Below are 112,546 nucleotides of genomic sequence, written 5' to 3'. Positions count from 1 at the left end.
ATGCCGACCCACGTGGCGGTCATCATGGACGGCAACGGCCGCTGGGCCGAGCAGCGTGGCCTGCCCCGGCACGAAGGCCACCGCGCCGGTGTCCATGCCCTCCACGAGACGGTCTACGGCGCCCTGGAGATCGGCCTGCGCCACCTGACCGTGTACGCCTTTTCCACTGAGAACTGGCAACGCGACGCACAGGAAGTCACAGTGATCTTCGACGCCCTGCGCACCGAACTGGACGCGGAGCCCTTCCGTGAACTCGACATACGCCTGCGCTGGTCCGGCCGCCCCGACAAACTCCCCACTGACCTGGCCGATGCCCTGTGGCGCAAGGAGAAAGCCACCGGCCGCCGGAGCGGTCTCACACTGACCATGTGCATCAACTACGGGGGCCGCGACGAAATCACCCGCACCGCCGCCGCCCTCGCCCGCGCAGTCCGGGCAGGCGAGCTGGACCCCGATCTGATCAGCGAGGGTGATTTCGCCCGCCATCTTCCCCACCCTGACACGCCAGACGTCGACCTGCTGTGGCGCACCGGCAACGAGCAGCGCACTTCCAACTTCCTGCCCTGGCACGCCTCCTACGCCGAGCTGTACTTCACCCCCGGCTACTGGCCGGACATCGACCGACGTGACCTTTGGCAGGCCATCGCCGAATACGGCATGCGCCGGCGCCGCCACGGAGCTGCCTCCACCACGTCGCCATGACCGAACCGCATTCGCCGGCGTGCCATCTGGCGCAGGGCTCCGGCCCGTCTTCCGGCGTGGCGCCGCCGATGCTGACTTTGTGCTGACTTGCTGACCCTGAAATGCCCTCTGCGGTGGAGCTGTCCCGCCGGAGGTGGCTCCACCGCCGCAGCCGGGCGGGTCTTTACTCGTGGGCGCTGATCACACCGCCGTTGCTGAGCACGATGTACACGCCGTTGGCGTCGACCCCGACGTCGTGCTGGTTCGTCTCCAGCGTGGCGTCCACCGCGCCGTCGCCGCCGAGGATCTGCGCGCGGTACCGCAGCTCGCCGACCTTCGTGACCTTGGCCGTCCAGCCGCCCGCGAGCTTGAAGGTGCCCGGTCCCTGGTGTCCGCCGCCCATCCAGGAATGGACCTGGCCGCCCATCGTGAGCACGACGAACATGTCGTTGGCGTCGAGCCCGGCGTCGGCGTCTTGCCCCGTCGTCTCCAGCGTGGCCAAGACCGAACCGCGGCTGACGATCTTGGCGCGGTAGCGCTGGGCACCGAGCTCATAGATCTCGGCCTTGCTGCCGTCCGCCAGGGTCTGGGTGCGGACCGGGGATGCCGCCTTGCCGCCGTTGGCGGCGTGCGTGCTGCCCGACTGCTTGCCCGCAGCGCCCGCCTTGGTGCCGGCCTTGGCACCGGAGCCCGCCTGGGCATCCGAGACCTGCGCTCCGGCGGAGGAGCCCGCGCCGCTGGACTCGGCGGCGGCTTTGCCCGTGTCCGCGTGGGCCGCGGGCTTGGTGCCGGTGGCGTCCGAGCCGGAGCAGGCGGTCAAGGTAAGGCCGGCGGCTGCGGTCAGGGCCGCGGCGGCAATGCGCAGGGTGCGGCGGCGAGCGGTGCGGACGGTGGTGCTGGAGCTCATTTCGGGTCCCCCGGGGGCAGTCGGTGCCGTTGTTTCCTCGGTACGTCACCCACTCTGATCGGGGCCGCTATCGCAAGGCTGCCGCTCCGCTAACAACCCGCTAACACCGGTGTGAGCAGGGGAAGGACGCCAAGGAGAACCCGAAGAACTGGCCCGCGGCAGCCTGGTTGGGCGGGGTGGCGTGGGGCCGTTCGCTTGGGTGCCGGCCGATTTGAGCTACGCCGACCGTCAAACGTCCGTTGGCGAGCTTGGCCCAGCACTCGCGTGGCGCGACGACCTCCGGGAGATGGCGGCGCGCTCGACGTTCGGGCCTTGCCGACAAGGGAAGGAACTTCTGCTTCCGCGGCTGCATCCGTAGGCCGATGGGACATCCGCCTGGGCCGACGACGCGTAGCCGTACGCGGCGCGCCACCGCTTCGCGAGAAGCTGGTCAGTTCCCTTGGACGGCAAAGGCAAAGGCAAGGAGAACTCTCTCCCTGCCACTCTCAACATATAGCGCACTGGGGGGCTTGCGGCAAGACCCGGGTGGTGGCGCAAAATCGTCGGCCGAGGCCACAACCTGCGGAAATGGGTGCACGACGTGCGTGTGTTGTTGTCGATGTATGGGGGACGCGGTGACGTCGAACCAGTGGTGGGACCGGCAGTGCAGTTGCAGTTGCAGTTGCGGGTGCTCGGCGCGGAGGCGCGGGGGTGCGCGACGCCTGACTGGGCGGAGCGGTCGGCCTGTTCGTCAGAGGGAAGGCAACCAGGGATGAGGACGTGCCCGACAAGAGGTTCGACAGAGTGGGAGGCGCCGGTGACTCGATCGGCCACCGCAGTACAACGGAGCACGGCTGCCTCGGAGGTGACGCGATGAGTGAGCAGTACGTGTTGGATCTTCAAGAGGTTGGCGAGACGCAGGTCGCGGTCGTCGGTGGCAAGGGCGCGCACCTGGGCGGGCTGTCGGGGATCGAAGGCATCCGCGTGCCGGGTGGTTTTTGCGTGACGACGGACGCCTTCCGGCGGATCATGGCGGAAGCGCCGTCGATCGACGATCGGCTCGATGAGCTGTCGCGCTTGACTCGCTGTGACAGAGAGGGGGACGACCGGGAGGCGATCCGCACGCTCAGCGCGCAGATTCGTCGGACCATCGAAGGGATTGCCATCCCGGGCGATCTCGCGGCGGCGATCACCCGCGCGCTCGCCCAGCTCGGCGAACAAGGTGCCTACGCCGTCCGATCCAGCGCGACGGCAGAGGACCTGCCGACGGCCTCCTTTGCCGGCCAGCAGGACACGTACTTGAACGTTGTGGGGCCGACGGCGATCCTCCAGCACGTCAGCCGGTGCTGGGCCTCGCTGTTCACCGAGCGGGCCGTGACCTACCGCCAGCGCAACGGCATCGATCACCGTACGGTCCACATGGCCGTGGTCGTGCAGCAGATGGTCTTCCCGCATGCGGCCGGCATCCTGTTCACGGCCGACCCCGTCACGGGCAACCGGAAGGTCGCCACCGTGGACGCCGGCTTCGGCCTCGGCGAAGCCCTGGTCTCCGGCCTGGTGAACCCGGACGTCTTCAAGGTGCGAAACGGCGAAGTCGTCGCCAAGGCGATCGCCGCCAAACAGCGTGCGGTTCACGCCCTGCCGGCCGGCGGGACGCAGGAAGTGGCGATCGACTCGCAGCGGCAGGTGCAGCCGGCGCTGACGGATGCGCAGGCCGTGCGGCTCGTACAGCTCGGGCGGCGGATCGAAGCGCACTTCGGCCGCCCGCAGGACATCGAATGGTGCCTGGTCGACGATGGCTTCCAGATCGTGCAGAGCCGGCCGATCACGACGCTGTTCCCCATCCCCGAGACCGTCGACCAGGAGAACCACGTCTACGTCTCCGTCGGCCATGGGCAGATGATGACCGACCCCATGAAGCCCCTGGGGTTCTCCATGTGGCAGCTGACGGCCATGGTGCCGATGCACGAGGCCGGCGGGAGGCTGTTCGTCGACGTCACCCGGCGCCTGGCCTCGCCCGCGAGCCGCGCCGGCCTCCTGGACGCCATGGGGAAGGGCGATCCGCTGATCAGGGACGCTCTGGAGACCGTGCTCGACCGCGACGGCTTCGTCCCCTCGCTCCCGGACGCGGGTCCCGGCGGACCGCCCGCCGGCGGTGCGCCCGCCCCGATGGAGACCGATCCGGCCATCGTCACCGGGCTGATCGAGCGCAGCCAGGCGTCCATCGCCACCCTGGAGCGCGACATCCGGACGAAGACCGGACCGGCGTTGTTCGACTTCCTGTTGGAGGCCTTCGAGGAGCACAAGCGGGTCCTCAGTGATCCGCTGAGCATTCAGGCGATCATGGCCGGGATGGAGGCCACCTGGTGGCTCAACGACAAGCTGCAGGAGTGGCTGGGCGAGAAGAACGCGGCTGACACGCTGACGCTGTCCGCCCCCGACAACATCACGTCGGAGATGGGACTGGCGCTGCTCGACGTCGCGGACGTGATCCGCCCGCATCCGGAGGTGGTGGCGTTCCTGCAGGGCGTCGAGGACGACGGCTTCCTGGACGAGCTGGCGAAGCTCGCGGGTGGGACCGAAGCGCGCGACGCCATCGAGTCCTACCTCGACCGGTACGGCATGCGCTGCGTCGGCGAGATCGACATCACCAGGCCGCGTTGGCGCGAGCGCCCCACCACGCTCGTACCCGTGATCCTCGACAACGTCAGGAACTTCGAGCCGGGCGCCGCCGAGCGACGCTTCGAGCAGGGGCGGCAGAAGGCGCAGCAGAAGGAACAGGACGTGCTGTCACGCTTGCGGGCCCTGCCGGACGGGGACCGGAAAGCCGACGAGGCCAAGCGGATGATCGACCGGGTCAGAACCTTCATCGGGTACCGGGAGTACCCGAAGTACGGCATCATCGGCCGCTACTTCGTCTACAAGCAGGCCCTGCTGGCGGAGGCCGATCGCCTCGTGCAGGCGGACGTGCTTCCTGAGACGGACGACATCTTCTACCTCACGTTCCAGGAACTCCACGACGTCGTGCGCTCGAACCAGGTGGACCACCAGCTCGTCCAGCAGCGCAAGGACGCGTTCCAGTCCTACCACGCGCTCACTCCGCCCCGGGTGCTCACCTCGGACGGTGAGGCCCTCACCGGGGCGTACCGGCGCGACGACGTGCCGGCCGGCGCCCTGATCGGCGTACCGGTTTCCGCCGGGACCATCGAGGGGCGGGCCCGCGTCATCCTCGACATGACGGAGGCCGATCTCGAAGCGGGCGACATCCTGGTCACGGCCTTCACGGACCCCAGCTGGTCGCCGCTGTTCGTCGGGATCGCGGGCCTGGTGACGGAAGTGGGCGGCCTGATGACCCATGGTGCGGTGATCGCCCGCGAGTACGGCTTGCCGGCCGTCGTGGGCGTGGAGCAGGCCACCCGGCTGATCCGGGACGGGCAGCGGATCCGCGTGCACGGAACCGACGGGTACGTCGAGATCCTGCCTTGACCGACCACACCGAGAAGCCCCATCCGTAGCTTCCGACTAAACAACGCCAAGCAGTTGTCCCACAGCCCGCCGCCGTAGTGGGCGATCGATTGCTCGACAACAGCGGGCTCCGCCGCCGGCCAGCCCAGACGGCAGAACAACAGCGCCTCGCCGCCACGCCGCGTGCGCGGCCCGCAGCGCGACCGGCGCGGTGGCACGCAACCGTGGCGGGTCCACACGAGAACCCGGTCGGGACGGGGCCGATCACTCCGCACGGGACGGCCGCTCGGCCGAGGCGGCGCTCGCGTGGGCACCGTGGGCAGTGGTCCGGCGGCGCCCGTTGCGCCCGGGTGTGTGCGCCCCGGCAATCCGCCGGATGTGGGGGAGGGGCGTGCGCGGGGAAGCGAGCGCCCTTCCACTGTGCCGGCAGCGTAAATTTCGCGCTTCGTATGGCGGATTGAGACGGGACCACCGTTCGTCTGTTCTTCACTCAGCGGATGAGGCCGAGGCCGCATGGCTGCTTCTAGGGTTGCGCCGTGCCGCCCCCCCCGTACACGCTCGTCACTTCTGTCCGGAGGACAGTCATGACCGCATTCAAGGCACCCGACCTCAAGGCCCCCAAGCCCAGACGCCGTACCCTCTCCGCGCTGGCCGGAGCCGTGGCTCTGACCGCCGCCTCGATCGGGCTGTGGGCCACCACCGGAGCCACCGCCCACGCCGTCGGACTCCCGGCCCCCGATCACGTAGTGGTCGTGGTGATGGAGAACCACGCCTACCCCCAGGTGATCGGCAGCTCCAGCGCGCCGTACATCAACAACACCCTCAAGGCGGGTGGCGCCGACCTCACCCAGTCCTTCGGTCTCACTCACCCCAGCGAGCCGAACTACTACATGCTGTTCTCGGGCTCCAACCAGGGCCGCACCGACGACAGCTGCGTCCCGGTCCAGTCCCTCTCCGCGCCCAACCTCGGCTCCGAGCTGCTCGCCGCCGGCAAGACCTGGGCCAGCTACAACGAGGGGCTGCCCAGCGAGGGTTCGACGGTCTGCAGCAGCGGCCAGTACGCGCAGAAGCACAACCCCTGGTTCGGCTTCTCCAACGTGCCGCTCAACTCCGCGAAGACCATGACGCAGTTCCCGACCGACTACACCACACTCCCCAAGGTCTCCTTCGTCGTGCCGAACCTGTGCAACGACATGCACGACTGCTCGGTCTCCACCGGCGACAGCTGGATCCAGAACAATCTGGGCGCCTACGCGACGTGGGCCAAGACCCACAACAGTCTCCTGGTCGTCACCTTCGACGAGGACAACAAGCAGTCCGGCAACCGCATTCCCACCGTCCTGTACGGACAGCATGTCGCCCCCGGCAGCTCCAGCAGCACCACGTACAACCACTACAACGTGCTCCGCACCCTGGAGGACCTGGCCGGTCTGGCCACGCACGCCGGCAACGCCGCCACCGCCTCCGACATCACCGGCATCTGGAACTGACGCCCGTGTACCTCGCGGACTCCCGCAGTACCAAGCCGACCGTCGCCCCGGACACCCGTCCGGGGCGACGGCCCGCCGTCCCCGGCACCGTCCTGGCTCTCGGTGCGGTCAGCCTGATCACCGACATCTCCTCGGAGATGGTCACCGCCGTCCTGCCCCTCTACGTGGTCGCGACGCTCGGCCTGTCCCCGCTCGGCTTCGGACTCCTGGACGGCATCAACAACGGCGTCGGCGCGCTGGTACGGCTGGCCGGCGGCCACCTCGCGGACGGGGGCGGGCAGCGGCACAAGGTGGTGGCCGGCCTCGGCTACGGCCTGTCCGCCCTGTGCAAACCGCTCCTGCTGCTCGCCCACAGCTTGCCCGTGATCAGCGCCGTACTCGCGGCCGACCGCACCGGCAAGGGTCTGCGCACCGCCCCCCGGGACGCGATGATCTCGCTGTCCACCGTGCCGGAGCGCCGAGGAAGAGCCTTCGGTGTGCACCGTGCCATGGACACCACCGGCGCTCTGCTCGGCCCGCTCGTGGCCTTCGCCGTGCTCCGGGCAGCGGTCGACGGCTACGACGCGGTCTTCGCGGTCAGCGGCTGCTTCGCCGCGCTCGGAGTGCTCGTACTGGTGCTCTTCGTGCCCCGCCGAATCGCCCCCGCTACCACTCCCGCGACCCTCCCCGGGAGCACCGGGACCACCACCCCGGCGACCGCGTCCACAAGCACCGCCCCGGTCTCCGCCGACAAGAGCGCGCCCTCCCCACCCCGCCGCGCACTGCGCGACTCACTCGCCCTGCTGCGCCGTCCGGGGCTGCGCCGCCTCACCTTGTGCGCCGCCCTGCTCGGCCTCACCACCGTCAGCGACTCCTTCCTCTACCTGCTGCTCCAGCACGAACTGCACCTGCCCGCCCATCTGTTCCCGCTGCTGCCACTCGGTACAGCCGCCGTCTTCCTCCTGCTCGCCATCCCGCTGGGCGCGCTCGCCGACCGCATCGGTCGTCGCCGGCTCTTCCTGGCCGGCCACGGCGTCCTGCTCCTCGGCTACGGCCTGGTGCTCTCCCCGCTGCGCGGTGCCCCGGCCGTGGCCGCCGTCCTGCTGCTGCACGGCGTTTTCTACGCGGCCACCGACGGGGTACTCGCGGCCGCCACCGCCGCGGCCGTTCCGCCGGAGCACCAGGGCGCCGGACAGGCACTGGTGGGCACCGGCCAGGCGCTGGCCCGGTTCACCTGCTCACTCGCCTTCGGCGTTGCCTGGAGCCTGTGGGGCGGGCGGAACGCGCTGGCGGTCACCGCTGCCGCGCTGGCCCTCAGCGCCGTCGTGGCCTCGATCGTCCTCCGCACCACCGACGAGCTGTCGGCCGCTGCTGCCGACCACGTACCCGGATGACAACGCCCGCCCGCGGCCGGGTGTCCGCGGGTGCCGATACGAGCCCGCCTGCCCGCGGTGAGTGTCCGCGGGTGTCCACATGACCCGAACCGCCCGCAGTGAGGTACCCGTATGACGCGAACCGCCCGCCTGACGATCCTGCTGCTCGCCGTCCTCCTGCTCGGGACGGCCGGCACCGCCGCGGTGCTGCGCGCCGCCGACCGGTCCGGCCAACGGGACCAGGAACAGGCGAGTGGCCCGCCCGTCCGGACCGGCACGGTCTCGCTCCGGCCGACCGCCGGCGGCCGTCAGCTGCTGTTCCGCAACCTGGCCTGGGGCCCGCACCGCGACGAGATCGCCACCGTGGCCGCCGACCGGCCGCAGGGACCACGCACCGTGTCCGGCGTCAAATGCCTGCGCTTCCACGCGGCCGCCGGCACCGGTATCTGCCTGCAGGCCGAGCACCACACGCTTGAGGACACCTACCGAGCTGTCGTCCTCGACTCCCGTCTGCGCGAACGCCACCACTTCCCGGCCGCCGGCATTCCCACCCGCGCCCGGGTCTCACCCTCCGGCCACCTCGTCGCCTGGACGGTCTTCGTCAGCGGAGACTCCTACGCGGGCACAGATTTCTCCACCCGCACCGCCATCGTCGACACCCGCACCTGGGCGATCGACGACAACCTGGAGTCCTTCGCCGTAACCAAGGACGGCCGGCCGTACCGCGCCTCCGACATCAACATCTGGGGCGTCACCTTCGCCGGCGACAACCGCTTCTACGCCACCCTGGCAACCGGCGGCCAGACCTACCTCGTCCAAGGCGACGTCGCCGCCCGCACCCTCACCACCCTGCACCGAAACGTCGAGTGCCCCTCGCTGTCCCCCGACGGCACCCGCCTCGCCTTCAAGAAGCGCGCCCCTGGAGCCTCACCCGACGCCCCCTGGCGCCTGTACGTGCTCGACCTGCGCAGCATGAAGGAGACCCGCACCGTCGAGCGGCGAAACATCGACGACCAGGCCCTGTGGTCCGACGACTCCACCCTTGTCTACGCCCTCCCCGGCGACTACGGCTCGGATTTTTGGACCGTACCCGCCGACGGGAGCGGAACAGCCAGGCGGATGATGGTCTCGGCCGTCGCTCCCGCCTATCCGCGCTGATACGGCGAGACCAGTCGCCGGCCCTGTAAGGAACTCCTGTAGGGAACTCCTGTAACGGGAACGACGGAATCCGCTGACGGCGGAGCACCGTAACTCACGGGTACCTCAATAGCCGGCCAGGAGAACACCACCGATGGCATGTATGGCGATGTGCCGGTGTGATGTCAGTGGCCGATGGTCAGTGATGGCATGTCAGGTGGCCATAGAGGCCCTGCTTGTTGTGCTGGCTGGGGCGGAGTCACTGCCATGAGGGAGAAGCCGGCGAACGCCACCCACTGTTCGACGCGGTCGATGGCGGCAGCCACCGGGATGTCGCAGTCGGCGATCTCCCGGATCTGGCGGGCCTTCGCCCTGGCCCCGCACCGGCCGGTCCCAGACCTTCAAGCTGTCCACCGACCCGCTGTTCATCGACAAGGTCCGCGACGTCGTCGGCCTCTATCTCGATCCGCCGGAGAAGGCTCTGGTCCTGTGTGTGGACGAGAAGTCGCATATCCAGGCCCTGGACCGGTCCCAGCCGGTGCTCCCGATGATGCCGGGAGTGCCTGAACGCCGCAGATGAAGGAGTTCATCGCCGCGAACGAGGAGTGGCTGACCGTCTTCCACTTTCCCGCCTACGCACCCGACCTCAACCCACAGGAAGGCATCCGGTCACTGGTGAAACGGACCATCGGCAACCTCGCCGCCGCCAACCTCGACCAGCTCGCCACCGCAGTGAAGCGCCGCCTCAAGAAGACCCAGTACCGTCCGCACCTCATCGACGGCTGCCTCGCAGGCACCGGCCTGAGCTGCCGCGCCGTATGTAGCGAAGATGCCTCGCAGGCACCGGCATGACCATGGACAGCTGACCGCAACCAAGCCGACATCACGCATTCAAGTTCAGTAGCGGTTGCCACGAACGCGAGGGCAGCGGCCTCGATGTCATGGACCCGGCCGAGTGTGTCACTGAACCCGTGAACGCATGTGGTCACGGGCTCCGCCCCTGCCAATCTCGCGCGCCCCGAGTTCGCGGGCGGTCTCTATGAACGCCCGTACATGCGGCGCGGGGGCGGACTCGGGCAGGACGAGCGCCCATTCGGTGAGTGGCGCATCATCGATCGGGACCAGTACCACTCCGGGGTAGGTGTAATAGCGGGGGACATGGGCGTTGAGCGGGCAGACCACGCGACCGGTGGCGACCAGGGCGAGGACCTCGTGGAAGGTCCTCGCCTGCGGGCCGCGGTGGACCAGGCGCCCGCCCGGCGTCCGCTCCGGGCACATCGCCCGGTACCACTCCTCGGGAGTACGCGGGCCGGGGTCCGGAACTGTCCGACCGGCCAGATCCTCAAGCGACACGCGAGCCCGTGACGCCAGATCGGAGCCCGTGGCCACAGCCAGGACCCGGCCCTCCGTCAGCACTGCAGGCCCGAGCCGGAGTCCGGGTTCAGGCACCGGGAGCCACATCAGTTGCGCCGCTACCTCGCCGGCCCGTATCCGGGCGAGCGGATCGCTGAAGTGGTACTCCGCGAACTCCACACTGCACTGGGGGTGGCGGGCGCAGAACTCCTCGACCAGCCAGGCCAATTCGGAGGGGAGTGCGCCCATCGCCCCCAACCGCACGGTCCCTGAGCAACCGCGGGCAGTCTCCGCCGCACGGGTCAGGGCTTTGCGGATCAACCCGTAGCCAGGGTGGAGATCGTCGCGCAGCCGCTGACCCAAGGGCGTCAGTGTCACGGTGCGGGTGCTGCGGTCGAACAAGGCGCCGCCCAGGCGGCGTTCCTGTCTGCTGATGGACTGGCTGACGCGTGCCTGGGAGAGATGCAGCCGCTCCGCGGTCCGGCCGAAGTGCAGTTCCTCGGCGAGCGTCAGGAAGATCTCGATGTCCCGCAGTTCCATGGCTCCCCCATTGATCACTCCCGCTTATGGCTGCCTTGCGGAAATCGGCGTTGCTTCGGCCGAGCAGCCTAAACGAGACTCGGCCCTGTCCCACTGGCCCACCGGCACCCGGCCGGGAACAGCGTCAGCCGTGCCTGCCCGCCCCTTCTCCTCTCCGTAGCGTCCGCCGCCGCGGACCGCACCGCACCACGCAAAGGATCCTCACCTTGGCACCTGATCCGACCACCGTTCACCCGCTGCCCGCGCACGACCGGGTGGTGTTCCTCAAACCGCTGGTCGCCTCACCGAAGATCGTCGTTGGCGAGTACACCTACTACGACGACCCCGGCGGTGCGACGGAGTTCGAGCACCGCAACGTGCTCTACGCCTACGGGCCGGAACGCCTGATCATCGGCAGGTACGGCGCGATCGCCACGGGAACCCGCTTCCTGATGGCCGGCGCGGACCATCCGACGGCGGGTGTGTCCACCTTCCCGTTCACCATGTTCGGCGGCCGCTGGGCCGAGGAAACCCTGGACATCGTCACGGCCATGCCCAGCCGCGGGGACACGGTCATCGGCAATGACGTCTGGTTCGGCCACCAGGCGACCGTCATGCCGGGTGTGCGCATCGGCGACGGCGCCATCATCGCGGCCGGCGCCCTGATCACCGCCGACGTCCCTCCCTACACCATCGTCGGTGGCAACCCGGCCAGGCCGATTCGGCAGCGGTTCACCGACGACGACGTCGAGCGACTCCTCCGCGCAGCATGGTGGGACTGGCCCACCGACCTGGTCACCGAACACGCCCGCACCATCATGGCCGGAACTCCCTCGGACATCGCACGCATCGCCGCCGAGCACGATCTGGAGAAACCCCTGTGACCCAAGTGTCCATCGACGAGCACGCTGTGAGTGACAGCGAAGCCGGACCGTACGCCATCACCACCGGGCCGGACGGCGCACTGTGGTTCACCCTGGTCCACAGCGGCCACATAGGTCGGCTGATCCCCGGCGGACAACCGACGAGCCACCAGCTCGACCCCGCGTGCGGGCCGACCGTCATCGTCCACGGCCCCGACGACGCCCTGTGGTTCACCCAATACCAGGCACACCGGATCGGGCGGATCACCACCGGCGGCGTCATCGACAACTTCGCGATACCCACCCCCGGCTGCGGGCCCTTCGGTATCGCAGCAGGGCCGGACGGTGCCCTGTGGTTCACCGAGACCACCGCCGACCGCATCGGGCGCATCACCCTCGACGGCCGGGTCACCGAGTTCCCGCTCCCCGTCACGGGCGCGTTCCCCTCCGCGATCACCGCCGGCGCCGACGGCGCGATGTGGTTCACGCTCAACCAGGCGAACGCCATCGGGCGGATCGGCATGGACGGCGCAGTGGCCCTCCACTCACTGCCGACCAAGGACGCCGCTCCGGTAGGCATCACCGCGGGGCGCGACGGGGCTCTGTGGTTCGTCGAAATCGCCGCCGGTCAGATCGGGCGGATCACCCCCGACGGTCAGGTCATCGAGTTTCCGCTGCCCGACCGCGCAGCCCGGCCCCACGCCATCACCGTCGCCGACGACGGCACTGCGTGGTTCACCGAGTGGGGCGGCAACCGCGTCGGCTCGATCACTCCCGACGGCACCATCACCGTGCACGACCTGCCCACCCCCGGCTCCGAGCCGCACGGCATCACCGTGGGTCCCGACGGCGCCTTGTGGGCAGCTCTGGAGACCGGTGCGCTGGCTCGTATCGCCCCTGTGGACAACGCCACCTGACCAACGACTCCCTCACACCCTCCAACGTCAACAACGGCCGCCCGCACGGCGGCCGGAGAGGAACATCCGTGAAATACGCACTCGTGATCTTTGAGACAGATGAGTCACGCCGCCGGATCCAGGCCGACCGGGACGCCTATCGCGCGCAATACCAGACCTGGATCGGCACGCTTGCGGCGGCCGGAAAGCTGGTCGGCGGCGACGCCCTGGAAACCGAGCACAACAGCCCGGCGACGGTACGCAAGACGACCGACGGGGCGTCATCAGTGACCGACGGGCCCGCGCACACCGGCGAGGAGACCCTCGGCGGCTGGTTCGTGCTTGAGGTGGCCGACCGTGCGGAGGCCGTCGAACTGGCCAAGTCCCTGCCTACTCCGGAGACGATCGAGATCCGCCCGCTCCTCGAATCCGCCTGAGCCCAACCACCGTCGTACCGGAGCGGTTCGAGCAGAGGTCGAGCCGGCCCGGCCGCCGGTGCCCAGGTGCCGGGACCGGCAACAGCGGCTCGATCCTCGACCACAACTCGTCCCCGACCACCCACGGTTGAGGGCTCCGCTTGCCCACACCCAAGCAACCGAAGCAACCGAAGCAACCGAAGCAACCACCCGAAAGACATGGCTACTCATGTTGCGTTAGGAGTTCTGCGAGCTCGGCATTGGCGGTGGGTACGGCCTGCAAAGGACAGCCTGAGGCGACACGTGCGGTGCGCGTGTCGCCTCAGCGATGCCCGTGCAGTTACCGGTTGTCGGCAGGCACTTAGGGAGCTTCGATCAAGGTGCGCAGAGTTAGTGGGCGGGCGAGGATGCGGTCGAGGACTCTCTGGGCGTGACGTAGGTGAGGGGTGGTGAAGTGCTCGTCGAAGGCCTGCCGGTTCTCCCACCGTTCGACGATCACCATGCGGGCGGGGTTGTTGGGGTCGGCATAGGCCCGATACGAGAGGCAACCGGGTTCGTCCAGCGTTGGCTCGATCAGGGCTTCCAGCGTCGTGCGGAGCCGATCATGCCGGCCCGGTGCGGCGAGGAACTCGGCGATGACGAAGAGGGACATGGCCCGGTCGCCTTCAAGAGTGGCGGGCGGGACCGCTGCCCGCGCCGGAGACCGTGATCGCGGTGGCAATCTCCTCGATGTCGGCAGGGGTCAGCTCCAGCGAGCCCGCTCCGATCCAGCCGTCCACTTGGGCGGCCTTGCGCGCGCCCACGATCGCCCCGGTGATGCCGGGCCAGGCGAGCACCCAGGCGATGGCCACCTCGGCCACGGTGCGCCCATGGCGTTCAGCGATCGGCCGCAGCGCCTCGGCGAGCTGGAGGTTGGCGGTCAGGCCGGTTGTGAAGTCGTGGTGGGCGGTCCGCCAATCCTCGGCGGGCAGTCCGGCCACGCGCTCGGCGGAGAAGGCCCCGGTGAGCAGGCCGGACTGCAGCGGCGAGTAGACGATCACGCCGGACTCGTGCGCGCGTGCCCAGGCGATCTCAGCGGCGGACGACCGGTTGATCGCCGAGAACGGCGGCTGGATGACGTCGACATGGGCGATCTGCTCGGCCGCCTCGAGCAGGTCGGGCGTGTGATTGGACAGCCCGATCGCCCGTACCTTGCCTTCGGCCTTCAGGTCGGCCATAACCTGCCAGTACTCCTCCAGCGGCGTGGCGTTGGGCGACACCGCTCCGAAGCCGCCACCGGCGTACTCCAGCGATTCGCCGGTGTCGGGATAGTGCACCTGGTACAGGTCGATGTGGTCGACGCCCAGCCGCCGCAGCGAGTCTTCGAGCTCGCGGCGGACGCTGGCCGGCTTCATGATCCGCCGAGGCGCGGCCGACGGATTGTCCGGGTCCCAGACCAGGCCGACCTTGGTGAAGATGTACGGGCGATCGGCCTGCGGCAGGCCGGCGACGGCCTTGCCGACCAGTTCCTCCGAATGGCCAAGGCCGTACACCGCGGCGGTGTCGATCCAGTTGACGCCCGCGTTCAGCGCGTGGCGGATCGCGGCGACCGACTCGGCGTCGTCCGTGGCGCCCCAGCTGAAGGTCCAGCCCGAGCCCGACACAGCCCACGAACCGAAACCCAACCGGGTAATCTCCATGCCGGTACGGCCAAGCATGACAGTCATAAGTGATGCGCTCCCGTGAATCGGAATGCCGGAACCGTTCCGGCGGATTCAACTCTCGGTGTTCCACGCGAGGTCAGGCAGTGCCCGGCGCTGCCTAGGCACGCCATGACCAGACACACTCAAGATCAGGAAATAATCGGCATATGGCCTTCGATCGACGCGCCGAGCTGGGTGAATTCCTCCGATCGCGCCGCGCCCGGCTTCGCCCCGAGGAGTTCGGCCTGACCTCCTACGGACGGCAGCGCCGGGTCCCCGGGTTGCGCCGCGAGGAGCTGGCGCAGCTGGCCGGGGTCAGCGTCGACCACTACGTCCGCCTGGAGCAGGGCCGGAACCTGCAGTTCTCGGGGGAGGTCCTGGACGCGGTGGCCAAGGCCCTGCGCCTGGACCCGGCCGAACGGGAGCATCTGCACCTGCTGGCGCGCCCCGCCCCGGCGGCCGCCGAGGAACCCGCCGGCAGCCCGCCGCTGCGTCCGGGCATACACAGCCTGCTCTCCGCGATCAGCGGCGCCCCTGCCTACCTGGTCGACCGCAGGACCGACGTGCGGGCATGGAACCGGCCGGCCGCGGCGCTCATCACCGACTTCGGCGCGCTCCCCGCCGCGGAGCGCAACATGGCCAGGCTGGTCTTCCTCGACGACGGCGTGCGCGACCTGTACGTCGACTGGTGGGCGCGGGCTCGCGACGTGGTGGCCTTCCTCCGGCTGGACGTTGCGCGCCCGCCCGGCCCTCCTGCCGCCCAGGCCCTGATCGAGGAGCTGTCGGCCGTCAGTCCCGAGTTCCGCCAGATCTGGGCGGAGCACGACATCAAGGCCCGGGAGCACGGTAGGTACCGGTACAGGCATCCCGTGGTGGGGGCGGTCGAATTGACCTACGAGACCCTCCGGCTGCCCGGACACCCCGACCTCGCCCTGGTCGTCCACACGGCCGAGGAGGGATCGCCCTCCCAGGAAGCACTCCGCATCCTGACCCGCTGATTCCCGTATTTCGGTAGTCATACCGAGGGCGATACGGATGTCTTGACAGGGGGTAAGGCTTGGCGTCAAGCGCGCCGGCTGAGCATTGCTCAACATCACTCCCCACCCCCCACGCCGCGCATGCTCCCAAGAGTGAGCGCCCGTCGGCAGCGACCTCCAGAGGGAGCCGCTGCAGGGCAATACGCCAGGGCCGTGACAAGATCGCCCTATGTCTACCAACGTTTTTTTCGACATCACCATCGACGGCGACGCCGCGGGCCGGATCGTCTTCAAGCTGTACGACGACGTCGTCCCCAAGACGGCGCAGAACTTCCGTGAGCTGGCCACCGGCCAGCACGGCTTCGGATACGAGGGCTCGGGCTTCCACCGCGTCATCCCGGACTTCATGCTCCAGGGCGGCGACTTCACCCGTGGCGATGGCACCGGCGGCAAGAGCATCTACGGCGAGAAGTTCGCCGACGAGAACTTCAAGCTCAAGCACGACAAGCCGTTCCTGCTGTCCATGGCAAACTCCGGCAAGAACACCAACGGCTCGCAGTTCTTCGTCACCACGGTGCTCACGCCGTGGCTGGACGGCAAGCACGTAGTCTTCGGCGAAGTCGTCGAGGGCCAGGACCTGGTGACGAAGATCGAGTCTCTGGGCTCGCACTCCGGTGCCACCCGGGCGAAGATCGTGATCGCTTCCTCGGGCGTCGTGGGCGAGTAACACCTCCGCCCCGGGCAGCGGGGCCGGCTCGACGCAGGCTGTTCCGGCCGCGCACCCGCCCGCTCGGCCCGCTGTGCCCTTACCGGGGCTGGCGCACCACGCGGGGCGCCACGGCGGCCGGGGCGATCCGGAGGCCGAGTCGATCCGGAGGCCGGATCGGCCAGGGCCTGCATTCATCACAGAAGAGATGCCCCGCCCCTTTGCCCCGGCGGAGCTCCGCTGCGCGAGCGGCCCAGGCCCTCGCCTTCAGCGCATGGGTCCTCGCGCAGCGGCACACGCGGACTCGGGGTCCTCCGTGAACCGGCCGGCGTCCCGCCTGGCCCGGCTCGGGAACCGTTCCCCCGGACCCTGCGTGACCTCTTGAGGTGTTGTCGGCTGGTGGTGAGGGGACCGAATGAGAGCGCGGACGATGGCGAGCGTGGCGGTATCGGCCTGTGTGGCGCTGGTGGCGTGCGCGTGCGGTCCGGACAAAGCGAAGGACACGGACGCGAAGCCTTCGCAGCCGTCCGCGTCCACGCGGGCCAAAGAGCCGTCGGCCACGCCGTCCGTGTCCGCTCGGACCGAGAAGCCGTCGGCCGAGCCGACCGGCGACCAGCTCGCGCCCAGGACGAAGGAGGGCGCGATCCAGCGGTACGAGCAGTACCTCCACGCCCTGGGCCGTGAGGACATCGACACGGTCTGCGAAGTGGCCGGGCCCGGCGCGAAGAAGGCACAGGACCAAGGGCTCGGTCCGTGCACGTCGACGTTCGCCGCCGTGTTCCAGATGATCTCGCCCGCGCAGAAGAAGGCCCTCAAAACCGCGACGGTCGACCCACAGCGCATCGCCGTACGCACGCCCGACAAGATCGAGATGCCGGTCGAAGCGGTCAGGGCCTCCGCCACCTTCTCCGAGAGCGACCTCGGCAGCTACACCCTGGAGTACCTCAAGAACGAGTGGTACATCACCGACTGAACCCGACGCGCCGTACACGGAGCCGCCCGCCGGACGGCTCCGCGCGCACGCCACCCGGCGGCCGGTCGACCGGCGTCCGTCGACGACCTTCAGCCCACACCGTGCTCGGCTGTCTCCGCCCCCGTGGCCGGTCGCGCCCGGCGCGCCCCGGGCCGGCCGCCGCCGACCGCGAGGCTGGTGATCGCCGATCGCCGTTCCCCGGACAACCTCCTGCCGAGTGAGTCTTCCGCCGAGCCCATGCACCACACGTGTTGCACCCGTCATGGCCGTCCTGACCCCCGCGCGGTCGCAGACTCGTCGCAGTCGGATCCGGCCGCCGCCGCACCGTGTGTGGACCTGGTGGAGCGGGACGGGATGTGGGGTGGTCGCGACGTGGACGGTTACGGGGATGGTCCCGTTAACGGAACTCAGAGACATAAATTCACAGGTCAGAGGCGGCCTCTGTCAGCTTCCCGGCCATGTTTGAGACAGGCGATCCTGCTCGGGACCTGATGGCAGTTCGTACTGCCCGAGTCCGGCGAGCTGCTGGAGACGGCGAACCCGGCGCGGCCGCACCTGCTGTTCGACGCGGACAGAGCTGTGGTGGCTCCAGCGATGGCGTTCTTCGCAGAACTGCAGGCATGCGGACGGCCGGCGACGACGGGGAAGGCGGTCCGTTCACGGCCGGGGCGCGCCGCGGCAGAAGGCACGCCGTTTCGGCCGTCCGTTCAGCCGCCCACGGTGGTGAGCGGTCCGTCAGCCGAGCAAGGCTCGGGACAGGCGGGCCTGGGAGCGGAGGATGTGGGGGCCGAAGCAGAAGGCGACGATGATCTCGGCGACGCCCAGGCCCGCCGCGATCTGGGCCGAGGTGTAGCTGGTCAGGTGGACGAAGAGAAACCAGTTGCCGTCGCCCCAGGTAGAGACCAGCGGCTCCCAGATGAACGGGAGCACGATGCCGAAGACGCCGTGCGCGATCAGCACGAAGGGGAGCAGGGCGAGCAGGCCGACGGGAAGCGTGACGGCGAGCTGGGCCCAGCCGAGCCGGCGCCAGGTGGAGGACCCGGAGAGGACCGCCGCCACGGGCTTCAGGAATGCCGGCCTGCCGGGTGCGGGTATCGCGGCGGGGTCTTGCGGGATGGTGATGGGCGCGATGCCGAACCAGCGCTGCCCCAGGGTCAGCTGGCGGTGGGCGAGGGAGCGCAGGGCGCGCGCGGTCGGGGGGACGAGGGCGAAGCCCACCCAGACGATCACCAGCAGCATCGCGATGATCAGCAGCCACGCCGTCACCGCCGCGAGCAGTCCGAGGCCGAACAGCGCCAGCCCGCGCCACGGCGCAAGCAGCCGGCCGCCCAGTGCCCGACCTCGCCCCACGGCCGCCCCGGTCCCCGCCTGTACTCCGCCCGTCATGTCCCCATCTCCTGCCCAGTCTTGGTCTCCGCGGATCCGGTCAGTGATCCGCTCGGTCACCATCTTCGCGCACCGGCCAAACAAGATCACTGGGGTTAACCCCCCGCTAAGGGCTGTCCCGTAATGCCTGGCGGGCGCACGACGACAGCTACGGCACCTCGCCGCGTTGTCGGAACGTCCGGATACGCCCAGTTTCCGGACGTCCCTCCGCCTTGCGATGCAGCTCGGCATCCGTATGGCAAAGGGAGAGCCGAGACGCAGTGAGCACAGCGAACGCAGTGCATCTGACGCCGTGCGCTGATCCACCAGACATTACGGGACAGCCCTTAGCCGTGTGGAACCGCCGCTTCAAGACGGGGAAACTATGGGACCTGTAGTAGACGAAGGCAGGCCCGCGCTGATGAGCAATGCGGCCCGGTCTCCGGACTCACCGAATTCGGTCACCGGGAAGTCGGCGCCGGGGCCGAAGTACGCGGCAGCGACGAGGGCGCACTGCGAGACGGTGCTGCGGTCCTTCTACGACTTCCACCTCGACCAGGGCACCGGTCCTGTAATTAATCCGTTTCCGCTCGACCGTTCTCGGCGGGCGGGGCGGGCGAACGCTCATCACAATCCGGTGGAGCCCTTCAAGCGCGAGAGGCATACAACGCGGCCAGCCTGATGGTGCTCTTCGGTGAGACACGGTGACCCAGACTTCCCTCAACGCCACTGTCGACGAGAGGTTCGTCGCCCCCGTGCTTCCCCGTGTGGAGCGGGGCGAGGCGATGATGCGACTGCGTCGTCGATTCCCGCCTCGCCCCGTGCCGGCCGACTGGCCAAGTACGCGGCGAACCCGGGAAGAAATCCGCGGGTGGATCGGGCAACGGCCGTACTGCTCAGGAACTCTCGGGCCGGTTTTGCGCGGGGCCGACCGCCTCCTGGAATGGCTGGAGAGCTTTCCGGGAGATGACTGGCAGAGCCGTTGGACAGCCAGCGGGACCCAGGCTTACTCGGCCGAGGGCTGGCGCGTTGGGCGCGTGCCTCCGGCCTTCGCGCACCGTACGGAACGCGAGAGGAACGTTCTCTCGTGCGGCATTCGTCAGCTGATCTGCGCAGATGTCCTGCGTCCCGACGTCCGCTGGATGGTGACCCGGAAGCGGCCGGGGCTGCTCGACGCAATGGAATGGCGGGACCGCACGCCACCAGTAGTGGGGAGCCGATCGCTTCGGATGGGCTCCCCAGCGGAAGGATGAAAGCGGTTCAGCTACCGCAGCATCACGTCACACGTGGACGCGAAGAATTCACCCGTCTTGCCGCCGTTACCACCGTCAGGGGTGTCCGGTCCTCCGTGGCCGCCCCAGATGTGCACGATCGCCGCCCGCCCGGTCCGTCGTGGGAAGGATGCGAACTCCCACTTGTTGGAGTCCTCTTCCCGGTGCGAGCCCTGGACCTCGACCAAGAAGGGGATTGGCTCCAGGTCCTGCCAGCTCAAGCCGCTGCCTGGATCCCAGTCTGCACGGGTGATGAACCACCGGTGGGACCAGGACTCGTTCGTGTGGTACGCCGTGTAGTCGTAGGTGAAGGACTGGGTGGCAGCTGAAGTGTCCAGCTCCGTCAAGGGCCACTCGCCGAGTGTGGTGTCTGGCGCCAGATCCAGACCGCGGAAAGCCGGATTGCCAGTCGACGGGACGGTGCCATCCTCGAAGAACTTACGGTATGCCAGATACTTTTGAGCGTCGTTCCACGGGTAGTCGGCGAGCATCCGGGAAGCCCCCGGCACCACCTCCTGCCAGACGGTGCTGGTGTTGAGACGGCGCGCCTCGACACAGATCGGCGAAGGATCCACGTCCCGGATGGCAACGGCTGCGCGGCTGCGCGGGTGGTTTACCGTGCCGTGCCGCGGTGACTCATCGAGCCCCTTAGATTCCTTCCGGGACTGCTGAGGAGCCGACCATGGACGGGAGCGCTCCGAACCGACTGTCACCTCGTCGGTGAACGGCGTGAACTGTCCATCCACCTTGGCACGGATCTTCACACTGTATTCCTCGTCCGGTTCCTCGCCCAGATCCACCCAATGAGCGTTGGATGGCGTCCAGTCCCAGGCGGGCCAGTAGAGGAAGACCGTCTGCCGCACCTCTCCGTTGATCCACACCTCGTAGACGTGCGGGTAGGGCGCCTCGCCGTTATTCCAGTCTTCCGGAGGGGGCCATGTCCCCTGGTCAGGGCTGTTCGCCCCGATCTGCCAGCGCAGACTGATGCCGTACAACGTGTGCTTGCCGTCATCGCGGTACCTGACATCGGCGCGAAGGTCGGACGGGGCAGTGTTCTGAGAGCTAGCGCTCATAACGTTCCCTCTCCTCGATTGCTTGCATCCCGCAGATCGTCACCACGCGGGGTGTGCATATGTCCGACATTGGCGCATGATGATGGGCTGACACTTGATATAGAGGCAGACATTCACTCAGACGTGTGACGCCATACGAATCTGGCCGGTGGGCTGTGGGACGACTGAGCGGATGCCGCGGCGGCAGAGATGCCCGCGGATCGCATGGGAGGAATACGCGCGATCCGCGAGAACGGCCGTGGGCCGGGTTCTGGTGAGCAGGTCCTGTACTTCCACGCGATGGCCTCAAGGGCGCGGCGGTGGTCGGCCCACCGTTGTCCACGGACCGGATAGGCCGGCATCAACGGCTCGATTCGGTCCCACATAGCATCAGTGATCGCTAAGCGCACGGACACATCCGATCCACTGACCAATCCATCAACGAGACACGCTCTAGTTCAGAGAAGCACGCGCGCGCCTGGACGTGCTCCGACCCCGGCACGGCACGCTCGTCCTACAGACTCTGCTGTGGCTCGACGAGAGATCCGCGACCTCCACGGCCTCGCCTCCACCGCCTCGCCCCCGCGACCCCGGTCACCGAGCGGGAACTGAGGCTCTCAGTCCAGCTGATCGGCGAACTGGCCGGAGTGGACACCGACGAGCTGCACGACGAGTACCGCGAGGCCCTGGACCAGCTCGTCGACGCCAAAAATCGCCGGCGGGCAGATCGAACCCCCGCCCACACCCCAGCCGGCCGGAGACCTGCTCACCATGCTGGAGGAGTCCGTCCGATCGGCACGCCGTTCCCGGCAGGACAAGCCGTCCGGTTGACCGGGGGATATCCGGCGGTCGCACTTGGGGCGCGGGTTCGCTTGCGCTCGCCGACGCGGTCGGTTCGGGGTGCGGCCGACTGAGGGCCTTGGTCTCTGGGCGCATCAACCGGTGGAATCGGCCCCGTCGGTTTGTCGCCTCCGCACCCAGACGCGGGCGTTGGCATTGTGCAGTGCACGCCGAAGGCCTCAGGACAGGTACTGCATCCAAGCGCGGCCCGGCGAGCGACCGCAGCGGTGCCACAAGCGGCCGGGCGGTGACTTCGCGCGCCTCGGGGAGCGCAGGAAGCCACCGCCCGGTGACTGTGGCAGGGCCTGCTACATGGGGTCGATGCCCTGGCCGCCTCCGCGGTCCTCCTTCTCGCTCTGCTCCTGCAGGCGGCGGGCCTTGTCCGCCAGCTGCTTACGCTGTTCCGGGTCGGTGGCGCGCTCGGCCGCTTCCTTCATTTCCTGTGCCTTGGCGCGCAGCTGCTGGGCACGACCGCCGGATTCGCCGGCAACGCTCATGCTCACTCCTGGAGTGTGTGGGGGGCGGGCCTCATCAGCGAAGCAGGGCCCACGGTTCCGCGCATCTCGAAGCGGACGGTCGTGGGTGCGGAACCGGCCGCCGGCGGTGCGGCCGTAAGCACCGTGCCGGCTCCGTCCGGATGGCCGTCACCGCTCTGGTCACCGGCCTCGAGGCGGAACTGCGGGCGCTCTGCCGGGCGATCGTCCCGCCCTGGCCACAGCTCGCTGACTTTTCGCCTTCCGTGGGCCGCGCGATGACACATGCAAGTAATGACCAATGTATGCCTAATACATGCTTAATTCGCTGCCATATTCTGCATAATTTGAGGTACGGTACAGGCATGAGCGATGACCAATTCGACGGTGTGGAAGCCCTGCTGGAGGAGGCGCGACTGACGGCACGGATGCCGGAGCCGGCCGAGCGTCGCCGCCTGCGCGATGCCGCCGACCTCTCCCGCGCCCAGGTGGCCGCCGCGGTCGGCGTCGGCCGCCAGACCATCGCCAACTGGGAGGACGGCACCACCGACCCGCAACCGCCGGGACGCTCCAAGTACCTGCGGCTCCTGGAGGGGCTCGCCAAGATCCACCCCGCCCCGACCCCCGCGGCCGTCGCCGCACACCCGGCGCCCACCCCGCCCCCCGCCCCGGCACCGGACCCGCTCTCCGCGCACACCGCCCGGGGCCCCGACGGCAAGGCCATCCAGGGCGAACCCGGCCCGTGCATCCGCTGCGGCCACGTCACGCCCTACAAGTCCACCGACGGCCGCCCCCTGCACGCCGGCGCCATGTGCCAGCCCTCTCCACCCGCCACCCCACCCCAGACCGCAAGCGCCCCGGCCACGCCCCCCGCCCCGGCTGTTCCGGTCTCACCTGCTCCGGCGCCGGTGCCCTCGCGGCCGCAGCGTCGGGCGAAGTCCGCGGCCCGCGCCCAGGCGGAGACCACCAGCCTCATCGCTCGAGCGGTGCACGAGGAGCTGGAGCGCGCCGAGGGCGACACCGACGCTGCACTGCAGGCCCTTGTCAAGCGCGCCATCCCCGACGTCATGGCCATGTTCGACGAGACCCGCGCAACGGCCCGCTACGCCTACACCGCCTACCCGGCGCTGCCCGACGTCCTCAAGAAGCCTTCGAAGAAGGAGCCGGACCAGATCTGGGAGGCCCGCCCCAACTTCCACCACCCCCACTACTCCCTCAAGGTCCCCGGCAGCGTCGTGGTCACGGCCCTGGATGCCAACGCCGCCTACCTCTCCGCCCTCAAGTGCTGGCTGCCGATCGGGAAGCTGGAGCACTCCACCGGCAGCGACGGCGTGGATTCCAAGCGTTCCGGCGTCCACCTGATCACCCCTGCCGCTTGGCGCCACCCGCACCTGCCCGACCCCCTCGGCGACCGCGACGAACCCGGCGCCCTGTGGGTCACCGACGCCACCCTCAGGCTGCTACTACGCCTCTCCGGACCCAAGTACGGGCTTATCGACGCGCCCGAAATTCACGAATCGTGGACGTCCGGCGCGACGGAGAATTTCCTGGACGCCCTGCGAAAGACCCTCACCGCGGCGCGGGAGACAGCTATTGCCGAGGACGACACCATCACTCTGGAATACATCAAGGCGATGTATTCGAAGTTCATCTCCACGATGGGCGAGTCCATTCATAACCGGGACATGGTGCGCCCGGACTGGATGCACGTCATCCACAGCCAGGCCTACGCCAACCTCTGGGGCAAGGCATACAAGGCCCATCAGGCCGGCCTGGACGTCGTCGCCATGATGGGCACCGACGAGCTGCACGTCACCGGCGACTGGCGCCAGGTCTTCCCCGAAGGCCGCGGCGTCGCCCAGATGAAGATCAAGCACGGCGACGCCAAGGCGTCCGGTGAGTACACCGTCGGCACGGTAGCCCGCTGATGGCCGGCCGCTGGATGCACCTCGGTCTGTACGGTGCCGACGGCATTCCCGGCTGGCTGGCGCTGGCTGACGGCATCGAGCGGATGGTCACCGGCATCGAGTCGCCCGTCGAGTCCGAGCGCGGCCTAGCCGCCCGCCTGCGCTATCTGACGGCCTCGGACGCCGGATACGAGGCCATGGACCGCGCCGGCATTCACGTCCGCCCCCGCACCCTCATCGCCTGGCTCGCCGAAGAGCAGACCCCCAGCAAGGCCAACCTCGGCCGCCTGGACGCCGCCTACTGGGACCTGCGCCGCCGCAACGTCGCCGCCGACCTCAAGCGCCGGCTCAACAACCACGGCCGCGGCACCCGCATCGAAATCAACCCCGTCGACCAGTCCCGCGTCACCCGCCCGCACTGGCGGGACCTGTCCACCCGCAACATCAGCGTCCGCGGGGTGTGGGACGCAGCCGTCGACGCCTGGGTCACCGGCGACGAACAGGCCCTCGATGCCATCTGGGACGAGATCATCACCGGCCTGGGCTCCGACTACGACGCCTACAGCAACGTCTCCTCCATCGGCTGGGCCGCCTGACACCACCACACACGAAGGGCCCGGAGTCACTGCAATTGGACGCTGTTGGCGAATGCGCAAGGCCGACGCCAACGTCTGACACGACAGCACGAAGCCCCGTCCTCCAGCGTGATCGGAGAGCGGGGCTTCGACGTGTTCGAAGGGCCAGTGGTTGTCCGCACCGTCGCCGGACAGGACGGGGATCTGGTCCCGGATGTGCGCGCCATGCTCGCGCCTGGCCACCTGCCCCGCGAAGAACTGGTGGATTGGATGACACTGGTCGCCCGGCACTCCCGCTCCAGCGGGGCACCTGGAGCTGTCACTCTGCCCGTACAGGCGATGCCCCGCCTGGTCGTCACCGGGGAATACGATGCCTTCCCCTGAGCACCTGTCCACCTTGGTGGAGGGGCCAGGCCAGCCCTCCCGCTGACGCCTCGGTCGAGTGGCCCAACTGTCCGAGCGCCGTCGCTGCCGACCATCCAGGACTCGGGCCCACGTAGTCAGAGCGGGACGCTCGTATCGCTCCCCAAGGCGGAAGGACGCCGAGCCCAACAGCCCGGCGCCACCTCGGCGGAGCAACCGGTCGGCGTCCCAAAACCTGGGTCATGAACAGACAAAGTCGAAGCCCTCGGCCAGCAGAACCCGGACTGGATCTCGCGGCGCTCGCTCGCCGGTCTGTGGCAACGACTGCTGTCCGACCTGGCCACGCCCGGGAAGTTCGCCCGACTCGAGTTGACCGGAACAGAGCCGCTGACCAACGCTGCAGGCGGCGCAATCGGCCCCCGTGACGGGGCCACCAGATCGGTGCCTCGCGCCCGCCAGAGCCAACCGGGCTGACTCGGCGCGCCGGCAAGGTCCTCGCCCTTCCCTTGCCCGCACGAGGCCGGCCCGCCACGGACTGTGGCACTCCATGGAGTTGATGTGGCATCAAGCCGCCTGCCTCCGCGTTGCCCCGGGGCCCACGGCCGGGGCACCCGTGCGACTCGACGAGCGTTTGCGGTACGGCCTGCCGCCGGAGAGCGTTGTAACGGGGTGGTGCATCCCTGCTTTCCGCCCTCATTCGGCATAGCGGAGAGGAGGGGCGGATTCAAGGTGATTTTTTTCCGTCTACTGGGTATGTCGACTCACCGCGTGAGATGACAGAATCCCGGCATGACTCATCAGCACGGACTACTGTCCGGCAAGGTTTCCCTGATCACTGGAGCAAGCAGTGGGATTGGCGCGGCAACCGCGAAGCTCTTTGCAGAAGAAGGTGCGACGGTGGTGCTTGCGGCTCGTCGGGCAGACCGCCTCTCCGCTCTCGTATCAGAGATTCGTCAGGCAGGAGCCGAGGCGGCGTACATCACCATGGATGTGACGCAGGAGGAGGATGTGAGGCGTGCCGTTGAATTCACCATGGAGAAGTACGGGCGCCTGGATCTGGCGTTCAACAACGCGGGCATCGGATGTGATCAGGAGTCCATGCACCTGATGAAACAGGATACGTACGACGAAGTCATGGGAACCAATGTCCGTGGTGTATGGCATTGCCTGCAACACGAGATTTCCGCGATGCTCCACAATGGCGTGGGCGGCTCCATCGTCAACAACAGCAGTGTCGCCGGGCTGCAGGCAATCCCTGCTGCCGCACCGTACATCGCCTCCAAGCACGCCGTCATCGGGCTCACCAAGGCAGTTGCGGCCGAATATGCGCAGCACGGCATCCGCGTCAACTCCGTGGCGCCCGGCACGACCCGCACCGAGATCGTTGCCGGCTGGTTCGACCGGAACCCGGGGATGGAGGAGCGGTTGCACCATGCGACTCCACAGGCCCGTACCGCCGAACCTGAGGAGATAGCTCAGGCCGTCGCCTGGTTGTGCAGTGACCGGTCCTCCTTCGTCACAGGCGCGGTAGTACCCGTGGACGGGGGATACACCCAGGTGTGACGCCCGGCACCGGAGACTCCCGTGCCGGATGCCATGGGCCCGTCGCACACTGTGAGCGGGCCCGCCACGCCGTATGGGGCATCTCATGAGCCCCCCGTACCGAACACGGCCTGAGCGTAGGCCCGATTGACCGTGTTGCTCCCGAGGAGGCGGTCGAACGCCCCTGCCGCCTCACACCAGTCAGCCTGGCTGCGGGCGCTGACGAGCAGTTCGTTCCCCAGCGTATCGGGCAGTTCGACGCCCTCGCACAGAGGGCGGATCCCCTCCAGAGCACCCTGCCCGGAGGCTGTCTGCCGGTAGGCGAACCGGGCCAGTCCCTGGCGCAGTCCATCACGGATGGTGGCGGCGCCGGCCGGCGGGGGCCCGGACTCCTCGTAGCAGTACTCGCGGCGGCGCAGGGCAGCGCTGACGCGTGAATCCCGGTCCTGTTCCGCGGCCTCGCTGCGTGCCGCGGCTGACCAGATTTTCTCCGCTCCCCTCAGGCGGTATGCGAGGAACGCTGACGGGCGACGGATATGCCGTGAGGGGGCCGCGAGGCTCAGCCAGGAAATGCGCGGAACCGCCGCCTTGTGCAGCCACGGTATGCGTCGTACGAGCTCGGCAGCCAGACGGTATCGGCGAGCAATGAAGTTTCCCCGGCCACACCGCTGCGGTGGTGAACTCGATTCGTCATCCCTCTCCGAGGGAGAAGTATTACAGTCCGCAGGAGCACGATGTGAAGGAGAAACCTCCTTTGGGGTGCGACGGGACCGCCCGGTCCGATTCACACGGCGCTTCTCTCTCTGTCCTGCCGCAGCCTTGGCTGCCAATGCGGAGATCAGCTTTCGGCCGCGCTCGGCGATGACGACCACACGCCGCAGAATCCCTTCTCCGAGAGTCCTGATGCCCAAGGCCGTGTCGAACTCCACGGGAATGACTCGCGCAAACTCCGAAGCCAGCGGGGGAAGTCCACGCCGCCGTCCATCTTTGCAGACATAGGTCAAGAGGCCCGTGGCTCTCAGGGTGGCCAGGTGGTACTGAACTGTTCTCTCACTGACTTTCAGACGCCGCATCATGTGGGCGATGCCGGGGCGGCACGAATTCAGTTCAGCCAGAACTCTCGCCACTCGTAGTGTGGTTGTGTGAAAGCGTGGATGCACTCTCGTCTCGTGTGCCCAGTGCACGGCTTGCAGTCATCAAGAGGAGTCCCCGGAGAGCCGCCCCTTTGCGGTGGTCACCCACGGTGCGTGGACGGCACCATGGCCGTGTGCGGGTGGTCCGGGGAGCGTTCAGCCGGCGTCGGCTGTGCAGGCCGATCTGGCTCACGGCCATCTTGGGGCTAACACGAGGCAGGCAGCTCGATGAGTCATCATGCGCGAGTTCTCCTGTGCGGAGGCATGACGAAGCTCTGGCAGAACTTCGAGTTTGGCGGAGCTTCGGGTTCGGCGGAGCTTCGGGTTCGGCGGAACCGTTGATGTTCGCTCGCGGCCGGGCTTGGACCGGCGCCCCTTGCGGGGCAGCGGGACCAGCCCATATGCGTTGCCGCATGCATGTCCCTTTGCATTCCGCGTACAGACTTGGCACCGGCGCCAGGGCTGTAAGCGCGTACGGGGATCACCACGCGTGTGCGACACGGCCGCGCGCCAGACGGGGAAATTTTCGGGGGACGCCGCCGACTGCGACGTTCTGGCGGTACGCAGAGCGCACACCGCTGATATCCCGCGGCGATCGCCCGGCATCAGCAGCCGGGGCCGGGGCCGGTGAGCATGGTGGTGAACACCGTTTCGCCGTTCTGGTGGCCGGTCACGCACACCGCGGCGGCGCCCTCGGCCTCAGCGGCGACGGGCCGCGCTTCGATCCAGCACGGGCTGTCGAACTCGACGTAGCGGTCGAAGACCGTGGTGACGGCTGACGGCCGGAAGGTCCCCGGTGATGTCACCAAGCGGGCGGCTTGCTGGGCGGCCTCGATCATAACGAGACCGGGTAGGTGATCGACCGGGTGGTCGTACAGCGCAGTGTTGCGGAAGTCACCGCGCAGGAGCCACCGGCTGACCTTGTCCGTGGGAGTCAGCACCACCTCGACATCGGTGGTGCAGTCCACTTGAGCCGGCGGGACGGGAGCCGGTAGCGGCGGTTGGTCACGCACCGCCTCGGCGTGAGCGCCCCGGAGGCGGCGGTAGACCGCCGGGGGAATCCATCCGAAGCTGGTGGCCGCCGTGCCGACCTGCTGTCCTTCGTAGTGGATGCTCATCGTCAAGTGCAGACCGCTGATGGAGTTGCCTCGCGAATTGGTGTTTTCGCAGAGGACTTCAAGAATCAGGTTGACCGGTTTTTTTTCAGCCTCCAGACGCTCCACGTCGATGGCGAAGTCGAAGGTACGCAGCAGTACCGCATGCGTCAGTGGGGCCCCGAACTCCGCGTGTGCGAGCAGCAGTGCCGCCTGCCGCACCGTCTGGGCGGCCTTCATGGCCCCGCTCCGGAATCCGCGGCCCGGCACCCCGCTGCCCGGAGCCGGCCATGCGGCCATTACCTGGAAGTTCATGGCGCCGGTGCGACGCCAGTCGGTCGCCAATACGGAGTCACCGTACCGGAGATGGACAAATTCTTTGGGTACGCGCGGACTCTGTTCGATGGCGCGTCGCGGCGCAGGCGGTGCGGCAGAGCTGTGTATACGGTCGGGTCTGAGCAAAGGCCTGGACATAGGTCCCCCCTAGGTACCTCAAAGCAGCAGAGCTTCGAACGGCTGGTGATAAGATACGTACTAACCGGTTTGATTTTCAATGCGACGCCGCACCGAGCTACGAAGCACCTGCTCGAGCGGGGAGGCAATGCGCATGCGGTAACAGGGAGAGTCGTCATGGCGAAACAGGCACGAGCGATACAGACCCGTCGGCAGATCTTGAATGGGGCGGGCCTTGTGTTCGACCAGCTCGGATACGAGTCTGCGACCATTACCGAGATTATCGCGCGGGCGGGCGTAACCAAAGGTGCCCTGTACTTCCACTTCGACTCCAAGGAAGCCGTGGCCCGCGCTGTGCTCGATGAGGCCGTCACCACTGAGGGCGTCGTGTCGCAGGACTCCAAACTGCAGGAGTGCGTGGATGTGGGGATGGTGCTCGCTTACCGTGTCCCCCGAGAGCCGATGCTGAGTGCGGCCATTCGCCTATCGGCTGACCAGAAGGCCCGCGCTCTGTTCGGCACCTCGTGGACGCCCTGGGTCACCTTCATGGGAGAACAGCTCGCCCTGGCCAAGGAGCAGGGCGAACTGCTGCCGCACACCGTTCCGGAGGAAACCGCGATGGTCATCGTCGCGGCATGGACCGGCATGGAGATCGTCACCTCCGATCTCGATGATGGCGAGTGCCTCCAGCGCCGAATTTCCAGGCTCTACGAACACATTCTCCCCAGCGTCGCCGTGCCGGGTGTCCTGGCCAAGCTGGACACCTCACCGGACCGCGGCACCCGGATCTGGGAGGCGTACCAGGAACAGGCACGCCGGGACGCGGAAGCCGGCGGAAGCGTCGATATGCCGATTTCCGCCTGAAGCACCGTCTGCCACAGCGCCCCGGACCTCGCCTCCGCTGGTAGGGCAAGCCCGCCCAGCTCGTGACACGCGGCTAGTTCTGCCGGACTGGGCACGCCAGTTCGGCAGAACCAGGCGGCGCTAGCCTCCCGCCCGCGACGCCTGCCATGCGCGGCGCCCTGCGCCCCCGATGGTCACGAGGGCGGTTGCCGTTCCCACCCAGCGGTCGTGGGACGGTTCAGGGGCGTGCGTGGTCAGATCTCGCGCTGAACGGCGGCCGACCGTGCGCGATGTCCGGGCCGAAGCCCACCTCGAGCCACAGCCTTGCGCAGCGCCTGGCCAGTCCTTCTGCGGCGTTCATGATCTGCTCCGCGATCTGCGTACGGCCACCAGCGGAACGGCGTTGCTCAGCGCCTCGGTGGGTGCCGCCCATCCCTGCAGCAGTGATCACGACGGTCCGGTGGCGCCGGTCCACCGCGTGCTGGTGGCGGCCCAGGACCCGCGTCGGGACGAGCCGGCCACGGACGTCGTCGACGTCATGGCCTGGACGGCTACAACGCCGACCGTGGCCCGGCGTCCAGGCCAACCGACGGAATTCGCCGGCCTGCTGAAACACGGCCGCCGCCGAGCGGGGTCCCGCGTAGGGATGTGGCGATTCCCGGTGAACTTTCGCACGCCCGTGTCGCTGGTCCGGGTGCAATCCGGTCTGGCCGGGCCGATGACCAGGTGGAAGCCGGTGAACGCGATGGTGCCGTCCGGCCAGGAGAAGGTGAGGTCGGAGCAGACGACGGACGTGACGGACGTGGTTGACATAGACATAAGAGGTCCTCCGGGAGGGGGCGTGGTCTCGACACGGAAGGGAAGGCAGCACACGCGGCCCGCGCTGCGGCGGGGAGGGGCGGTAGGGGCACAACCGGCCGGGAATCTGGGCCGGGGCAACCGCCGGAGGCGGCCCCCGATAGGCGGGGCGTCGTCGTGGTGTCTTCAAGACCTCAGAAGAGCAACAGCCTTCTCAACGAACGGCAACAACTGTCGTCTACGGCGTATATCAACTCTCGGTGGGAGGGAACCCGCACGGAGATCCGTACTCCGGCGTCGCAGGTCGCAGGTCGCAGGTCGCAGGTCGCAGGTCGCAGGTCGCAGATCGCAGTGTCAGAGCGGCAGGCGTGGCCTGCCATGCCAACTGCGCACCTCCGCACTCTTCTTGAGGGCTTCCTTCTTCTGGAGGGCTTCCTTGCTGGCAGCCGGCAGGAAGCGCGGGCAGGTCACCCCGTGCCTGCTACGCGCCGCGCGCACGCGGAGAGCCAATCCCCAAGAACGTGAACGACGTGTGCTTATGCGAGCTTTGCCGGTTCGCGTCCTTGCAGTGGACAATCCGGGTCCTGGTCGGATGCAGCCGCAGTCCGACCTCCTCCATCCCGCTCCCCAACTCCCAAGCCATCCAGGCATCGAACGCGGAGGGCGGGAACGGATTCGCCGGCAGGGGCTCAAACCGAAGGTGTGAGCCTCCACTGCATTGATCACGAAGCCCCGAGGCGCGCTGTCGAAGGACTTCTGAATGCCGAGATCGACAACCCAGTCGCTCTTCCAGCAGCGTTCTCGGCATTTCTCCACCGCGTCCAGTGCCGACCTTCCTGGACGTCACCCGTGGGGGGCCGGATGGAACTGCGCCTGCACCGCGCGCTCCAGCCGAGCAGTGACCACGGTCTGCGCGACCCTGTCCGAGGCAGAAGGGGCGCCGAGAATCCAGGTGCCTCCGCCATGCGGCTTCCGGATCTGAACTGCTCGCACGCGCACCTTCGTTCCGGCGGCTGCTCCAGGCCGCCAGAGCGGTCGCGCCCCAAAAAAAGCCGACCGGTCTGCTTTTTCTTGGCAAACAGTCGCATCGGTTTGTAATCTAAGTGCCTGGCGCGTGCCCCTCTCTGCCGGATCTGCGGCCGCGGTCGCGTCTTTTGCCTCATCCCCCCACCCGTCGGGACTCGAGCAGCCCGCTCCATCGACGGCCCTGCCGCTGAACGGCCTACGTCTGGAGCCTCCGTGACGCTGAGACAGCAACGAGCCCTTCGAACGCGCAATGAGTTGGTGCGCTCGGCGGCCGAGGTCTTCGATCAACAGGGCTTCGCCGCGGCGTCACTCACCGCCATCAGCAGGCAGGCGGGAATGAGCAACGGCGCTCTGCACTTCCACTTCGAGTCCAAGGACGCCCTGGCCGCCGCAGTGGAGAGCGCGGCGGCCAAGCGGCTGGGTGCGATCGCCGAGCACGCACTCGGCCGGGAGGCCTCCGCGCTGCAGGCCCTGGTCGACGCCGGTCATGCGCTCGCCCGCCGGCTGCGCGAGGACGTCATCGTCCGTGCTGGTTTCCGCCTGGGCGGGGAGACGGCACGCGAAGCCGGTGCCGACCTGCGGGGGCAGTGGCATCGCTTGGTTCATGAACTGCTGCTGAAGGCGCGTGACGAGGGTTCCCTCACCGCCTCAGTGGAGCCCGCCGACGCCGCGGCCGCCGTCGTGGCGGCGACGGTGGGTATGGAAGTCCTTGGCCGGCACGACCCGGCGTGGTGGGCATCCCGCTCGCTCGCCGCCTTCTGGGGTCTGCTGCTGCCGAGGCTGGCGGCGGGTCCGGTGGAGAGCGGCCAGCTCAACTGCGCCGGAAGCGACGGCGTCGAAACCGGGCTCCCGCGAACGCCTCGCCAGGGGCGCTGAGGCCCGGCTCCGCCCGCTGCCAGGCGCCCCGTTGGGGGCGTCCGCGCCCTGGTTGAGGGTGTTTCGAAAAATAGTTGTACGCCGTACAGTGCAACCTAGGACCGGACGCTGTTCCGCAGCTGGTCGGACCGGATGCTGTCGATGCAGGTCGACGACCCGGTGGACATGACGACCCGGTGGACATGCAGTTCGGCGACGAAGCGGGCGAGGACTACGAGCGGTTGGTCAAGGAGCCGCTCAAGGAGATGGGCGCCTACCTCCAGGAGTACATCGACGGCCGTCGCGCCAACCCTGGCGACGACCTGATCTCCCGCCTGGTGGCCGCCGAGGTGGAGGGCAAGCGCCTGATTGACCGTCAGATCGTCGAGTTCGGTGCCCTGCTGCTGATGGCGGGCCACGTCTCCATCTCCTTGCTGCGGGGCAACACCGTGCTGTGTCTCGAGGAGAATCCGCAGGTCACGGCAGAGCTTCGGGCCGATATCCCGCTCGTTCCGGCGGCGATCGAGGAGGTGCTGCACTACCGTCTCCTGATCACGCTGATGGCCCGCGTCACGACGCAGGAGGTCACGGTGGGCGGAGTAACCATCCCGGCCAACCGCATGGTGACCCCGTCGCTGCTTTCGGCCAACCATGATGAGCGCGTCTTCGCCGACCCGGAGCGCTTCGATCCGCGCCGCGGCAACAACCGGCAGGTCGCCTTCGGCCACGGCATCCACTACTGCCTGGGCGGTCCGCTGGCGCGGCTGGAGGGCAAGGTCGCCCCGGAGGCGCTGCTGCGCAGGCCCTGAGCGTTGAGCAGTCGGCAACGAATCGGGAACTGACAAGCTCTCACATAGCCGGACCAAATGGCGCGGCAATGGAAACCGGTCGATCGGTTCGTTTTTGACAAACCGGCTAGTCTGTTTTTAAATCTGGAGAGACGGGGGTGGCGTCACGCTGTGGCCCGTCAGGGAACGCCCACAGGGGAGAGAGCATGGACATCGCTGTGCTGGGATCGCTCTCGCTACGGGAGTGCTGGAATCTCGATCGCGCCGACGGCACCCAAACCGCGCCAGCTGCTGGCGGTGCCGGCCATGCATGCCGATCAGGTGGTGCCCGTGTCCGTGCTGATCGACGAGCTGTGGGGCGTCGTGCCGCCGCGCAGTGCCCGAAATACCCTCCAGGTGTACGTGCTTCAGCTTCGCGAGCTGATCGCGGCGACCCTGGAGCGCGGCGGTGACCGGCAAGGTGCGGACGCCAAGAGCATCCTGGCCGCGGCGCCCGGTGGCTACCGGCTCGACAGTCGGGGAGGCGCCCGCGACGTACGGGAGTTCGAGCAGCGTGCCGCGGCCGGATACCGTGCCATCGCCGCGGGCGACTTCCCCGGCTGCTCCCGGACGCTGCGCGAGGCGCTCGGTCTGTGGAAGGGCGCTGCCTACTCCGACGTACGGGCCGGGACCCTGCTGGAGATGGAGGCCAAGCGGCTGGAGGAAGCCCGGCTGCGTGCCCTCGACCAGCGGATCGAGGCGGAGCTGCGGCTGGGACGCCACCGCGAGCTGCTCGGTGAGCTCTCCCTACTCGCGGTCCGCTACCGCCTGCACGAAACGCTGCACCGGCAACTGATGGTGGCCCTGCACTACTCGGGCCGCCGGGGCGAGGCGCTCGCCGTCTACCAGCGGCTGCGCGACACGCTGATACGGGAGCTGGGGCTGGAGCCTTCTGCGGGACTGCGTCGACTGCAGCACGCGATCCTTACCGCGGCCCCCAGGCGGTCCGACACCATGACGGACGCCGGCTCGGTCCGGCTGGCACACGTCGGCTGACCTCGACCAGAACTCCCAGAACAACCAGAACAACCAGAACGGTACAAGGAGAGGTTTGTGGTGCAGCAGAGGTCGGTGCTTACCCGGCGGAGGCTGGTGCGGGCCGCAGCCGAGACCTTCGACCGCCTGGGGTACGCGAACGCGACGCTGGAGGCGATCTGCGGACAGGCGCGGCTGACCAAGGGGGCGCTGTACTTTCACTTCGGCTCCAAGGGCGAACTGGCCGGCGCCGTCCAGGAAGTCGGCCGCACCCAGCTGGCGCGGACGGTCGAGGAGCTCATGGCCCGCAGCGGATCGCCCCTGCAGACTCTGATCGACGTGATGCACTGGCTGGCGCAGCGCATGCGCGACGACAGCAGCGTCCGGGCCAACTTCCGCCTCGCCAGGGAGAACGACGGGGAGCGGTCGGCGGCCACGGACTTCTACCAGCTGTGGATGTCCACCGCCTGGTCCCTGCTGAGCCAGGCCCGGGCGGTGGGCGAGATCCGCGCCGACGTCCCGGAGCCGGCACTGCAGACGCTCGTCGCCACCACGGTGTGTGGCGTGGAGGCCATGGCCAGGACTGGCCTGTCCTGCGAGGAACTGGCCGTGCGGGTGGCCTCCCTGTGGGATCTGGTCCTTCCCCGCCTGGTCACCGAAGAGCGGCGCGGGTCCCTCTCCGTCGGTGTGCCGCGCTTCCTTGCGAAGGCCGCATCTCCCTCCTGGGAGGTAGGGGTCGGCCGCAGTCGTCCCTACGACGGAGTCCGGCACGCGCCCGCTGCTCCGAATTGACCAGCAGGCCGGGAGGAAACCCCTCCCCACGACCTTGACGGCGGGCCGGAGAACCATTGCCAGGAGCGACTGTCCGGCCTCCACGGCGCCATCAGAATTCCCGTGTACCCAAGCCGGGTTGGAATCCTGACGACCGTGGAGACGCGCTGTGCCCGACGCTGCTTCGGTGACCAAGACGCAGAATGCACGAAATACCGGTCCACTCGTGGACGATCGTGGCCGGGGCGCTGTCGTGGGCAATGGCGCAGAACGGGCAGTCGGGCCGCGGGTATTTGCGGGGGACCGGCGGCCGGTTGATGTGGTGGTGGGTGACCGCGACGCGGACACCGTGGGCCTGGAGGCGCTGGCCGATCGCGTCGGCGATAGCGGGTGCCCTTTTCCGAACCAAGAGAACGATCTTGTGGTCGGCGCGTCTCCTCCATGCTGCCGCGCCGTCGACGATGGATATCGTCGCGCCATGAACACGCATGATCTGGCACCGTTTCTGCTCGAAGACATCGAGTTCGATCCCGGTCACAGCCTTCGGCTCACAGCTATCGGCTCACGGACTGGCGCGAGCTGATGCCGACGATCCAGACTGCGGGCCGAGAGGGGAACGGCTATACCTGGGAAGGCGTCGCGCGACTCCTCGTGACCCGGCAGCTGCCCGATGCGGGGGACCAGTTGGAACACGATTCCGAGTCCGGGATGTTCGCCGTGTACTCGTCGAATCGCAAGGCCCTTGAAGCCCTGGGCATTCTCATGCGCGATCGTATCGATCGCCGGAGCGATTGGGCGTCCTCCTGACCTCGGCCGATCCGGACTTCTTTGACGACTGACCCCGTTCGGTCCGACGCCCCGCTCACGCAGGGTCCGCAGACCGTGCTTCCGCACTTCGCAGGCCAGGTAGTAGGTGAACTCCTGGCGGCGAAGCCCCGTCTCCACCACGGTCTGGCCAACGGCAGCGTTCCGGGTCAGGGGCGGCCGCGGCAGTACGGATCCTCGCTGCCGTCGGGAGCGAGGCCCGCCGGCCCTTTCACGAAGAGGCCGGTGAACCCTCCGCGCTACACAGAGTCGGCGAGGATCCGTTTCACCACGGGGGAGCGGGGCTCGAAGACGTCGAGGAGGCCGATGGTATGCAGGGCGGGGGCGAGTTCCCGCATCTGCGTGATGAGGGTGGCGTACTCGGGGGTGCCCTCGATGAGGCCTTTGAGTCGTTCGGCGTTGGCGACGAATGCGGCCACCGAACCCTTGCGGACGGTACGCCCATTGATCTCGGTGGAGTCGATTCCCGCGGGCAGGACGTCCTCGGGCCGTGTGGCCGGCTGGTGCGGATGTGAACGCGGCATGACGATCCTTTACGTGTTGAATGAACGTGCTTTCTGCACGCATGTGACGCTAGCAGGACTCCGTGCTTTTTGCACGTACCATCGAGGGGTGAGCGAACCAATCCGCGACAGCACTTCCGCCGCCCGCGTGGCCGCCGCCATCGGAGCTCTGACCCTGCGGGCCACCCGCGCCGGGCTCTACAGCCGCCTGACCGCGGGAGTGGAGGGCGTGGACGCCACGACCTACCCGGTGTTGTCCGGACTCGACCGCGTCGGGCCCGCCACCGCCACCACACTCGCCGAGGCGATCGGAATGGACCGCACCGTCACCACGCGCTACGCGACCCGGCTCCAGAAGGCCGGGCTCATCGCCCGCCAGCCCGACCCGTCCGACGCCCGCGCCACCCGGTTGGTCCTCACCGCGGACGGTGAACGGGCAGTCGTGGCCCTGCGTGACGCGATGCAATCCTTCCTGACCAAGGAGATGGCAACGTGGCCACCAGGCGAGGCCACCGCCTTCGCCATGCGCCTCGAACGTCTGACGGAGACCCTCGCGCACCCCGACGCGGGCCGCACACCCTGAAGTGGACCGCAGGCTTCCCGCAACGACACCAGAGCCCGGCGCGCGCTGATCCGGGGCCGGCGCCGCACACCTACCGGGCCATCAGCTCCGCGGTGGTGCCGATCGCGTTGTCCCGTCTCAGCTGATCTGGTCTGTGGGTGGGGCTGTGACCTGCGGCGACCGGACGGGTTGAGGCTTCAGGGCGCCGAAAATCTCGTCTGATCAGGTCCTGGGCGCGCGGATGCTGGTGGTCTTTTCGGCTGATCTAGTCCGACCTCACGGTTTCGTTTCGACGTGCGGACTCAAGAGCTCGGCCACGAACCAGTGAACGCGGCCAGGTCCTGACGTGTCGTGAGGGGCTTTCGCGTACGCGTCGGAGAAAGCGGGCGTGGGCTGGCATGCCTAGCGGGCGGAGTGTGCAGATGCTCGCCTCCATCCTTGATGCCGAGCAGGGGCCGAAGCGCGGGGAATGGCGACTTGCCCCGCCCCGGACTCCCTGAATACGCACTGCTGAACCGCTGAGCGCTTCAGTTGACGAAACCCGCCAGGTGAAGCACCCAGTCACAGTGCTTGCTCTCCGCCCGGCAACGCATGACACCGCTGGTACGCGAGACGGCCGGCGCTGCACTCCAGCACGGGCCTTGAGGAAAACGTGGGGGAAAGTGAGCCTCCATCTAGGAGTCGGACGATCGGGATCAGCCTCAAGTAGCAGTGCGACATTGAGTACAGCTACTCATGCCGCGGCCGACACGACTACGCATACTCGCGCCATGCACATGGAATCGCCGGGTTGCCCAGACTGCGGAATGCCCCTGGGGTCACCTCCGCCCGCTTGGTGCACCCGTTGCCGACTGCCCCTGACCGGTCCGGAGGCCCTGGCGTTGTGGCAGGTCACCGGAGAGCTGCGCGCGCTGGACGCACGCAGGCAGTGGCTGGCGCATCGGCACCACGAGTTGCTGGCCGCGCTGCGGGTACGCCGGGACGCACCTGCGGGGATGCAGGTGACCGTTCCCGTGGGCGAGGGCGGCGGCACGGCGGGTGGTTCGGGGCGGGAGGTCTCCGCGCCGTCCGCCCGGACCGCGCTGCTGATCGTCGGCGGAGTGCTGGTGGTCGTGGCCGCGCTGGTGTTCACCGTGGTGAGCTGGGGACGGCTGGGCATCGGTGCGCGGGCCGCCATACTGCTCGCGCTGACCGCGTGCGCGCTCGCATTGCCCCGTCCGCTGCGGGGGCGGCAGCTCACGGCCACCGCCGAGGCTTCGGCCGCGGTGGGACTCGCCCTGGTGTTCCTGGACGCCTACGCCGCCCGGCAGGCCGGACTCGGCGGTCTGGATCGCGTCGGGACGGCCGGCTACTGGGCGGTGCTCACCACACTGATGGCGGTGGGTGCGGGGGCCTACGGCTGGTGGCAGCGGCTCCGGCTCCCGCTGCCCGTGGGATTCCTGATAGGCCAGCTGCCGGGCCTCCTGGGCACGGCGGCCTTGGGCGGGGCGGCCGAGGACTACGCGAGCGCGATGATCGCCACGGCCGCGGTGGACTTCGCGGCCCTGTACGCATTCACTGCACACGCCGCCACCGGGCCCGCCGGGTTCCGCGACCGGCTGGGCGGCGAACGCGCTGCCACCACCTTGGTCACGGGGGCCGGGGCGGTCGGCGGCGGATGGGCCCTGCTGGGTGGGGCGCTCGCGGCGTGGCACGCGGTGGACGCCTCGTCGCCGGCCGAGGTGATGCGGGCCTGGGTGCCGTTGGGTCTGCTGGCGCTCCTCGGTATGGCGCTGTGCCGCGGCTTCCGCGCTTTGCCGTTCGCGCTGCGCTCCGGCGGCGAGGGCGTGGCCGTCGTGGCGTTGATCGTGGCGGTCGGAGCCGGCTTGCGGTGCGTGGCACCCTCGGGGTGGGCCGTGGCCGGATACGCGGCACCGGCTGCGCTCATCGCGGTGTGGGCGGCGGTGTCCTGTGCGCGGAGCGGCCGGTGGGCGAAGCCTGAGAAGGGTGGCCCGCTCGCACCGCCGCCCGAAGCTGCGGCTGCGGTGGGAGAGCTGGTCGCCGCCTCAACCATGCTGCTGCTGACCGGTGTTGTGGTGCTGCCGGAACTCGCGTACGCCCTCACCCGGCCCGTGGTCCCCGGCATGGTGCTCTGGCTCGACGCTCACCCGCCGCGGTGGAGCTGGCAGCTCGCCGCCGTGCCGCTGGTCGTGCTCTGGTCGGTCGCCTCCGTCCTGGCCACCATGGCCGTACTGCGTGCCCGTGCCGTCGGCGACCAAAACACGGACCGACTGGCGAACGCGCTGCGCAACACCGCAGCACTGGCTGCCGTCCCCGCGCTGCTCCTGCTGCCGGTCGCAGTGGGGCTGCCGTACGGGTGGGTGCTTGCCGCTGCTGCCGCGGCGTCCGTCGCGGTAGCGGTGGACGCCGTGCGCCGGCCGGAGGCCGCACTCGCACCGCGGCTTCTGGCGCTGGCCGCGAGCGGCGCTCTCACCCTGCTGTGGTCGTCGGCCGACCGGGCCGCCGTGCTCGCGGTGTGGGGGACCTTCGCCGCGTCAGCCGCTGTACTCGCCCACGCCCTTTCGGCGCAGACCGCCCGGCCCGTCGAGCGCACGACGGCGCGTGTCGCGGGTGCCTTCGCCGTCCTCGCCCTGGGCGTCGAGGCCCTCGCGTCAGGAAACACCGCCGGACTGCCCCGGCACGTCACCGCGTTCGCGGTACTCGCGGTCGCCGTCGTCGCCGCCTGCGCCGCAGCGGCGTGGCACCGGAGCCCGGGACGCGACCAGGTCTCCACGGCCGTCGAAGGCGCCGGGTATGTCCTTGCCGTCACCGCCATCGCCCTGACGGCCCCTCATCCCGGCGCGCTGAGCCTCGCCCTCGCCGTGGCCGGGGTCGCGGGCCTGGCCATCGCGCTGCGCCCGGACCGCCGCCGCGCCGCACTCGTCGGAACCGCCCTGCTCATCGCCTCCTCCTGGGTGCGCCTTGCCCTGGCGGACGTCACCTCCCCCGAGGCGTACACGCTCCCGGTCACGGCAGCCGCACTGGTCATCGGTCACCGCCGCCGTACGAGCACCCCGGGGACGGGCTCCTGGCCCGCCTACGGTGCGGGGCTGAGCGCGACCATGCTCCCCAGCCTCGCCGCCATGTGGAGCGACGGGAACTGGGTGCGCCCGCTGCTCCTGGGCACGGCGGCCCTGCTCATCACGGTGGTCGGGGTGCGCACGCGCCTGCAGGCACCACTGGTCGTCGGCAGCGGCCTACTTGTGCTGGTCGGGCTGCACGAACTCGCCCCGACCGTGATCCAGGCGTTTGGCCTCCTCCCTCGCTGGGTGCCGCTGGCCGCTGCCGGCCTGCTCCTGCTGCTGCTCGGGGCCACCTACGAGAAGCGGATCGACGAAGCCCGACGCCTGCGTGACACGGTGCGCAGCATGAGGTGAGCCTCCGACACGGACCCCTGCTGACAGCGCCGATCCCCGCCCCCCTCCCGACGGCTGAACAGAACGGAGTCGTCACTGACCACGGGCAACGCGGCTGACCTGCAACGACGCCCCACGCGTTCCCGAGACCGAAGAGGGCGTTCCCGGCTGCGCCCTACGCAAGGACTGTTGTGATGGCTACGGCCGCGCGTAGGGGAGTGCCCGAGGACTGCGCAGCGAAGATCAATTCCCTCACTTTCGGGCCACCGCCCACGACGCCGGGGCTGGACCGCACGGCCACCTACCGGGTGCAGGTCGGCACCATCACCGTCACTCGCCGTTTCGCGAGCAGTCGCGATGCGGACCACGCGATGCTGGACCACGACCGGGTGGATGAGCTGGTTGAAGAGACGATGGCGTGCCCGGCCTGTGGGACGGATGCCGAGTTGACCCTCCAGGGGCGTTGGGGCTCTCCTGCCACCGCCTTCTTCCTGCGCGGCCACGGTGGATGGTGACGCCCGAGAGCCCGGAATGGAGTGCCGGCCTGCTCCAGGCATGCCTCGCACGTAGCGCCGCTGAAGGCGGTGGCTGCCGACGGCCCCGGTGACCTGACCTGACCTGACCTGACCTGACTGTCGCCCGAGCAGCCGCGCTTTGCACGCGATCCCCGTCCTGCCGCGGTATCGGACGGCCAGATAGCGTGGCGTCCTCGGCGAAGGATGCCGGCGCCGGCGCGATGAGGGGGACCGCATGGGGTGGGAGCGGGCGTACACGCGAGCGCAGGAGCACGAACCGACGAAATGCAGCTCGTGAGGTGACGGAATGCCGGTCATGAAGTCAATGAGCCGGACGTCCGCCGCGAGGGCGCCACCCGGCTTCCGCCCGTACGGCCTCATGCGTGAGCGATGAGTTTGGGCGTCGGATCGGGTCTGCCTTGACATGACTCGAATCATCGCTGACATCTCGGTCTCTCTCGATGGCTTCGTCACCGGGCCCGCCCCCGGCCCGGACAACGGTCTGGGCACCGGCGGCGAGGCCCTGCACACCTGGGCGTTTTCCGACGACCCCGACGACCGCCGGTACCTGCGCGAGGGGACGGCCCGCTCGGGTGCCGTCGTCCTCGGCCGCCACCTCTTCGACGTGGTCGACGGACCGAACGGCTGGGACGACAAGACTGGCTACGGCGCCGGCGAGGTCGGCAAGCCAGCCTTCGTCGTCGTGACGAGCTCCCCGCCGGAGTCGGTGCGGCTCACCGACCTCGACTGGACGTTCATCACCACCGGTCTGCCCGACGCCGTCACCGCCGCACGCGAGCGCGCCGAGGCCGCGTCGTCGCACAGCGGCAAGAACCTCGACGTCGTCCTCATGGGCGGCGGCGCCACGATCTGCTCGGCGCTCGACACCGGGCTGGTCGACGAGCTGACGCTGCACCTCGCACCCGTCGTGCTGGGCGCCGGGACGCCACTGTTCACCGGCGGAGCGCCGCGCACGCTCGTGCAGCGGAGCGTGACCTCGACATCGACCGCGACGCACCTGACCTACGACGTCCTCTGACGACGTCGTTGCGGAACTTCACACCGAGCAGTCAACGGCGCCCCGATGGGGCGCCGTTCTCCATACGTTTCAGCAGCCACTCCTGACCACACGACCCCCGCGTCGGGGATCGACGACAGGCACTCACGCGGAGAGGCACTCAACCTTCGATGAGAAACGATCAACCTTCGCTGCGACAGGTCAGAGAGTTCGGCGTCGGTCGCGCTTCGGGCTCTCCGCCCACCTGGTGCGCCCCGCAACACACAGCCGGGCAACGTGCCGGGCGACGGGGCACCGTCGGTCCTGTGCAAGGACAGCCACATGGTGCTCCTGCTGGCGTACGGAACCCCGTCTGATCCGGATCGACACCACCACGCCGGCCGGACCTCATGGCTGTTGGAGCGAACTCATGAAGGGACGCGGCCTCGCCACCCATGCAACGAGACCGCGCTCACGAGCTGTCAGCTCGCTGTGTGGATCGTGGCCACACCCTCCTCGTCGATCACGCAGCTTTCCTCACCGGCCTTGCGCTCCACTCTGGTGACCACATCGTCTTGATCGCCAGCAATGCAGAACTCCGCCCGCAGGGGAGGCGTGCCGTAGTACACGCCATTGTCGTTGGGGCAATCGAAAAGGGCCGGGTTGGGCGCAGCGCAGCTGCTTCCCGGGGGAGGATTGCGCCGTGTGGGGTGTCTGAATCCCGCGCAGTGCATCATCTCGTGGATGAGCGTCTGGGAGATTTCCTCGTCACCTTGCGGGAAGAGAACCCCGAAATTGACGTTCAGCTGCGACCGTTGACTCGCGAACTCCCATTCGCTTTGGGATCGTTGAGCGTTGTGTGGTAAATCGGCCGGTTGTACGTCTGGCGCAGACGCCGCCGCTCTTCATCCGTCAAGTTGTTACACCCTGAGATGCAAGACAGCGCGAACTTGTGCCGGTCGATCAACTTCTCACGATTTACCAGCGAGATGTCCCCCGCGAAAGTGAAGTAATCGAGGGAGCGGTCCTCGCCCGGCAGCCTGAAGAAGGCTTCTTGGATTTGCAGGTCGGTACCGATGTAGGCGATGTGCTGCACATTGTCGGAACGGGTGACCCAGCTGGTTGGGCTGGTGCCTCCCGCAACCCCTGTCTGCCCGGCGCTGGGAACGTTGTGTTCCCAGTGGAAGCCTCCCTGCGTGAACCGGAAGTAGACCTCGTGGATCTTCTGGTCGACGCCGATGTAGGCGATGTGCTGCACGTCGTCGGAACGGGTTGCCCAACTAGTCGGCCTGGTACCCGCTCCCGCCGCGGCCTTTTCCTGGCCGGCGCTGGGGATGTTGTGTTCCCACCCGAAGCCGTGCCGCGCCGAGCACTGATCCGCCCAAGCACTCGGCTCTGCCTCGCAAGCCTTCGTCTCTCACGGGAGGGCCTGATATGCCATTAGGGGGTGTCCGGCGGGAGGGTGACGGTGGCGACGGCGCCGCCCTCGGGCGGGTTGTGCCAGCTCAGACGGGCACCGATCACCCCGGCCTGCCCGGTGACGATGGCCAGTCCCAGGCCGAGGCCGCCGTTGCCGCCGGTACGGAACCGCTGGGGGCCGTGGGCGATCAGTTCGGGCGGGAAGCCTGGGCCGTGGTCGCGGACCCGCAGTTCGGGGCCGTCGACCTCCACCACCACCGGCTCCGCGCCGTGCCGCAGGGCGTTGGTGACCAGGTTGGTGAGGACACGATCGAGGCGGCGCGGGTCCGTCTCCCGCACGGTGTCGTGGATGACCTCCACGGTCACCACCGCCTGCGGCCGGTCGGCCCGCACACCCGTGACCACGCGCCGGGCGAGCGTGGCGAGTTCCACCTCCCTCGGCTCGGCACGCTCGCCCCCATTGTCGATCCGAGCCACCTCCAGGACGTCCTCCATCAGGTCCCGCAGCCGTACGGCGCGCTCGCGGACCATCTCGGTCGGACGGTCGTCCCCCATGAGCAGGCTCGACGCGGTCAGCAGTCCCGCGACCGGGGTGCGCAGCTCGTGCGCGATGTTCGCCGTCACGGCTCGTTCGGCCTCGATCCGGGCGGTGAGGGCCTGTGCCATCGCATTGACTGCCGCGGAGAGCTGGGCGATCTCGTCCCGCCCGCGCTGGGGCAGGCGGGCGTCCAGCTCCCCATCCTTGATCCGGTTGGCCTGGCGGGTGGACCGCCGGAGTCGGCGGACCATCGCCGCCGCGAGCCCGAGGCCCACGACGCTCGCGCCGAGCGCGCCGATGACGGCGGCGATCAGGGTGGCCTGTTGCAGCTCCTCGAAGAGGGTCTGGGGAAAGTGGCGGCGGAGCGCCAGCAGTCCGCCGTCTTCACCGCGGCCCGCGGCCCAGACGGTGGTTCCCTTCTCGTCCTCGTCCAGATAGGTAGCCACTCTGTCCCTGCTGGGAGCGAGGTGGCTGCGGAGGGCCTCTGGGACCTCCGCCGGGTCGACTGTGAGACCGGCCGTGGCCTGGCCCTGGGCCCAGTATCGCCGTGCGGCCGCCTGGTACTCGGCGAGGACGCTGTCGCGGCGGTCGTCCTGGACGATCTGCGGGACGAACGCGCCGGTCAGCGTTGCCGACACCGCGGCCGTCGCAGCGATGGTCATCCCGATCTTGAAACGCAGGCCCATCCGCAGGCCCGTTCGTATACGTGTGCCCACATGCATACCCACACGCACGTTCTACGGCATGCCCGTCCGGGCCCACCCGGCGGGGCCTTCATCGCCAGGTGCGGACCGTGTCCGATGCGACCCGCAGCCGGCGTGCCACCTCCAAGATCGAGTGGCCCTCGGCGCGCGCACGCCAGCACGATCCGCGACCGTTGAGCCAATGCCTGGGCCGTCGTACGCCGACGCACCCCACCCCTCAAGCACAGCCCGCCGAGCAACAGTCACCGACAACGGCGGAATCTTCGGTCCAGGACGCGTCACACACGACCAACGACAAACCTCCAACTCAGTTCGCTAGTAGGGGCCTCCCCGATAGAACGTGCTCCCGCGCGAACGCGGTCGGTCGTCTCGTCGATGCGCGGCATCAGAGCGCGTGTCCGGTGCTGAGCATTCGGCGAGAGCCCGCAACTTCCCCAGGCCTGCCAGGACTTCGGGGCGATTGTCGGCCCGCTTCATCCACACGGGAAGGCGCGAGAACATCGACATGGTCGGCGAAGCGATATGTTGCCGCAGCACGGCGCTGACGTAGGGGGCCAGCTCATCGATGTGCTTCTCGTTGTAGGCCCACAGGATGTGCCCGACGCAACGGGTCTGCAGCCACAGCGGCTGACGGAAGAACGGATCCTCGGTGCCGCCCAGCACCGCGCCCACAAGTGCGGCGCCCTGCACCTCGGCTTCCCATTCGTCGGTGGCCCCGCACGCCGCGCACACAAGACGGCGCGGCATGAACATCAGCTCACTGAAATACCGAGGTGCCTCGAGATCTGGCCTAGGCACGACAAGAGCGCGGCCCCCACACCGCGGGCACACCACCAGAATGCGGTCTGCGAACTGCGCCAGCCACCGTCCCGGGTCGATGTGACGCGGCGGACCGTTCGACTCAGAGGCCATAGCGAGCACCATGACACACACGCAGCGCACTCTTGGACCTCGGGGCTTCCACTGCACGGCATCGCCGCTTTACGCCATGGCAAGCGCCGGCTCCGTCACCCGCTGCCGACCGCCGCTCCTCACCCCACCCGCGGTCAGTCTGCTCGGCACTGGGGCTCGTGGGCTCGTGGTCCTCGATGTCGCCGCGGCCGACGAGGCAAAGCCCCGCATAGCCTTGCGGCCCCATCCCCATGGACCAGCCCAGACGTCAGGGGAGCCGCACGACCCGTCGGACAGGCCCTAGGCATCCCGGTATCGATCCCGGACCTCGGGGCGTTGCTGGAAGCCGGCTGACTTGTAGGTGGCGACGGTGCCGACATTGGAGCTCGGGGTGCTGACGATCGCGCTCGACGAGCCCAGCTCCCGGAGTGCGGCCGCCGCGGCGACGGTGATCGCCTCGCCGTAGCCGCGACGGCGATGTTCCCGGTGCACGCCCATCGGTTCGAGCAACCCAGGTCTACCCGGCCCGGCCGACCACACCGTCACCGTCGCCACCGCGTTGCCCTGGTCGTCGTACGCGACCAGACACCGGGCATCGGTGTATGGCAATCCGGCCGTCATCGCGTGCCAGCGCTCGTCCGTGAAGCTCGACCCGTCGAACGATGCCCGACGTACGGCGGCAAACACGTGCGCCTGCTCCGGCCCGACCACCTGGATCCGCACGCCTGGATCCCTCACCGGCTCCGTGAGGTCACGGCGCAGCGGCGTCCACGGCTCGTCGGCGTCCCAGCCGTTCTCGAACAGCAGATCTTGGACCAGTGCACCCATCGGCGCATCGATGTTCACCTTTCCCTCGGGCAGCACACCGCGCTCCCGCTCGGTCACGTCCTCAACCAACTGCTGCGCCAGCTCCTCGTCCCGCTGAGCGTCTGGCGCGAACGTCAGCCGCAACAGCCCGGGACCGTCCAGCAGCCCGACGGCGAGGATCTGTCCGTCCCGGCTCCACGTCCTGACCGCCGCGGCGGTCGCTTCCGCACCGAACCGCCAGAACCAGCCCAGGTCCCCCGGATGCAATTGCATCGGCGCCCCGTCGTACTGCCACTCCCGCAGCACGCCCACAGCCTTGCTCAGCCCGTCGACTCCCGGCTTGCCCATCACAATCGCCATACCCCCGATCACACACCACCGGGCCAGCAGTTCGCACCCGGTTTCCGACTGGTCGACGCGGTGCAGGGCTTGAGGCACCCACCACCGCGGCCCCTCAACGTCGAAGGCGGCACCGGCCGCAAGATCGCACAGCTCACCGATCCATTCGGCAACGTGATCGGCATCGACGGCTTCTGAACTCCTGCGGAGGGAATGTCATGCGCCGCTGTAGGGTCCGCCACTCGATGCGCTTCGTCGGCGTTCGATACGCAGTGAATGTGCACATCCGGGCTTCAGTGCGCAGCGGCTCCGGACTGCAACTGCCGGGTGCCGGTCTCTTGCTCAACGGGATCCTCGACTGGACGTGCCACGGCCTGATGGAACCAAGCCTCCACAGGCCCCCGGAGCGGTCCAGTGGTCCTTTCTGCGGAAGCTGCCGAGAGCGAGTGGAGTGGGAGGGGAGCCGGTCATGACTCTGTGTGTGACAGGTGCGCGGTGGGCGCAGCCGCCCCGCGATGCTTGATGTTGACGGCCGAAGCTTTGGCCAGTGCCAGGGGGTTCAAGAATCGCAGCGGACCGATCAGGCGGGATGCAAACAGATGCATGTGCCGCGCCACCGACTCATCGCGGGCTGCCGCCGAATACATCAGCCGCTCCAGGGGATTGAACGGACGGGCCTTGGCGAAGTCGGCGGCCAGGTACTGGTGACCGCGCAGCCGGCGCCGGTGTCTGCGTGCGTACACCACGAGCGACCTGTTGAGGTCGCCCCGACCGGTTGCGGCCGAGGCGACCGCCTCTGCCAACCATTGCGCGGACTGCAGAGCCCACCCGCATCCCACTCCCCACAGGGGATCGCCGGTCAGGGCGGCGTCGCCGATGAACGCGACGCCCGGTGCGGTCGGCTTGCGGCTGTGAAGCGGGTAGTTGACAGTGCCGGTGATCTTCGTGAGGCGCTCGGCGGAGTCGATGGACGGCGCCTCGGGCAGTGCGCGGACGAATGCGAAGAAGCTGCCCTCCAGGTCTTCCCGGAAGGCCGGCAGCCGCTTCTTGTCCGGGAGCACCGCGACGACCGTCACCCCGTCGTCGTTGGGAAACGCGTACGCCATGTCGGGCTCGAGGAACCAGGCGTGACTGATCCCGCCGTGCAGCGGAAGATTGCGGAAGTGTGCGAGATAGCCGAACCGCGCGTTCTCGTACTGCCGAGCAGGCACCTCGGCGAACTTCGCTACGGCCGAGTCCTTGCCATCGGCGCCGACCACCAGGCGGGCCCGGATCTCGCGCTCGCCCTGTGGCGTCGACGCGCGCACCCCCAAGGTTCGCCCGGCTTCCCGGACCAGCCCGGTCACCTGGTGACCGAGGAGCAGATCGACGCCAGGGGTCTTGGCCGCATGGGACCTGATCAACGGGTCGAGGGTGCTGCGCCGAATGTTGTACCCGTACGGCAGCGCGGGACCCGCCGGCGCGGCCCTCGGCTCGATCCATCCCCAGCGGCTGTACCAGCGGGCCTCGTTGCGGACGGCTCCCGCCTTCTCGAGAGCGGGGATGAGGCCGAGTTCGTCCAGCACCGGGTAGGCGTTGGCCGTGAGGGAGTGGGTGCAAAGCACCTTGTACGCTTCGGGGTCCGAGCGGCGTTCCAGCAGTGCGACGCGGACACCGCGTCGAGCGAGCAAGATCGCCGCGGCGCTGCCGGCGAGGCCGGCTCCGCTGATGACGACGTCGTAGTCGTATCCCGCGCTCTCAGGCTTGGTCATGCGCTGATCGCCCCCTTCGAGGTGTGGTGCCGTTCGTGGGAGTGGTGCAGTGCCACTGCTGTCAGGGAACATGAGCAGTTGTCAAGAGTTGCGGATCGGGTGATGTGTGATCAGGCTGCGGTGGCCTCCTCCGCGCGTTCGACCAGGACGCCGTTGTCGAACCTCGCGCCGGAGCGGACCAGCGCGATCAAGTGGGCCCCGCTGATCGCCCGCCGGCGTTCCTGGGCGGACTCGACCAGCTTGAACACCATCGCCAGGGCGGCAGCCGGGCTGCCCGCGCCGCGGGGTGACCTTGGTTCGACGCCTCACGGTCGAGAAGGCCGACTCGATGGGGTTCGTGGTCCGCAGGTGGATCCAGTGCTCGGCCGGGAAGTCGTAGAACGCCAGTAGCTCCTCCGCATCGTCGGCGATCTTCGCGACGGCCTTGGGCCACTTCGCCCCGTAGGTCTTCGTGAACGCTTCGATCGCCTTCTTCGCGTGCGCGCGGTCCTAGGCGTTGTAGATCTCCTGCGTCGCCTTCGTCGCAACCGGCTGCGCGGACTTCGGCAAGCCGGTCGTGACATTCCGGGCCTTGTGAACCCAACACCTCTGATGGCGGGCGCCCGGGAACATCTCGGCCAGGGCCCTCCACCTCGCCTCAATCCGAATCCGGCTCCGCCGATGACCCGCCGGACACGCGCCTAGGCATGGTCGAGTTGGTCGGCCAGGCAGGCCAGGTCGTCGGCGTGCAGGTCGAACCGGTCAGAGGAGGTGGGCGGGTCGCCGACGGGGCGGGTGACGTAGGCGGTGCGCAGGCCGAGGCTCTGTGCTCCGCGCAGGTCCCAGGCGTGGGCGGCGACCATCAGGAGCCGCTCCGGCGGTCGTCCGGAGACGGTGACAGCCAGCTGATAGACCGCTGGGTCCGGCTTGTAGGTCCGGGCGTCTTCGGCGGACAGGGCCTGGTGCCAGCGCAGTCCGGCGTGGGCGTTGAGTCCCAGCAGCGCCGTCCGGCTCGCGTTGGAGAGTCCGATCAGCGGGAACCGCTCGGCGAGTCGGGCGAGCCCTGCCACGGTGTCGGGCCACGGCGGGAGCCTGCGACCTGACAGGGCCAGCGCCGCCACGGCGGTCGGGTCGTCGACTCCGGCGGCATCGGCGATGAGCCGGGCGGCTTCCAGGTTGAGGAGGTCGCTGGTGAGGTAGGGCCGGACGCCGTCGAGGATGCGGCGTTGCTCGCAGTCGATGTGCTGCTGCCACAGCGACAAAAGCTGCTCGACCCTGGGATCGTCGAGCGATGGGTCGAGTTCACGAATGCCGGCGCGGATACCGGCGGGTTCGTCGACGAGCGTGCCGAGCACATCGAACACCACGGCATCGATCTCTGGCTGTGACATGGGCGAGGTCTCCTGGACGAAGCAGGGGCGTAAGAGTGGCTGTTAGCCGAACGCTGCGAGAAGCCACCCGGATTCCCGAACCGCACGGCGAGTGCGGCAACCGCATCAACGTCGCCAACCACCGCGCCCGCCAAGCCACAACGCACGACCGGCGCGCCACCTCCGAGTCGGCCCCGGAGCGAGCGACCGGCAGCTCAGTGTCGCGCGTGGCTCCGTGCATGATCCGTCGGGCAGGCTCTGGGGTCTGCTGAGTAAGCGGATCTTGATTGTGGGTGATCACGCTTCGTGGGGCGCGGTGACTTGACGAACGGTCAGTGGGGCCGGCTGGAGCCGTTCGACCTGCCCCATGGGCTCCACGGCGCCCCGCGCGGGGCCACACCTTGCCCGCCCCCGGAGTGAACATGGCGCCGAACTGGCCGACAGGGAAGTCCGATCCAGCGGCAGCGAGGGTGCCCTGATCGAGCCACCGGTGGGGGCGGGGGCTGCGCCTGCTACGGCCAGTCGATGCCCTGGCCTGCTCGGAGTGCGGGGTATTTCCCAGGGCGGTCATGGGCTTGGGCGCGTCGCTATACAGGGCGGGATTTTACCCACTAACCTCTTATAACTGTACGTAGTCGATCAATTACTGATCGTATTCGCTCAATCCACCGGAGATGAAATGCGCAAGTTCCACAAGGCTGCCGTCGTGGCCGCCGCCCTCGGCAGCATCGCCATCCTCGGCGCCGGCACCGCCCACGCCGACGGCGGGTACGGCGGCGGCAAGGGTGGCGGCACCACGTTCGACATCAAGCAGGGCAGCTCCTGCCGGTCGCACGACCTGAACGTCGACGTCCTCGGCGAGGTCGGGATCCTCAACGGCGTGCTGGGCAACGCGCTCGGTGGCGAGGGCGCCGCGGGTGCGCAGGACACCAAGATGGGCTCGTCCATGGGCTGCAACAACAGCGCCTTCGACAACGGCGGCAAGGAAGACAAGGAATGAAAAAATGGGTCCCGGGGTCCGAGCCACAGGCCGGCCGCAGGGGCCCATTTTGACCTTCACGGTCCGCGCCCGGCCCGGTCCGGGCGCGGCCGTCTGTCCGGTCCGCAGTCGGGCCGAAAGGCCGCTGTACCAGGCTTCTTGGGGAAGCCTGGTACAGCGCCTGGAGGCCGGGCCCCTGTCAGGCGGACCTACTCGGGAGAATCCGCTGTCTCCGTCGCGATGGCGAGGCTCTCCGTCATCGCCTCAGCGGCATACGGGCATGGGTGGAGCTCTGGAGTCATTCCCGCTCCACGACACATGAGTGCCGCGGTGGCCTCAGGTTGCAGACTCTCGCCGAAACAGCACCCACAACTCGTCCGGCACCAGCCGCTCAACCAGATCCGCCACGAGCCGTTCAACGACCAAACCTGACCAAGAAACGGTGTCTTAACGCCGGTGGGGCGGGTTGGCGGGTCCCTGCTCTGGGCGTCCAGCACACAGGCGCTGGGCTCGGGATCCTGGCCTTCTGCCTCGCGGAGCAGGCGACGGAGCAGGCGACGGACCAGGCGACGGAGCAGGCCCTTGAGTTGGCCGAAGAGCCCTCTTCTTGCCAGACGGCGAAGGAGCCGTAGACGGTTTCCCAGGGAGCGAAGTCCTGCGGCAGGTAACGCCGGGGGATCCCGGTCCGGTCGACATACAGGATGGCGTCCATGATGCGGCGCAAGTCGCGCTCGGGTGGGCGACCGATGTCCGGGCCCCTGCCTCTCCATCGGGGCGTCCTGCGGGATGCGTCCACCTCAGTAGCCCGGTGCGGGGGCCGTCGCGCCGCCCGGCGTTAAGAGGATGCCTGCGCCGGCGCGATGCGGCTCAACTTCAGCTCGATCAACGGCCTCTGGTACGCCGGTTCCTGCACCTGCCAGCTGTACTCACCCGCGCGCTGTGCCACATAGCCGGCGCCCACCGCACGGTACTTGCGCACGGGGATCTCCTCGCTCTTGGCCTTCTTGTTGCCCGAGTGCCGGCCAAGCCTCGCCTCGACGCGCGCCTGGTAGAAGGCGGCATCCCCTTCGTGGCGGAACTCGGGCAGCGAGACGAACCAGCGGGGCCACCACGGGAAGACCGTGAACACTGCCTCGACCAGCTTCCCGTATCCCGTTTCCACGCCGGGTATCCAGCTGATGAATTCGAGCACCATGCCGAAGGCCGTGATCGCCAGGAAGAGCGCCGTGCACGCGATCCAGTGCACCGGCGCATACACCATGGTGAGCAGGAACTGGCACGTCAGTCGAGTGGTGTCGCGAACGGGCAGCGGATCCCAGGACGAGTCGCGGTGCATGAGGTTCTCCTGGGCAAGGATCGACAGGCGGCGGATATGGGCCACCTGGGTGAGGGCGGCCCATGCACATTGTGCAGTGCCGCTTACCCGCGTACGGCTGCGGGGGCGTCGCGTTACGGCGCGAAGTCCAGCTTGTCATCTCTCCAGTTCGGTTTCGGTGCACCGGTTGGAGACCCGGTCTTCGCGTGCAGACTTCTGAACGCTCTGCGGACGCGGGCGGGCGAGTCAATGGTCACTGGCCTGGCAGCTCAGGTGTCCCGGCCTCGGCGGTGGTCGGCGGCCAGCAGGCCATGGGCCGGGCAGTTCCCGAGCAACGTGACTGTGGTCCGGATGGGATGGCACGGTGATTCGCGCACGTGCGGCGGTGTGCTGGTCGATGACCGTTTGTGAGAGGTCGTCCGAACCCCCGTCGTCGGGGTGTTGTGAGCGAACACGCACACCGTGTCGGTTCAGGGGTCGAGCCGGGCCGCCAGGCCGTCGAGGACGCGGTCGAGCCCGTACGCGAAGTCGTCGTCGCGGATCTGCTGTGGGTGTACGTCCTGCCGGGCGGAGCTTCCCTCGCGCAGCCGTGGGCGTTCCTGCGTGGCCTCGTCGAAGGCCGGCCGCAGGCCCGCCACCCACTCCTGCTCGGTCTTGCCGCTGCGGGCGATCTGCGAGAGGTATGCGGCCTCGGAGGTCGCGATCCCGATGACGTACGCCATGAGCGTCCCCGCGGCCCGGTCCTTCTCGTCCTCGGTGAAGCCCGCAGCCTCGAACTGCGCGAGCAGCCCGAACGACATCCGCAGGGCGTTCGGGCCGATGTGGACAAGGCCGACCTGCCCCAGCTCAGGGGCGATCCAGGGGTGGCGCAGGGTCATCGCCCGCAGGTCGGCGGCGCTGCGGGTGACAGCCGCGCGCCACTGAGCGCGGTCGGCGACGGCCGGTACCTCCAGCTCTCCGTAGATGTCGTCCACGACCAGCTCGATCAGCTCGTCCTTGTTGGCCACGTGCCGGTAGAGGGACGTGGCCGCAGCGTTCAGACGCGTGCCGAGCTTGCGCATGCTGAGCGCCTCGATGCCCTCCAGGTCCAGCAGTTCGATCGCCGTGGCCACGATCTGCTCGCGGGTCAGCTGCTCCCGCTGCGGGCGGCGCGGACGGGTCCACACCGATGCGATCGGCTTCTCGTCGGCTGGCATACGTCCCTCATCCCTGCTCGGCCCCCATTTCTCCTCCACGGTAGCGCACGCCGTACGCACCTTGCGTACAGCGTTCCGGTATGCGTACAGTGTTCGCATCGAGAGAACGCCGTACGCATCAGGTGGGAGTAGACATGTCGAAGAACGTGAGCTGGGACGAGCAGGGCAATTGGAATGCCAAGGGCGAGTGGGGGACCCGGGACTCGGCGGGCCGGAAGCTGGACCTCGCCCACTGGCAGTCCCGGCTCGACGAGCTGCGCGCCAAGCACCACGTCCCGGCTGCGTCGCTGGCGGTCCTCGTCGACGGGGCCGTCCACGAGCTGGCCAGCGGCGTGCTCCACCGCGGGACGGGCGTGGAGGCGACGACCGACTCGGTCTTCCAGATGGGCTCGATCGCCAAGGTCTACACCGCCACCCTGATCATGCAGCTCGCCGATGCGGGCCAACTGGACCTGGACGCACCGGTCGTGGACGTACTGCCGGAGTTCTCGGTCGCCGACCCCGAGGTGACCAAGGCGATCACCACGCGCCAGCTGCTCAGCCACACGAGCGGCCTCACCTGCGACTTCACCTATGACAGCGGGCGCGGCGACGACTGCCTCGCCAAGTACGTCGAGGCCGCGAAGGGCGTGGCGCTCGACTGCCCGCCCGGCGAGGCGCTCTCGTACAGCGGCATCGGGTACAACGTGCTCGGCCGCATCATCGAGGTGGTGACCGGCAAGGTCTGGGACGAGGCGCTGAAGGACCTGCTCTTCACCCCGCTCGGCCTTGACCACACGATGACGCTGCCCGAGGAGGCGCTGCGGTTCCGCGCGGCGATGAGCCACCTGGGCGAGCCGGGCCAGGACCCGGACCCGGCGCCGTCCTGGGACCTGATGCCGCGCTCGGCGGGCCCGTACGGCCGGGTCATCGCCACGGCCGGGGACCTCGCGCGGCTCGCGCGGATGCACCTCGCGGGTGGAGTGGCGGAGGACGGTACCCGGGTGCTCTCCGAGGAGAGCGTCGCGCTGATGCAGCGCCGGGTCGTGGACTCCCTCGACAAGTGGTCGGTCAGCGCGGACGGTTGGGGCCTGGGCTGGACCCTCTACGACTGGAACGGCGTCCAGGGCTACGGCCACGACGGCGCCTCCATCGGGCAGTACGGCTATCTGCGCGTCGTCCCGTCGGCGGGCGTCGCGGTCGCGCTGCTCACCAACGGCGGCGGTGCGCGTGAGCTGTACGCGGCGCTCTACCGGGAACTCCTCGCCGAACTGGCCGGGGTGACGATGCCGGACGCCTTCGCCCCGCCGGCCACGCCTCCCGTGGTCGACTTCGCGCCGCTCGTCGGCACGTACCGGCGCGAGGGCGTGGTCATCACCGTGACCGAGCGGGACGGTGCGGGGCACATGGTGTACGAGTTCGTCGACGGTATGAAGGACTTCTCCGAACCCCTGGAGATCGGTCTGGTGCCGGTGACGGAGACGGTCTTCGCCGGTACGGGGGTGGGCGCGGCGTTCAGCGAGGGCTACATGCCCGTGATCTTCTCCACGCTGCAGGACGGCACCGGGTGCGTGTACATCGGGATGCGCTGCGGCCCCAAGGTCGCGTAGCACGACTGCGCCGGCCGGAGCTGGGGTGGCTTCCTCTGCTCCGGTCAACCGGAATCCGATGCGTCCTTCCTGGGTGGGGGCTCATGCGGCCTGGCCGTAGCCGGCAGCGGCGGGTTCCTCGCCGCGTAGCGGGGTGAAGTCGACGTCCAGCCGCGGATCGTACGCGGCCGGCTCGTCTCCGAGCTCATGGGTGGAGTATTCGCCGAAGCAGCGGATGTGCTCGGTGAGGTAAGGCGAGACCTGCGCCAGGTCCTCCGGGCCGATCTCCCAGCCCTCGGCTTGCGGCTGACGGACGACCTCGGCGATGTCGAGAGCGTTATGGAAGATCGCCGCGTTGCTGAGGAGGGCGTTGAACTTCGCGCTCTTCTCCTGCTCGACGGGATCATCAGTGCCGCATCAAGCAACGTTCGCCCCGTTCTGGCTACGGTGAGTCCATGAGCGGTGGTGACCAGCCGGACCTGGACGAGATTGAGGCGTGCTTCGCTGCCGTGGTCGAGGGGCGTGTGAGCCGGGATGCAGCTGATCGGTGGGCCGCGCGTTGGGCCGTCGACGACACGCTTGACTGGGATGAACTGTCCTGGTGGGCGCTGCGGCTCCTTCACGGGATCGATCTGCGGCCTGGACCCGAGGAGCCGTACTTGAACGACGACGAGCAGGTACGGGGGTGGCTGGAGGAACTTCGGCGGCGCCGCGCCGGGTAGCCCGCCGCGAAGGTCCTTTCCCTGCCCGCACGTTGACGCCAGGCTGGTGTCCGATGGCGGAGCGGGTGCGGGTTCGTGAGATTGCCGATGACGAGGGTCGACGGCTGCTGCGGATCATCCGCAGGGGCACCGGGTCGGTGGCGACCTGGCGTCGGGCCCAGATGGTGCTGCTGTCCGCGCAGGGCATGCCGGTGGCGAAGATCGCCGAAGCGTCGTTCAGCAGTGGCGACCGGGTCCGCGATGTGATCCACAACTTCAACACCGACGGCTTCGACTCGCTGTATCCGAAGTATGCCGGGGCCGGCCCAGGATGTTCATATTGCCCGAGCGGCGCGAGATCAAGAAGATCGCCAAGTCCGGACCGGCCGAGCACGACCTGCCGTTCTCTACGTGGAGCCTGACCGAGCTGGCGGACTTCCTGGTTGCCGAGGGGGTGGTCGACGACATCAGCCACGAGGGCCCGCACATCCTGCTCCGCGAGGAAGGCGTCTCCTTTCAACGCCTGAAGACCTTCAAGACCTCCCGCGATCCCAACTACGCGGCCAAGAAGGCCCGCGCCGAGCACCTCTACGCGATCGCCGACGGCGAGGTGATACCCGACGACGGCGAGCCCGAAGTCGTCTTCTGCAGGTCCAGGGCGGCGAAGAGATGCCCCACTCCGCACCCTCTACCCACCCGAAGTGCAACCCGCCGGCACTTCTGCGTGGTCAGATGCGGAGGCGTCACCGAACAACGCCATGACGGCCGCCCCCCACGATCCCCACTGACAACGTGCCTGGTGCGAGGGGTGTTCCGGGGGAGGGCGGCGGGTTGTTCAGGCGGAGTCGATGTTGTCCAGCACTGCGCGCAGCAGTCCAGGGAATCGTTCCTCGAACTCGTCGGCGCGCAGCCGGGCACTCTGTTGCCGACCTCGGTGTAGCCGAAGGAGGATCCCGCACTCCCGCAGAACGCGGAAGTGGTGGGAGGCGTTCGACTTGCTGATGCCCAGGGCGTTGTAGATGTCGGAGCATTCCGTCTCGCCCTGGCGGGCGAGGAGTTCGACGATCCGGAGCCTGAGCGGATCGCTCAGGCCGTGCATCGCGTCGGCGAGGCTGACATTGGCCAGCTCGGCGTGAAAGGCGTCTCGCATGATAGTTGGCCTTCTTCAACCTCGCACCGAGGTTGTGGGGTGATGGGTACGGGTCGCCATTATCGACCCTTTGCCGTCGCGGCCCATCACTGGAAGGCGGGTGCCATGGCCGAGGGCTGGGCGGCCCCTCCAACGGCGCGCGGGATATCACGAGTTGGGCTTCCTCGGACGAAGCGCCACCCCTTACAAAGGTTCAATGACTCTTGTACTGTTGGACCATGAACCCAAGGATCTACCTCCTGGCTCTCGGTACGTTCACAGTAGGAACCGAGGGGTATGTGATCGCCGGCGTACTCCCTGACGTGGCGCACGACCTGCATACATCAGTCTCCGTGTGCGGGCAGATGGTCACCGTGTTCGCACTGGTCTACGCACTCGCCGGGCCGCCATTAATCGGGCTGTTCCAGAACGTGCGGCCCAAACGGCTGCTCATCGGCGTCGCGTTGGGGTTCGCCGCGGCCAATCTGGTCGCCGCGGTCGCGCCCAACACCGCCGCTCTGGCCGGTGCGCGCGTGCTGGCCGCGATGGGGGCCGCGCTCTTCGCGGCTCCTGCGGCAGCGGCGGCCGCCGCCCTGTGTCCACCGAAGGACCTGCCACGGGCGTTCGCCGTGACGGCCGGGGGGAACGCGATTGCGCTCACCCTCGGCGCTCCGATCGGCACCATCGTGGGCGCCGGGTTCGGCTGGCGCGCGGCGTTCGGCTTTGTCACCCTTCTCGCGCTGATCACGGCGGTGGCCGTGTGGGCCGGGCTCCCCGATATTCCCCCGTCCACGGCATCGGCTGCCGGACGGCTCAATCTCCTGCGCCGGCGCCCGATCCGGTGGGGTCTGCTGACCACGCTGGGGCTCTTCCTGGCCGCGTACACCGTCTACACCTACCTTTCGCCCGTGGTGCACAAGGCAACCGGGCTCGGCAGCGAGGGCGTGGCCGCACTGATGATTGTCTTCGGCGCGGGCGGATTCCTCGCGGGACGGCTGATCGGCTCCGCGCTCGCCAAGCATCCGATCGCGACGGTCCTGCGCACCGTCCTGCTCGTGATGACGCTGCTCCTCGCCGTCCTCACCCTCACGACGTTCATGCACGTACCGGCCGTTGCCAAGGTCATCGCGTTCCCGCTGCTGTTCACCCTCGGCGCGGCATGGTGGTCCGGTGGTATCAGCCAGCAGACGCGGCTCGCCGGCCTCGCGCCGCAGCAGCGGTCCCAGGCCCTGGGCCTGCACTTCTCCGCCCAGTACCTGGGCGTGGCCATCGGTGGTGCGGTGGGCGGGCTCGTCCTCTCGGCGGCCGGTGCCGGCGCGGTGCCGGCGGTCGCCGGTGCCATCGCTCTGCTCACCATCCTCAGCGTCCGGCAGCTCGTACCGGATGCGCGGCCCGGCGGCTCTGCGGCCGCGGACCGTGAGCTGTCCAATGACGCGACGTCTGTGTGATGAGTGGTGAGCCCAGGCTCCGGAGTGCGTCCCCTCCGGAGCGACCCGCCTCATCAAACCTCGGCTCAACCCCCTTAACCACCAACAGCGTTACGCTGGCAAGGAGGCACCCATGGGCACAAACCGGCATGACTGGCTGTTCGGCACCGGTGCAACCCCCACCGAAAAGCTCCTGGCGCACGCGACGGCGGCGCTCGGTGCACTGGCAGTGGTCCTGGCCGGGCGCCACGTGGGCTGGTCCTGGTGGCAGTGGGCCCTCGGACTGGCGTTGGTCTGGGACCTGGTGGGGGGCGTCGTGGCCAACGGGCTCGACACCGCCAAGAGTTTCTACCACTCGCCGCTGCCCCCGACCGAGCGGAGGAGCGTCCGCTTCATGCACCATCCGATCGGCTTTACCGTCCTCCACATCCAGCCGATCCTCGCCGGGATCCTCTTCCCGGGCGGGACCTGGTGGTGGGGAGTGCTGTGGTACGGCTGGGCCCTCATCGGAGCCATCGTCGTCGAAGCCGCGTCAGAGCGGTTGCAGCGGCCGATTGCGCTGGCCGTCGTGGTCGCCGGCGCGATGGTCTCCCCGCTCCTTCCCGGCCCGGCCGGTCTGAGCTGGCTTCCTGTCGTGCTCCTGCTCAAGTTGGTGCTGGCACACGGTGTACCGGAAGGGAAAGGGGCACCCCACGGGGCAACCCCGGCGTGAAGTTCCGACGCGCGGGCTCAGGGGGAACGGCGTTCTTGCCGTCGGCTTCCGGTCAGACAGACGGGGTGTCCAGCCGGATCGGGGGCACCCGCCACCGGTCACCCGGTCCGCGCTGGTGAACGTCACCTCGGCGATCTTCGCCGTCGGCATGCCCTGCGCGGACAGCAACACCAGCGTTTGACGATGTCGAGGGTGCATCTTCGTGACGCTCGAGGACGGCTCCGGTTTGGTGGATCTCGCGTTCTTCGAGGACTCCCACGACGCCTGCGCGCACACGATCTTCCACTCGGGCCTGCTTCTGGTCCGCGGATTCGTCGAGAAGCGCGGCAACCGGCGCACCGTGGTCGGGCAGATGGCCTGGGACCCCGAGGAAGTCGCCACCACCCGCCGCGACTTGGGCCCCGGGGCTGCCCTTGGCCTGCTCGGCCGCACCACACCCGCCCCTACACCTGCGCGCAGCGACAGCACTGCGGGGCGGGCCGCACGATCGAGGGCGGGACGGCCGGGGCGAAACTCAGCGCCTGGAGACCACTTTGTGCAGCTCAGCGCCGGTGTGATCGCCAGTATCGTGTGCAACACGTGTGGCGCTACCGCGGGCTATTGGGCGCTTGTGGCGGGACGGACGACGATTTCGTTGACGTCGACCTGCGAAGGCTGGGAAAGGGCGTAGGCGATGGCCTCCGCGATGGCGGAGGCGGGCAATGCCACGGCGCGGTAGGTTTTCATGGCCTCCCTGGCAGCAGGGTCGGAGATGCTGTCGGCGAGTTCGGACTCGGTCACGCCTGGGGAGACGAGGGTGACCCGGATGTTCCCGGTGGACTCCTGGCGCAGCCCTTCGGAGATCGCGCGGACGGCGAATTTGGTGGCGCAGTAGACGGCGGCGGTGGGGGAGACCTCGTAGGCGCCGACGGAGGCGATGTTCACAAAGTGCCCGCCGCCCTGAGCGCGCATCTCGGGCAGGGCGGCGGCGATCCCGTGCAGGACTCCCCGCACATTGACGTCGATCATGCGGTCCCACTCGTCGGTCTTCAGCGCTTCCAGCGGCGAGAGCGGCATCACTCCGGCGTTGTTGACCACCACGTCCACTCGGCCGTAACGCTCGCGGGCGGCGGACACGAAGGCCCGGACATCGTCGGCATCCGTGACATCCAGCCGTTGGAACGCCGCAGTGCCGCCTGCGGTGGTGATCTCCCGGGTCAGCGCATCGAGGCGATCGGTGCGCCGTGCTCCAAGGAACAAACGGTGGCCGTCTGTGGCGAGTCGGCGGGCGGTCGCCTCGCCGATCCCGCTGCTCGCTCCGGTGACTGCCACGACCTTGGCTGTGTCTGTCATGTCTGCTTTTCCTCTCGGTGGAGCACGAGGTGCTCGTGGTAGAGCACGCCATCGCGGATGTCGCCCGTCGCGTGGAACCCGGAGTCGTCGACGTAATCGATGTGGCCGCCGGACACCGAATAGCGGCCCGTGTACGCGCTGCGCCGGTTACCGCGGGCCTCGTCGTACCGGCCGTCCGCCCGCAACTCCTGGCGGATGTGACCGTCCGCGGTCACCCACATGCCGACCACGTCGGCATGACCCTCCTCCGTGTTTCCTGTCATGACGGACTCCCCTCGTCCATGGGTGCGGATCTGTCCTGCCCGACCGAGTCTGGACAGGTCGGGGACCACCGACCAGGACGTGTGCTGCCTGGGTGCGGTGCACCCAGGCAGCACACCGCCCCCGCGACCTAGCCTCAGGACATGACCGACAACTACCTGGGAGAGTTCCTACGCGCACGCAGGGCGGGCCTACGGCCGCAAGACATCGGCATGGCGAGCTACGGCGTGCGCAGGGTCACCGGACTGCGCCGTGAAGAGGTCGCGGTCCTGGCCGGGGTGAACGCGGATTACTACACCCGCCTGGAACAGGGGCGCGAACGCCACCCCTCGGCCCACGTACTCGACGCGCTCGGCCGCGCCCTGCGACTGGACCCCGACGCCCACGCACACCTGCACCAGCTGGCCGGGACAGCGCCGAGTAACCAGTCCACCCACACCACGGACCGCGTCAGTCCCACCCTTCGCCAGCTGATGGACGGCTACCCGGGCGCCCCGGCGTTCGTCATCAACCCGACCTTGGACGTCCTGGCGAGCAACGCCCTGGCCGAGGCCCTGCACTCACCCTTCGAGCAGGCCGACAATCTGGCCCGCATGACCTTCCTCGATCCGGCAGGCCGACAGTTCTACACCAGGTGGAGTCGCACGGCGCAGGCCACCGTGAGCCATCTGCGTCAGGCGGCCGGCCTCGACCCGGACAACCCACGGCTGCGGGAACTCGTCCGCGCCCTCACCGAGCACAGCGCCGACTTCACCCGCTTGTGGAACACCCACGCCGTGCGTGGCAAGACCCAGGACGCCAAGCACTTCCTCCACCCGGACGTCGGACCCCTGGCGCTGACCTACCAGGCCTTCGACGTACGCGACGCTCCGGGCCAGCAACTTGTCATCTACCAGGCCGAACCCGGCAGCCCCAGCGCCCAGGCCCTCAACCTACTCGGCTCCCTCCACGCCACCTCGAATCAGGCCGCCCTGTAGCCGGAAGAGATGGCCGGGATCTGCCGAGCAATCGCCTCAGCCGGCACATGTGGCCCCTGCCGAGGAGGTGCTGCTCGGTGCGATGTCAGCCGGAGGCGTCCTGTGCTGCGGCCCGCGCCTGCGTGAGGGCCAGGCGGCAGGGTTCGGTCCCGGTCTGGATCAGGTGCTCGGCATCGGGACCAGCCTGGCCAGCACCTGGTCCAAGGCCTTGGTGAGGAACCGCGCCGGATCCGTCGCCGACGCCGTGGCGCGCATCGCGACGATCCCGTCCGGACGGACGAGCAGCGCCCCTTCGTCGGGGAGCCACGGGACCGCGACGCGATGCGCGGGGAGGCCGACGTCCGCCGCGGCGGCGAGCCAGCGCTCGCCGGCGACGCCCACCAGCAGGGTCCACCGGGACGTCACCAGGTCGAGCGTGGAAACCCCGTCGATCCACGCGTGGGGCACCCGTGAACCCGGCGACCCGTCCAGCACCAGGTCCACTGTGGACGGGAGTTCCGGCCGCGGGTCGACAACGGCGGCCGAATCGTACCTCTGGCCGACGTGCACGACCGGCGCCGCCCACACCCCTGCCGCCGCCCTGGCGGCGTCGGCCTCGGGTCCGCGTCCCCAGTGCAGCTCCGGGTCGGCGAGCCTGCGCATCGCCTGGTCCAGCGTCGCCGCGGCGACCGGTTCACGTTCGTGCGCGTAGGTGTCGAGCAGCCCGGCACCGGCTTCGCCGTGGTGGACGGCGGCCAGCTTCCACGCCAGGTTGTGCGCGTCGGCGACCCCGGTGTTGAGGCCGAACGCGCCCAGGGGCGACACGGTGTGCGCGGCGTCGCCCACGAGGAACACGCGGCCGACGGCGAAGCTTTCGGCCGCTGCGCTCCGGGGCCGCCACGAGAGCACGCTGCGCACCTCGACGTCGAGGTCGGGATCGCCGACCGCCAGCCGGACGACCGCGGCGCAGCGCTCGTGCGTGAAGTCCTCGGGGCGTTCGCCGCCGTCGACGTCGCAGGGGACGTGGAAGACCCAGTTCGTCTCGCCGTCCACGGTGGCCAGCAGGCCGGGCGCCTCCGGCGTGGTGATCGTGCAGGTGGCGAAGGACATTCCCCGCAGGTGCGGTCGGAGGTCGGCGCAGAACAGGATGTTGATCATCGACTTGCCCAGGTCGCCCGGCCCGGAGGTGCCCACGCCGAGCGCGGTCCGCACGGTGCTGTGCGTGCCGTCGGCGGCAACTACGCGCGTGCACCGCAGAGAGTAGCGGCCGTCGGGTCCCTCCAGTTCGACGTCGACCCCGTCGGCGTCCTGCGCGATGCCGACCAGGCGGGTCGACCAGCGAAGGTCCGCTCCGCGGCGTGCCAGGTCGGCTGCCACGACGGCGTCGACCCGGTCCTGGGCGCAGACGCCGCGCAGTCTGAACGGCGTCACGTCCAGTTCGTCGGCGGACGGGGTCGGCATGGGCACGGTCACGACGTCGCCCGCGCCCATCTCGACGACGGTCCGCGCCACCGCCTTGCCCGCGGCTCCCCGAAGGTCGACCGCGACGGCGTCGACGGCGGTGTCGAGTCCGAGTTCGCGGAGGATCTCGACGGTGCGCGGTCCGATGCCGGTGGCACGTGGGTGCACCGACGGCCCGGACCGGCGTTCGACGAGCACCGCGGGGACGCCGTGGTGGGTGAGCAGCGCCGCGGTGAGCAGGCCGACGCTGCCGCCTCCGACCACGAGCACCGGTACTTCTGGATACGCTGTCTCCGTCATGGATACATCGTAGCCAGAAGGTAGGATGCGGGTCAACGAGGAAAGGAACCGCCCCGATGACCGAACCCGTTCCCTCGTCGGTGTGGACCCGGCCGCGCCCCGAGCCGCGTCGACGCGCGCCTGGGGTGGACCAGTACGTGGCCGCCGCGCTGGCCGTCGCGGACGCGGAGGGACTGGCGGCGGTGTCGATGCGGCGGGTCGCGGGTGATCTCGGTTCCGGGACTGCCTCGCTCTACCGGTACATCACCAACCGCGACGAGCTGGTGGACCTGATGGTCGACGCGGCGCAGGGCGAGGATCCGCTGCCCGAGCCCGCTGATGACTGGCGTGCCGATCTGGGGGCGGTCGCGCACGCGTTGCGTGCGACGCTGCTGCGACATCCTTGGCTGGCGGGTGAACTGGCGGGGAGGCCCGCACTCGGCCCCAACTCGTTGCGGCGGTCCGAGTCCGCGCTGCGCGCCGCCGTCGCGCTCACGCCCGACATCACCCTGGCCTCGCAGGCGCTCGGCGCCGTGCACGCGTACGTGCTGGGCTCGGTCGCCGCCCAGCAGGCCCTTCGGCGCGCGGAGCAGCGCACCGGGCTCAGCGAGGAGGAGTGGCAGCGCAGCGTCGGCCCCTACATCAGCGAGGTCCTCGCGGCGGGCGAACACCCGATGCTCGCCCGCCGCGTCCTCGAAGCCGAGGAACTCGACCCCGACGTCGAGTTCGCGTTCGGCCTGGACTGCGTGCTCGACGGGCTCGCGGCCCGGCTGGGTCGCTGAGCGGTCAGTACGCGTAGCGGTTCACGGTCTCCGGGTGGAGGACGAGGCGGACCTGGTCCTCGGCCACGGTGCCCGCGATCGATACCCAGCGTTCGCGTTCACCCACCGGGGCGGCGACGACGATCGAGGCTCGGGGGGTCGGGGCGCAGGCGGCGCACATCGTCGTCACCCAGCCCACCGGCACGACGGTGCCCGACCTCGTGACCCGGGTGCCTGTCGGATCCCAACGGAGCGGACGTGCCGGCGCGGGCACCGTCCCCGGCCGCTGACGGGACCGCCCAGCTCTTGGGCGCCACTCGCGCGGGAGTTCACGGTGCTCCGCGCCCATGACCTGCTGCCCTTGTCACCGGGCGGGAGGACGCTGCTGAACTGGGAATGCCCGGACCACGCCGTCCTTCCCGGCCGACTGCCTCAGCTGCTGGTTCTCGACCTCCAGCACGTGGACTACGCGCGCCATCTGCTTGACGTCCGTACGCAGCTGGTTGTGCTTGCCGCGCAGGTCCGAGAACTTGTTCTTCAGCTCGTCAATGCTCTTCAGCGTCCGACATCGGCCAGCTTCGCTCTGAGCTGCAGTACGGCCTTGGTGTGGATCTGGCCGGCCCGGCTCTCCGTAACACCGAGGACATTCGCGATCTCAGCGAGCGTGAGGCCCTCGTAGTAGTAGAGCGAGACGACGGTCTTCTCGCGCTCGGGGAGGGTGTTGATGGCGCGCGCGAGCAACCGCCGCAGTTCGCGGTCCTCGGCCACCTCCACGGGGTTGTCCGCGGCAGTGTCCATCGCGCTCAGTCGGTCGCCGCCCTCGCCGCTGACGTGCAGTAGTTCCTCCAGCGCCACCACGTTGGCCAGCGACAACTGGCCAAAGACGACCCGGAGTTCGTCCACCGTGATGCCCAACTCGGCGGCCACCTCGGCCTCCGTGGGCGTCCGCCGGAGCCTGGGCTCCAGCGTCGCGTAGGCCCGTTCCACGCTCCGTGCCTTCTGCCGCACCGACCGCGGGTTCCAGTCCAGCGCCCGCAGTTCGTCGATCATGGCGCTGCGGATCCGGGTGATCGCGTACGTCTCGAACTTGATCTCGCGGTCGACGTCGAACGTCTCGATGGCGTCGATCAGCCCGAACACGCCGGAGGAGACCAAGTCGGCCTGTTCGACGTTGGGCGGCAGCCCCACGCTCACCCGGCCGGCGACGTACTTCACCAGCGGCGAGTAGTGCAGGATCAGCTGTTCCCGCAGCCGCTCGTCCCCCGTCGCCTTGTACGACCGCCACAGCTCGTCGACCGAGGTGGGAGCGGGAGGCCGACGGCCGCCACCTGCAGCCGGTGAGGCAGACGACCGCACGTCGAGCGCGGTGGTGCCCAGCGCCACGGTCCGAGCGGATGGGGTAGCTGCTGCCCGAGCCGCTGTGCGATCCGCACGCGCTAGAGGTGTTGTCGCGTCATGCCTAAGTTGTTCCTTGAGCCCGGCCAGGGATGCTTCCGTTTCCGCTGGTGACACTGCCTGAGTCAGCGCCACCTCCGTCGCGCGCAGCATGTCCCGGACCGGGTCGTACTCTGTCGGCGGGGGGGAATCAGCCGGCTCCTGCTGGTGCTTCGTCACTGCTGCTCTCCGCCCTCTCCGTTGAGCAGACCCAACTGCTTCAGTTTGACCGAAAGCGGCTCCAGCCTGCGACGTGCCTTGCTCAGCTGTACCCGCACAGTTGAGGGGTCGATCCCCAACATGTCGCCAACCTCAACAGTGGGGATACCGGCCAGGTAGTAGAGCGCCATCACCTCGCGTTGGCGAGCGGGGAGGCTCGCGATTGCTGTGCACACGTGAAGAAAGCCTTCCTTCACATCCATGAGCCCGGCCAGGTCTGGGCTATGCGTCGAAGACTCGGCGTCGTCGAGGGGCGCCGTGCCCGAGTGACGACTGCACACTTTGATCGCTTCGCGTATCACTGTCCTGGTGAGCCACGGACCCCAGTTCCGCACGGGGTCGGCGTCCGCGTTGCTGATACGGCGCCAGCACTGAACGAATGCTTCCTGTACGGCGTCGGACGCCAGAGCATGCTGGGCGCCACATACCAGGGCGGCTCTAGCGAGCAGCGGCCGATGCCACTCTCGGTACACCGCGTCGAATTCCTCCTCGAAAAATTGTCCGGGCATTCATTCCTGCTCGCTGTCGGGGAGCCGTACGGCCCATGAGACACCGTCCTGGTCGGTGACCTCAACGGAACCTCCGCCGGAGGAGAGCTGATGCAGGACGACCTTCAGCGTTTCGCGTCGGACCACCTCGCGGATCCAGTAGGCGTAGGCACGTGCTGCGATCCCGGCTGCGGCACTGGCACCGGTCGCCAGGCACGCCCAGCCCCAGGCTGTGAGCACTGTCGTGTCCTCTCTTTCATCCCTCTCGCGCCGGGAAGCCCCCGACACCCTGTAAGAGGGAAGCGGCCTGGAAAACGCGTAGGTGGATTACCGGAAAGACGAGGAGTCACCCGATCGAGTGGTGATCTGTGCGTCCGTCCGATATTCACAGCGAATGACTTGGAGGCGACAGGGCATGGCGGCAGCCGAGTACACGCGATCACGGGTCCAGGGGAGCCATGTTCGCGCGGTCATCCTCGTCATCCGAGATTCGGACAGCGAGGTACTCGGCCCAGTCACGTCTGGCGTAGGCGACCCAGCGGAGCGCGGTGTGGCAGTGCATCCCGGTCACGTCGGCGAGGATCGGGCTGGGGAGATCAGCAGCGAGGGCCTGGGCGGACTCGCGAGAGCTGGCCATCGGGTGTTGACCGGCTTGGTCTCGCCGCAGCGGGCGCACGGTTTCCCGGTGCGATTGCGTCGGTAGCAGGTGCCGCAGACCAGTTGGCCCTGCTGGTCGCGGCTAACGCAGGGTTGGCCCCGGCTGCAGGTCGAGCAGGTTGCCTCGGGGCCCTGGTAGCAGCCGTCGCAGAGGTCCGGCTTTCCGTCTGTCGGCGTACACGTGAACGTCCCCAGTCTCGTACGGATGAATAGGGACAGTTGCTGATGCGGTGAGACCTGCTGCTCGACACTCTGCTGCTTGGTCGATTCGGGTGGCGGAGGGGGCTGGCAGTGGTCTTGGATCCGCAGCGTTGGCTGGAGCTTCGGCGCTTTCGTGGCTTGCTGGAGTCCGGTGCGATGAGCCTGTCGGAGATCGCCAGGGAGACCGGGCTGGACCGGAAGACGGTCCGCAAGTACCTGTCGGCGCCGGGGCCGGCGACCCCTCCGCGGCGGTCGTCGAGCGGGCGGTCGCGGGCAAGGGTGATCGACGAGTTTGGGCCGCTGATCGACTCAATGCTCCGGGCCGAGGTCCTGATGAAGGCCGCGGTCATTCACGAGCGGCTGGCCCAGGAGTACGGCTTCACCGGCAACTATCAGCGGGTCAAGCTCTACGTTCAGACGGCCCGGCCCAGGATCGCCGAGGAACTCGGGATCACCCCCAAAGAACTGGCGGGGATGCACCGCCGGTTCGAGGTGATCCCAGGGGCCCAGGCCCAAGTGGACTGGGGTGACGAGGGCAAGATCCTCGCCCACATGGGCATCGCGAAGGTCTACTCCTTCCACATGACGCTGTCGTACTCGCGCGACCCGTTCTGCTGCTTCGCCACCAGCCAGGACCTGCAGACCTTCTTCGACTGCCACCGCCGGGCGTTCGCGCACTTCGGCGGGGCCCCAATGACGATCGTCTACGACCGGACCAAGACCGTCGTCCGCCGGCACGTCGCTCCTGGCGAGGCGGTCCCGCTGCATCCGGAAGCGGTCGGATTCGCCGGCCACTACGACTTCGATATCGACGTCCTGGCCGCCTACCGGCCGCAGGGCAAGGGCCGGGTCGAGCGGCAGGTCCTGATCGTCCGCGACCACGTCCTGTCCGGCCGGTCGTTCTCCTCCGTCGAGGAGATGGACGCCGCATTCACCGCGTGGGTGCCGCAGAGGCGGGCCCAGATCCACAAAACCCACCGGGAGGTCATCGCGGAACGGGCGGCGAGGGATCACGCGGCTCTCAAGCCGCTTCCCCCGACTCCGTATCTGGTGGCCGAACGGCAGCTGCGGCACGTCGGCAAGGACTGCCTGGTCGCCTTCGACGGCAACCTCTACTCCGTGCCAGCCTGCCGAGTCCGTGCTCGCCAGTTGGTCGAGATCCGGGCGACGAAATCCCAGGTCACGATGCATGCCACCCTCGCCGACGCCCACGGCAGCACGTTACTGGCCTCCCATCCCCGGGCCATTGGACGCGGTGCCCGTGTCGTCGACGAGTCGCACTGGGACGGCCTGCCCACCGGCAAGGGACGCCGAACCACCACCGGCGACGTCCCGGTCCAGCCTCGTCCGGAGCGGCCGCGGGGCGAGGAGGTCGGCCCCTTGCAGGCCCTGCTGAACAGAGCCGCGGCCACCCGGATCGAGGTCGGCCGACGGCCTTTGTCGGTCTATGACGAGCTGACCGGAACCCGGCCGTTCACCACCCATCGAGCGACGAAGGAATCCTCTTGAGCGAGCTGACCGGCAACCGCATCCGCACCACGGCCGGCAAGCTCGGCCTGCCCCACCTCGCGGAAACCATCAACGAGTTCACCCGCCGGGCGGACGAGGCAAAGATGGGTTACCTCGACTTCCTCGACCTGGTCCTCTCCGAGGAACTGGCCGTCCGCGACGACCGCCGCTTCCGCCAGGGCCTGCGACTTTCCCGGCTGCCGCACCACAAGACGCTCGATGAGTACGACTTCTCCTTCCAGCCCGACCTCGACCCGCGCAAGGTCAAAGACCTGGCCACCCTCTCGTTCGTCGAGGCCAAGGCGAACGCCGCTCTCCTGGGGCCTCCCGGGGTGGGCAAGACACACATCGCCGTCGCTCTGGCCGTCGCGGCCTGCCGGGCCGGCTACTCGGTCTACTTCACCAGCCTCGACGACATGGTCCGCAACCTCAAAGCCGCCGAAGCAGCCGGCCGCCTGGCCAACAAGCTGGGCACCTACCTGCGGCCGGGCGTCCTCGTGGTCGACGAGGTGGGCTACGAGATCCTCGAACGCGGAGAAGCGAACCTGGTCTTCCAAGTCATCTCAAAGCGGTATGAAAAGGGCTCGATCATCCTGACCTCAAACAAGACCTTCAGCGAATGGGGGCAGGTGTTCGGCGACGAAGTCCTCGCCACAGCCATCCTCGACCGCCTCCTGCACCACTGCGACGTGATCTCCATCAACGGCCCCAGCTACCGGCTCAAGAACCGACTCAAGGCCATCGAGCGAGACACCGACGTGGCCTGATCCGGGCCGGATATCCGACGAGGAACATGTTCCTTGTCGATTCGGAAGGTATGCCACGCCTCGCGATCGGTGACACTTGGTGATCGCACGGATTCAATCGAGCGCTCGCAGGACGAGGACCGTCTGCCGCGCAAGGGCCTGCTGGCACATTGGGTCCCGCTTCTCGTCTTCAGCTGTGACTCGCCCAGTCAACTGGGATACCAGGATTGCCTCGTAGCAGCTGGACAGGCACTCCAACGCTTCGTCGGCCGGCAGGAAGCCGCCAGGCGCTTCGAAGAGTCGAACCAGCGCCATCAGGAAGGGGCCGACCGCTGGCCTGGTGGGGACATCCGGCAGAAGGTCGTATTGGGTCAGGAAGTCTCGTGCGAAAGCCGTGTCGTCCCACCAGCTCGCTGGAGCTTGTGTGCGCAGGGTCAGTACGGACTTGACCAGCTCGCGGTGCGGTTCTGGGAAGAAGTCGTCGAACGGCGGCTCGAAAAGCGGCATCGTCGATGCCACCACGTCCAGCACGAGGTCGGCCCGCGTGCTGTTGTCCAACGCCTCCAGCTCCTCTCCGTACGGAGCGACGTTTTGGTCCCACAGCTCCAACCCAGTCCTCCAACGCTCTGCTACCTCTGAACCGTAGACGGGGACGTTCATCCGTACACAACTGGGGAGCCGAGGTTGTACGCCGACACCGTCGCTCGCATTGCGGGCGATGCGCTTGAGCTGTCCGTATCGACCGCACGGACGCCGCGGTCGACGGTGCCGGTTGTAACAGAGGTGACAGAGCGCGCCGTCATCGCCAACGAGGGCGGCGGCTGCGGTCTTTCCGCAGTTCACGCAGGTGTGCATGGGCGTTGTGGCAGCGTGCGCAGGTTTCGCGACGGCGGCTTCGGGCGTCGCACGAACCGCAGAGCCGCCCTTCGGGGCGGAGTTGTCGCAGGTCAGCCCTGATCTTTCCGCAGTGTGCGCATCCAGGGCGAACGACCGGATGTCCGGGGTGTCGGCGACGCGGTCGCCTGTGGGGCGTGGAGGCAGAGGCCGCGCTGAACGCCTCGCAGGCCGGGTCGAGTCCGGTGTGGGCGGCAAACGCGTCTTCAACGGCGTCGTCGCACTCGTCGAGGAAGTGCTCGACTTGTCGCGGCAGCCGTGCGAGGGCGACGGCCTATTCGCGGTCGAGCTAGTGGCTCGTCTCGCATCGCTGACCGGGTAATCGACGTGCCGCCCGTCGGGTGAGCCGACTGTCACCAGGACTCGATCTTGGAGGTGGTCGTGGGGCGTCGACCGAGTGTGTTTGTCCGGCCCGTCAGCATGGAGGAACGCCGTCGATCGCAGCGGGTCAGCCGGACGGCGAAGGATCCCGTCCGTCTGCGGCGGGCGATCGTGGTGCTCATGTCCGCCCAGGGCCAGACGGCCAAGGACATCACCTCGCTGCATGACAGGCGACCTAGCGATGGCCTGGGCGAACAGGCGGGAGGGGGTATCGTGATTCTCGCGGCTCGCCTCAGCGCCGGGAACTACTGTCGCGAGCATGGTCGAACACGATGCCCTCAGCGCCACCCGCGAGGCTTACGACGCTGCTGCCCCCACCTATGCGCAGCTGTTCCGCGACACGCTGCGTGACAGTCCCCTGGACCGCGCGATCTTGGGTGCCTTCGCCGAGGCCGTAAGTGCGAGTGGGGACGGTCAGGTCGCGGACCTGGGGTGTGGACCTGGCCATATCACCGCCCATCTGAACGAGTTGGGGCTAGCGGCGTTTGGTGTTGATGCCTCTCCTGCGATGATCAAGTTGGCTCGACAGGCCTATCCGAGCCTGCGGTTCGACGTGGGCTCGATGGCCGCGTTGAACATCGCTGACGGCGTGCTGGGCGGCGTACTCTCACGTTGGTCCATCATCCACACTCCGCCGCAGGAACTCCCCGTCATTCTGGCGGAGTTCCATCGTGTGCTGGCACCTGGCGGCCATCTTCTGGTCGGCTTTTCGGCAAGCGATGATCCGTCTCACCCGACGCAGGCCTTCGATCACACGGTCGCGCCGGCCTATCGGTGGTCGCCTGATCACCTCGCCGCGATGCTGCGCAAGTCCGGGTTGGCCGAGGTAGCCCGGATGGTTCGCGAGCCGCAGCCCACTGACCGACGGCAGTTCCAGGAGGTTCAGCTACTCGCCCGCAAAGCCTGGGCAGAGGCTGTCTGACCGGATACATGGCCGCATCAGACCTGCCGGACGGGGAGCCGCCAGGCTCCCGGCGGCGACTCATGATCAGGGCTCACCGTCCGTTCGAGCAGTGGACCGATCACCCGGCCAAGGCTGCGCGACAAGCCACTGGATCGAACTGGAGCCGGGTGTCGAAGTCATGAGGAGACTTGTTCCAGAAGCTGGGCTTCGAGGTCAGCGATCCGTTCGTCGGCGGAGCGGAGGTTCGTCCGGGCGCCTTCAAGGCGCTCATGGAGCTTGCGATGCCCTTGGGTGAGCTGGTGGACGCGTTGCTTGAGCGTCGTGTTCTCCACTGTTAGGGCCTGCAGAGATTCACCGGGGACCATCTGGTCGAAGTCACGGATCTGGCCCATGAGCTCGCCGATCTGTTGCCTCTGGGTGAAGACCTCCTTCTGGGTTCGAGTGAGTTCCTCTTCCGCGTTCAGGGCCCGCTCTCTCCAGGACGCCTCGATTCGCTCATGTTCTGCCTGGGCGAGCTGGTCATGCCGGCTCTCGCTGTTGATGACCGCGTTCTTCACCAGGGTGCGGGCATCGTGGTTTTCATAGAGGAAAGTGGCAGACACCGCGGCTCGCTTGGCGACTGCGCGAACGGTCAGGCGGCCGCGCTCGCGCCGAAGTTGGCCGATCGCGGTCTCGACTCGCGTCAGTCTCTCTTCGGTTTGGCGACGGCGGGCGGCGATCGCCGCGTTGGGGCGGAGGTGCTCATGCTGCCTCGTCTTCTTCCTCACGTTGGCGGGCGAGTTCTTGGGCCCGAAAGGCGGTGCTCCAAACGCCTCCGAAGTAGTCCTGCGGGCGCCGCAGGTCGAGGGCGAGGGCTCCGTGGAGGAGCCGACCGCGTCCACGGCCTTCTCGAGGCCCTCGATCGCGCGGGCCGTGGGCTCGAAGGCTTCATGGAGGAAGTCGGCCGTGGCGGGGTCCGGTGCTCGTTCGGCGAGCATGCGCCATCGCTCGCGTTTGCGCTGCAAGTAGACGAGATCGGCGCCGGCGAGGACGAACTTGTGGCAGTTGTGGCAGTCGAGGCTCCAGGGGCATGCGCCGCCGTTCATGACCGGTGGGTAGGTGCATAAGCCGCCCTCGGCGGGGGTGGACTTGCGCTTGAGGTCGATGGCCATGGCCTCGGCTTCTTCACGCGTCATCGGCTCGCCGGCGGACAGCACCATCCCGGGTTCGGCTGAGCCGGGTCCGCCGACCCAGACTGCGTTGAGGGCGTCGTTGAGCTGGGGGTCGGTATTGGCGAGGTGCACGTAGTGCTCAGCCATGACGTAGGAGACGTGGCCGAGGTAACGCTTGACGTGCGTCAGTTCCGCCCCGTTCTTGAGCAGGTTCGTGGCCGGCGTGTGGCTTGTGTCCGCAGAGGCCGTGTGCCGGTGCCCCGTGTGGCGATTGAGCAGGCATGTCGTTGCGCACTGCTTTCGCGACGCAGGCAGCCGGAGGTGTTGCATTCCGAGACCGTCGATGTGATGCGGATCACTCTCCGGGCGCTTCGGGTCAGGCATGCGCGATCATGATCGGAATGGACACTCGTTTCCTTGGCATCGCTGAGTTGGTCGAAGTCCCGTCCGTGGCGGTCGTAGTCGACGTTATGCGTGCTTTCACCGTGGCCGCCTGGACCTTTGCCCAGGGGGCGGAAAAGATCGTTCTTGCTGAGTCGCTGGACGCAGCCCTGGCGCTCAAGGCTTCGCATCCGGATTGGGTGGCGCTCAAAGACGGTCCGCCCGCGCCCGGGTTCGACATGGTCAACTCGCCGGGCCTGCTGCGGTCTGCTGACCTTGGCGGACGGACCGTTGTGCAGAAGACCACGGCAGGCACGGTCGGCGCCCTCGCGGTCAAGGAGGCGTCGCTGGTGCTGTGCGCCGGCTTCGTGGTGGCGGAGGCAACGGCTCGGCTCTTGCGGACGCGCAAGAGTGACGGCGTCACGTTCGTGGTCACTGGCGAAGATGGGCAGGCCGACGAAGATCTGGCGTGCGCTCAATACATCGCTCGGAGAGCCACCGAGGCTGGGACGGATGCTGCTGAGTTCCTCCGCCGCGCTGCCGCGTCGCGCGCCGCCGCCGAGCTGGCGGAGGGTGTGCGTCAAGGAGTCCATCCCGATGACGTTGCACTGTGTCTTGAGCTCGACCGGTTCCCCTTTGCCATGGCGGCGACCTTGGAAGGCTCGCTCATGGTCCTCCGTCCGTGCGCCGTGCCTTCGCTGACCGACGATGCCCCGATCTGATCGCTGGCGAGGTGCAACTCTCACCATGCGAGTAGAGAGCGGCCGCGAGCAGGGGCTGCAGGATGGCGTCTTCGACGGGTTGGGTCTTGTTCTCCGTGCGGCCGGAGGGCATCTCGGCGATAGCTGAGGCGGTGGCGCCGCCCCAGGGCCGCAGGGTTGCCGCGACCCGGTCCGCGGTGAACAGGTCACGGTAGTTGACCAGTCGACGACGGCCTGGGCGGCGGCGCGTCGGGTGCCGGGGCTCTGTACGCCGACGATGGCGCCGTGTCCGTCGAGCACATAGCGGCGGTGGGCCAGAAATGCCTCGCAAAGGCGTGTGTCGAGCATCTCCAGGCTTGCGATGGACCGCTTGTCGAGCCACTGGAAGAGGCGGGTGAGTTCGTCGAGACGGCCCACGCAGCTGCGTAGGTGGAGGGCGGTGGGGTGGGCCCGGGGCAGCGGGGCGACGGCTGGGTGCCGCGGGGCGAGCATGGCCAGGAGGAGTTCCTTGGCGATCAGCCGCCAGCGCAGATCACCGATGGCGGTGAAGTCGAGATGCCGGTGGCAGATCGGCAGTTGGACCGGCAGGCCGATGGCCGATGACCTCGTTGAAGTCCCAGACATCGTCCTCGAACAGCGAGCGGCGAAAGCCGTCAGGAAGAGGCAGCCCGGCCTCACTGCAGACGTCGGCGCCGGCGAAGACGGCAGAGGTGCCGTCGAAGGGGATCGTGATGGCGGTGGTCACGCGGTCATCTCCTCGGGCCGCAGCGGTAGTTCATCGTCAACGGCGTCAACGGCGTCAACGGCGTCAACGGCGTCAACGGCGTCGAGCTGGTCGGCTGCCGCAGCGAGGATGCTCGGGTCGAAGCGGTCCAGGACCTGCTGGATGCGGGCGGCGTAGGGGCCGAAAACGGCCATGAAGTGGGCGGCCGGCATCTGCTGCCACTGCCGGGAGAAGAACGCCTTGAGCCGCAGCAGGTTGACCGCGTGCCGGGGAGCGAAGACCGCCAGGGGACACGGCAGGCAGACCCATGGACGGGCCGGACAGGGTTTGCCCTTCGGGCCGTGCAGGCCGGACAGCTGGTCTCCGCAGGCGGCGGTGAACACGTCGCGCTACAGCCGATCGACGCGTCCGTGGGTTGGTGAACTGCCACGTCCAGGTGAATCACTGGTGTGCGGGGACTGGGCTGGTGGCTGGTGCAGTAGTTCCTGGGCAGCCAGTCACGGGGCGGGTACTGATCCAAGGGGAGGAATGATCTATGCGCGCACGTCTTGCGCTCGCCGTTGCGGCTGTCTTCGCAACCAGTGTTCTGGGTGGTGCCAGTGCCGCGGTCGCCGATGAGTATCCGCGCGAATCCCACAATGCGCCTAGGGTCGCGCTGATCAACACGGGGCAGAACGACGATCCTGTGGAGGACGTACTTGAGAATACGTTGAACTTCGGGGACGGGTACAGACGGGAGTGAACTGAAGCTGCGGGCCGGCCGTCACCTGAGGGCCGCTGTGTCGCCGGCGTTGCCTACGCGGCTGGTCAGCTTTGGGTCTGGTAGTGCCGGCGCCCACTGACTTGGGGGCTACGGGGTTGCCCCGCCTGTGTCGCGCAGGGCATCTCCGTGGCGGCGAATACCGCGTCCGTTCGTTTAGTGATCGTTTATTGAGGCTCGGCAGGATGTGAAGCGTCGAGAAGGATCCTGCGCAGGGGACGGTATGGCCAAGCTCTATCTGGAGAAGCTCAAGTGCGTCACGACTGAAGGCTGGAGCGGTTTCGACGAGCCGAGGCTTGTTGTCCAGAATCGTGGCACCGTGTGGAATGGGACGGTGCTGGGAGACCGGATGTACACCGTCAAGTACGACTGCGACTTCACGGGAACGATTGCCGTCTCTCTCGGGGAGATCAGCGGATCAGGCGGGGATGGCAGGCTCGGGGAGCAGTGGATCACGGATACGCCTGGTGAGCGCAGTCTGCGCTTCAGGGCGAATGGTGCTGAGTACAACCTGCTGTATGCGGTGGAGTAGGTAGCTCGAACTGAACCAGGTAGACGCCCGCCGGCCCCTGACGGAGTTCTGGCGCGCAGAACGCACGGCGCCCCCGCCCAGTTTTTCCGTTCTAGTGGTCGTCGCAACACTCCAGATGAAGGGGTGCGATGGACTTCGAAATTCGGGAGAACAGGGGTAAGCCGAGTGGGAAGAGGCTGGTCCAGGAACGGGCCGCATACTTCCAGCTCATGGAAGAGGGCTACAGCACGCGGGAAGCCGCGCGGATCGTCGGCATCAACTTGCGTACCGGTAAGCGGTGGCGCAACGGCTGGCACTCACCGCCCGGCGGCAAGAAGGCGGTTCCACCTGTCCAGCACGGGGAGGAGGAACCGGCTTCTGTCCCGTCCCGGTACTTGGGCGAGTCTGAGCGCATCCACATCGCCGATCGATTGCGCGAGAAAGCGTCGGTCCGGCAGATCGCGGCTGAGCTGGGCCGCAGCCCCTCCACGGTCAGCCGGGAGATACGTTGCAACCGGCGCCCCATGCCCAGGGGAGGGTGGACCTACCAGCCATTCCATGCCCACCGCCGGGTCGAGAGACGACGCGCCCGCCCCAAGCCCGGCAAGATCGGCCAGAACATCGAGTTGAGGAACTTCATCCAGGAGCACCTCATGATGCGGTGGAGCCCCGAGCAGATCTGCCAGGCTCTGCGGGCACGATTCCCCGACCGGCCGGAGATGCACGTGACCCACGAGACCATCTACCAGGCCCTCTACGTCCAGGCCCTCTACGTCCAGGCCCTCTACGTCCAGGCCCTCTACGTCCAGGGCCGCGGAGAACTCCGGCGGGAGCTGACCCGTGCCCTCCGCACCGGCAGGACCAGGCGACGCCCGCACCGTCACGTCCACAAGCGCGTCTCCGGCCCGATCAAGAACATGGTCTTGATCAGTGACCGGCTGGCCGAGGCCCAGGACCGTGCCGTCCCCGGCCACTGGGAGGGTGACCTCATCGTCGGCAAGGACGGACGGTCCGCAATCGGCACGCTGGTCGAGCGGGCCACCCGCTACGTGATGCTCGTGCGCCTGCAGCACGGGCACAGCGCCATCGCTACCCGCGACGCTCTCACCGCGACCGTCCAGACTCTCCCGCCGCACCTGTGGCGTTCCCTGACCTGGGACCAAGGCTCCGAGATGGCCGCTCACCGGGCATTCACCGTCGCCACCAACATCCCGGTCTACTTCTGCAACCCTGCAACCCTGCAACCCTGCAACCCCGCAACCCTGCAACCCCGCAACCCCGCAACCCCGCAACCCCGCAAGCCCCTGGCAGCGCGGCTCAATCGAGAACACGAACAGCCTGCTGCGTCAGTACTCCCCAAAGGCACCGACCTGAGCGGGCACACCCCCGAGCACCTGGAGGCCGTTGCCGCTGAACTCAATAGCCGCCCACGCAAAACGCTCGACCGGGAAACCCCAGCCGAGCGCCTCGCTAAGCTACTGGACCTAGCCAGCTGACCAGCAGTGTTGCAACGACCCCTCGAATTCGCCATCGGCGGGCCCTGGTCGGGTCGGTTTAGTCGACGCGCTGGAAGGTCCAGGCTTGGTAGCGGTCGTCGTACTCGGGGGCCAGCGCGACACGGGGCGGGAAGATCCGCAACAGGCTCAGCCCCAGTCGCATGGGGGCGTCCGTCACGCTGATGAAGTAGGTGTTGGGCGCCGCACCGGGCGCGATGCGCCACTCACGGCGCTCGGACAGCACCAGTGCCGGCTCGTGCATGTCCGGGTCGCCATCGAAGCTCACGTACGCGGCCGCATCCTCGGCGCTGATGGTGTGCGTTCCGTTGCCGTTGCTCCGCACCTCCCACTCCTGCTTGCCCCCGGCATCCGGCGGCAGCAGCATCAGGGGGGCTCCGGGCTCGGCCTCCGGCGCGGTGAGGAGCTGCTCATTGGTGAAGGCGATCCGGTATCGCCCGTTGGGCAGTTTTGCCATGTCTGCATCCGCTTCTGTGACGTCCGGTGCCGGCTGGCACCCCCATGAGCGAAGCAGGGCCACATCCCCACCAAAAGGAAAGACGATCTTAAAGGGCTCTAAGGGGTGAATACCTGGCGCGCATGTGGGTGGATGCGGGCATCGGGGTGCCCACGTGCTGCGGCATCGGACCGTTCGGACGTTCATGGTCAGGGAAGACGGCAAAGGCAGCCGGATGGTGCGGGTCAAGCCTGATGCTCCCCGTGTGGCTAAGACCGTGTCCTATGTGGTGAGGCGGATGTATCGCTTGTAGCGGCAGATAGCAGCAGATAGCGGCGGCGAGTCCAAGAAACGCCAGGTAGTTGCGTTGATCGCGTTCGTAGCAGGGGCTGAGTCTGCGGTGGCCCGACAGTCACGACATGGTGCGCTCGATCACCCATCGACGCTGCCCTAACCGTTCGCTGGACTCGATGCCTTTACGGGCGATCCGCACTCCAATCCGCTTACCGCGCAGCCATTTCCGCAGGTCGAGATGGTCATACGCCTTGTCGGCGTGCAGACGCTCGGGCTTGACGTACCGGCCGCGGTGCGGGTCGTGTCTCGTTTGGTGGCCCTCGACCATCGGCTTCAGCCCTTGACTGTCGTGGGTGTTGCCGGCCGAGACGCCGACGACCAGGGGCAGTCCGTGCGCGTCCGACAGGACGTGCATCTTGGAACCCGGCTTGCCCCGGTCGACCGGGCTCGGAGCTGAGAGTTCGCGCCCTTTTTAGCCCTGACATGGGCGGGTCCAGCACCACGCGGGAGACGTCGATCAGACCGGCATCGTCGAGTCGGTGCAGGACAGCTTCATGCGGCCGACCCCACACTCCGGCCCGCGACCAGAGTGCCTTTATCTTGGAAAACCCCCGCCTACTGGTCGAACCGGCCGCATCCCGGCCGGTGTGGTGTGGCCCATGGGTACCGGGCTTGTGAGCGTTCGAGGTGCCCGGCCGGTGGAAGGGGTGCAGGTGTTCGCCGGGAGCGGGGAGGGCGCGAACTGGCCGCTCCCGGCAGGTACCAGGCCCTGCCCCTCCGAGGTGGGGCAGGGCCTTGAGGCACGGCCGTCAGGGGTTACGGAGTGACGTCGGCGATGCAATGTCCGATGAGGTCGATGCCGTCCTTCAAGCGCTTCGTTGTGATGCGGGGCTGCTTGACCCTTCCCGCGTCTACCTCGACGCGGAGGGATACGAGGGCTTCCCGGATCGAGGTGGCCTCATCCACGGTTAGGTCCCAGAAGACGCGGCGCTTGAGTTCGTTGTTCTGGTCCTTCATGTCGGCCGCGAGGATGAGGTCTCCGGTGTCGCCCTGGCCGATGGCGTGGCAGTGAAGCGCGACGGCCAGCGCGAGATCGTGGGCAATGTGAAACGTCGGAACGGTCGACGGGGCGGGGGCGTCGGAGGCGCTGGACGGGGTGGTTGGGCCCTGCTGCTCGTCGCTGATGTCGAGGAGGAAAGTGGAGGCGCTCTCGGGCGGGAGGACGACGGTCTTGGCTTCGCCTGCGGGGACGGCGAGGGTGATCTGCTCGGCGGCGGGAATGACCTTCGTCGGGGTGAGGGCGGCTGGGCTGCTGCTGGACTGGATCGCCTGAGCACTGCCGGCCTTCGGCCACGCCACCGCCGGGTCGGTCCGCTTGAGCGTCAGCTTGTACGTCTTGTCGAGGATCGTCAGCAGGGCGCCGCCGTGTTCGACGCACCATTCCATGAGGGTGCGGGGGCCTTGCAGCGAAGTCCTGGTGTTCCAGGCCAGCACGCCCGCCACCTCGTCGCCGAGCACGGACCAGGGGGCGATGACCTGGTGGCACAGGTGGTTGTATACCTCGGACATGACCTGGCCGATGGCGGGCAGCGCGACAACCGCGGCGTGGTAGGGGCCGGGCTGCATGTTCTTCGCTGCTGCCCTGATGTCCTTGGCAAGGGAGTTGAGGAGGTTGTTCAGGTGCCGGATGGCGTCCTCCCAGTCACCGATGAAGCTGATGTCTTCCGGGCCCTGTTCGCCGTCGTAGAACAGGTCGAGGAGCTCAAGGATCTCGTCGTATTCGGTCAGGCTGCTTTCGAAGATGAACTTCAACGTGCGCAGGGGTTCAGCGGACTTGCCGGCGAGGAGCTCGATGGTGCGGCTCTTGGCGTTGCTTTCCCTGCCTAGGTGCCGCAGGTAGGCGGGGAACGTCTTGTCGACGCGCTTGACGATGGTGTGCATCGACGCGAGAACGGGGCGGAAGGCGCGGACGGCGGTGACGATGACGTACGGGTCGGTGGTTTGGCCCAGGGGCTTGAGTGCGTTCATCAGCGCCGGTATGTGCTGCTCACGCTGGTCGACGGTGTAGACCTGCACGGGGATACTGCCTTTCGAGGTTGGTTGGTTACGGGGTCGGTCAGGTAGCAGCTGGCCCGCCCCGCCTCAACATCTTGTTGAATGGGTACTGCGGTGTCGAACCCTCCGGTAACAAAGCGGTGTGAGTTGCCCGTAGAGCGGGCCCGCCCCATCTGCCTCGGGGCAGGCCCTGCTGCCCGGACGGTCAGAACAGACCGAGCGGCTCCTCTGCCGGCGCTGCCGGTGCCGGGGTGTGTATCTCCGGCACCTCCCAGCCCCACCTTTCACGGAACCAGTCGGCGGCCCACCTGCGATGGCAGTCGAGTTCGGGTTTTCGCAGATCCTCGTAGCAGCAGAGGATGCCGGTCTGGCCGGGGGTACCGGTCGGCGATCTCCTGCAGGGCGCCGAGGATTCGCTGCTCTTCCCGCTCCAGGCGCTTTCGGTACCGGCCAGGCCAAGGGCGTAACCCCGGCATGGCCGTGCCCGCCTTCTTCTCCGGCTGGGCGTTGAGGCGTGCGGCGTCACGATCGGCGTGCCGGACCTGGGTGTAGGGACCGAGGCGGAGCAGGGTGTAGCCGGTGTTGTCCGGCACGCCGGGCCTCGACGTGGACGCCGTAGCGCGCCGGCGCCATGCCGACGTCGGCGGGGAGGTCCAGGCTCGCCGCGGTGTGAGTGAGCATCGCGTAGGGCGGGTTCCAGACTCCGAGGATCGTGTTCGTCTCGCAGCGAAGCCAGCCCTTGCCGGTGTAGCCGGGGTTGTGGCCGTGGAGGTAGGCCGCGGCGTGCGGGGTGTCGGGGTGGACCAGGGCGACGGCGATGAGGTCGGGCCGTGGTCGTCACCGGGCCGGGTGTGTGCGCGCTCAACGAACGGGCCGACCCGCACGGCAATGTCCTGCCAGGGGCCAGGGGCCAGGGGCCAGGGGCCAGGGGCCAGCGGCCAGGGATCCAGGGCTCGGGGGTGCGCAGGGCGGCGAGCATCGCGCGGAAGGCGTTGACGACGGCCTGGTCCTCGGGGGTGAGGGCGCCGGGCGTGTGGCCGCGGCGGCGGAAGAGTCGCTTCATCGGGTGGGCTCCTGTTCGCGGGTGGGGTGGGTCCAGGGGGGCGAGGCCGTCGTCGGCGGTGCGGGGGACCAGATGTCCATCCACTGGCCGCCCAGCTGCGGGCCGAGTTCGGCGGCGCGTAGCTGGACGGTGGCGGAGACGACGGGGTCGGTCGTGAAGCCCGCGACGTAGGCCTTGGGGAGGACCAAGAGATGGCCCCCGGTGCAGCCGCCGCTGCGAGGCACGATCGCGAGGGCATCGGTCCACTCGTGGACGATCGTCCCCGGGGCGTTGCCGTGGGCGATGGCGCTGAACGGGTAGTCGGGCCGCGGGTACTTGCGGGGGACCGGCGGACGGTTGATGTGGTGGTGGGTGACGGCGACGCGGATTCCGTGGGTCGGGAGGTCTGGCCGATCGCGTCGGCAATGGCAGGTGTGCTTTTCCGGACCAAGGCGACGGTCTTGTGGTCGGGCGGGCTCCTCCGTGCTGTCGCGCCGTCGAGGGCGCATATCGTCGCGCCATGAAGACGCAGGATCTGGCGCCGTTTCTGCTCCAAGACATCGAGTTCGATCCCGGTCACAGCCTTCTCCTCACGGAGTGGAGTGAGCTGATGCCGGTGATCGAGGCTGCGGGTCCGGAGGGGAACGGCTATGCCTGGGAAGGCGTCGCGCGACTTCTCGTGGCCCGTCACCTGCCGGATGCGGCGGACCAGCTGGCGTACGCTTCCGAGTCCGGGATGTTCGCCGTGTACTCGTCGAATCTCCAGGTTCTTGAAGCCCTGGGCACCCTCATGCGCGATCTGTATCGATCGCCGGAGCAATTGGGCGCTCTTCTGACCTCGGCCGATCCGGATTTCTTTGACGACTGACCCGTGCGCGCCCGGTGCCCGCTCACGCAGGGCCAGCAGGCGGTGCTGCCGCAGCGTCGTGGCTTCGCCGAGCCCCTGAGCCACAGTACGAAGTCCCGCACCTCCACCGAGATCGCGCGGTACCACTCGACATCGACCACCCGCAGCCACCTTCTCTGCGCCATGCCAAGCCGAACCAGCAGCCGACGTGGCCTGGTGCCCAGTTGTCAGTGGCTCAGGTCGTGTCCCGTCGAGTGGTGTAGCGGATCACATTCCGCTTTGGGGCGGTGCTATCCGGGCCTGAGGACCGTCGCAGTTCCTGAGGCCGTCGAATAATCCCGTGCCGTGCCACCGGTGGACGTGCAGACTCGCCCCCATGGCGGAGATGAGGGCGTTCCAGGATGCGGTCACCAGCTGGGCGACGGGCGGTCCCGACGAGCCGGCGCGGGATCTGGCGGAAAGCCTGGGGGTGCGGACCGCGGTGCTCCTGGAAGGGCTGAGCGATCTCGCGGCCGTTGAGGCGCTGGCCGCCCGGCGGGGCCGGGACCTGGCCGCCGAGGGAGTGTGTGTCGTGCCGATGGGCGGGGCGATGAGCGTCGGCCGCTATGCCGGCCTCCTCGGGCCACCCGGCCTCGGTCTGCGCCTGACAGGACTGTGCGACGAGGGCGAACAGGGCTTCTACGAGCGCGGCCTGACGCGGGCCCAGGCACCGCTCCAGAGCATCTACGTATGCACCGCGGATCTGGAGGATGAACTCATCCGCGCGCTCGGCACGGCAGGAGTCGAGGAGATCCTCCGCACCGAGGGCGACTTCCGCGCCTGGCAGACCTTCCAGCGCCAGCCCGCACAGCACGGCCGGCCCCGGCATCAGCAGGTGCGGCGCTTCCTCGGCACGAAGAAGGGCCGCAAGATCCGCTACGGCCGTCTCCTTGTCGAGGCCCTCCCACCGGACCGGACACCGCCCCCGCTCGACGGCCTCCTCGCGAGCCTGTGAGGTCGTGGACGGACTGCCGTTTCCAGCGTGCTCGACAGCAGACGAGCGTGGGGCATGGATCAGTTGACCGGGTGGCACCGGCTGGGCAGGCTCCAGCACGACCCGCCTGCCCCTACCGGGAGATCTACGGATGACTTCTCACCTGCACGCGCTCTGCTTCGATGCGTACGACCCGCTCCGTCTCGCGCGCTTCTGGGCGGACTTCCTCTGTGGGGAGACATCCGAGGACACCTCCGACGGCATCACGCTGCTGCCCACCGATGACACCGGGTTCCGGCTCCGCTTTCTCCCGGCCCAGGAGCGGAAGACAGGCCAGAACCGCATGCACTTCGATCTGACGAGCACGTCCCCTCGACGATCAGAAGCAGGTGGTGGAGAGGGCGCTCGAACTCGGCGCCCTGCACATCGACATCGGTCAACGCCCGGAGGAGGGGCATGTGGTGCTCGCCGACCCGGAGGGCAATGAGTTCTGTGTCATCGAGCCGGGCAACAGCTTCCTCGCCGAGTGCGGATTCATCGGAGCGCTGGCAGGCGATGGTTCGCAGGAGACCGGGTACTTCTGGAGCCGAGCGCTGGGCTGGCCGTTGGTCTGGGACCGGGACCGGGAAACTGCGATCCGTTCACCGCACGGCGGTCCGAAGGTCACGTGGGGTGGTACACCCCTGATACCGAAGACGGGCAAGGAACGTTTGCACTTGCGAGATGGTTTTCGTGACCCAGGCCATTGCTGGTGAGGATCCGTTTCGGAGATCGACATCAGATGAGCAGACCGCCGAGAGCGAATGACTATCCTGCCGGTTGAGGGGCGACGAACCCACCGCACTTTCCTGCCTGCCGAAGACGCTGTGGCTTCCCGGTGAAAGCCCCTCAGCCACACTGAACTCATGGCCGTCGTGCCGCTGGCGGACCTGTCACCAGCCGCAAACGAGGTGAAACTTTGATGGTTTGCCCGTCCTGGCCTGGGGTTGCACCGGCATCATGTGCTGCCATGGAGCGGCAGTTGGTGGGGGTGGACGAACTGGTCGAGCACTGGACGGTGCTGGACGACGAGCTGGATCTCGTCGCGGGCAAACGCAGCGCGACGCGGTTTCTGTTCTGGTCCCACGTCCGGCCCTACGGCGAAGTGCGCCTGGATCTGGGCTCCCGCCTGGCCATCGGCGCCACCGCACCGGCCGGAATCGGCCCGTGACCGGCCACAACGAGATCAGCGGCGGCGAGTTCCACGGCCCCGTCGTCCAGGCGCACACCATCCACGGCGACGTGGTGGTCAACGGCTCGACGTCCCTCCGCCGCGCCGAGGCTGTCAACGCCTATCTGACAGCTGCTCGACGAGCTGCAACACAACCCCCATACCCCGCTATCCCGGGCGAAGAGGAACATCTCCCCTCGCTGACCGATGTCTACGTACGCCAGCAGGCCCGCACCCAGGTGTCGGACGCCCCGGACTGCCGGGGCCTCGGCGACACCACGCCAACCGAGAGCACCGCGGGCCCCGCAGTGCCCGCCACCGAGGTCTTCCGAACGGACAGCAACATCTGCCTGCTCCTGGCCGGCCCCGGGGGAGGCAAGTCCACCCTGCTGCGCACCCACCTGGCCGGCTCGGCCACCGGCTGGCTGAACAACATCGCGGGGAAGACGATCCCGGTCATGGTGAGCGCGCGCGACCTGACCGGTGCAGACCTGCTTCCTGCGGCACTGGCCAAAGCCGCAGCAGGCGAACTGAGGCGCTTCGGGCTGCTGGACGAGCTGACGGCGGACTTCTTCCGCCACCAGGCGCGCACCGAGGTGCCCTGGCTGGTGCTGGTCGACGGCCTCGACGAGATCCCCGACGCCGGAACCCGCCGCGACGTTCTCCAACTAATGGTCAGCGCAGTGCATGCCGAGCCCGAGCAGTACCGGTTCGTCGTGGCCACCCGCCCCCTGCCCTCAAGGGAACTCGACACGCTGGGCCCGGAGGTGCGGCGCTTCGAACTGGAACCCTTCTCCGCAGACGACCTGCTCATCTACGCCGAACGATGCTTCCGAGACCTGGACGACGCCCACCGCCACGCGCAGGCTTTCCTGACCCTGCTCGACCGCTCCCGTCTGGATATCCTGGCCCGCACCCCCCTGATGGCCTCCATGCTGTGCCGGCTCTACACGAATGACCCCGCACGCTCGCTGCCCGACGGCCGGACCGGCGCCTACCAATCCTTCGTTGAACTCATCTACGAACAGAATGCCGGCAAGCGCATCCTCAACACCCACGACGAGGCAATCCGCCTCCTGAAGGACCGTCACCAGGTCGCCCAGCAGAACCAGGTAGCCGAACGGGCCGCACAACAGGTACGCGATCACCTGCCGGAGCTGATCGACCACTTGGCCTACACATGGCTCAACGGCAGCACCGCCCCCGCCGTCGAAATCCTGTCCTCACACATTCACGTCAACCGCCCAGAGAAAGTGAAGGAGCAACACTGGAATGCCTTCCTAGGCGACCTCCTGCGGAGCACCGGACTGCTGGCCCAACGCAACGACGACTTCGCCTTCCTCCACCAGACCCTCCTCGAATACCACGCGGCCCGCCATGCCACCCGCGACGAGCACGCGCGAACCCACCTCCTCCACGACCTGATCACCTCCTCGAAATTCGGGCACCGCACATTCAGCGATACCGGCTGGGTGCCGCCAGACTTGGCCTCCTCCTACCTCGGCTTCCTCTTGGACGGGCTGCTCGCCCCCCACGACCAGATCACAGACCGGACCACCCAGTACCTCAACGAACTCACAGCACACAGATCAGGGAAGATCTGCTTCTTCCTCTGCACGCAAGTGGAGTTGGGAAGCAACCTCGCTTCCAAACCCACCGCCGCTCGCCTCATCGCGTTCGCCGAGGACTACGCCCTGGCCAGCAATGTGTGCGTCCGGGCGGCCGTGACGCTGGCCGGGCTGGACGGGTACCGGGACAAAGCTGCCGCACTCCTGGCCGACCTCGCCCAGGACACCACCCTGAACGGCGATGACCGCGTGTGGGCGGCTGAGGTGCTGGCGGGGCTGGAGGGGCACCGGGACGAGGCGGCCGGCCTTCTGGCTCGTCTCACCCAGCACACCCCCCCTGGCGACTACGACGAAGTGCAAGACGATGACCGTGTGCGGGCGGCTGAGGTGCTGGCGGGACTGAGGGGGCACCACGAGGACGGTGCCGATGCCCTGGCCCGCCTCGCCCAAGACACCACCCTGCACGATGATGACCGTATGCGGGCGGCCGTGACGCTGGCACGGGTGGAGGGGTACAGGGACGAGGCCGCCGACGTCTTGATACGCCTCACCCAGGACAGCACCCGGCCCTACTTCCTGCGTGTGCGGGCGGCTGAGGCGCTGGCTGGACTGGAGGGGCACCACGAGGACGCCGCCGGCGTCCTGGCCCGCCTGGCTCCGGATACCCACCCTGAACGGCGATATCCGCGTGCGGTCGGCCGAGGCGCTGACCCAGGTGGGGGATCGGCCGAGATACGGCCGGAAGGGAAAGCAGGGTTTCTTGACGGCTGTTCGTAAGGTTCCTGATCGAAGACCACCAGGAGACGCCCTTCCTGCGCTTCGTCGCCAAGCGTCCGGACAGTCCCGGTGGCCAGTGGATCTTCCACGGCGAGGAGGCAGCCGGCAATGTGCCCGGAGTCTGCATTCCGAACGGCGCCGCACAGAATCTCACCCCCGAACAGCTCGCCGCGCTGGTGTACATGTGGGCCAAGCAAGCGGAGCTGGAGCGCCCGGACCCTGAGGCGTACGGGGCGTCCGACGGGTCGGCGGCGCCGAGCGTGCGAGGGAGCTGTTCGCCGCAGTCGATGCGTCAGGCTGGGTGGACAAGCGTGGCTGCGATGCCTGTCCGGCAGCGCACCTGTGCACCGGATCCGGTGAGGAGACCTGAGGGCCCTCCCTGACTGTCGCCTGCCGAGCAACGGACGCCCGCCGCGCCGAGGCGCCCGGAGGTGAGAGCGGAATGAGTGGCATGGTCCTTTTGCCGGCGAGCGCTGAGGATTTCTGTACCGGCGTCGTTCGCTGCCCCCTGGACCGCTGACGGCATTCGTCGTCGGCGCACTGCGGTCGACCTGGCGAGCAGGAGCCGCCGACACGGGCAGCTACCTCACTGTTGACCGTCGGGGTTCACTCTCGCAGGGAGGGAGCTCAGAGACGTTCCGCGCCAGTCTGCTCGTCATAACCGAACCTCGGTCACTACGGTGCGCCGCAACTGATGCGCTCGGTGACCGGCGCCGGGCGGTGGAGTGTTTTGATCGTCCGACATGCCGCCCCGCGGTCCAGGGCGATGCCGTGCTTATGGAGTTGGTCTACCAGCCTGGTGGCGATGGCGTTAATGCTTCGCCGGTCGCTCGAGGTAACCCGCAGCGCATAGAGCATCTCGAGGGCGGCTGTCTTCGTCGCGCACGCCTTCAGCTTTCGCGTACGCCTTCAGCTTTGCGGTCGGCTCCCCGCAAGGCCCGGTCTCCGGGTCCAGGCGCCGCAGCTCACCGCCGATCTCTTGTGGGTTCACGCCCGTCCGTGCAGCCTGCGCAAGCATCTCCCGGAAGTGCATGTCGGCCTCCGCGCGGGCTGCGTCAGCGAGCCGTGCAGCCTCATCCGCGGCCAGGAGGGCATCCACGCTCGCGCGCAGCGCTCGGAGTGAGGAGGCAGAAGCAGTCACGCTCGTGGAAACGAGAACCGGCTGCCTCGGTCGCAAAAAACGCAGGCCCGAGCCTGGGGCTGGCTCGTTCGGAGGGACCTGCCGGCTCTGAGGCTGATCACTCCTTCGGCGCTTACGGGTGTGGGAGGCCGTCCTGAAGGGTTGGGCTGTCAAGGCGCAGCCGCATGCACCTTCGAAGTACGCGTCCCTCGCGTCCGTGGCCCATGCGCGCGCCGATAGGAGCGGCCGCTATGGCAGGACAGTGGGATGCACTCGACGAGATTTTCGCTGAGGCGCTCAGCGAAAAAACGCAGATCCAGCAGCCGGCGGCGCGGTTGCGGATGAACCAGAGCGTGAACCTGTTCACGCCGGTGATCCTCAATGCGTGTTTCAAGAAGACCGTGGGCAAGCCGCTTACGGACCTGGAGCAGGTCGTGGTCGGCTCCCTGGTCGAGCACGGCTACGAAGACGGTGAGATCGAGGCGTTCGGCAACTCCTACGCCAAGCTCAGCGACGTGGATCGCGCGAATCTGTTCCCCCCTGCCGGGGCGGCTGGCTCCTGGTGCGGATTTCACTACGCAGCACTTCCTCGACGCGCTTCCACACCTTGCTGACGCCGCACGGAAGCTGCCCAACGTGGTCGTGGTCACGGCCGATCAGGCTCCGGGCCGCGAGGGCAAGAACCTGGCCGAGGCGCAGGCTGTCCGTCAGTACGGCTGGCACACGGTCTTGCACCAATGGCCACGCGAAAAGGACGGCTCAGCTCCGCAGCCGGGGGAACGACCTGAACCGGCCAAAGCGTCCAAGAACCACTACGCGATCTTCGCTGCGAGTCAGAAGTGCATCGATGCGACCCACGGTGAGGCCGGCACCGACGAGGTGTACTGGATCTTCGACTCCGCCGACGCCGAAGAGAGCATCCACCGCGTCACCAACACCTACGAAGACTTCGATGACGGGGTCGAACATGGCTTCCACCCATGGGACCGGGTGATCTGGGCCGGACCGGTGACCGGCAAGGTCGCGTTCGGCATCCAGGCGTGGGAAGAGGACTTCGGCAAGGGTGACGTCGAGCGCCGTGCGGCCGAGGCGCTGGGCGCGATCAGCGAGTACCTGATGAAGGCCGCCAGCAACATGCCGGAGGACGACAAGTACCGCGACTATGTGTCCCTGGCCGGTGCGCTTGTCGGCCTGGTGGGGCTGTGGGTGGAGGGACGTCAGGACGACTACATCGGCGCGATCTTCTCCACGTGGACCGAGGCTGAACTGGCTGAATACGCCGATAGCTATCAAGGTCTCTACAGGTACCGGACCGACCGCGGCAAGACACAAAGCCCCCACTTCGGTATTTACGACCTGACGGTGCAGGTGCGCCGTGTGGTGCCGGTCAGGACCATCGAATACAAGGACAGTTCCCGGGCCTACTTCACCTACGCACGGCAGATCATGCGGGTCGACGAATCGAACAACGTCCATGGCGAGGGCGGAATCGGCGGGGTCGAGGGAGCCACCTGGCCCGCACTCAGGGGGACACACTTCAACGGGGGTCTTGAAGGCTCATATCGCGACGGCGACGTCGTCCACCTGTTCAAAGGCAACCTGACGCTCAAGTACGACGCGCCGAACGACACACTGCTCAGCAGCGGCGACGGCGTCCCGATCACCGACCACATCCCCCAGCTGACCGGCACCCCCGCAGCCGACGGTGTGGATGCCGTGCTCCGCTACAACGCCATGGCCGACTACAACGGCGTGGCCTTCTTCTTCCGTGGCAACGCCGTCGCCGTCTGGGACACAGACAGTGAAGACAACGTCGGCTCCTTCACACCCTTCACCGACCACTCCATGTTCCGGGCACTCGCCGGAACACCCTTCGCCGACCGCATCGACGGAGTCGTGCCCAGCGCGCAACTCTCGGGCGACACGTACTGGTTGTTCAGCGGCGGGTGGTGCGGCTGCTACGAGGTCACCCTGGACGAGGACGGCAACACCCAGGGCCGGCTCTTCGGCGTGAGACCCTACCTGCGCAATGGAGGCTGGCGCGCCCTGAGCAGCTTGTCCATGTTCGGGTGAACGGGTTACCAGGCCGGCTGTGCCAGGCAGCGCGGCCTCACCCGGCTCGTGGCCGGCCTCAAGGCCGTGTAGGACCCACGATGGGGTCATCCCCGCGGGTGTGGGGACGGTCCCTGGGGTTTCGACGAGTTCCCCGAGCGCGTGCTCAAAATCCCGCGGCAACGGGCACCACCACTCGACATCACACCCCAGCAGCGCCAGGTAGCGGCGGTCCGTTACGGCTGCAAGATCTGGGAGACCGGCCCCTGCGCAGTCTGTGCAGCGTCTATCCACCGCTACGACCCCGGCCCCGGCCCCGGCTCCGCTCACGCCTGCGCACCCTGCCGCGCGAGGATCAGCCGCTGAAGCGCCCGCCGCGCGGAGGCAGGAGCGAGCTCGCGCGTCGGAACTCCCAAGCGTGGGATGGGCCTTGCTCTCTCCCGCCTCGGGTTGGTCCCGGGGTGGGAGGAGCTGCTCAGTGGCGGCTTGCGTGTATCCGGGGCAGGGCGCGGGCAGCGGGCAGCAGCCGGTGACGCTGTCCGGCGGGCAGGGACAGGGCCACGCAGGTGGCCCGTCCGGGGATGCCGAGCGGAAAAGCTGCGCACACTTCCAGGTGGGAGTACTCCAGCAGATCGAACTGGGCGGCCTGGGGACCGTGCCCGTCGAGGGCGTCGACATTGGTCGACGGCGAGATTGCGGGCTGTCTGCCGCAGATACGTCATCACGTTCGTCTCCGGCGCCAAATCCCCGGCAGCCGCCCTCACCCCGACCCGCAGGAAGGCCTCCTGCGCAACGTCCTGACACGAAGCCAGCGACAGCGCCCCAAACGCCCGCCGCAGCGCGTACGGCTCCGCTTCCATGAAGGCCGGGTAGCAGTCCAGCAGCCGCTGCGCCACGTCCCCGCCCAGCGCCACCGCCTCTCCGGACAGGCCATTGCCTACCACGGGCCCGACTCCCCACCTGCCGTCGCGCCGCTTGTGGCGGGAGTGGCGGTGACCGCGACGCGCACCGCTACCGGTACCTCCGCAGTGACATCCACCCGCATGACCACGCAGTCTGCGGGTCCTCGGCCGCGTTGGACAGGCGGATCTTCCCTCGGCCTTCTCGGGGACCGACGCGGGCCAGGCCAGGCGCTGCTGGGCAGAGAGGGAAGGCCGGCCGCCGGGGTACCAGGGCTCTCGTTCGCGGCCGGACGCCTGCGCGGTGCAGATGAATGTCGGCGCCAACCTGCGTCAGGTGGCCGGTGGCCGTCCATAAATACAGATACGTTATTGACATGTCATATGAAAATCAGCCTGATTGGAACGCGCCCAACCCCCACGCCCAGCACGCCAGTCCGCCGTACCCGCCAGGCGCCTACCCGCCACCAGGCCCCTACCAGCCCTATCCCACCGGACAGCTGCCCATGCCGGGATCGGTGCGTGCCGCCCGCGTGTTGGCGTACGTGGCCGCGGGGCTCGCCGTGCTCGGAACGGTGGTCGCCGGCGTGGTAGCGGGCCCCGAGGCCGCGGGTGCTGCGCTGGGCTCTGCGATACCGGTCATCGGGGTCACTATCTGCGCGCTGTGCTTTGCCGGCTCCGGTTCGGGCGCGAAGATCACCGCGATCGTCTTTGCATCGTTCATGATCCTTTTCGGCCTCGGCACCATGGGGCGTGGCATCCCAGTGGGGATCGTCCACCTGGGCCTGGGCATCGCCATCGTGGCTACGCTCTCCCAGCGTCAGTCCGGCGACTGGTTCCGCCGCCCACGGCCCTGACGATGAGAATGCGCCTCGCACTCCGCGGTGATCCTCGGCGCGATCCAGTACGACAGCCCCGGGCACGATGACCACTCCAACCGGAGCCTGAACGCCGAGTAGATGCCATCGGTCGGCGACCTGGAGGGCCTGCGGGGCGCCGCGGGTGGCACCTTCGGCGAAGAAGGGCGCCCGGTCACGGCAGGCGATCTCGATGCCGGGCCGCTCGGCGAGCCAGACCGCGAGCGTGTCCGCCTCCCGATCGGGAAGGAGGTCGACCGGGCGACGTGTCTCGACGTCGACGAGCACGGTTCCGTAGACGTCGACGAGCACGGTTCCGTAGACACGGCCCTTGCGCTGGGCGTACTCGTCCACGCCGACCACGCGGGGTACTGCGGTGGCGGGGTCCGGAAGCGAGGCGATCAGCCTCAACAGGGTGTTCCGGCTGACCGGAACCTTGAAGGCGTCCGTCATCCGGGCGCCGGCCCGGCCCGCGAGCGCAAGACCGACCGACACCAGCGTCGACCGCAGCCACTCGGTCCGTCGCCCGAACCTGCGGGTGAGACCGGGTACTTGCTCGGCGACGGTCATGCGCTCGCAGGATTCCTCCTCGTAGACGAACCTCCGCAGCCGCAACGACACCACCACGAACTTGCCCGCCGTCGGCAGATCACGAGGAAATCGCAGGTAGCAGCCGTGTATTCGCCCCGACCAGCACCCGCACCCCGGACACGCCGCCCGCCCTGCGGTCGTACGGGCCTCGACCCGGACGACCGTGTCGATCACCTCGACCGATTCCACCAACACGCCCTCGACCGAGGAAAACAGCAGCTCGTTCAACTGCGGCAGCACTTCGTTCACGGCGAAGGACTGTCGACCACACCACCATCCAGCCAGGCGATTTTCGGGCGAACTTTAGTGGTCGTAGGCGGTCAGTGCGCGCATGACTGGCTGGCCGCACATGAACCTGGCTCCACTCATCAGGCCCCCTTGGAATCGATCATCCAGGGAACCGGGAGGCGCTCTACCGGCGGACCGCCGAGATCAGTCCGCCGGGCCGCTCCTCACGCTGCGGCGGGGTGCTGATCGGGCGGCCGTAGGCGGCAGCGCGCTCGCGCAGGGTGTGGCTGTCGGCCTCCCAGCCGTGCCCGACCAGCCAGCCCACCGGGTCGTCGGGCATCTCCGAGACCCACATGGACGCCGCCGACCCCGGCGCGGCGTCCGCGCCGAAGCGCTCGATCACGCCGCGCGAGCCCAATGTCAGCCCCATCCGACTGCCTGCCGCCGACTGCGCGCTGATCCGGGCCAGCAGTAGCTCCACCGCGTCCTCGGGCAGATAGATCAGTAGTCCTTCGGCGATCCACACGGTCGGCACGGCAGGGTCGTGCCCTGCGGCGGCCAGCGCGGATGGCCAGTCCTCACGCAGATCCACCGCGACGGTGATCCGCTCGCAGCGTGCGACGGCCCGCTCCTGGCGCAGCACCGAAGCCTTGAAGTCCAGTGGCGCGGCGGTGTCGACCTCGAACAGCCGGGTGCCCTCGGGCCAGTCCATCCGGAAGGCCCGGCTGTCCATGCCGGCGCCGAGCAGCACGACCTGCCGGACCCCGGACGCGGAGGCCTGCTGCAACAGGTCGTCGAGGAACTTCGTCCTGATGACGATGGAGAACGACACGGCCAGCCGGCGGCGTCGCGCGGTCTCGTCATCGGGCGGCGGCGAGGAGGGCCACAGGCCGCCGGCGGTGGCGAAGGCCTGTGCCAGCGGGTCGCGGAACAGCGCGTTCTCCCGCTCGGTCTCCAGCGCCCGCACCCTGGCCACCCCCACCGCCGTGGCCCACACTCCCGACGGCTGCACCCGCTCCTGCTCATCAGTCACCGCGCCAGCCTAGATGATCGATTCCAAGGGGCCTGATGAGGGGAGCCAGGTTCATGTGCGGCTAGCCAGTCATGCGCGCACTGACCGCCTACGACCACTAAAACCACCATTAGGCGAAGATCAACAGTCACCCTGTGTACGCGACCCCACGAAGTGGACCAGAGCCCGAGAATGGGCAGCACTTCGACACCGGTAGGGGAACTCGTTGCCGTCGTGGGTACGCAGCGTCTTTGGTGCGTGACTTGTGTTCGTCGGGGGCACCGGTCGATTGTGGCGGATCCGCCACCATCGTCGAGCCTGTGACCTGCGCGTTTACCTGCTCCGCAGTGTGCCGCGCGGATTCACGCTGTTTCTCCTTCGCTTCTTCTGCGAGGGACTTCTCGTATTCCAGTGCCAGGAGGGCGCCGAGCCGGGATCAGCGACCTGAGTCCTTCCCGCCGACCGCTTCACGGCCCGTCCGCCGTCCCGGTGGCCGGGCCGCCAGAAGCGCGTCGGTTATGTCGGCCCCGCTGGAGCAGGGCTCATCGCGGCTTCCAATGGGAGAATGCTTTCTGTACGTCGTGAGGCGAGTTGGCGAGGGCAGTGTCGTCGGGTTCGGCTGCGGTGACGTGGGGGAGGTGGACTATGACGTCATAGGCGTCCAGGGGGCTCACATCGCAGTAGAGAGTGCCGAGACGCTGCTGGGAGACGGCCCGAACGGCCTCGGTGTCGGCCGGTGGCAGCCGCCGCAGGTCGGTGGCGAAGGGTCCGTCACCGCTGGCGGCCATGAGCGCGTCGAGACTGCCGGGCCGGGGTGGCTCCAGGTCGGCAAAAAGCTTGCCGGCGTAGAAGTCGGCTCCGGTGTTGAGGGTCTGGCCGCTGCCGTTGGTGATGCCGATGACCAGGTAGTCCTCGCCGATCCGGTCAGCAAGGTGCATGCCCATCGTCGCCGCCGAAGACATGCCGGGCCACAGGGCCGGCCAGCGCTGGATGTGGCCGTTATGGGCGGCCAGAACGATCCGGTCCTCCCGGTGCAGGATCCATTCGACGGTGTCCGCGATCGCGGCGTCGCGGTTGAAGAACACACTGTCCCGGTCGCCACGAGCCATCGCGCGGGCATTCGCATCGATGGCGACGGTCAGGTGCAGCGAGCGCAGCGCGCGCTCGTAGGTGTCGGCAGTCGTACGCTGCCGGTAGTCCAGGCGTCGCCCCTCCATCCGCGCGGTGAGGTCGGCCAGTCCTGCTGTCAACGCATTCCGTTGCTCGGGCGCGAGCTGTCCGTAGGCGGCGACGGCCTGGGAGAGGGAGAATGCGGACGGCGCCGCGAAGGCCGAGGCCGTCTCCCGAATCCTCGGATCCATCTCGAACTCAGGATCCGCGTGTGCGAGGTAGGCGATGACGGCGTCCAGGCCGGGTAGCAGGGAGACGTTCGAGCCGGACAGGTCGATGCCGTAGAAGCCAACCGGCCCGGCGGAATCGAGATTGTGCTGCCGCATCCACTCCAGATGGGCCCGCATCTCGGTCCACAGTCCCATCAGCGAGGTCATGCCGTTCGCCATGACGTTGCCGGGCCGGCCCTGCCCGCCGCGGATCCATTCGTCGGTCAGTCTTCCCTCGACGAATCCGGACTCCATCGCGTAGGCGCCGAACCCATGCCGCTCGACCAGGTACCGCATCAGGCGGTGGCGCAGCTGGTAGGACTCGCGGTTGTAGTGCGCGTTCTCGCCGATCGCCACCACCCTCGCGTCGCCGATCGCCTCATCCAGCCATGTCAGATCCTCCTGCGGCCCGTCCGGGGCCAGCGTGCGCAGCGGCCGTAACGCCTCGGTGCTCAGCCGAGCCGCAGCCGGCGAGTTGTTCGTGGTCACTTCCCCACCCCTTCATTGTTCCCAACTTTGGGAACGTTACCAGGTATGGGAACATTTCGAGGTGGACACTCTCGACTTGCTGCTGCACCCAGTGCGGCTGCGCATCACCTACGCCATGTCCGGTGAGCGGACGCGCACCACCGCCGAGTTGTGTGCGGCGCTGCCCGAGGTCCCCAAGACCACCGTGTACCGGCACGTCGGCCTGCTGGCCGAGGGGGGAGTGCTGGAGGTGGTGGACGAGCAGCGGGTGCGCGGTGCGGTGGAGCGGCGTTACCGACTGCGCCGAGACCGGATGGTGATCGGCCCCGAGGCGGGAGCGTCGATGTCCCTGGACGACCACCGCCGTGGTTTCGCTGCCGCCATGGCCGCCCTGCTCGCCGAGTTCAACACCTACCTCGACCGGTCAGGAGCCGACCCGTTCGCCGACTCTGTGGGCTACCGGCAGGGCACCCTCTGGCTCAGCCCCGACGAACTCGCCGAGATGATCAGCGAGTTGCGTCAATCCTTCACGTCACGCGCGGGCAACGGGCCCGCGCCGGGCCGCAACCCCCACCTGGTGAGTTCAATCTTCTTCCCGACTGAGGAACCACCGCGACACGACGACCCCCCGACGGCCACCAGCAGTGAAACCGACAGGCAGTGACGCCGCAACAGACCTACCCCTGCAGCGTCAGCTGCTTCAGGGCGACAACTCGGCACTCCACTGCCAGTCATGCGCCCGCGGTGCGCGCGGTCGTCCGCCAGGCCGTCCGCCAGGCCATCCGCGACGTGCGCACCGCCCCGCCCCCACCGCCCGACGATCCGCCGGCGGATCCCGCACTCGCCGCGCTGCACCGCGTCGTCGACGACCTCGCCGCCAGCACACACGCGATTGGCCGGCTGATGCTCGAAGTCGCGCCGGCTTACTTATCCGACACCGACGCTGCCGACGTCCTCGCGCCGCTGTGCGACGCGATCGGAGAGGAACTCGAGACCGGCCTCGCGGCCCGCCGCTACGCCCTCTCCGGAGACCGCCGCCCCCTGCACGGCACCGTCCTGTGACCGCTGTTACCCGGCTGCTGCTGTGAGCCGCACAGCCTGTTTTCCCAGGAGAGCGAGCTGCGCTGTGAGGCTGTCAGGTGTGCGGCGAGGGCCTGCGGCGGCGGCCTGGCTGTCCTGTGCCATCGCATCTTGACCGTGTGCCAACAGCCCGTCATGACCATCACGCAGAACGCCGCCGCACATGTGGCCGCCTAAGGTGCGCCGGTGGGGCGGGATGCAGCCGCGCTACGCGTTGCACGGCCGCATCCCTCATGACGAGCCCGTGCTGCGGCGGCTGTTCGAGGCGCACCGCGTCACTCCGCAGCTGCAGCGGCTGTTCACCGAGTGGTACCTGCCGCTGTGCGCCTGGCGCGAGCGCGCCGCCATCACCCCGGCCCGGCTCCCGTCGCTGCTGAAGTTCCTGCGCCGGGTTGATCTCGCCCGGCCCGCGATACCCGCGGACGAGGTGCTGGCCGAGCTGCGGAGCGGTGTCGAGGCCTGCGACCGGCGGTGGGTCATGGACGCCCGCACCGTGGCCCACGTCCTCGCTCACCGCGCGGCCACACATGGTTCCGGACCGGAACCCTCGAAAGGAGAGAGCTGATGGACACCCCTCGCTGGCACTTCGTGAAGAAGCGCACCGCCGATCCCGGCGGCGCGGTGTACGTCGCCGAAGACGGCACCCGCTACCGGCGTACCGGCGGAGAGGCCCTCGCCTCGGAAGCCGCCTACCAACGGCAGCTCGCCGAGCTCGGATACCCGGTCCCGCGCGTCCTGGAGGACGGCACCACCGACGACGGCCACGTCTTCGTCGTGGAGGAGTCGCTGGGCGAGCGGTCGCTGCACGACATGGCCCTGGAAAGCCTGGACGGCACGCGGACCCTGTCCGACACGGTGGTCGATCTGGCCGCCGAGGTCGGAGGCCGGCTGCTGCGGGCCCAGGCCACACACGCGGTGACCTCCGCTCCGCAGGCCCTGCGCGCGTGGGTGCGGGAGGCCGGGTGGACGGACAACGTCTTCGCCGAGAACCCCGACCTCGACAACCCCCAAGTGCGGGCGGCCCTGGACCAGGCGGTGGCCCAGCTCGCCGGCGTTCCGATGGTGCGCGGACATCTCGACTACGGCCTGCCCAACGTCCTCCCGGTCGGCGTCATCGACTGGCAGCACCACGGCCTGGTGCCACTCGGCTACGACACCACCCTGGCCCTGGAGATCATCCCGTTCAAGGGCGGCACCAAGGGCTACCTGGCCAGTCCAGAGCAGCGGCGCCGGTACCTGGAGACGCTGAACCAAGCGGCCCGCGCCACCACTGGGCAGTCCCTCAGCCAGCATCTGGGCCATTACCTCCTGGTCAAGGCGCTGTTCTTCCTCGCGCTGATGCGGCCCACCGACCCCGCGCGCACCGACAAGCACCTCACGTGGCAATACCGGCGGCACCTCGTCCTGGAAGGATTGGAGCAGTATGAGCGCACCGGAGCAGTCGACACCGCCCGCTTCCTTGCCCTCGATGACTTCGCCGCTCGGCACGGCGCTCCCGGCCATCCGTGACCGCGACTACCTCCTCGACCGCTCCGGCGTCATCTTCAAGGTGATCGGCGATGCCCCACCCGGGCACACACTGGTTGGGGCATGTGAAGTATTACCCCGACTCGCGTGGCGACCGGAGCCTGTTCGGCCGGACGTACCGGCAGAACACGGTCGTGTCCAAGGCGTTCGGCATTGGCCGACCGGCCCGAGTCCTACGTCTACTCGCCCGCCGTCGGCTGCGTCATCACCGGCGTGCCCCACGAGGACGTCGTCACCCACTACTCCTGCCGCCGCCCCCTGGCCGCCCTGCACCAGTCCCCGGAGCTGCTGGACGGCTCACCGGTCAGCAAAGACCTGGCTGCCATCGTCACCTGGGTCGTGGATGCCGGCGCCGCGGATGTCATCGGCGTCACCGGCTCGTTCCTCGTCGGGGCGTGCAACGCCCGCTCCGACATCGACCTGGTCTGCTACGGACCCCGCGGGTACGAGACCGCCCAGGCGCTGTGCGCCGAGCGGTCGTTGATCCAGCCCTACGAGGGCGATGCCCAGACTCGGCTGTACATCCGGCGGGCGAAGTACATGACAGGCAGCTCGTTCGATGCGCTGATGCGCCAGGAGGCGCGCAAGCTGCAGGGGCTGACCACTGGGGCCGGCGCTCACATCAACTGCGAGCCCTTGCGTGCCGACGGCGACCGGACTCTCGCCGGGGTGGTCGCCCAGGCGATCGGCTCGGCCAGCGGGCTGACCACGAAGGTCCACCTCGCCGTGGATGGCCGGGGCCTGACGCTGTCGATCGTGCTCACACCCGGCAACACCAATGACGCCACCGCGTTCGGCCAGGTCCTCGACGGGATCCGCGTCCCGCGTGCCGCCAGCGGCCGGCCCCGCACCACGCCGAACCGGGTCCTGGGCGACAAGGCCTACTCCAGCCGGGAGATCCGCCGACTGCTGCGGCGCCGGGGCATCGCCACCACGATCCCCGAGCGCCGTGACCAGGTCGCCAACCGCAAGCGGCGCGGCACCCGCGGCGGCCGACCGCCTGCCTTCGACCAGGTCGTCCACCGCGACCGGAACGTGGTTGAGCGATGCTCGCCCGTCTGAAGCAGTTCCGCGCGATCGCCACCCGGTTCGACAAACTCGCCGTCGGCTACCGCGCCGGATCGTACTGGCCTCCCTGATCCTCTGGCTCCGCGAACCCGCCAGATGATCATGTGTCAGACAGGTCCTAGGCGGACTTGGCCGTCGCCCGGACGCCGAAGTGGACGTACCGGCTGCCGTCGGCGAGGGCGTAGAACACCACGGGTATCCAGGCGTCCTTCTCGTTGCGGCGGCCGGCGAACACCGTCTTCGCCGGCGTGTGCGAGACCGGGGTCAGGTGCCAGACCAGCGGGTCGAAGGTGCCCGCCAGGCCTTCCGCGCCCTCGTACCTCAGCCGCAGCGTGCCCGGGCCGCCGTCGCCGTCGGTGATGGTCATGAGGAAGCCCTCGCGCTTGTAGCTGCCGAGGAACGGCTCCGTCTCCACGGCCAGGGGTTCGGTGGCCGGCGCGAACCCGGGCATGGTGACCCCGGCGAGTTCGGCGCAGAGCTCGCGGCAGAGCGCCTCGAAGACCTTGGGCGCGGCGCCGCCGCCGTTGGTCAGCAGGGCGATGGCGAGGCCCTTCTCCGGGATGGCGCGCAGGTATGCGAGCTGGCCGAAGGTGCTGCCGTCGTGGCCGAATCCGCGTGCGCCATCCCACTCGAACAGGCCCCAGCCCAGGCCCCAGTGGGCGCCGAGGAACCACTGGTCGGGCATCTCGACCTCGCGGGTCAGCATCGCGTCGACCACGGCGGCCGGCAGCACCCGGGTGCCGTCCGGCGCGGCGCCGCCGTCCACGAAGGCTCGGGCGAACCGGGCCACGTCGGCGGCGGTCGCGCTGATCCCGCCGTACGGGCCGGCCGACCGCGGCATCATGTTCCAGAGCGGGGTGGGGACGGGGGTCTCGCCCGGCTCGCCCATGTGCCCCATGGCGGCGCGGAATCGCAGCACCTCCTCGGGCAGGGTCATGGTGTGACCCAGCCCGAGCGGGGCGAGGAGCAGCTCCTTGAGCGCCTCGTCCCAGGTCTGGCCGGTGACCACCTCGACGATCCGGCCGAGGACGTTGTAGGCGGTGCTGGAGTACGACATGGTGACGCCGGGCGGGTTGGTCAGGCCGACGGTCCGCGCGCCCTCGATGTAGCGGGCCAGGCAGTCGTCGCCCCGGCCGGTGTCGTTGACGTAGTCGCCCTCGATGCCGCTGGTGTGGTTGAGCAGTTGGCGCGGCGTGATCGTCCGGGTGGCCCCGGCGTCGGCGACCGCGAAGTCCGGCAGGACGTCAGCGACCGGCGCGTCGAGGTCCAGCTTCCCGGCGTCGGCGAGCAGGACCACCATGGCGGCGGTGTAGCCCTTGCTGACGGAGCCGATCTGGAACACGGAGTCCGGGGTCACCGTGACGCCGGTGCCGGTGTGCAGGACGCCGGCGGCCAGTTCGTGGATCTCGCCGTCGGCGAGCACGGCCAGGGCGGCGCCGGGGATGTGGTGGGCGGCGAGGAGCTCGCCGAGCCGGGCCTGCCAGCGGGCGGTGTCGAACGCCGGGGCGCCGTCGCTCACGCCCAGCGCACGGTTGACCGTACGGGCCACGTCGCGGTCGGTCTGTTCCAGGATCTTGGCCACCTCCTGGTCGACGAGCTTCGACACTTCCCAGTGCAGGTTTTCCGACATGCTGTCTCCCTCGTGGTCACGGTGGAATGGCGCGGGTGGGGTGGGGGCGGGGGCCTGCCGGCTAGCCGGCGCTGCGGGTCCGCCGGCCGACGAGCCTGGTCAGCGAGGCGACCGTCGTGCGCGGCGGCTGCCGGAGGTCGCGGTCCGGGTGCAGGACGGTGCGGAACGCGGCCCAGGCGAGTGCGCCGAGGGCGAAGCCGTAGCCGGCGACCAGCCCGTGCCCGTTCTCCTGCGCGAACCACATCGCCAGCCCGAGCACCGGCACGCCGAGCGCGAGCAGCCGGTTCTTGCGGACGGCCTTGCCGCGGCTCGCGCCCTCGTCGTCGGAGCCCTGCTCGGCACCCTGGCCGGCGGCCTTGCCGGAGTTCTCGTCGGCGCCGCCGCGCAGCAGCAGGGCCGCGGCCAGCGTCGCGCCCAGGAAGTAGGTGGCGCCGGAGCTGCCGGCGAAGTTACGGGGGTCGACGCTGTGGGAGGTCTGGCCCCACAGCTTGTCGATCTGCTCCGGCAGCAGGATGCCCGCGGCGAACAGGCCAAGCGTCAGCGGCGCACCCCAGAACCAGTCGGCGAAGGCCGCGACGGCGGCAAGGGTGGCGATGTTCCAGGCCGCCCCGCCGAAGCCGCCGTTCTGCATGAAGACCGAGGTGAGCACGCGCCACCAGCCGGACTTCGACGGGTCCGCGTCGAGCGCGCCCATCGCCCCCGACCAGCAGAGCTGGAGGGCCACCCCGGCGAGCGCGAGCCCGGTCAGGCCGACGGCCGCCCAGGGGATCCGCCGCCGGCCCAGTGTGCTCTGGCCGACCAGGGCCAGACCGCCGTTGAACATCAGCACCATCAGTGCCGCCGTGGTCACGTTGAACAGCAGGATGTCCATCGTCACCACCCCCCTCCGAGCCGTGTGCGATTTCTCTGATCATGACATTAGCGCGACTCGGGGAATTTTCAAACAGTGTTTGAAAGATGGCGCGGCTCGCTGGACTGCGGCCGTGAAGCTGACCGCAGACCGGATCATCGACGCGGGGGTGGCGGTGTTCGCCCAGACCGGCCACCACGGCTTCTCCGTGCGCCAGGTCGCGGACCGGCTCGACGCTCGTCGTGGTGCTCTTTCGGTACTCAGTTGCCACCCGTCGCCTCCCCCGCGTGGGGGAGGCGGATGAGTCCGGCGGGGGATGTGGCCGGGCGGGTAAGGCCGGAGGCTGGGATTCCTGCTGATGGAAGGGGAGTTCGAGTGGAGCGCTGGGATCGGGTCGGGCGGAGCGCGGGGTATGGGGCGGCTCTGGCGTTGTCTCCGTACTTGCTGATCAAAGTCTCGTGGGTGGTCGGCGCGCTGATGGGTGTGCTGCCGATCGGTGATGGCTTCGGCTTGGCGGAGTGGGTGCTGCTCAACACCGTCACGGTCGGTATGGCAGTGATCGGGATCGCTCTGGCGCTCGCTTTGGTGCGGCCGTGGGGGATGCGGATACCGGGGGCGCTGGTCGCGTTCTGTTCCTGGGTGGGATCGGGGTTCCTCGTCTCGGTGCTGCCTTTCGTTCTGTTCAGTGCGCTCCGGGGCGGAGGCTCGCAGGAGGGCGGGGGCGGCGACGATCCGGCCATGCCGGTCTGGGAGGGGGTGCTGGTCCAGTTCAGCTTCGTGGGGATGGGGCTGGGGTTGGCTCTCGCGGTCCCGGTTTATTTGCGGCGCCGCTGGCCGGATGCGTTCATCGGTCGCGTCGGTGACGGTCCGCGTACGGTGCCGCCGTGGGAGGCTGTTGTCGGTGCCACGGTCGGACTGGTCTGGATCTACTGGGCGGTCGGCGGCACGGTGGGAATTGCCCACCCGGCCGAGCGGAACACCGACGGGTACGTGTTGGCAGCTGTTTGGGGGTTCTGGGCACTCGCCGGAGCCGCCGCCACCTGGATGGTCGCCGGGGCAGGTCCTGCCCGGTTGCCGCGCTGGCTCCCACTGGCGTTCGGGTGGGTCGGGTCGGGCTCACTGTTCGCGTGGAGCGCCTGGAAGCTGCCCCTCATGCTGTATGTAGCGATGACGGATCCGGCCGATGTCACGCCGCCAGAGAACCCCACCGTCGTGGTGGCGGTGCATCTCTGCGCTGTGGTGGCAGGCGCGGCGATGATGCGGACCCTCGTCCGCACGCGTATCCGCGACGCCGAGTCCCCTTCCCCTGCCCGAGGTTGCGATTCGACTTGAGGGCTCTGAGTGCCTCAGACAGGCGAAGGCCGCCCCCTGGAGTGCCCAGACGAGGGTGAGATGATCTTGATGTGGCTGGTGTGATCACGGCGTCGGAGCCGTCTTGGATGGCCCCGTTCACCGGGCTGAGCCCGCGCCTGTTCGGCAGGCTGGTGACCGTGCTGCGGCGGAAGGGTGCGGACGCGGTCCGCAAGGGCTGGCCGTGGAGCCTTCCGCTGCAGGACCAGGCGCTGTTGGTCGCGGCCTACTGGCGCACGAACTTGACGATGCGACAGATCGCCCCACCGTTCGGGGTGTCCAAGTCAGCAGCAGACCGCATCATCATGAATTTCCGGCTCCGGGTCAGATGATGCCGTGCGGGGTGTTGTTCTCCCACCCATCGGCGTCATCGAAGTACCCTCCGTGGTTTCACTTCGAGGGCTCCATCCTCCCTAGTCGGCGATGGCTTTGCGGTCGTTGCCCGCCTTTCGGGCTTCGGCGGTAAGTCCCGGGCGGGCCTTGCCAACGGCCCCGTAGTTCGGGCTCTTCGGCAGGGCCAGGCCGCTAGCCGCGGGTAGCGCCCTGCGGCCAGAGCACCCGCACAGGTCCCGGTCCTCTCGGCGTAGGCGACTACGCCCGCCGTGCCCCCATAATCCCGGGCGGGCTTCCCATCCCACACCGCGATCAGTTCGTCGACCAAGCCCACCAGGATTTCGCTGCCGGCCATGTGTGCTGCGAAGTCCGACGTCGTCAGCCCGGTCTCGTGGACGTCGACCGCCTGCCGGAGCAGCGCGTCGTAGACCGGGTGGTGCCAGTCGGGCAGGCCCGCGCAGTACTCCCGGGCGGGCACGACGACCTCCAGGCGGCCCCCGTACTTCAGTACCGCTTCGCCGAGCCAGCTGTCCGGACCGTCCGCGATGCACGAGACGGCGACCAGCTCGGCCGGCTCGCGGCTGCGTACCGCATCGTCCAGGAGACGGCGGACCTGCGCGGCTTTGGGAACTGGGTTGATGCGCCGCCCCCCGCCCCCCTGCGTACCCTCTTCCCCGTGCCAGTCTCAGCCCTGTATCACGTCGCCGTCCTCGTGCTCGAAGGCGCGAAGCCTCTCGATGTAGGTATTCCTGCACAGGTGTTCACGACCCGCGCGAGCATGCCGTATGAGGTGCGGGTGTGCGGCGCGGCACCCGGCCTCGTGACCGGCGGCGACGGCCTGTCGTACCACGTCGCCCACGGCCTCGATGCGCTTGCGTGGGCCGACATCGTCTTCATCCCCGGCTACCGGTTCCCGGACCGCGACGACCCACCGCAGGCTGTCGTCGACGCGCTGACCGCCGCACACGATCGGGGCGCGCGGCTCGCCGCCATCTCGACGGGCGCCTTCGCGCTCGCTGCCACGGGCCTGCTCGACGGCAAGCGCGCCACGACGCACTGGCACTACACGCGGGAGCTCGCGGCGAAGCATCCGCTCGTTCAGGTCGACGAGAACGTTCTGTTCGTCGACGAGGGCAGCGTGCTGACGTCGGCCGGCGCCGCCTCCGGCATCGACCTGTGCCTGCACATTCTGCGCGGCGACCTCGGGGTGGCCGCGTCGAACCACGCGGCCCGGCGCCTGGTCGCGGCCCCCTACCGCAGCGGCGGACAGGCGCAGTATGTGCCGCGCAGCGTGCCCGAGCCGCTCGGCGAGCGGTTCGCCGCCACCCGCGAGTGGGCGCTGCACCGGCTCGGCGAGCCCCTCACCCTGGAGGTGCTCGCCCGCCATGCGGCGGTGTCGCCGCGCACGTTCTCGCGGCGCTTCGTCACAGACACCGGGTACACGCCGATGCAGTGGGTCATGCGCGCCCGGATCGACGTGGCCCGCGAGCTGCTCGAGCGTTCGGAGCGGAGCGTCGAGCAGATCGCCGCCGACGTCGGTCTCGGCACAGGTACGAATCTGCGGCTGCACTTCCAGCGCATCCTCGGCACCACGCCGAGCGAGTACCGGCGCACCTTCACCCGGGGCGAGTAGCCCGCCGCCGCATGGCGCGATCCTTTCGAACCGTGGCGCTCACGCCGCTGCCACGGGCGGATACCGCGCGCGAACCTGGTGGCGAACCGAAGGGACACCACTCTTGACTCGCATCGCCATCAACGGATTCGGCCGCATCGGACGCAATGTGCTGCGCGCACTGCTCGAACGCGACAGCAACCTCGAGGTCGTCGCCGTCAACGACCTCACGGAGCCCACCACCCTCGCGCGGCTGCTCGCCTACGACACGACGGCCGGCCGGCTCGGCCGCCCGGTGACCGTCGACGGGGACGCCCTCGTCGTCGACGGCCGTCGCATCACGGTGCTCGCCGAGCGCGAACCGGCGAAGCTGCCGTGGGCCGAGCTCGGCGTCGACATCGTGCTCGAGGCGACCGGCCGCTTCACGTCGGCCACGGCCACCCGCGCCCACCTCGACGCGGGCACGAGGAAGGTGCTCGTCAGCGCGCCATCGGACGGCGCCGACGTCACGCTCGCGTTCGGGGTCAACACCGACGCGTACGACCCGGCCGCGCACACGATCGTCTCGAACGCCTCGTGCACGACCAACGCGCTTGCGCCGCTGGCCGCGGTACTCGACGAGCTCGCCGGCATCGAGCACGGCTTCATGACGACGGTGCACGCCTACACGCAGGAGCAGAACCTGCAGGACGGTCCGCACCGCGACGCGCGCCGCGCCCGCGCCGCCGCTGTCAACATCGTGCCGACCACGACGGGCGCCGCCAAGGCGATCGGTCTCGTGCTGCCGAACCTTGCCGGCAAGCTGTCGGGCGACTCGATCCGGGTACCGGTTCCGGTGGGCTCGATCGTCGAACTCAACACGACCGTCGCCCGCGACGTGACGCGCGAGGACGTGCTGGCGGCGTACCGCGCGGCGGCGCAGGGGCCGCTCGCCGGCGTACTCGAGTACTCGGATGACCCGCTCGTGTCGTCCGACATCACGGGCAATCCGGCCTCGTCGATCTTCGACTCGGCTCTCACCCGCGTCGACGGCCGCCACGTCAAGGTGGTCGCCTGGTACGACAACGAGTGGGGCTTCTCGAACCGCGTGATCGATACACTCGAACTCCTCGCCACCAGCTGACCGGAAAGCGGGGCAGTCCTTCTGCGGAGGCCGCGCTGCCCAGCATCTCCTGTGAGTGCTCCAGTTGGCCGGCCGGGCCAACTGGAGCACTCAGCCAGTTACTTCCTGCCAAGGTCAGACGTTGGTGGGCGATCCGAGGCCGGTGCAAACATGCGCGGCAAAGCACCGCAGGTGCCAACAAGAATGTCCCGTCGGTTCCAACTGCAGTGTCCCGCAGCCCGAAGGGAAGCAGGTCGCCAGGCCCCCGCAGTTCCAACTACCGCGTCCCGGACAGATGAGACAGCGGCTTCCGGCCGTGCGAGCTCCGCCCGCGCCGATCGGTGTCCCGACTCAGCCGAACTGGCCCCTGTCTCAAGCGAACGGGCCCGGTGCGCTTGTCTCTCGGGTGGACTGGCGCGCGGACAGGTTCTTCAGTTGGTCCAGGGGCTGCCGCGGGTTGTGGGATGTGCCGTTCATCGTGCACCTTGACTTCGGAGGGCCGAGATCGCCGGGGGACCTTTGAGTACGTGCTCCCTCCGCTCATGAGTATGTGCCACGATGACCGGGCGGCGCGCGTGGGCGAGGATGGCGGTCATGACCGCACCCCACCCGAATTCCACCGCTGCCCCCTCTGTGGCGGCGGCTGACCCGTTCGCGCCGTCCACGGCGGCAGTGCGCGTGTTCGCCGGTATCGGCCTTCTGGTGCTCGCTTTTGCCTACGGGGCGTTCCTCATCATCGTCCTCAATCAGGCGTACAGCGGAGACCGGAGAAGCGGGCCCCTGCTGGGCGCGGCTCCGTGGTCGATGGGCCTGTCCGCAGTCGCGGGACTGTTGGCGCTTTGCCTGCCCAGCGCCGTGGTGAGCCACGCAGCGCGGCGCGGGGCCGTCCGGCTGCAGTATGCGCTGGCGTTCGCCGGCCCCGCGCTGGCCGCCATCGACTTCGCCTGACCGGTGGGGCTTTGGACGTCGCGCACAGCCTGCACATGGACTGGAGCCCGCAGTCCGACGGCCTCGCCAAGATCTTCCACGGCTACCCGTCCTGGCCGCACACCCAGACCTGAACAGAGGTCTCGTTCGGGTGATCGCGGATCGGTGAGTGCATGGAGGCAAGGCCTCTTGGTAGCTCGGTGGGTGTTGCAGCCGCGCAGAGAGCGATCTGCGCGTCAGGGCGTCAGGGCGTCAGGGCGTCGCGATGGTAGTGGCCTCGGCCAGTGTCGGGTAGTCCGTGTAGCCGCGGTGGTCACCGCGGTAGAAGGTCGCCGGGTCGGCCGGGGCGACGGTGCCGCCGGTCCTGAGTCGTTCAACAAGGTCGGGGTTGGAGACATACAGGGTGCCGAAGGCCAGGACGTCGGCCAGGCCGTCTTCGATCAGACGGAGGTCGCTCGGGCCGGAGGGCCAGGAGACCGGGGTCTCATGAGGGTTGAGCATGAAGACCGAGGGCCAGGCGGCACGCATGCGGGCGGTGAGCGCGCGATGTCCGGGGAACTCGAAGATGTGGAGGTAGGCCAGGTCGCCGCGCAGCTCTGACACCAGGGCCGAGTACAGGGCATCGGCATCGGTCTCGGTGAGGCCGAAGGCCGGGCAGCCGGGCGAGATCCGCAGGGCCAGGCGTTGCGGGCCGATCCGGGTGGCCACGGCGTCCACCAGTTCCAGCACAAAGCGGATGCGGCCCGCGATGGAGCCGCCGTAGCGGTCGGTGCGGCGGTTGGCGTTGTCGGAGAGGAACTGCTGGATCAAGTAGCCGTAGGCGCCGTGTAGCTCGACTCCGTCGAAGCCGGCCTGTACGGCGTTGTGTGCGGCCTGCGCGAAGTCTTCGATCGTTTCCTGGATCTCCGTGATGCTCAGCTCGTGTGGCACGGGGTAGGGCTTGCGGACGGCGGGCTCGGCGCTGCTGATGCGCACTACCCCGTCGGCCTCCACCGGAGAGGGGGCGACGGGGTGCAGCCCGTCGCCGAGGAGTTCGGGGTGACTGTTGCGTCCGGCGTGCATCAGCTGGGCGTAGATCCGGCCGCCCGCCGCGTGCACCGCGTCGGTGACCGGGCGCCAGGACCGCACCTGTTCCTCGTCGTGCAGGCCGGGGGCGTCGGTGTAGCCCTGGCCCACGCGGCTGGGCTGTATCGCTTCGGCGATGATCAGTCCCGCCGTGCTTCGCTGAACGTAGTACTCGGCCATCAGCGCCGTGGCGGACAGGCCCTCGCCGTAGGCGCGGCGGCGGGTCAGTGGTGCCATGGCGATGCGGTTGGGCAGCGTCAGCGAGCCCACGGTGATGGGGTCGAACGGGGTGGTCATAGGTGCGGTTCCTTCACTGGTGACAGAGCCGGTGCGGCAGTCGTCAACCCTGGCCGCCGGCCCGCTCCCCGACCAGCGAACGAGGGAGTTCTGGCGATATCCGATGAACACCGATCGCTCCTGGCGATTTCTTCCTCGGTTTCGTGACGCGTGTCGTTGCCGAAGGCGATGCGGTAGACGCGGGGTGAGTGGGGTGCCGGTGTGGCAGGTGAAGTGGTGGCAAGGGACGCCCTACTGGCGGTCTGAGCAGCTCAGGGTCGCCGGCGGGCCGGAGCACCTTCCTGCAGGCGGCCGGCCTGCTTGACAGTCCGCGTCGCCGGGGCGGTCTCCACCGACCGGATTCCCGGGAGCTGTGCCACCGGGCCGGTCAGGTAGGCGTAGAGCGCCTTGGCGTCGCGGCACTGCACGCTCGCATACAGGTTGGCCGGGCCGGTCGTCGCGCCGGCGAAACTTACTTCCGGGTGGGCGGCCAGGGCCTCACCCGCGGCGGACAACGCGCCGGGCTCCACCGACAGCCACAGCGAGGCCAGCGACCGCAGGCCCAGCAGCTCTGCATCGAAGTCGACGTCGACGTACACCACTGCGGCGCGGCGCAGTTCGGCCAGCCGTCGGCGCGCGGAGCTCTGCGACCAGCCGGCGACGGACGCCAGGACCTGGTAGCCGACGCGACCGTCATCGGCCAGCGCGTCCAGCAGCGCACGGTCCCGGTCCGACAACGTCACGTACTCCCTGCCCGGCGTCGCTTCCGGCGGCCTCAACCTCGCACACTGCGCTGCGGTGAGCGGACCGTTCTTCACCAGCGGGCTGGTGGTGCCCCCACAGAAGATGTGCAGCACACAGTGCGCGCTGATGTCCATCACCCTGGGGGTGCGCGGCAACTGGCTGAGGACCGTGGAGTTCGCGTCCACCCGCAGCATGCTGAGGATCTCCGCGCCGCCAGAGGTCAGCAGGACCCAGGAAGTGTCCGGCGATCGGGCCAGGAAGCGCGCCAGTGCGTCGGCGGTCTCCGGGGCGCACCGCACCCTCACCAGCCACATCTCCTGACCGACCGCTTCCGGCCAGGTCGCGCCCAGCACACGGACCGCGCCGGCCGACCGCAGCGCGCGGTAGCGACGGGCCACCGTCTGGTCCGACACCCCGAGGATCTCCGCGACGGCGCTGAACGCTACCCGCCCATCGATCTGGAGCGCTTGCAACAGCGCCCGGTCGATCTCATCCAACCGCATCCCACTCACCCAGGAACGGTATCCATCGCATCCTCAGCTGTTCATGGGGCGTGCGTGCGTGATCGATCCGGCACGACGAGGTTGAGGCGGCGCGTTCGGCAGACTGGCTGGTCGCTGGTCGCTGGTCGCTGGTCGCTGGGGGCGGTGGTGGAGAGCAGACAGGTCGTTGCCGCCTTTCGCCTGGACCGTCACGGCAACCCGGTCGGTGAGCCGCACCGCTTCGACTACGAGTTGTCCGGCACCGCGGACCACCGGGACGCGCAGATCCGGCACGCGATCACCCGCCTGCTGCACTGGGCCAAGCGGGTCGGCGTCACCGCGATCGGCATCGAGGAACTGGACTTCGCGCAGGAGAAGACCCGAGAGAAGCACGGCCGCCGCAAAGGGTTCCGGCAGCTCATCGCCGGCATGCCGACCGGCAAACTCAAGGCCCGGCTCGTATCCATAGCCGCCGAACAGGGCCTGGCCATCGTCGCGGTGGACCCGGCCTCCACCTCAACGTGGGGCGATGAGCACTGGCGCAAGGAACCCCGCCCTCCCGTAACGGACCGCGCACTGCGAGTGCCGTCGCCGAGCGGGACGCGAAAGCGGGGGACCAGTCGGGCACCCAACACCGTTCGGGATGCCCGCAGTGACCAGGTATGGGTCCAAGACTCACTTCTGCTCACTTAATTGGAACGGTCAGAGGTACGTCACCGAGTAGACGATCTCGGCACTGAAGGCCAGTACGTCGTCGCCACCGGTGGGCGTGCTGTTCAGGCCGACGACCGTGCCGGGCACGTCCTCCTTGCCCTTGCCGGCGGGGAAGAGGAGGGGGAACCCGGTGACGCCTCCGGCGCTGGCGGTGTCGTTGTCATCGAAGGGGGAGTCACTGTCGTCTTCCACGGCGGTGACGGTGACGGTCACTTTTTCTGCCGCATCCGGGGGCATCAGGATGACGTCCACTGTGCCCGGGGCAATGGGCGGCGAGAACGAGCCGGAGGCCATGGGCTTCCACGTGTAGGGCGCGGTGTGTTGTGTTCCGTTGCTGTCCCTGACGCTCATGCTGAAGTCGGCCTCGCCGAACGTCGACGAGTCGGTGTCGTCGCTGCAGTACAGGGTGTACAGGTGCACGCCGACGCGGCGACCCTGATGCCCAGGGCACCCCGCTGGCCATCACGCTCACTGGCGGCAACCGGCACGATGTTACCCAGCTACTTCCCTTGCTCGATGCGATACCGCAGATCAAGGGTCGCACCGGCAGACCTCGCCACCGGCCGCGGCAGCTGTTCGCCGACCGTGGCTACGACTTCGACAAGTACCGCCGCCTGCTGTGGAAGCGCGGCATCAAGCCAGTCATCGCACGACGCGGAGTACCGCACGGCTCCGGGCTCGGCAATGTCCGCTGGGTGGTAGAGCGCACGAACGCCTGGATCCTGCTTTCGTCGGCTACGGGCCCGTTGGGACATCCGCGACGATATCCATGAAGCGTTTCTCACGCCGGCCTGCTGCGTGATCACTTATCGGCGCGTCAGGGCGTTGAGCGAGCTCAGCTCAGCTCAGCTGACCCGGCCTGCAGAAAATTTGCACCGTCAGCATCATGAGGATCGCGGCCAGCCCGCCCAGCACCATGACCGCAGATGTGGAGGTGGAGTCCACCACAGCCCCGCCCGCCAGCGCGCCGAGGGAGAGCGTCGCCTGGAACGATGACGTGAAGAGCACGGACGCCGCCTCGGGCGCGTGCGGCGCCGACGTCACGAACCACGTCTGCGAACAGACCGGCACCGCGCCGTACGCGAGGCCCCAGACGACCAGCAGCACCATCGCGCCGAGCTTCCCTGTACCGATGACGGGGAGCAGGAGGGTTGCCGTCGCGAGCATGCCCGCGGCGGCGATGAACGTTGCGCGCAGCGCGCGCCTCGCTGCCGTGCCTGCGACGAAATTGCCGACGATCCCGGCGGCGCCGTACGCCAGCAGGAATGCGGTGATGAGCTGAGGGCTGGCATGCGTCACGTCCTTCAGGAAGGGAGTCACATAGGTGTATGTGCCGAAGTGGGCCATCACGATCAGGAAAGTCACGACCAGCCCGACCCGGATCTGGGTGGCGCTGAGCAGATCGCGCAGTACGGCGAGCCGGGTTACGCTCCGCGGCGGCAATGGGGGCAGCAACACGACGAGTGCGATGAATACGGCCAGCGTCAGGATTCCCATAGCGATGAAGGCCGTCCGCCACCCCGCGAGATTCCCGATGAAGACCCCGGCGGGCACACCGAGCACGGAACCGAGAGGGACGGCGGAGAAGATCACGGCGGTTGCCCTGCCGACATGCCCCTCGGGCACCAGACGAGAGGCGAGGCCCGCGCCAATCGACCAGAAGCCGCCGATGACGAGTCCGACAAGAGCCCTGGAAACCATCATGACCCAGTAGGAGGGCGCGACCGCAGCGAGGAAGTCGGCCAACGCGAGCACCAGCATCAGGACGCAGAGCATGACGCGCCGGTCCATCCGCCCGGTCGCGACGGTCACGGTCGGGGCGGCGATGGCGGCGAGAATCCCGGGCAGGGTCATCATCAGGCCGGCCGTTCCGTCCGAGACACCGAAGGTGGCGCCGATGGGTGTCAGCAGGCCGATCGGCAGGATCTCGGTGGTGACGATGGAGAAGATCCCCATCATGAGGGAAGTGACGGCGAGCCAGCCGATCACTGGCGATCGAGGAGATAGGGCACCGTCGTCGGTGGAAGCGGTGTCGTCGGCGGAGGTAGTGACTGCGGGCATGGTTCTCGTCCTGTCGTGATGACGCCAGTGGCAGTACGCCCGAGTTCAGCAGCCGTCCTCAGTCCCAGTCTGGCGCGATTGCGACATCAACGTCCCACGGCAGGGTGACGTCGGATTCTCGCCATCTGAGTGTCCGTTGGAACAGCGAGCCACAGCAGAACTGGCTGCAGTCTCCACAACTCTTTCTGCTAGCTCCTCTTAGACCTCATGTCAATTGGCGAGTCTGTCGTGGCAGACGAGTGTTTCTGCCACGTTCCCGAAGTGCCGCCGACCGGGCTGCGGATGCCGTTGGCGGGGGGGGGGGAGGCGGGACCACGCGCTGGAACAACTCCCACAGATCGTCAGGCACCATCCGCTTAACGAACGAAGCTGTCACCACTCCAGACTGTCGCAAGATCACGCCAAACGAAATGGCCTCTTAGTACTGCAACCGCATGTGGGGTGTGTGGCCTCGGCGTTGGTAGTGGCAGTGGCGGGCTCGGGCTTGGCTGCGTCTGCGGAAGTGTGACCA

The 112,546-nt window shown here is 68.5% G+C and carries 98 protein-coding genes and 18 pseudogenes (1 of these 116 cut by a window edge); 63 read left to right on the top strand and 53 right to left on the bottom strand.

Annotated elements, in window-relative coordinates; all coding sequences use genetic code 11:
• Nucleotides 1-702, top strand: the 3' portion of a protein-coding gene (uppS, locus tag ACZ4S3_RS36530; protein ID WP_467942665.1) for a polyprenyl diphosphate synthase. 948 nt of this gene lie to the left of the window's left edge; 702 of the gene's 1,650 nt are visible here — the last part of the coding sequence; its start codon lies beyond the left edge, outside the window; its stop codon occupies nucleotides 700-702.
• 163 nt (nucleotides 703-865) lie between these two features.
• On the opposite strand, the gene ACZ4S3_RS36525 is transcribed toward uppS, so the two are convergent.
• A complete protein-coding gene (locus ACZ4S3_RS36525; protein ID WP_467942637.1) occupies nucleotides 866-1,588 on the bottom strand; it encodes a hypothetical protein in 723 nt (240 codons plus the stop codon).
• Between the two features lie 852 nt (nucleotides 1,589-2,440).
• Between ACZ4S3_RS36525 and rph the strand changes: the two genes are divergently transcribed.
• The 6 genes and pseudogenes from rph to ACZ4S3_RS36495 form a co-directional block, all read left to right on the top strand.
• The gene (gene rph, locus ACZ4S3_RS36520; protein WP_467942635.1) at nucleotides 2,441-5,053 is read left to right on the top strand and encodes a rifamycin-inactivating phosphotransferase; all 2,613 of its coding nucleotides are present in this window, start codon (nucleotides 2,441-2,443) and stop codon (nucleotides 5,051-5,053) included.
• 563 nt (nucleotides 5,054-5,616) lie between these two features.
• Entirely contained in the window at nucleotides 5,617-6,522 is a 906-nt protein-coding gene (locus ACZ4S3_RS36515) for an alkaline phosphatase family protein (RefSeq protein WP_467942633.1), read from the top strand.
• A 5-nt stretch (nucleotides 6,523-6,527) separates the two neighbouring features.
• On the top strand, nucleotides 6,528-7,895 hold the full coding sequence (locus ACZ4S3_RS36510) for an MFS transporter (protein WP_467942631.1): 1,368 nt from the start codon (nucleotides 6,528-6,530) through the stop codon (nucleotides 7,893-7,895).
• A gap of 111 nt (nucleotides 7,896-8,006) precedes the next feature.
• Nucleotides 8,007-9,032 (top strand): TolB family protein, encoded by a 1,026-nt coding sequence (locus tag ACZ4S3_RS36505; protein WP_467942628.1) that lies wholly within the window; start codon nucleotides 8,007-8,009, stop codon nucleotides 9,030-9,032.
• 258 nt (nucleotides 9,033-9,290) lie between these two features.
• Nucleotides 9,291-9,582 (top strand): annotated as a pseudogene (locus ACZ4S3_RS36500) (IS630 family transposase); the annotation flags it as partial.
• A pseudogene (locus ACZ4S3_RS36495) lies at nucleotides 9,579-9,863 on the top strand (transposase); the annotation flags it as partial. The pseudogenes ACZ4S3_RS36500 and ACZ4S3_RS36495, both read left to right, overlap by 4 nt.
• 108 nt (nucleotides 9,864-9,971) lie before the next feature.
• Here ACZ4S3_RS36495 and ACZ4S3_RS36490 read toward each other — a convergent pair.
• On the bottom strand, nucleotides 9,972-10,904 hold the full coding sequence (locus ACZ4S3_RS36490) for a LysR family transcriptional regulator (protein ID WP_467942624.1): 933 nt from the start codon (nucleotides 10,902-10,904) through the stop codon (nucleotides 9,972-9,974).
• Between the two features lie 206 nt (nucleotides 10,905-11,110).
• Here ACZ4S3_RS36490 and ACZ4S3_RS36485 point away from each other — a divergent pair, with 206 nt between their 5' ends.
• The 3 genes from ACZ4S3_RS36485 (at nucleotide 11,111) to ACZ4S3_RS36475 (ending at nucleotide 13,079) form a co-directional block, all read left to right on the top strand.
• Complete coding sequence (locus tag ACZ4S3_RS36485) at nucleotides 11,111-11,767, top strand: CatB-related O-acetyltransferase (RefSeq protein WP_467942622.1); 657 nt, start codon at nucleotides 11,111-11,113, stop codon at nucleotides 11,765-11,767.
• A 5-nt stretch (nucleotides 11,768-11,772) separates the two neighbouring features.
• Entirely contained in the window at nucleotides 11,773-12,663 is an 891-nt protein-coding gene (locus ACZ4S3_RS36480; protein WP_467942663.1) for a Vgb family protein, read from the top strand.
• A 68-nt stretch (nucleotides 12,664-12,731) separates the two neighbouring features.
• Entirely contained in the window at nucleotides 12,732-13,079 is a 348-nt protein-coding gene (locus ACZ4S3_RS36475) for a YciI family protein (RefSeq protein ID WP_467942620.1), read from the top strand.
• 340 nt (nucleotides 13,080-13,419) lie between these two features.
• Here the strand turns inward: ACZ4S3_RS36475 and ACZ4S3_RS36470 are convergent, their stop codons facing one another.
• Both ACZ4S3_RS36470 and ACZ4S3_RS36465 read right to left on the bottom strand, forming a co-directional pair.
• Nucleotides 13,420-13,710 (bottom strand): putative quinol monooxygenase, encoded by a 291-nt coding sequence (locus ACZ4S3_RS36470; protein WP_467942617.1) that lies wholly within the window; start codon nucleotides 13,708-13,710, stop codon nucleotides 13,420-13,422.
• A 13-nt stretch (nucleotides 13,711-13,723) separates the two neighbouring features.
• Nucleotides 13,724-14,764 carry an aldo/keto reductase gene (locus ACZ4S3_RS36465; protein ID WP_467942615.1) on the bottom strand — a complete coding sequence of 347 codons (1,041 nt, stop codon included), beginning with the start codon at nucleotides 14,762-14,764 and terminating at the stop codon, nucleotides 13,724-13,726.
• 143 nt (nucleotides 14,765-14,907) lie between these two features.
• On the opposite strand from ACZ4S3_RS36465, the gene ACZ4S3_RS36460 reads away from it, so the two are divergent.
• The 3 genes from ACZ4S3_RS36460 (at nucleotide 14,908) to ACZ4S3_RS36450 (ending at nucleotide 17,396) form a co-directional block, all read left to right on the top strand.
• The gene (locus tag ACZ4S3_RS36460) at nucleotides 14,908-15,738 is read left to right on the top strand and encodes a helix-turn-helix transcriptional regulator (protein WP_467942613.1); all 831 of its coding nucleotides are present in this window, start codon (nucleotides 14,908-14,910) and stop codon (nucleotides 15,736-15,738) included.
• 208 nt (nucleotides 15,739-15,946) lie between these two features.
• Nucleotides 15,947-16,444, top strand: a complete 498-nt coding sequence (locus ACZ4S3_RS36455) for a peptidylprolyl isomerase (protein ID WP_467942611.1) — start codon at nucleotides 15,947-15,949, stop codon at nucleotides 16,442-16,444.
• Between the two features lie 394 nt (nucleotides 16,445-16,838).
• Entirely contained in the window at nucleotides 16,839-17,396 is a 558-nt protein-coding gene (locus ACZ4S3_RS36450) for a hypothetical protein (RefSeq protein WP_467942608.1), read from the top strand.
• Nucleotides 17,397-18,131: 735 nt separating this feature from the next.
• Here ACZ4S3_RS36450 and ACZ4S3_RS36445 read toward each other — a convergent pair.
• From ACZ4S3_RS36445 to ACZ4S3_RS36420, 6 genes and pseudogenes are all read right to left on the bottom strand, one after another.
• Complete coding sequence (locus ACZ4S3_RS36445) at nucleotides 18,132-18,782, bottom strand: sensor domain-containing protein (protein ID WP_467942605.1); 651 nt, start codon at nucleotides 18,780-18,782, stop codon at nucleotides 18,132-18,134.
• A gap of 1,243 nt (nucleotides 18,783-20,025) precedes the next feature.
• Complete coding sequence (locus ACZ4S3_RS36440; protein WP_467942603.1) at nucleotides 20,026-21,105, bottom strand: lytic polysaccharide monooxygenase auxiliary activity family 9 protein; 1,080 nt, start codon at nucleotides 21,103-21,105, stop codon at nucleotides 20,026-20,028.
• Nucleotides 21,106-21,246: 141 nt separating this feature from the next.
• Nucleotides 21,247-21,357 (bottom strand): annotated as a pseudogene (locus ACZ4S3_RS36435) (IS5/IS1182 family transposase); the annotation flags it as partial.
• A pseudogene (locus ACZ4S3_RS36430) lies at nucleotides 21,357-21,500 on the bottom strand (transposase); the annotation flags it as partial. The pseudogenes ACZ4S3_RS36435 and ACZ4S3_RS36430, both read right to left, overlap by 1 nt.
• Before the next feature lie 201 nt (nucleotides 21,501-21,701).
• Complete coding sequence (locus tag ACZ4S3_RS36425; protein ID WP_467942601.1) at nucleotides 21,702-21,857, bottom strand: hypothetical protein; 156 nt, start codon at nucleotides 21,855-21,857, stop codon at nucleotides 21,702-21,704.
• Nucleotides 21,858-22,232: 375 nt separating this feature from the next.
• Nucleotides 22,233-22,421: a DUF6381 family protein gene (locus tag ACZ4S3_RS36420; protein WP_467942599.1), complete on the bottom strand. Its 189-nt coding sequence runs from the start codon at nucleotides 22,419-22,421 to the stop codon at nucleotides 22,233-22,235.
• 341 nt (nucleotides 22,422-22,762) lie between these two features.
• On the opposite strand from ACZ4S3_RS36420, the gene ACZ4S3_RS36415 reads away from it, so the two are divergent.
• The 4 genes from ACZ4S3_RS36415 (at nucleotide 22,763) to ACZ4S3_RS36400 (ending at nucleotide 26,805) form a co-directional block, all read left to right on the top strand.
• Complete coding sequence (locus tag ACZ4S3_RS36415) at nucleotides 22,763-24,325, top strand: helix-turn-helix domain-containing protein (RefSeq protein WP_467942596.1); 1,563 nt, start codon at nucleotides 22,763-22,765, stop codon at nucleotides 24,323-24,325.
• Nucleotides 24,325-24,900 (top strand): transcriptional regulator, encoded by a 576-nt coding sequence (locus tag ACZ4S3_RS36410; RefSeq protein ID WP_467942594.1) that lies wholly within the window; start codon nucleotides 24,325-24,327, stop codon nucleotides 24,898-24,900. The genes ACZ4S3_RS36415 and ACZ4S3_RS36410 overlap by 1 nt, the downstream gene beginning before the upstream one ends.
• Before the next feature lie 132 nt (nucleotides 24,901-25,032).
• Nucleotides 25,033-25,263 carry a hypothetical protein gene (locus ACZ4S3_RS36405; protein ID WP_467942590.1) on the top strand — a complete coding sequence of 77 codons (231 nt, stop codon included), beginning with the start codon at nucleotides 25,033-25,035 and terminating at the stop codon, nucleotides 25,261-25,263.
• A 768-nt stretch (nucleotides 25,264-26,031) separates the two neighbouring features.
• Entirely contained in the window at nucleotides 26,032-26,805 is a 774-nt protein-coding gene (locus tag ACZ4S3_RS36400; protein ID WP_467942588.1) for an SDR family NAD(P)-dependent oxidoreductase, read from the top strand.
• 1,717 nt (nucleotides 26,806-28,522) lie between these two features.
• On the opposite strand, the gene ACZ4S3_RS36395 is transcribed toward ACZ4S3_RS36400, so the two are convergent.
• Complete coding sequence (locus ACZ4S3_RS36395) at nucleotides 28,523-29,485, bottom strand: ScbA/BarX family gamma-butyrolactone biosynthesis protein (RefSeq protein WP_467942586.1); 963 nt, start codon at nucleotides 29,483-29,485, stop codon at nucleotides 28,523-28,525.
• A 156-nt stretch (nucleotides 29,486-29,641) separates the two neighbouring features.
• Here ACZ4S3_RS36395 and ACZ4S3_RS36390 point away from each other — a divergent pair, with 156 nt between their 5' ends.
• Nucleotides 29,642-30,328, top strand: a complete 687-nt coding sequence (locus ACZ4S3_RS36390; protein ID WP_467942583.1) for a ScbR family autoregulator-binding transcription factor — start codon at nucleotides 29,642-29,644, stop codon at nucleotides 30,326-30,328.
• Nucleotides 30,329-30,564: 236 nt separating this feature from the next.
• Here the strand turns inward: ACZ4S3_RS36390 and ACZ4S3_RS36385 are convergent.
• Nucleotides 30,565-30,755: pseudogene (locus ACZ4S3_RS36385) on the bottom strand (OleI family self-immunity macrolide glycosyltransferase); the annotation flags it as partial.
• 1,589 nt (nucleotides 30,756-32,344) lie between these two features.
• On the opposite strand from ACZ4S3_RS36385, the gene ACZ4S3_RS36380 reads away from it, so the two are divergent.
• The 6 genes from ACZ4S3_RS36380 to ACZ4S3_RS36355 all read left to right on the top strand — a co-directional run bounded on the left by ACZ4S3_RS36380 (nucleotide 32,345) and on the right by ACZ4S3_RS36355 (nucleotide 36,366).
• Nucleotides 32,345-33,007, top strand: a complete 663-nt coding sequence (locus ACZ4S3_RS36380) for a ScbR family autoregulator-binding transcription factor (RefSeq protein ID WP_467942579.1) — start codon at nucleotides 32,345-32,347, stop codon at nucleotides 33,005-33,007.
• A gap of 182 nt (nucleotides 33,008-33,189) precedes the next feature.
• Nucleotides 33,190-33,795, top strand: a complete 606-nt coding sequence (locus ACZ4S3_RS36375) for a cytochrome P450 (RefSeq protein ID WP_467942662.1) — start codon at nucleotides 33,190-33,192, stop codon at nucleotides 33,793-33,795.
• 285 nt (nucleotides 33,796-34,080) lie between these two features.
• On the top strand, nucleotides 34,081-34,809 hold the full coding sequence (locus ACZ4S3_RS36370; RefSeq protein ID WP_467942577.1) for an AfsR/SARP family transcriptional regulator: 729 nt from the start codon (nucleotides 34,081-34,083) through the stop codon (nucleotides 34,807-34,809).
• 57 nt (nucleotides 34,810-34,866) lie between these two features.
• Entirely contained in the window at nucleotides 34,867-35,580 is a 714-nt protein-coding gene (locus ACZ4S3_RS36365; RefSeq protein WP_467942574.1) for a ScbR family autoregulator-binding transcription factor, read from the top strand.
• Nucleotides 35,581-35,746: 166 nt separating this feature from the next.
• Nucleotides 35,747-36,142 (top strand): hypothetical protein, encoded by a 396-nt coding sequence (locus ACZ4S3_RS36360; protein WP_467942570.1) that lies wholly within the window; start codon nucleotides 35,747-35,749, stop codon nucleotides 36,140-36,142.
• Complete coding sequence (locus ACZ4S3_RS36355; protein WP_467942568.1) at nucleotides 36,142-36,366, top strand: Imm51 family immunity protein; 225 nt, start codon at nucleotides 36,142-36,144, stop codon at nucleotides 36,364-36,366. Before ACZ4S3_RS36360 ends, ACZ4S3_RS36355 begins: the two co-directional genes overlap by 1 nt.
• 257 nt (nucleotides 36,367-36,623) lie before the next feature.
• Here ACZ4S3_RS36355 and ACZ4S3_RS36350 read toward each other — a convergent pair whose 3' ends face one another.
• Entirely contained in the window at nucleotides 36,624-36,908 is a 285-nt protein-coding gene (locus tag ACZ4S3_RS36350; RefSeq protein WP_467942566.1) for a hypothetical protein, read from the bottom strand.
• Nucleotides 36,909-36,996: 88 nt separating this feature from the next.
• Here ACZ4S3_RS36350 and ACZ4S3_RS36345 point away from each other — a divergent pair, with 88 nt between their 5' ends.
• The 4 genes from ACZ4S3_RS36345 (at nucleotide 36,997) to ACZ4S3_RS36330 (ending at nucleotide 42,398) form a co-directional block, all read left to right on the top strand.
• Nucleotides 36,997-37,470: a MarR family winged helix-turn-helix transcriptional regulator gene (locus tag ACZ4S3_RS36345; RefSeq protein ID WP_467942562.1), complete on the top strand. Its 474-nt coding sequence runs from the start codon at nucleotides 36,997-36,999 to the stop codon at nucleotides 37,468-37,470.
• Between the two features lie 860 nt (nucleotides 37,471-38,330).
• Nucleotides 38,331-40,865 (top strand): SCO7613 C-terminal domain-containing membrane protein, encoded by a 2,535-nt coding sequence (locus ACZ4S3_RS36340; protein ID WP_467942559.1) that lies wholly within the window; start codon nucleotides 38,331-38,333, stop codon nucleotides 40,863-40,865.
• Nucleotides 40,866-41,038: 173 nt separating this feature from the next.
• Nucleotides 41,039-41,359 (top strand): hypothetical protein, encoded by a 321-nt coding sequence (locus ACZ4S3_RS36335; RefSeq protein WP_467942555.1) that lies wholly within the window; start codon nucleotides 41,039-41,041, stop codon nucleotides 41,357-41,359.
• Between the two features lie 424 nt (nucleotides 41,360-41,783).
• Nucleotides 41,784-42,398 carry a dihydrofolate reductase family protein gene (locus ACZ4S3_RS36330; protein WP_467942552.1) on the top strand — a complete coding sequence of 205 codons (615 nt, stop codon included), beginning with the start codon at nucleotides 41,784-41,786 and terminating at the stop codon, nucleotides 42,396-42,398.
• Nucleotides 42,399-42,838: 440 nt separating this feature from the next.
• Here the strand turns inward: ACZ4S3_RS36330 and ACZ4S3_RS36325 are convergent, their stop codons facing one another.
• The 8 genes and pseudogenes from ACZ4S3_RS36325 to ACZ4S3_RS36290 form a co-directional block, all read right to left on the bottom strand.
• Nucleotides 42,839-42,985: a hypothetical protein gene (locus ACZ4S3_RS36325; protein WP_467942549.1), complete on the bottom strand. Its 147-nt coding sequence runs from the start codon at nucleotides 42,983-42,985 to the stop codon at nucleotides 42,839-42,841.
• Between the two features lie 173 nt (nucleotides 42,986-43,158).
• Nucleotides 43,159-43,614, bottom strand: a complete 456-nt coding sequence (locus ACZ4S3_RS36320) for a hypothetical protein (protein ID WP_467942547.1) — start codon at nucleotides 43,612-43,614, stop codon at nucleotides 43,159-43,161.
• A gap of 182 nt (nucleotides 43,615-43,796) precedes the next feature.
• Nucleotides 43,797-44,975 (bottom strand): sensor histidine kinase, encoded by a 1,179-nt coding sequence (locus ACZ4S3_RS36315; RefSeq protein WP_467942543.1) that lies wholly within the window; start codon nucleotides 44,973-44,975, stop codon nucleotides 43,797-43,799.
• A gap of 357 nt (nucleotides 44,976-45,332) precedes the next feature.
• Nucleotides 45,333-45,770, bottom strand: a complete 438-nt coding sequence (locus ACZ4S3_RS36310) for a hypothetical protein (protein WP_467942541.1) — start codon at nucleotides 45,768-45,770, stop codon at nucleotides 45,333-45,335.
• 438 nt (nucleotides 45,771-46,208) lie between these two features.
• Complete coding sequence (locus tag ACZ4S3_RS36305) at nucleotides 46,209-47,075, bottom strand: GNAT family N-acetyltransferase (RefSeq protein ID WP_467942538.1); 867 nt, start codon at nucleotides 47,073-47,075, stop codon at nucleotides 46,209-46,211.
• A 446-nt stretch (nucleotides 47,076-47,521) separates the two neighbouring features.
• Nucleotides 47,522-48,805 (bottom strand): NAD(P)/FAD-dependent oxidoreductase, encoded by a 1,284-nt coding sequence (locus ACZ4S3_RS36300; protein WP_467942534.1) that lies wholly within the window; start codon nucleotides 48,803-48,805, stop codon nucleotides 47,522-47,524.
• A gap of 110 nt (nucleotides 48,806-48,915) precedes the next feature.
• Nucleotides 48,916-49,435, bottom strand: a pseudogene (locus ACZ4S3_RS36295) (transposase); the annotation flags it as partial.
• A gap of 50 nt (nucleotides 49,436-49,485) precedes the next feature.
• The gene (locus ACZ4S3_RS36290; RefSeq protein ID WP_467942530.1) at nucleotides 49,486-50,175 is read right to left on the bottom strand and encodes a haloacid dehalogenase type II; all 690 of its coding nucleotides are present in this window, start codon (nucleotides 50,173-50,175) and stop codon (nucleotides 49,486-49,488) included.
• A 658-nt stretch (nucleotides 50,176-50,833) separates the two neighbouring features.
• On the opposite strand from ACZ4S3_RS36290, the gene ACZ4S3_RS36285 reads away from it, so the two are divergent.
• Nucleotides 50,834-51,154 carry a hypothetical protein gene (locus tag ACZ4S3_RS36285; protein WP_467942527.1) on the top strand — a complete coding sequence of 107 codons (321 nt, stop codon included), beginning with the start codon at nucleotides 50,834-50,836 and terminating at the stop codon, nucleotides 51,152-51,154.
• Nucleotides 51,155-51,612: 458 nt separating this feature from the next.
• Here ACZ4S3_RS36285 and ACZ4S3_RS36280 read toward each other — a convergent pair.
• The 3 genes and pseudogenes from ACZ4S3_RS36280 to ACZ4S3_RS36270 form a co-directional block, all read right to left on the bottom strand.
• A pseudogene (locus ACZ4S3_RS36280) lies at nucleotides 51,613-51,899 on the bottom strand (transposase); the annotation flags it as partial.
• A 69-nt stretch (nucleotides 51,900-51,968) separates the two neighbouring features.
• Nucleotides 51,969-52,514: a hypothetical protein gene (locus tag ACZ4S3_RS36275; protein ID WP_467942524.1), complete on the bottom strand. Its 546-nt coding sequence runs from the start codon at nucleotides 52,512-52,514 to the stop codon at nucleotides 51,969-51,971.
• A 404-nt stretch (nucleotides 52,515-52,918) separates the two neighbouring features.
• A complete protein-coding gene (locus ACZ4S3_RS36270; RefSeq protein ID WP_467942522.1) occupies nucleotides 52,919-53,644 on the bottom strand; it encodes a TetR/AcrR family transcriptional regulator in 726 nt (241 codons plus the stop codon).
• 134 nt (nucleotides 53,645-53,778) lie between these two features.
• Here ACZ4S3_RS36270 and ACZ4S3_RS36265 point away from each other — a divergent pair, with 134 nt between their 5' ends.
• Entirely contained in the window at nucleotides 53,779-55,233 is a 1,455-nt protein-coding gene (locus tag ACZ4S3_RS36265) for a serine hydrolase domain-containing protein (RefSeq protein ID WP_467942518.1), read from the top strand.
• A gap of 81 nt (nucleotides 55,234-55,314) precedes the next feature.
• Here ACZ4S3_RS36265 and ACZ4S3_RS36260 read toward each other — a convergent pair.
• Nucleotides 55,315-55,602, bottom strand: a pseudogene (locus ACZ4S3_RS36260) (Tn3 family transposase); the annotation flags it as partial.
• A 65-nt stretch (nucleotides 55,603-55,667) separates the two neighbouring features.
• Here ACZ4S3_RS36260 and ACZ4S3_RS36255 point away from each other — a divergent pair.
• Complete coding sequence (locus tag ACZ4S3_RS36255; protein WP_467942516.1) at nucleotides 55,668-55,934, top strand: hypothetical protein; 267 nt, start codon at nucleotides 55,668-55,670, stop codon at nucleotides 55,932-55,934.
• 53 nt (nucleotides 55,935-55,987) lie between these two features.
• A pseudogene (locus tag ACZ4S3_RS36250) lies at nucleotides 55,988-56,601 on the top strand (helix-turn-helix domain-containing protein); the annotation flags it as partial.
• A 147-nt stretch (nucleotides 56,602-56,748) separates the two neighbouring features.
• On the opposite strand, the gene ACZ4S3_RS36245 reads toward ACZ4S3_RS36250, so the two are convergent.
• Nucleotides 56,749-57,063: an ArsR/SmtB family transcription factor gene (locus ACZ4S3_RS36245; protein WP_467942514.1), complete on the bottom strand. Its 315-nt coding sequence runs from the start codon at nucleotides 57,061-57,063 to the stop codon at nucleotides 56,749-56,751.
• A 218-nt stretch (nucleotides 57,064-57,281) separates the two neighbouring features.
• Here ACZ4S3_RS36245 and ACZ4S3_RS36240 point away from each other — a divergent pair, with 218 nt between their 5' ends.
• Complete coding sequence (locus ACZ4S3_RS36240; protein ID WP_467942510.1) at nucleotides 57,282-58,490, top strand: MFS transporter; 1,209 nt, start codon at nucleotides 57,282-57,284, stop codon at nucleotides 58,488-58,490.
• 112 nt (nucleotides 58,491-58,602) lie between these two features.
• Nucleotides 58,603-59,181 (top strand): hypothetical protein, encoded by a 579-nt coding sequence (locus ACZ4S3_RS36235; RefSeq protein WP_467942667.1) that lies wholly within the window; start codon nucleotides 58,603-58,605, stop codon nucleotides 59,179-59,181.
• 99 nt (nucleotides 59,182-59,280) lie between these two features.
• On the opposite strand, the pseudogene ACZ4S3_RS36230 reads toward ACZ4S3_RS36235, so the two are convergent.
• The 3 genes and pseudogenes from ACZ4S3_RS36230 to ACZ4S3_RS36220 all read right to left on the bottom strand — a co-directional run.
• Nucleotides 59,281-59,364, bottom strand: a pseudogene (locus ACZ4S3_RS36230) (helix-turn-helix domain-containing protein); the annotation flags it as partial.
• A 414-nt stretch (nucleotides 59,365-59,778) separates the two neighbouring features.
• On the bottom strand, nucleotides 59,779-60,513 hold the full coding sequence (locus tag ACZ4S3_RS36225) for an SDR family oxidoreductase (RefSeq protein WP_467942507.1): 735 nt from the start codon (nucleotides 60,511-60,513) through the stop codon (nucleotides 59,779-59,781).
• Complete coding sequence (locus tag ACZ4S3_RS36220; protein ID WP_467942502.1) at nucleotides 60,510-60,776, bottom strand: Atu4866 domain-containing protein; 267 nt, start codon at nucleotides 60,774-60,776, stop codon at nucleotides 60,510-60,512. The genes ACZ4S3_RS36225 and ACZ4S3_RS36220 overlap by 4 nt, the downstream gene beginning before the upstream one ends.
• 141 nt (nucleotides 60,777-60,917) lie before the next feature.
• Here ACZ4S3_RS36220 and ACZ4S3_RS36215 point away from each other — a divergent pair, with 141 nt between their 5' ends.
• Entirely contained in the window at nucleotides 60,918-61,751 is an 834-nt protein-coding gene (locus ACZ4S3_RS36215; protein WP_467942498.1) for a helix-turn-helix transcriptional regulator, read from the top strand.
• Nucleotides 61,752-61,910: 159 nt separating this feature from the next.
• Here the strand turns inward: ACZ4S3_RS36215 and ACZ4S3_RS36210 are convergent, their stop codons facing one another.
• Nucleotides 61,911-63,491, bottom strand: a complete 1,581-nt coding sequence (locus tag ACZ4S3_RS36210; RefSeq protein ID WP_467942495.1) for an FAD-dependent monooxygenase — start codon at nucleotides 63,489-63,491, stop codon at nucleotides 61,911-61,913.
• A gap of 56 nt (nucleotides 63,492-63,547) precedes the next feature.
• Between ACZ4S3_RS36210 and ACZ4S3_RS36205 the strand changes: the two genes are divergently transcribed.
• Complete coding sequence (locus ACZ4S3_RS36205) at nucleotides 63,548-64,252, top strand: TetR/AcrR family transcriptional regulator C-terminal domain-containing protein (RefSeq protein ID WP_467942492.1); 705 nt, start codon at nucleotides 63,548-63,550, stop codon at nucleotides 64,250-64,252.
• 4 nt (nucleotides 64,253-64,256) lie between these two features.
• Here the strand turns inward: ACZ4S3_RS36205 and ACZ4S3_RS36200 are convergent, their stop codons facing one another.
• The 5 genes from ACZ4S3_RS36200 to ACZ4S3_RS36180 form a co-directional block, all read right to left on the bottom strand.
• Nucleotides 64,257-64,421 (bottom strand): hypothetical protein, encoded by a 165-nt coding sequence (locus tag ACZ4S3_RS36200; RefSeq protein ID WP_467942488.1) that lies wholly within the window; start codon nucleotides 64,419-64,421, stop codon nucleotides 64,257-64,259.
• Nucleotides 64,422-64,786: 365 nt separating this feature from the next.
• Nucleotides 64,787-65,608, bottom strand: coding sequence for an RNA polymerase sigma factor WhiG (whiG, locus tag ACZ4S3_RS36195; protein ID WP_467942660.1), 822 nt, complete (start codon nucleotides 65,606-65,608; stop codon nucleotides 64,787-64,789).
• Nucleotides 65,609-65,841: 233 nt separating this feature from the next.
• Complete coding sequence (locus ACZ4S3_RS36190) at nucleotides 65,842-66,393, bottom strand: RNA polymerase sigma factor (RefSeq protein WP_467942484.1); 552 nt, start codon at nucleotides 66,391-66,393, stop codon at nucleotides 65,842-65,844.
• The gene (locus ACZ4S3_RS36185) at nucleotides 66,394-66,612 is read right to left on the bottom strand and encodes a hypothetical protein (protein WP_467942480.1); all 219 of its coding nucleotides are present in this window, start codon (nucleotides 66,610-66,612) and stop codon (nucleotides 66,394-66,396) included.
• 199 nt (nucleotides 66,613-66,811) lie between these two features.
• Entirely contained in the window at nucleotides 66,812-67,009 is a 198-nt protein-coding gene (locus tag ACZ4S3_RS36180) for a hypothetical protein (protein ID WP_467942478.1), read from the bottom strand.
• A 377-nt stretch (nucleotides 67,010-67,386) separates the two neighbouring features.
• On the opposite strand from ACZ4S3_RS36180, the gene istA reads away from it, so the two are divergent.
• Nucleotides 67,387-68,739, top strand: coding sequence for an IS21 family transposase (gene istA / locus ACZ4S3_RS36175; protein ID WP_467942474.1), 1,353 nt, complete (start codon nucleotides 67,387-67,389; stop codon nucleotides 68,737-68,739).
• Nucleotides 68,736-69,506, top strand: a complete 771-nt coding sequence (gene istB / locus ACZ4S3_RS36170; RefSeq protein ID WP_138359593.1) for an IS21-like element helper ATPase IstB — start codon at nucleotides 68,736-68,738, stop codon at nucleotides 69,504-69,506. The genes istA and istB overlap by 4 nt, the downstream gene beginning before the upstream one ends.
• 93 nt (nucleotides 69,507-69,599) lie before the next feature.
• On the opposite strand, the gene ACZ4S3_RS36165 is transcribed toward istB, so the two are convergent.
• The gene (locus ACZ4S3_RS36165) at nucleotides 69,600-70,043 is read right to left on the bottom strand and encodes a hypothetical protein (protein WP_467942467.1); all 444 of its coding nucleotides are present in this window, start codon (nucleotides 70,041-70,043) and stop codon (nucleotides 69,600-69,602) included.
• A gap of 976 nt (nucleotides 70,044-71,019) precedes the next feature.
• Between ACZ4S3_RS36165 and ACZ4S3_RS36160 the strand changes: the two genes are divergently transcribed.
• A complete protein-coding gene (locus tag ACZ4S3_RS36160) occupies nucleotides 71,020-71,682 on the top strand; it encodes a class I SAM-dependent methyltransferase (protein WP_467942464.1) in 663 nt (220 codons plus the stop codon).
• A gap of 158 nt (nucleotides 71,683-71,840) precedes the next feature.
• On the opposite strand, the gene ACZ4S3_RS36155 is transcribed toward ACZ4S3_RS36160, so the two are convergent.
• On the bottom strand, nucleotides 71,841-73,199 hold the full coding sequence (locus ACZ4S3_RS36155; RefSeq protein WP_467942459.1) for a DUF6262 family protein: 1,359 nt from the start codon (nucleotides 73,197-73,199) through the stop codon (nucleotides 71,841-71,843).
• A 17-nt stretch (nucleotides 73,200-73,216) separates the two neighbouring features.
• Here ACZ4S3_RS36155 and ACZ4S3_RS36150 point away from each other — a divergent pair, with 17 nt between their 5' ends.
• Nucleotides 73,217-73,918 (top strand): 2-phosphosulfolactate phosphatase, encoded by a 702-nt coding sequence (locus tag ACZ4S3_RS36150; protein WP_467942456.1) that lies wholly within the window; start codon nucleotides 73,217-73,219, stop codon nucleotides 73,916-73,918.
• Nucleotides 73,919-74,429: 511 nt separating this feature from the next.
• Here the strand turns inward: ACZ4S3_RS36150 and ACZ4S3_RS36145 are convergent.
• Complete coding sequence (locus ACZ4S3_RS36145; RefSeq protein ID WP_467942452.1) at nucleotides 74,430-74,642, bottom strand: hypothetical protein; 213 nt, start codon at nucleotides 74,640-74,642, stop codon at nucleotides 74,430-74,432.
• Nucleotides 74,639-75,004, bottom strand: a complete 366-nt coding sequence (locus ACZ4S3_RS36140; protein WP_467942448.1) for a hypothetical protein — start codon at nucleotides 75,002-75,004, stop codon at nucleotides 74,639-74,641. Before ACZ4S3_RS36140 ends, ACZ4S3_RS36145 begins: the two co-directional genes overlap by 4 nt.
• Nucleotides 75,005-75,156: 152 nt before the next feature.
• Between ACZ4S3_RS36140 and ACZ4S3_RS36135 the strand changes: the two genes are divergently transcribed.
• The 3 genes and pseudogenes from ACZ4S3_RS36135 to ACZ4S3_RS36125 all read left to right on the top strand — a co-directional run bounded on the left by ACZ4S3_RS36135 (nucleotide 75,157) and on the right by ACZ4S3_RS36125 (nucleotide 77,388).
• Nucleotides 75,157-75,363: a hypothetical protein gene (locus tag ACZ4S3_RS36135; RefSeq protein ID WP_467942444.1), complete on the top strand. Its 207-nt coding sequence runs from the start codon at nucleotides 75,157-75,159 to the stop codon at nucleotides 75,361-75,363.
• Nucleotides 75,364-75,604: 241 nt separating this feature from the next.
• Nucleotides 75,605-75,913, top strand: coding sequence for a hypothetical protein (locus ACZ4S3_RS36130; protein WP_467942440.1), 309 nt, complete (start codon nucleotides 75,605-75,607; stop codon nucleotides 75,911-75,913).
• A 128-nt stretch (nucleotides 75,914-76,041) separates the two neighbouring features.
• Nucleotides 76,042-77,388 (top strand): annotated as a pseudogene (locus ACZ4S3_RS36125) (IS30 family transposase).
• A gap of 58 nt (nucleotides 77,389-77,446) precedes the next feature.
• Here the strand turns inward: ACZ4S3_RS36125 and ACZ4S3_RS36120 are convergent.
• From ACZ4S3_RS36120 to ACZ4S3_RS36105, 4 genes and pseudogenes are all read right to left on the bottom strand, one after another.
• Complete coding sequence (locus ACZ4S3_RS36120) at nucleotides 77,447-77,863, bottom strand: hypothetical protein (protein WP_467942436.1); 417 nt, start codon at nucleotides 77,861-77,863, stop codon at nucleotides 77,447-77,449.
• Between the two features lie 298 nt (nucleotides 77,864-78,161).
• Nucleotides 78,162-78,726 (bottom strand): annotated as a pseudogene (locus ACZ4S3_RS36115) (IS5 family transposase); the annotation flags it as partial.
• Nucleotides 78,727-78,952: 226 nt separating this feature from the next.
• The gene (locus ACZ4S3_RS36110; RefSeq protein WP_467942432.1) at nucleotides 78,953-80,212 is read right to left on the bottom strand and encodes a hypothetical protein; all 1,260 of its coding nucleotides are present in this window, start codon (nucleotides 80,210-80,212) and stop codon (nucleotides 78,953-78,955) included.
• Nucleotides 80,213-81,250: 1,038 nt separating this feature from the next.
• Nucleotides 81,251-81,742, bottom strand: coding sequence for a hypothetical protein (locus ACZ4S3_RS36105; RefSeq protein WP_467942428.1), 492 nt, complete (start codon nucleotides 81,740-81,742; stop codon nucleotides 81,251-81,253).
• Nucleotides 81,743-81,753: 11 nt separating this feature from the next.
• Here ACZ4S3_RS36105 and ACZ4S3_RS36100 point away from each other — a divergent pair, with 11 nt between their 5' ends.
• From ACZ4S3_RS36100 to ACZ4S3_RS36070, 7 genes and pseudogenes are all read left to right on the top strand, one after another.
• Nucleotides 81,754-82,101, top strand: a complete 348-nt coding sequence (locus tag ACZ4S3_RS36100; RefSeq protein ID WP_467942425.1) for an Imm51 family immunity protein — start codon at nucleotides 81,754-81,756, stop codon at nucleotides 82,099-82,101.
• 355 nt (nucleotides 82,102-82,456) lie between these two features.
• Entirely contained in the window at nucleotides 82,457-83,074 is a 618-nt protein-coding gene (locus tag ACZ4S3_RS36095; RefSeq protein ID WP_467942423.1) for a TOPRIM nucleotidyl transferase/hydrolase domain-containing protein, read from the top strand.
• Nucleotides 83,075-83,204: 130 nt separating this feature from the next.
• Nucleotides 83,205-83,769 (top strand): annotated as a pseudogene (locus ACZ4S3_RS36090) (VOC family protein); the annotation flags it as partial.
• A 293-nt stretch (nucleotides 83,770-84,062) separates the two neighbouring features.
• A complete protein-coding gene (locus tag ACZ4S3_RS36085) occupies nucleotides 84,063-84,263 on the top strand; it encodes a hypothetical protein (RefSeq protein ID WP_467942420.1) in 201 nt (66 codons plus the stop codon).
• Entirely contained in the window at nucleotides 84,260-86,608 is a 2,349-nt protein-coding gene (locus ACZ4S3_RS36080; protein ID WP_467942416.1) for an NACHT domain-containing protein, read from the top strand. Before ACZ4S3_RS36085 ends, ACZ4S3_RS36080 begins: the two co-directional genes overlap by 4 nt.
• A gap of 1,371 nt (nucleotides 86,609-87,979) precedes the next feature.
• Complete coding sequence (locus ACZ4S3_RS36075; protein ID WP_467942413.1) at nucleotides 87,980-88,342, top strand: hypothetical protein; 363 nt, start codon at nucleotides 87,980-87,982, stop codon at nucleotides 88,340-88,342.
• A gap of 22 nt (nucleotides 88,343-88,364) precedes the next feature.
• Complete coding sequence (locus tag ACZ4S3_RS36070) at nucleotides 88,365-89,801, top strand: hypothetical protein (RefSeq protein ID WP_467942411.1); 1,437 nt, start codon at nucleotides 88,365-88,367, stop codon at nucleotides 89,799-89,801.
• 1,258 nt (nucleotides 89,802-91,059) lie between these two features.
• Here ACZ4S3_RS36070 and ACZ4S3_RS36065 read toward each other — a convergent pair.
• The 3 genes from ACZ4S3_RS36065 to ACZ4S3_RS36055 form a co-directional block, all read right to left on the bottom strand.
• Entirely contained in the window at nucleotides 91,060-92,376 is a 1,317-nt protein-coding gene (locus ACZ4S3_RS36065; protein ID WP_467942407.1) for an ISL3 family transposase, read from the bottom strand.
• 163 nt (nucleotides 92,377-92,539) lie between these two features.
• On the bottom strand, nucleotides 92,540-93,352 hold the full coding sequence (locus ACZ4S3_RS36060) for a class I SAM-dependent methyltransferase (protein WP_467942658.1): 813 nt from the start codon (nucleotides 93,350-93,352) through the stop codon (nucleotides 92,540-92,542).
• 557 nt (nucleotides 93,353-93,909) lie between these two features.
• Nucleotides 93,910-95,235 carry an erythromycin esterase family protein gene (locus tag ACZ4S3_RS36055; protein WP_467942403.1) on the bottom strand — a complete coding sequence of 442 codons (1,326 nt, stop codon included), beginning with the start codon at nucleotides 95,233-95,235 and terminating at the stop codon, nucleotides 93,910-93,912.
• Between the two features lie 61 nt (nucleotides 95,236-95,296).
• Here ACZ4S3_RS36055 and ACZ4S3_RS36050 point away from each other — a divergent pair, with 61 nt between their 5' ends.
• The 5 genes and pseudogenes from ACZ4S3_RS36050 to ACZ4S3_RS36030 all read left to right on the top strand — a co-directional run.
• Nucleotides 95,297-95,878 (top strand): helix-turn-helix domain-containing protein, encoded by a 582-nt coding sequence (locus ACZ4S3_RS36050; RefSeq protein ID WP_467942399.1) that lies wholly within the window; start codon nucleotides 95,297-95,299, stop codon nucleotides 95,876-95,878.
• An 80-nt stretch (nucleotides 95,879-95,958) separates the two neighbouring features.
• Nucleotides 95,959-96,276: a hypothetical protein gene (locus ACZ4S3_RS36045; protein ID WP_467942395.1), complete on the top strand. Its 318-nt coding sequence runs from the start codon at nucleotides 95,959-95,961 to the stop codon at nucleotides 96,274-96,276.
• 214 nt (nucleotides 96,277-96,490) lie between these two features.
• On the top strand, nucleotides 96,491-96,859 hold the full coding sequence (locus ACZ4S3_RS36040) for a hypothetical protein (protein ID WP_467942391.1): 369 nt from the start codon (nucleotides 96,491-96,493) through the stop codon (nucleotides 96,857-96,859).
• Nucleotides 96,859-97,803: a phosphotransferase gene (locus ACZ4S3_RS36035; protein WP_467942387.1), complete on the top strand. Its 945-nt coding sequence runs from the start codon at nucleotides 96,859-96,861 to the stop codon at nucleotides 97,801-97,803. The genes ACZ4S3_RS36040 and ACZ4S3_RS36035 overlap by 1 nt, the downstream gene beginning before the upstream one ends.
• Nucleotides 97,804-98,499: 696 nt before the next feature.
• A pseudogene (locus tag ACZ4S3_RS36030) lies at nucleotides 98,500-99,011 on the top strand (IS5 family transposase); the annotation flags it as partial.
• On the opposite strand, the gene ACZ4S3_RS36025 reads toward ACZ4S3_RS36030, so the two are convergent.
• Both ACZ4S3_RS36025 and ACZ4S3_RS36020 read right to left on the bottom strand, forming a co-directional pair.
• On the bottom strand, nucleotides 99,008-100,519 hold the full coding sequence (locus tag ACZ4S3_RS36025; RefSeq protein ID WP_467942384.1) for a serine hydrolase domain-containing protein: 1,512 nt from the start codon (nucleotides 100,517-100,519) through the stop codon (nucleotides 99,008-99,010). The pseudogene ACZ4S3_RS36030 and the gene ACZ4S3_RS36025 overlap by 4 nt on opposite strands.
• 61 nt (nucleotides 100,520-100,580) lie before the next feature.
• The gene (locus ACZ4S3_RS36020) at nucleotides 100,581-101,390 is read right to left on the bottom strand and encodes a hypothetical protein (protein WP_467942656.1); all 810 of its coding nucleotides are present in this window, start codon (nucleotides 101,388-101,390) and stop codon (nucleotides 100,581-100,583) included.
• A 112-nt stretch (nucleotides 101,391-101,502) separates the two neighbouring features.
• Between ACZ4S3_RS36020 and ACZ4S3_RS36015 the strand changes: the two genes are divergently transcribed.
• The 3 genes and pseudogenes from ACZ4S3_RS36015 to ACZ4S3_RS36005 form a co-directional block, all read left to right on the top strand.
• Nucleotides 101,503-101,673, top strand: a complete 171-nt coding sequence (locus ACZ4S3_RS36015) for a TetR family transcriptional regulator (protein WP_467942381.1) — start codon at nucleotides 101,503-101,505, stop codon at nucleotides 101,671-101,673.
• Between the two features lie 71 nt (nucleotides 101,674-101,744).
• Nucleotides 101,745-102,701 carry a hypothetical protein gene (locus tag ACZ4S3_RS36010; protein ID WP_467942378.1) on the top strand — a complete coding sequence of 319 codons (957 nt, stop codon included), beginning with the start codon at nucleotides 101,745-101,747 and terminating at the stop codon, nucleotides 102,699-102,701.
• Nucleotides 102,702-102,772: 71 nt separating this feature from the next.
• A pseudogene (locus tag ACZ4S3_RS36005) lies at nucleotides 102,773-103,024 on the top strand (helix-turn-helix domain-containing protein); the annotation flags it as partial.
• Nucleotides 103,025-103,244: 220 nt separating this feature from the next.
• Here ACZ4S3_RS36005 and ACZ4S3_RS36000 read toward each other — a convergent pair.
• Nucleotides 103,245-103,692 (bottom strand): annotated as a pseudogene (locus ACZ4S3_RS36000) (hypothetical protein).
• A gap of 36 nt (nucleotides 103,693-103,728) precedes the next feature.
• Here ACZ4S3_RS36000 and ACZ4S3_RS35995 point away from each other — a divergent pair.
• The 3 genes from ACZ4S3_RS35995 (at nucleotide 103,729) to ACZ4S3_RS35985 (ending at nucleotide 106,714) form a co-directional block, all read left to right on the top strand.
• Nucleotides 103,729-104,685 carry a GlxA family transcriptional regulator gene (locus tag ACZ4S3_RS35995; RefSeq protein ID WP_467942654.1) on the top strand — a complete coding sequence of 319 codons (957 nt, stop codon included), beginning with the start codon at nucleotides 103,729-103,731 and terminating at the stop codon, nucleotides 104,683-104,685.
• A 103-nt stretch (nucleotides 104,686-104,788) separates the two neighbouring features.
• Nucleotides 104,789-105,787: a type I glyceraldehyde-3-phosphate dehydrogenase gene (gap, locus tag ACZ4S3_RS35990; protein ID WP_467942375.1), complete on the top strand. Its 999-nt coding sequence runs from the start codon at nucleotides 104,789-104,791 to the stop codon at nucleotides 105,785-105,787.
• A gap of 573 nt (nucleotides 105,788-106,360) precedes the next feature.
• Nucleotides 106,361-106,714 carry a hypothetical protein gene (locus ACZ4S3_RS35985; protein ID WP_467942371.1) on the top strand — a complete coding sequence of 118 codons (354 nt, stop codon included), beginning with the start codon at nucleotides 106,361-106,363 and terminating at the stop codon, nucleotides 106,712-106,714.
• Between the two features lie 231 nt (nucleotides 106,715-106,945).
• Here ACZ4S3_RS35985 and ACZ4S3_RS35980 read toward each other — a convergent pair whose 3' ends face one another.
• Nucleotides 106,946-108,055, bottom strand: a complete 1,110-nt coding sequence (locus tag ACZ4S3_RS35980) for an alkene reductase (protein WP_467942367.1) — start codon at nucleotides 108,053-108,055, stop codon at nucleotides 106,946-106,948.
• Between the two features lie 251 nt (nucleotides 108,056-108,306).
• The gene (locus ACZ4S3_RS35975; protein WP_467942652.1) at nucleotides 108,307-109,281 is read right to left on the bottom strand and encodes an Lrp/AsnC family transcriptional regulator; all 975 of its coding nucleotides are present in this window, start codon (nucleotides 109,279-109,281) and stop codon (nucleotides 108,307-108,309) included.
• A gap of 165 nt (nucleotides 109,282-109,446) precedes the next feature.
• Here ACZ4S3_RS35975 and ACZ4S3_RS35970 point away from each other — a divergent pair.
• Nucleotides 109,447-109,953 (top strand): annotated as a pseudogene (locus tag ACZ4S3_RS35970) (IS200/IS605 family accessory protein TnpB-related protein); the annotation flags it as partial.
• Nucleotides 109,954-109,962: 9 nt separating this feature from the next.
• On the opposite strand, the gene ACZ4S3_RS35965 reads toward ACZ4S3_RS35970, so the two are convergent.
• Nucleotides 109,963-110,394 carry a hypothetical protein gene (locus ACZ4S3_RS35965; RefSeq protein WP_467942363.1) on the bottom strand — a complete coding sequence of 144 codons (432 nt, stop codon included), beginning with the start codon at nucleotides 110,392-110,394 and terminating at the stop codon, nucleotides 109,963-109,965.
• Between the two features lie 17 nt (nucleotides 110,395-110,411).
• On the opposite strand from ACZ4S3_RS35965, the pseudogene ACZ4S3_RS35960 reads away from it, so the two are divergent.
• A pseudogene (locus tag ACZ4S3_RS35960) lies at nucleotides 110,412-110,796 on the top strand (transposase); the annotation flags it as partial.
• 18 nt (nucleotides 110,797-110,814) lie between these two features.
• Here ACZ4S3_RS35960 and ACZ4S3_RS35955 read toward each other — a convergent pair.
• Entirely contained in the window at nucleotides 110,815-112,035 is a 1,221-nt protein-coding gene (locus ACZ4S3_RS35955; protein WP_467942359.1) for an MFS transporter, read from the bottom strand.
• Between the last annotated feature and the right edge of the window lie 511 nt (nucleotides 112,036-112,546).

The sequence above is a fragment of the Streptomyces sp. NPDC028368 genome (genome assembly GCF_055565615.1).
Note: the sequence above shows the minus strand (reverse complement) of the source record. Positions and strands in the feature narration are given on the sequence as shown.

Coding starts and splice junctions, on each gene's coding strand:
- ACZ4S3_RS36270 (WP_467942522.1), bottom strand. CDS start 53,644: ATGCCAGCCGACGAGAAGCCGATCGCATCGGTGTGGACCCGTCCGCGC.
- ACZ4S3_RS36375 (WP_467942662.1), top strand. CDS start 33,190: ATGCAGTTCGGCGACGAAGCGGGCGAGGACTACGAGCGGTTGGTCAAG.
- ACZ4S3_RS36215 (WP_467942498.1), top strand. CDS start 60,918: ATGACCGACAACTACCTGGGAGAGTTCCTACGCGCACGCAGGGCGGGC.
- ACZ4S3_RS36455 (WP_467942611.1), top strand. CDS start 15,947: ATGTCTACCAACGTTTTTTTCGACATCACCATCGACGGCGACGCCGCG.
- rph (WP_467942635.1), top strand. CDS start 2,441: ATGAGTGAGCAGTACGTGTTGGATCTTCAAGAGGTTGGCGAGACGCAG.
- ACZ4S3_RS36465 (WP_467942615.1), bottom strand. CDS start 14,764: ATGACTGTCATGCTTGGCCGTACCGGCATGGAGATTACCCGGTTGGGT.
- ACZ4S3_RS36490 (WP_467942624.1), bottom strand. CDS start 10,904: ATGGAACTGCGGGACATCGAGATCTTCCTGACGCTCGCCGAGGAACTG.
- ACZ4S3_RS36330 (WP_467942552.1), top strand. CDS start 41,784: ATGACTCGAATCATCGCTGACATCTCGGTCTCTCTCGATGGCTTCGTC.
- ACZ4S3_RS36025 (WP_467942384.1), bottom strand. CDS start 100,519: ATGTCGGAAAACCTGCACTGGGAAGTGTCGAAGCTCGTCGACCAGGAG.
- ACZ4S3_RS36395 (WP_467942586.1), bottom strand. CDS start 29,485: ATGTCCAGGCCTTTGCTCAGACCCGACCGTATACACAGCTCTGCCGCA.
- ACZ4S3_RS36240 (WP_467942510.1), top strand. CDS start 57,282: ATGAACCCAAGGATCTACCTCCTGGCTCTCGGTACGTTCACAGTAGGA.
- ACZ4S3_RS36525 (WP_467942637.1), bottom strand. CDS start 1,588: ATGAGCTCCAGCACCACCGTCCGCACCGCTCGCCGCCGCACCCTGCGC.
- ACZ4S3_RS36160 (WP_467942464.1), top strand. CDS start 71,020: ATGGTCGAACACGATGCCCTCAGCGCCACCCGCGAGGCTTACGACGCT.
- ACZ4S3_RS36085 (WP_467942420.1), top strand. CDS start 84,063: ATGGAGCGGCAGTTGGTGGGGGTGGACGAACTGGTCGAGCACTGGACG.
- ACZ4S3_RS36105 (WP_467942428.1), bottom strand. CDS start 81,742: ATGCGCCCTCGACGGCGCGACAGCACGGAGGAGCCCGCCCGACCACAA.
- ACZ4S3_RS36410 (WP_467942594.1), top strand. CDS start 24,325: ATGGCCGGCCGCTGGATGCACCTCGGTCTGTACGGTGCCGACGGCATT.
- ACZ4S3_RS36220 (WP_467942502.1), bottom strand. CDS start 60,776: ATGACAGGAAACACGGAGGAGGGTCATGCCGACGTGGTCGGCATGTGG.
- ACZ4S3_RS36245 (WP_467942514.1), bottom strand. CDS start 57,063: ATGCGAGACGCCTTTCACGCCGAGCTGGCCAATGTCAGCCTCGCCGAC.
- ACZ4S3_RS36205 (WP_467942492.1), top strand. CDS start 63,548: ATGACCGAACCCGTTCCCTCGTCGGTGTGGACCCGGCCGCGCCCCGAG.
- ACZ4S3_RS36130 (WP_467942440.1), top strand. CDS start 75,605: ATGGCCAAGCTCTATCTGGAGAAGCTCAAGTGCGTCACGACTGAAGGC.
- ACZ4S3_RS36370 (WP_467942577.1), top strand. CDS start 34,081: ATGCATGCCGATCAGGTGGTGCCCGTGTCCGTGCTGATCGACGAGCTG.
- ACZ4S3_RS36415 (WP_467942596.1), top strand. CDS start 22,763: ATGAGCGATGACCAATTCGACGGTGTGGAAGCCCTGCTGGAGGAGGCG.
- ACZ4S3_RS36420 (WP_467942599.1), bottom strand. CDS start 22,421: ATGAGCGTTGCCGGCGAATCCGGCGGTCGTGCCCAGCAGCTGCGCGCC.
- ACZ4S3_RS36150 (WP_467942456.1), top strand. CDS start 73,217: ATGGACACTCGTTTCCTTGGCATCGCTGAGTTGGTCGAAGTCCCGTCC.
- ACZ4S3_RS36335 (WP_467942555.1), top strand. CDS start 41,039: ATGGCTACGGCCGCGCGTAGGGGAGTGCCCGAGGACTGCGCAGCGAAG.
- ACZ4S3_RS36440 (WP_467942603.1), bottom strand. CDS start 21,105: ATGAGCGCTAGCTCTCAGAACACTGCCCCGTCCGACCTTCGCGCCGAT.
- ACZ4S3_RS36210 (WP_467942495.1), bottom strand. CDS start 63,491: ATGACGGAGACAGCGTATCCAGAAGTACCGGTGCTCGTGGTCGGAGGC.
- ACZ4S3_RS36190 (WP_467942484.1), bottom strand. CDS start 66,393: ATGCCCGGACAATTTTTCGAGGAGGAATTCGACGCGGTGTACCGAGAG.
- ACZ4S3_RS35980 (WP_467942367.1), bottom strand. CDS start 108,055: ATGACCACCCCGTTCGACCCCATCACCGTGGGCTCGCTGACGCTGCCC.
- ACZ4S3_RS36020 (WP_467942656.1), bottom strand. CDS start 101,390: ATGGACATCCTGCTGTTCAACGTGACCACGGCGGCACTGATGGTGCTG.
- ACZ4S3_RS36040 (WP_467942391.1), top strand. CDS start 96,491: ATGCAGCCGCGCTACGCGTTGCACGGCCGCATCCCTCATGACGAGCCC.
- ACZ4S3_RS36075 (WP_467942413.1), top strand. CDS start 87,980: ATGGCAGGACAGTGGGATGCACTCGACGAGATTTTCGCTGAGGCGCTC.
- ACZ4S3_RS36305 (WP_467942538.1), bottom strand. CDS start 47,075: ATGGCGATTGTGATGGGCAAGCCGGGAGTCGACGGGCTGAGCAAGGCT.
- ACZ4S3_RS36355 (WP_467942568.1), top strand. CDS start 36,142: ATGCCGACGATCCAGACTGCGGGCCGAGAGGGGAACGGCTATACCTGG.
- ACZ4S3_RS36470 (WP_467942617.1), bottom strand. CDS start 13,710: ATGTCCCTCTTCGTCATCGCCGAGTTCCTCGCCGCACCGGGCCGGCAT.
- ACZ4S3_RS36120 (WP_467942436.1), bottom strand. CDS start 77,863: ATGGCAAAACTGCCCAACGGGCGATACCGGATCGCCTTCACCAATGAG.
- ACZ4S3_RS36180 (WP_467942478.1), bottom strand. CDS start 67,009: ATGGCCAGCTCTCGCGAGTCCGCCCAGGCCCTCGCTGCTGATCTCCCC.
- ACZ4S3_RS36515 (WP_467942633.1), top strand. CDS start 5,617: ATGACCGCATTCAAGGCACCCGACCTCAAGGCCCCCAAGCCCAGACGC.
- ACZ4S3_RS36285 (WP_467942527.1), top strand. CDS start 50,834: ATGCGCAAGTTCCACAAGGCTGCCGTCGTGGCCGCCGCCCTCGGCAGC.
- ACZ4S3_RS36310 (WP_467942541.1), bottom strand. CDS start 45,770: ATGTTCATGCCGCGCCGTCTTGTGTGCGCGGCGTGCGGGGCCACCGAC.
- ACZ4S3_RS36265 (WP_467942518.1), top strand. CDS start 53,779: ATGTCGAAGAACGTGAGCTGGGACGAGCAGGGCAATTGGAATGCCAAG.
- ACZ4S3_RS36425 (WP_467942601.1), bottom strand. CDS start 21,857: ATGGTGAGCAGGTCTCCGGCCGGCTGGGGTGTGGGCGGGGGTTCGATC.
- ACZ4S3_RS36460 (WP_467942613.1), top strand. CDS start 14,908: ATGGCCTTCGATCGACGCGCCGAGCTGGGTGAATTCCTCCGATCGCGC.
- ACZ4S3_RS36255 (WP_467942516.1), top strand. CDS start 55,668: ATGAGCGGTGGTGACCAGCCGGACCTGGACGAGATTGAGGCGTGCTTC.
- ACZ4S3_RS36400 (WP_467942588.1), top strand. CDS start 26,032: ATGACTCATCAGCACGGACTACTGTCCGGCAAGGTTTCCCTGATCACT.
- ACZ4S3_RS36450 (WP_467942608.1), top strand. CDS start 16,839: ATGAGAGCGCGGACGATGGCGAGCGTGGCGGTATCGGCCTGTGTGGCG.
- ACZ4S3_RS35955 (WP_467942359.1), bottom strand. CDS start 112,035: ATGCCCGCAGTCACTACCTCCGCCGACGACACCGCTTCCACCGACGAC.
- ACZ4S3_RS36290 (WP_467942530.1), bottom strand. CDS start 50,175: ATGTCACAGCCAGAGATCGATGCCGTGGTGTTCGATGTGCTCGGCACG.
- ACZ4S3_RS36390 (WP_467942583.1), top strand. CDS start 29,642: ATGGCGAAACAGGCACGAGCGATACAGACCCGTCGGCAGATCTTGAAT.
- ACZ4S3_RS36100 (WP_467942425.1), top strand. CDS start 81,754: ATGAAGACGCAGGATCTGGCGCCGTTTCTGCTCCAAGACATCGAGTTC.
- ACZ4S3_RS35975 (WP_467942652.1), bottom strand. CDS start 109,281: ATGCGGTTGGATGAGATCGACCGGGCGCTGTTGCAAGCGCTCCAGATC.
- ACZ4S3_RS36235 (WP_467942667.1), top strand. CDS start 58,603: ATGGGCACAAACCGGCATGACTGGCTGTTCGGCACCGGTGCAACCCCC.
- ACZ4S3_RS36300 (WP_467942534.1), bottom strand. CDS start 48,805: ATGACCAAGCCTGAGAGCGCGGGATACGACTACGACGTCGTCATCAGC.
- ACZ4S3_RS36505 (WP_467942628.1), top strand. CDS start 8,007: ATGACGCGAACCGCCCGCCTGACGATCCTGCTGCTCGCCGTCCTCCTG.
- ACZ4S3_RS36315 (WP_467942543.1), bottom strand. CDS start 44,975: ATGACCATCGCTGCGACGGCCGCGGTGTCGGCAACGCTGACCGGCGCG.
- ACZ4S3_RS36135 (WP_467942444.1), top strand. CDS start 75,157: ATGCGCGCACGTCTTGCGCTCGCCGTTGCGGCTGTCTTCGCAACCAGT.
- ACZ4S3_RS36155 (WP_467942459.1), bottom strand. CDS start 73,199: ATGCCTGACCCGAAGCGCCCGGAGAGTGATCCGCATCACATCGACGGT.
- istA (WP_467942474.1), top strand. CDS start 67,387: ATGAGCCTGTCGGAGATCGCCAGGGAGACCGGGCTGGACCGGAAGACG.
- ACZ4S3_RS36225 (WP_467942507.1), bottom strand. CDS start 60,513: ATGACAGACACAGCCAAGGTCGTGGCAGTCACCGGAGCGAGCAGCGGG.
- ACZ4S3_RS35985 (WP_467942371.1), top strand. CDS start 106,361: ATGACCGCACCCCACCCGAATTCCACCGCTGCCCCCTCTGTGGCGGCG.
- ACZ4S3_RS36350 (WP_467942566.1), bottom strand. CDS start 36,908: ATGCCGCGTTCACATCCGCACCAGCCGGCCACACGGCCCGAGGACGTC.
- ACZ4S3_RS36035 (WP_467942387.1), top strand. CDS start 96,859: ATGGACACCCCTCGCTGGCACTTCGTGAAGAAGCGCACCGCCGATCCC.
- ACZ4S3_RS36095 (WP_467942423.1), top strand. CDS start 82,457: ATGGCGGAGATGAGGGCGTTCCAGGATGCGGTCACCAGCTGGGCGACG.
- ACZ4S3_RS36445 (WP_467942605.1), bottom strand. CDS start 18,782: ATGACGGGCGGAGTACAGGCGGGGACCGGGGCGGCCGTGGGGCGAGGT.